At 63.9% G+C, this 110981-nt stretch carries 113 protein-coding genes and 5 pseudogenes (1 of these 118 running past the window's edge); 48 read left to right on the top strand and 70 right to left on the bottom strand.

Going from position 1 to position 110981, the window contains the following annotated elements:
- Together nasA and ACFQE9_RS13910 are read left to right on the top strand one after the other, a co-directional pair.
- On the top strand, nt 1-1344 hold the 3' portion of the coding sequence (gene nasA / locus ACFQE9_RS13915; protein ID WP_379745954.1) for an assimilatory nitrate reductase NasA. The gene continues 741 nt to the left of window position 1, outside the view; 1344 of the gene's 2085 nt are visible here — the last part of the coding sequence; the start codon falls outside the window, past its left edge; it ends in the stop codon at nt 1342-1344.
- A gap of 389 nt (nt 1345-1733) precedes the next feature.
- Nucleotides 1734-3047 (top strand): MFS transporter, encoded by a 1314-nt coding sequence (locus tag ACFQE9_RS13910; RefSeq protein WP_379745951.1) that lies wholly within the window; start codon nt 1734-1736, stop codon nt 3045-3047.
- Between the two features lie 108 nt (nt 3048-3155).
- Here ACFQE9_RS13910 and ACFQE9_RS13905 read toward each other — a convergent pair whose 3' ends face one another.
- Complete coding sequence (locus tag ACFQE9_RS13905; protein ID WP_379745949.1) at nt 3156-3722, bottom strand: DUF7110 family protein; 567 nt, start codon at nt 3720-3722, stop codon at nt 3156-3158.
- A gap of 222 nt (nt 3723-3944) precedes the next feature.
- Between ACFQE9_RS13905 and ACFQE9_RS13900 the strand changes: the two genes are divergently transcribed.
- The gene (locus ACFQE9_RS13900) at nt 3945-5213 is read left to right on the top strand and encodes an RNA-guided endonuclease InsQ/TnpB family protein (RefSeq protein WP_379745946.1); all 1269 of its coding nucleotides are present in this window, start codon (nt 3945-3947) and stop codon (nt 5211-5213) included.
- Between the two features lie 132 nt (nt 5214-5345).
- Here the strand turns inward: ACFQE9_RS13900 and ACFQE9_RS13895 are convergent, their stop codons facing one another.
- Both ACFQE9_RS13895 and gfcR read right to left on the bottom strand, forming a co-directional pair.
- The gene (locus tag ACFQE9_RS13895) at nt 5346-5690 is read right to left on the bottom strand and encodes a glutaredoxin family protein (RefSeq protein ID WP_379745943.1); all 345 of its coding nucleotides are present in this window, start codon (nt 5688-5690) and stop codon (nt 5346-5348) included.
- 87 nt (nt 5691-5777) lie between these two features.
- Nucleotides 5778-6422: a transcriptional regulator GfcR gene (gfcR, locus tag ACFQE9_RS13890; protein ID WP_379745941.1), complete on the bottom strand. Its 645-nt coding sequence runs from the start codon at nt 6420-6422 to the stop codon at nt 5778-5780.
- Between the two features lie 113 nt (nt 6423-6535).
- On the opposite strand from gfcR, the gene ACFQE9_RS13885 reads away from it, so the two are divergent.
- The gene (locus ACFQE9_RS13885; protein WP_379745938.1) at nt 6536-7327 is read left to right on the top strand and encodes an NRDE family protein; all 792 of its coding nucleotides are present in this window, start codon (nt 6536-6538) and stop codon (nt 7325-7327) included.
- Nucleotides 7328-7504: 177 nt separating this feature from the next.
- Nucleotides 7505-7855, top strand: a complete 351-nt coding sequence (locus tag ACFQE9_RS13880; RefSeq protein ID WP_379745935.1) for a helix-turn-helix transcriptional regulator — start codon at nt 7505-7507, stop codon at nt 7853-7855.
- Between the two features lie 83 nt (nt 7856-7938).
- On the opposite strand, the gene ACFQE9_RS13875 is transcribed toward ACFQE9_RS13880, so the two are convergent.
- The 16 genes from ACFQE9_RS13875 to purH all read right to left on the bottom strand — a co-directional run bounded on the left by ACFQE9_RS13875 (nt 7939) and on the right by purH (nt 25791).
- Entirely contained in the window at nt 7939-9387 is a 1449-nt protein-coding gene (locus ACFQE9_RS13875) for a DHH family phosphoesterase (protein ID WP_379745932.1), read from the bottom strand.
- 166 nt (nt 9388-9553) lie between these two features.
- Entirely contained in the window at nt 9554-11038 is a 1485-nt protein-coding gene (locus tag ACFQE9_RS13870) for an NADH-quinone oxidoreductase subunit N (RefSeq protein ID WP_379746038.1), read from the bottom strand.
- Between the two features lie 83 nt (nt 11039-11121).
- Nucleotides 11122-12645, bottom strand: coding sequence for a complex I subunit 4 family protein (locus tag ACFQE9_RS13865; protein WP_379745929.1), 1524 nt, complete (start codon nt 12643-12645; stop codon nt 11122-11124).
- The gene (nuoL, locus tag ACFQE9_RS13860) at nt 12642-14693 is read right to left on the bottom strand and encodes an NADH-quinone oxidoreductase subunit L (protein ID WP_379745926.1); all 2052 of its coding nucleotides are present in this window, start codon (nt 14691-14693) and stop codon (nt 12642-12644) included. Before nuoL ends, ACFQE9_RS13865 begins: the two co-directional genes overlap by 4 nt.
- Before the next feature lies 1 nt (nt 14694).
- Nucleotides 14695-14997: an NADH-quinone oxidoreductase subunit NuoK gene (nuoK, locus tag ACFQE9_RS13855; RefSeq protein WP_379746035.1), complete on the bottom strand. Its 303-nt coding sequence runs from the start codon at nt 14995-14997 to the stop codon at nt 14695-14697.
- A gap of 2 nt (nt 14998-14999) precedes the next feature.
- Nucleotides 15000-15389 (bottom strand): hypothetical protein, encoded by a 390-nt coding sequence (locus ACFQE9_RS13850; protein ID WP_379745923.1) that lies wholly within the window; start codon nt 15387-15389, stop codon nt 15000-15002.
- Nucleotides 15386-15649, bottom strand: coding sequence for an NADH-quinone oxidoreductase subunit J (locus tag ACFQE9_RS13845; RefSeq protein WP_379745920.1), 264 nt, complete (start codon nt 15647-15649; stop codon nt 15386-15388). The genes ACFQE9_RS13850 and ACFQE9_RS13845 overlap by 4 nt, the downstream gene beginning before the upstream one ends.
- A 62-nt stretch (nt 15650-15711) precedes the next feature.
- Nucleotides 15712-16173 (bottom strand): NuoI/complex I 23 kDa subunit family protein, encoded by a 462-nt coding sequence (locus tag ACFQE9_RS13840; RefSeq protein WP_379745917.1) that lies wholly within the window; start codon nt 16171-16173, stop codon nt 15712-15714.
- Nucleotides 16173-17276: a complex I subunit 1/NuoH family protein gene (locus ACFQE9_RS13835; protein WP_379745914.1), complete on the bottom strand. Its 1104-nt coding sequence runs from the start codon at nt 17274-17276 to the stop codon at nt 16173-16175. Before ACFQE9_RS13835 ends, ACFQE9_RS13840 begins: the two co-directional genes overlap by 1 nt.
- Nucleotides 17276-18958 (bottom strand): NADH-quinone oxidoreductase subunit D, encoded by a 1683-nt coding sequence (locus ACFQE9_RS13830; RefSeq protein ID WP_379745911.1) that lies wholly within the window; start codon nt 18956-18958, stop codon nt 17276-17278. Before ACFQE9_RS13830 ends, ACFQE9_RS13835 begins: the two co-directional genes overlap by 1 nt.
- Nucleotides 18955-19656, bottom strand: a complete 702-nt coding sequence (locus ACFQE9_RS13825) for an NADH-quinone oxidoreductase subunit B (RefSeq protein ID WP_379745908.1) — start codon at nt 19654-19656, stop codon at nt 18955-18957. Before ACFQE9_RS13825 ends, ACFQE9_RS13830 begins: the two co-directional genes overlap by 4 nt.
- Nucleotides 19653-20069, bottom strand: coding sequence for an NADH-quinone oxidoreductase subunit A (locus ACFQE9_RS13820; RefSeq protein ID WP_379745905.1), 417 nt, complete (start codon nt 20067-20069; stop codon nt 19653-19655). Before ACFQE9_RS13820 ends, ACFQE9_RS13825 begins: the two co-directional genes overlap by 4 nt.
- A gap of 133 nt (nt 20070-20202) precedes the next feature.
- The gene (gene purE, locus ACFQE9_RS13815; RefSeq protein ID WP_379745902.1) at nt 20203-20817 is read right to left on the bottom strand and encodes a 5-(carboxyamino)imidazole ribonucleotide mutase; all 615 of its coding nucleotides are present in this window, start codon (nt 20815-20817) and stop codon (nt 20203-20205) included.
- A 31-nt stretch (nt 20818-20848) separates the two neighbouring features.
- Entirely contained in the window at nt 20849-22078 is a 1230-nt protein-coding gene (locus tag ACFQE9_RS13810; protein ID WP_379745899.1) for a 5-(carboxyamino)imidazole ribonucleotide synthase, read from the bottom strand.
- A gap of 146 nt (nt 22079-22224) precedes the next feature.
- Nucleotides 22225-24057, bottom strand: a complete 1833-nt coding sequence (locus ACFQE9_RS13805; protein ID WP_379745896.1) for a flippase activity-associated protein Agl23 — start codon at nt 24055-24057, stop codon at nt 22225-22227.
- Between the two features lie 141 nt (nt 24058-24198).
- Nucleotides 24199-25791, bottom strand: a complete 1593-nt coding sequence (gene purH, locus ACFQE9_RS13800; protein ID WP_379745893.1) for a bifunctional phosphoribosylaminoimidazolecarboxamide formyltransferase/IMP cyclohydrolase — start codon at nt 25789-25791, stop codon at nt 24199-24201.
- 166 nt (nt 25792-25957) lie between these two features.
- On the opposite strand from purH, the gene purB reads away from it, so the two are divergent.
- Nucleotides 25958-27439 (top strand): adenylosuccinate lyase, encoded by a 1482-nt coding sequence (gene purB / locus ACFQE9_RS13795; protein WP_379745890.1) that lies wholly within the window; start codon nt 25958-25960, stop codon nt 27437-27439.
- 7 nt (nt 27440-27446) lie between these two features.
- On the opposite strand, the gene ACFQE9_RS13790 is transcribed toward purB, so the two are convergent.
- On the bottom strand, nt 27447-28223 hold the full coding sequence (locus tag ACFQE9_RS13790) for an SDR family oxidoreductase (RefSeq protein WP_379745887.1): 777 nt from the start codon (nt 28221-28223) through the stop codon (nt 27447-27449).
- Between the two features lie 139 nt (nt 28224-28362).
- Nucleotides 28363-29247, bottom strand: a complete 885-nt coding sequence (locus ACFQE9_RS13785; protein WP_379745884.1) for a hypothetical protein — start codon at nt 29245-29247, stop codon at nt 28363-28365.
- Nucleotides 29248-29658: 411 nt separating this feature from the next.
- Here ACFQE9_RS13785 and ACFQE9_RS13780 point away from each other — a divergent pair, with 411 nt between their 5' ends.
- A complete protein-coding gene (locus tag ACFQE9_RS13780; RefSeq protein ID WP_379745880.1) occupies nt 29659-30042 on the top strand; it encodes a cupin domain-containing protein in 384 nt (127 codons plus the stop codon).
- Nucleotides 30043-30044: 2 nt separating this feature from the next.
- The gene (locus tag ACFQE9_RS13775; protein ID WP_379745877.1) at nt 30045-30347 is read left to right on the top strand and encodes a cupin domain-containing protein; all 303 of its coding nucleotides are present in this window, start codon (nt 30045-30047) and stop codon (nt 30345-30347) included.
- A 28-nt stretch (nt 30348-30375) separates the two neighbouring features.
- On the opposite strand, the gene ACFQE9_RS13770 is transcribed toward ACFQE9_RS13775, so the two are convergent.
- From ACFQE9_RS13770 to cobN, 4 genes are all read right to left on the bottom strand, one after another.
- Nucleotides 30376-31164: a CbiX/SirB N-terminal domain-containing protein gene (locus ACFQE9_RS13770; protein WP_379745874.1), complete on the bottom strand. Its 789-nt coding sequence runs from the start codon at nt 31162-31164 to the stop codon at nt 30376-30378.
- 172 nt (nt 31165-31336) lie between these two features.
- Nucleotides 31337-32164, bottom strand: coding sequence for a cobalt-precorrin-7 (C(5))-methyltransferase (locus ACFQE9_RS13765; protein WP_379745871.1), 828 nt, complete (start codon nt 32162-32164; stop codon nt 31337-31339).
- Nucleotides 32161-32913, bottom strand: a complete 753-nt coding sequence (locus ACFQE9_RS13760) for a precorrin-8X methylmutase (protein WP_379745868.1) — start codon at nt 32911-32913, stop codon at nt 32161-32163. Before ACFQE9_RS13760 ends, ACFQE9_RS13765 begins: the two co-directional genes overlap by 4 nt.
- A complete protein-coding gene (gene cobN, locus ACFQE9_RS13755) occupies nt 32903-36955 on the bottom strand; it encodes a cobaltochelatase subunit CobN (RefSeq protein WP_379745865.1) in 4053 nt (1350 codons plus the stop codon). The genes ACFQE9_RS13760 and cobN overlap by 11 nt, the downstream gene beginning before the upstream one ends.
- Nucleotides 36956-36989: 34 nt before the next feature.
- On the opposite strand from cobN, the gene ACFQE9_RS13750 reads away from it, so the two are divergent.
- The 4 genes from ACFQE9_RS13750 to ACFQE9_RS13735 all read left to right on the top strand — a co-directional run bounded on the left by ACFQE9_RS13750 (nt 36990) and on the right by ACFQE9_RS13735 (nt 40899).
- Nucleotides 36990-39365 (top strand): VWA domain-containing protein, encoded by a 2376-nt coding sequence (locus ACFQE9_RS13750; protein ID WP_379745862.1) that lies wholly within the window; start codon nt 36990-36992, stop codon nt 39363-39365.
- Nucleotides 39366-39467: 102 nt separating this feature from the next.
- Nucleotides 39468-39689: a CbtB domain-containing protein gene (locus tag ACFQE9_RS13745; protein ID WP_379745859.1), complete on the top strand. Its 222-nt coding sequence runs from the start codon at nt 39468-39470 to the stop codon at nt 39687-39689.
- A gap of 2 nt (nt 39690-39691) precedes the next feature.
- Complete coding sequence (locus tag ACFQE9_RS13740; protein WP_379745856.1) at nt 39692-40546, top strand: CbtA family protein; 855 nt, start codon at nt 39692-39694, stop codon at nt 40544-40546.
- On the top strand, nt 40546-40899 hold the full coding sequence (locus tag ACFQE9_RS13735; protein ID WP_379745853.1) for a (2Fe-2S) ferredoxin domain-containing protein: 354 nt from the start codon (nt 40546-40548) through the stop codon (nt 40897-40899). Before ACFQE9_RS13740 ends, ACFQE9_RS13735 begins: the two co-directional genes overlap by 1 nt.
- 159 nt (nt 40900-41058) lie before the next feature.
- On the opposite strand, the gene ACFQE9_RS13730 is transcribed toward ACFQE9_RS13735, so the two are convergent.
- The 10 genes from ACFQE9_RS13730 to ACFQE9_RS13685 all read right to left on the bottom strand — a co-directional run bounded on the left by ACFQE9_RS13730 (nt 41059) and on the right by ACFQE9_RS13685 (nt 49634).
- The gene (locus tag ACFQE9_RS13730) at nt 41059-41430 is read right to left on the bottom strand and encodes a DUF3209 family protein (RefSeq protein WP_379745850.1); all 372 of its coding nucleotides are present in this window, start codon (nt 41428-41430) and stop codon (nt 41059-41061) included.
- 80 nt (nt 41431-41510) lie between these two features.
- A complete protein-coding gene (locus tag ACFQE9_RS13725) occupies nt 41511-42710 on the bottom strand; it encodes a CbiX/SirB N-terminal domain-containing protein (protein ID WP_379746032.1) in 1200 nt (399 codons plus the stop codon).
- Nucleotides 42711-42787: 77 nt separating this feature from the next.
- Nucleotides 42788-43522 (bottom strand): cobalamin biosynthesis protein, encoded by a 735-nt coding sequence (locus ACFQE9_RS13720; RefSeq protein WP_379745847.1) that lies wholly within the window; start codon nt 43520-43522, stop codon nt 42788-42790.
- Nucleotides 43515-43856: a ferredoxin gene (locus ACFQE9_RS13715; protein WP_379745844.1), complete on the bottom strand. Its 342-nt coding sequence runs from the start codon at nt 43854-43856 to the stop codon at nt 43515-43517. The genes ACFQE9_RS13720 and ACFQE9_RS13715 overlap by 8 nt, the downstream gene beginning before the upstream one ends.
- The gene (cobJ, locus tag ACFQE9_RS13710) at nt 43846-44919 is read right to left on the bottom strand and encodes a precorrin-3B C(17)-methyltransferase (protein ID WP_379745841.1); all 1074 of its coding nucleotides are present in this window, start codon (nt 44917-44919) and stop codon (nt 43846-43848) included. The genes ACFQE9_RS13715 and cobJ overlap by 11 nt, the downstream gene beginning before the upstream one ends.
- Before the next feature lie 2 nt (nt 44920-44921).
- Nucleotides 44922-45881 carry a precorrin-3B C(17)-methyltransferase gene (locus ACFQE9_RS13705; RefSeq protein ID WP_379745838.1) on the bottom strand — a complete coding sequence of 320 codons (960 nt, stop codon included), beginning with the start codon at nt 45879-45881 and terminating at the stop codon, nt 44922-44924.
- A gap of 1 nt (nt 45882) precedes the next feature.
- A complete protein-coding gene (gene cbiG, locus ACFQE9_RS13700; protein ID WP_379745835.1) occupies nt 45883-46998 on the bottom strand; it encodes a cobalt-precorrin 5A hydrolase in 1116 nt (371 codons plus the stop codon).
- 25 nt (nt 46999-47023) lie between these two features.
- Nucleotides 47024-48070: a cobalt-precorrin-4/precorrin-4 C(11)-methyltransferase gene (locus ACFQE9_RS13695; protein WP_379745831.1), complete on the bottom strand. Its 1047-nt coding sequence runs from the start codon at nt 48068-48070 to the stop codon at nt 47024-47026.
- Nucleotides 48067-48930 (bottom strand): cobalt-factor II C(20)-methyltransferase, encoded by an 864-nt coding sequence (locus tag ACFQE9_RS13690; RefSeq protein WP_379745828.1) that lies wholly within the window; start codon nt 48928-48930, stop codon nt 48067-48069. Before ACFQE9_RS13690 ends, ACFQE9_RS13695 begins: the two co-directional genes overlap by 4 nt.
- Nucleotides 48927-49634 carry a hypothetical protein gene (locus tag ACFQE9_RS13685; protein ID WP_379745825.1) on the bottom strand — a complete coding sequence of 236 codons (708 nt, stop codon included), beginning with the start codon at nt 49632-49634 and terminating at the stop codon, nt 48927-48929. The genes ACFQE9_RS13690 and ACFQE9_RS13685 overlap by 4 nt, the downstream gene beginning before the upstream one ends.
- Nucleotides 49635-49782: 148 nt before the next feature.
- On the opposite strand from ACFQE9_RS13685, the gene ACFQE9_RS13680 reads away from it, so the two are divergent.
- The gene (locus tag ACFQE9_RS13680; protein WP_379745822.1) at nt 49783-50598 is read left to right on the top strand and encodes a DUF7839 domain-containing protein; all 816 of its coding nucleotides are present in this window, start codon (nt 49783-49785) and stop codon (nt 50596-50598) included.
- Nucleotides 50599-50632: 34 nt separating this feature from the next.
- Here the strand turns inward: ACFQE9_RS13680 and ACFQE9_RS13675 are convergent, their stop codons facing one another.
- The gene (locus ACFQE9_RS13675) at nt 50633-51343 is read right to left on the bottom strand and encodes a cyclase family protein (protein WP_379745819.1); all 711 of its coding nucleotides are present in this window, start codon (nt 51341-51343) and stop codon (nt 50633-50635) included.
- A gap of 237 nt (nt 51344-51580) precedes the next feature.
- Here ACFQE9_RS13675 and ACFQE9_RS13670 point away from each other — a divergent pair, with 237 nt between their 5' ends.
- A complete protein-coding gene (locus ACFQE9_RS13670; RefSeq protein ID WP_379745816.1) occupies nt 51581-52594 on the top strand; it encodes an agmatinase family protein in 1014 nt (337 codons plus the stop codon).
- 22 nt (nt 52595-52616) lie between these two features.
- Here the strand turns inward: ACFQE9_RS13670 and ACFQE9_RS13665 are convergent, their stop codons facing one another.
- The 6 genes from ACFQE9_RS13665 to dapA all read right to left on the bottom strand — a co-directional run bounded on the left by ACFQE9_RS13665 (nt 52617) and on the right by dapA (nt 59128).
- Nucleotides 52617-53831, bottom strand: a complete 1215-nt coding sequence (locus ACFQE9_RS13665; protein ID WP_379745813.1) for a M20 family metallopeptidase — start codon at nt 53829-53831, stop codon at nt 52617-52619.
- Entirely contained in the window at nt 53828-54916 is a 1089-nt protein-coding gene (dapF, locus tag ACFQE9_RS13660) for a diaminopimelate epimerase (protein WP_379745810.1), read from the bottom strand. Before dapF ends, ACFQE9_RS13665 begins: the two co-directional genes overlap by 4 nt.
- Complete coding sequence (lysA, locus tag ACFQE9_RS13655) at nt 54913-56427, bottom strand: diaminopimelate decarboxylase (protein ID WP_379745807.1); 1515 nt, start codon at nt 56425-56427, stop codon at nt 54913-54915. The genes dapF and lysA overlap by 4 nt, the downstream gene beginning before the upstream one ends.
- Nucleotides 56424-57263, bottom strand: a complete 840-nt coding sequence (locus ACFQE9_RS13650; protein ID WP_379745804.1) for a 2,3,4,5-tetrahydropyridine-2,6-dicarboxylate N-succinyltransferase — start codon at nt 57261-57263, stop codon at nt 56424-56426. Before ACFQE9_RS13650 ends, lysA begins: the two co-directional genes overlap by 4 nt.
- A gap of 138 nt (nt 57264-57401) precedes the next feature.
- Nucleotides 57402-58196 (bottom strand): 4-hydroxy-tetrahydrodipicolinate reductase, encoded by a 795-nt coding sequence (gene dapB / locus ACFQE9_RS13645; protein ID WP_379745798.1) that lies wholly within the window; start codon nt 58194-58196, stop codon nt 57402-57404.
- The gene (gene dapA, locus ACFQE9_RS13640; protein ID WP_379745795.1) at nt 58193-59128 is read right to left on the bottom strand and encodes a 4-hydroxy-tetrahydrodipicolinate synthase; all 936 of its coding nucleotides are present in this window, start codon (nt 59126-59128) and stop codon (nt 58193-58195) included. The genes dapB and dapA overlap by 4 nt, the downstream gene beginning before the upstream one ends.
- 412 nt (nt 59129-59540) lie before the next feature.
- On the opposite strand from dapA, the gene ACFQE9_RS13635 reads away from it, so the two are divergent.
- A complete protein-coding gene (locus ACFQE9_RS13635; protein ID WP_379745792.1) occupies nt 59541-59705 on the top strand; it encodes a hypothetical protein in 165 nt (54 codons plus the stop codon).
- 15 nt (nt 59706-59720) lie between these two features.
- On the opposite strand, the gene ACFQE9_RS13630 is transcribed toward ACFQE9_RS13635, so the two are convergent.
- Nucleotides 59721-60353, bottom strand: coding sequence for a hypothetical protein (locus ACFQE9_RS13630; protein WP_379745789.1), 633 nt, complete (start codon nt 60351-60353; stop codon nt 59721-59723).
- Complete coding sequence (locus ACFQE9_RS13625; RefSeq protein ID WP_379745786.1) at nt 60353-60742, bottom strand: hypothetical protein; 390 nt, start codon at nt 60740-60742, stop codon at nt 60353-60355. The genes ACFQE9_RS13630 and ACFQE9_RS13625 overlap by 1 nt, the downstream gene beginning before the upstream one ends.
- Nucleotides 60743-61257: 515 nt before the next feature.
- Between ACFQE9_RS13625 and ACFQE9_RS13620 the strand changes: the two genes are divergently transcribed.
- The gene (locus tag ACFQE9_RS13620) at nt 61258-61458 is read left to right on the top strand and encodes a hypothetical protein (protein ID WP_379745783.1); all 201 of its coding nucleotides are present in this window, start codon (nt 61258-61260) and stop codon (nt 61456-61458) included.
- A gap of 320 nt (nt 61459-61778) precedes the next feature.
- Here ACFQE9_RS13620 and ACFQE9_RS13615 read toward each other — a convergent pair whose 3' ends face one another.
- Nucleotides 61779-62600, bottom strand: a complete 822-nt coding sequence (locus ACFQE9_RS13615; protein ID WP_271933227.1) for an IS5-like element ISHla4 family transposase — start codon at nt 62598-62600, stop codon at nt 61779-61781.
- A 54-nt stretch (nt 62601-62654) separates the two neighbouring features.
- Here ACFQE9_RS13615 and ACFQE9_RS13610 point away from each other — a divergent pair, with 54 nt between their 5' ends.
- The 6 genes from ACFQE9_RS13610 (at nt 62655) to ACFQE9_RS13585 (ending at nt 70251) form a co-directional block, all read left to right on the top strand.
- On the top strand, nt 62655-63056 hold the full coding sequence (locus ACFQE9_RS13610) for a hypothetical protein (RefSeq protein ID WP_379745780.1): 402 nt from the start codon (nt 62655-62657) through the stop codon (nt 63054-63056).
- A gap of 100 nt (nt 63057-63156) precedes the next feature.
- Nucleotides 63157-63936, top strand: coding sequence for a hypothetical protein (locus ACFQE9_RS13605; protein WP_379745776.1), 780 nt, complete (start codon nt 63157-63159; stop codon nt 63934-63936).
- Between the two features lie 148 nt (nt 63937-64084).
- A complete protein-coding gene (locus tag ACFQE9_RS13600) occupies nt 64085-65431 on the top strand; it encodes a hypothetical protein (protein ID WP_379745773.1) in 1347 nt (448 codons plus the stop codon).
- A 183-nt stretch (nt 65432-65614) separates the two neighbouring features.
- The gene (locus ACFQE9_RS13595) at nt 65615-66160 is read left to right on the top strand and encodes a hypothetical protein (RefSeq protein ID WP_379745770.1); all 546 of its coding nucleotides are present in this window, start codon (nt 65615-65617) and stop codon (nt 66158-66160) included.
- Between the two features lie 56 nt (nt 66161-66216).
- Nucleotides 66217-67044 carry an IS5 family transposase gene (locus ACFQE9_RS13590; protein WP_379745768.1) on the top strand — a complete coding sequence of 276 codons (828 nt, stop codon included), beginning with the start codon at nt 66217-66219 and terminating at the stop codon, nt 67042-67044.
- A gap of 129 nt (nt 67045-67173) precedes the next feature.
- Nucleotides 67174-70251, top strand: a complete 3078-nt coding sequence (locus tag ACFQE9_RS13585; RefSeq protein ID WP_379745765.1) for a hypothetical protein — start codon at nt 67174-67176, stop codon at nt 70249-70251.
- An 8-nt stretch (nt 70252-70259) separates the two neighbouring features.
- Here the strand turns inward: ACFQE9_RS13585 and ACFQE9_RS13580 are convergent, their stop codons facing one another.
- Both ACFQE9_RS13580 and ACFQE9_RS13575 read right to left on the bottom strand, forming a co-directional pair.
- On the bottom strand, nt 70260-70955 hold the full coding sequence (locus ACFQE9_RS13580) for a transposase (protein WP_379745762.1): 696 nt from the start codon (nt 70953-70955) through the stop codon (nt 70260-70262).
- Between the two features lie 1204 nt (nt 70956-72159).
- The gene (locus tag ACFQE9_RS13575) at nt 72160-72393 is read right to left on the bottom strand and encodes a helix-turn-helix domain-containing protein (protein WP_379745760.1); all 234 of its coding nucleotides are present in this window, start codon (nt 72391-72393) and stop codon (nt 72160-72162) included.
- A gap of 193 nt (nt 72394-72586) precedes the next feature.
- Here ACFQE9_RS13575 and ACFQE9_RS13570 point away from each other — a divergent pair, with 193 nt between their 5' ends.
- The 8 genes from ACFQE9_RS13570 to ACFQE9_RS13535 all read left to right on the top strand — a co-directional run bounded on the left by ACFQE9_RS13570 (nt 72587) and on the right by ACFQE9_RS13535 (nt 79184).
- Nucleotides 72587-72802, top strand: coding sequence for a hypothetical protein (locus ACFQE9_RS13570; protein WP_379745757.1), 216 nt, complete (start codon nt 72587-72589; stop codon nt 72800-72802).
- Complete coding sequence (locus tag ACFQE9_RS13565; protein ID WP_379745754.1) at nt 72795-73076, top strand: hypothetical protein; 282 nt, start codon at nt 72795-72797, stop codon at nt 73074-73076. Before ACFQE9_RS13570 ends, ACFQE9_RS13565 begins: the two co-directional genes overlap by 8 nt.
- A complete protein-coding gene (locus tag ACFQE9_RS13560) occupies nt 73073-73207 on the top strand; it encodes a hypothetical protein (RefSeq protein ID WP_379745751.1) in 135 nt (44 codons plus the stop codon). Before ACFQE9_RS13565 ends, ACFQE9_RS13560 begins: the two co-directional genes overlap by 4 nt.
- Before the next feature lie 9 nt (nt 73208-73216).
- Nucleotides 73217-74071, top strand: a complete 855-nt coding sequence (locus tag ACFQE9_RS13555) for a hypothetical protein (RefSeq protein WP_379745748.1) — start codon at nt 73217-73219, stop codon at nt 74069-74071.
- Nucleotides 74068-74808, top strand: a complete 741-nt coding sequence (locus tag ACFQE9_RS13550; protein ID WP_379745745.1) for a DUF8168 family protein — start codon at nt 74068-74070, stop codon at nt 74806-74808. Before ACFQE9_RS13555 ends, ACFQE9_RS13550 begins: the two co-directional genes overlap by 4 nt.
- Nucleotides 74805-75698, top strand: coding sequence for a hypothetical protein (locus ACFQE9_RS13545; protein ID WP_379745742.1), 894 nt, complete (start codon nt 74805-74807; stop codon nt 75696-75698). The genes ACFQE9_RS13550 and ACFQE9_RS13545 overlap by 4 nt, the downstream gene beginning before the upstream one ends.
- Nucleotides 75699-75823: 125 nt before the next feature.
- Nucleotides 75824-76321 carry a LabA-like NYN domain-containing protein gene (locus ACFQE9_RS13540; RefSeq protein ID WP_379745739.1) on the top strand — a complete coding sequence of 166 codons (498 nt, stop codon included), beginning with the start codon at nt 75824-75826 and terminating at the stop codon, nt 76319-76321.
- A gap of 190 nt (nt 76322-76511) precedes the next feature.
- Nucleotides 76512-79184: a heavy metal translocating P-type ATPase gene (locus ACFQE9_RS13535; RefSeq protein ID WP_379745736.1), complete on the top strand. Its 2673-nt coding sequence runs from the start codon at nt 76512-76514 to the stop codon at nt 79182-79184.
- Nucleotides 79185-79355: 171 nt separating this feature from the next.
- Here the strand turns inward: ACFQE9_RS13535 and ACFQE9_RS13530 are convergent, their stop codons facing one another.
- A complete protein-coding gene (locus ACFQE9_RS13530; RefSeq protein ID WP_379745733.1) occupies nt 79356-79862 on the bottom strand; it encodes a PIN domain-containing protein in 507 nt (168 codons plus the stop codon).
- Entirely contained in the window at nt 79859-80185 is a 327-nt protein-coding gene (locus ACFQE9_RS13525; protein ID WP_379746029.1) for a UPF0175 family protein, read from the bottom strand. The genes ACFQE9_RS13530 and ACFQE9_RS13525 overlap by 4 nt, the downstream gene beginning before the upstream one ends.
- A 134-nt stretch (nt 80186-80319) precedes the next feature.
- Between ACFQE9_RS13525 and ACFQE9_RS13520 the strand changes: the two genes are divergently transcribed.
- Nucleotides 80320-80547: a hypothetical protein gene (locus tag ACFQE9_RS13520; RefSeq protein ID WP_379745731.1), complete on the top strand. Its 228-nt coding sequence runs from the start codon at nt 80320-80322 to the stop codon at nt 80545-80547.
- A gap of 48 nt (nt 80548-80595) precedes the next feature.
- Here ACFQE9_RS13520 and ACFQE9_RS13515 read toward each other — a convergent pair whose 3' ends face one another.
- On the bottom strand, nt 80596-81873 hold the full coding sequence (locus ACFQE9_RS13515; protein WP_379745729.1) for an MFS transporter: 1278 nt from the start codon (nt 81871-81873) through the stop codon (nt 80596-80598).
- Nucleotides 81874-82050: 177 nt separating this feature from the next.
- Here ACFQE9_RS13515 and ACFQE9_RS13510 point away from each other — a divergent pair, with 177 nt between their 5' ends.
- From ACFQE9_RS13510 to ACFQE9_RS13500, 3 genes are all read left to right on the top strand, one after another.
- Nucleotides 82051-82560, top strand: a complete 510-nt coding sequence (locus tag ACFQE9_RS13510; RefSeq protein ID WP_379745726.1) for a PUA domain-containing protein — start codon at nt 82051-82053, stop codon at nt 82558-82560.
- 70 nt (nt 82561-82630) lie between these two features.
- Complete coding sequence (locus ACFQE9_RS13505; protein ID WP_379745724.1) at nt 82631-82963, top strand: ArsR/SmtB family transcription factor; 333 nt, start codon at nt 82631-82633, stop codon at nt 82961-82963.
- 121 nt (nt 82964-83084) lie between these two features.
- Nucleotides 83085-83252: an FmdB family zinc ribbon protein gene (locus ACFQE9_RS13500; RefSeq protein ID WP_379745721.1), complete on the top strand. Its 168-nt coding sequence runs from the start codon at nt 83085-83087 to the stop codon at nt 83250-83252.
- A gap of 203 nt (nt 83253-83455) precedes the next feature.
- Here the strand turns inward: ACFQE9_RS13500 and ACFQE9_RS13495 are convergent.
- Nucleotides 83456-83665: pseudogene (locus ACFQE9_RS13495) on the bottom strand (HpcH/HpaI aldolase family protein); the annotation flags it as partial.
- 62 nt (nt 83666-83727) lie between these two features.
- Nucleotides 83728-84362 (bottom strand): annotated as a pseudogene (locus ACFQE9_RS13490) (restriction endonuclease); the annotation flags it as partial.
- A 190-nt stretch (nt 84363-84552) separates the two neighbouring features.
- Here ACFQE9_RS13490 and ACFQE9_RS13485 point away from each other — a divergent pair.
- A complete protein-coding gene (locus ACFQE9_RS13485) occupies nt 84553-85317 on the top strand; it encodes an IclR family transcriptional regulator (RefSeq protein ID WP_379745718.1) in 765 nt (254 codons plus the stop codon).
- Nucleotides 85318-85400: 83 nt separating this feature from the next.
- Here ACFQE9_RS13485 and ACFQE9_RS15275 read toward each other — a convergent pair.
- Nucleotides 85401-85989, bottom strand: a pseudogene (locus tag ACFQE9_RS15275) (IS6 family transposase).
- Between the two features lie 372 nt (nt 85990-86361).
- Here ACFQE9_RS15275 and ACFQE9_RS13480 point away from each other — a divergent pair.
- Nucleotides 86362-87453, top strand: a complete 1092-nt coding sequence (locus tag ACFQE9_RS13480; RefSeq protein WP_379745716.1) for a TRAP transporter substrate-binding protein — start codon at nt 86362-86364, stop codon at nt 87451-87453.
- A 133-nt stretch (nt 87454-87586) separates the two neighbouring features.
- Here ACFQE9_RS13480 and ACFQE9_RS13475 read toward each other — a convergent pair whose 3' ends face one another.
- The 4 genes and pseudogenes from ACFQE9_RS13475 to ACFQE9_RS13460 all read right to left on the bottom strand — a co-directional run.
- Nucleotides 87587-88462 (bottom strand): dihydrodipicolinate synthase family protein, encoded by an 876-nt coding sequence (locus tag ACFQE9_RS13475; protein WP_379745713.1) that lies wholly within the window; start codon nt 88460-88462, stop codon nt 87587-87589.
- A 99-nt stretch (nt 88463-88561) separates the two neighbouring features.
- Nucleotides 88562-89860 carry a TRAP transporter large permease gene (locus ACFQE9_RS13470; protein WP_379745710.1) on the bottom strand — a complete coding sequence of 433 codons (1299 nt, stop codon included), beginning with the start codon at nt 89858-89860 and terminating at the stop codon, nt 88562-88564.
- Nucleotides 89853-90398 carry a TRAP transporter small permease gene (locus ACFQE9_RS13465; RefSeq protein WP_379745707.1) on the bottom strand — a complete coding sequence of 182 codons (546 nt, stop codon included), beginning with the start codon at nt 90396-90398 and terminating at the stop codon, nt 89853-89855. The genes ACFQE9_RS13470 and ACFQE9_RS13465 overlap by 8 nt, the downstream gene beginning before the upstream one ends.
- A gap of 1143 nt (nt 90399-91541) precedes the next feature.
- Nucleotides 91542-91703, bottom strand: a pseudogene (locus ACFQE9_RS13460) (zinc ribbon domain-containing protein); the annotation flags it as partial.
- Nucleotides 91704-91744: 41 nt separating this feature from the next.
- Here ACFQE9_RS13460 and ACFQE9_RS13455 point away from each other — a divergent pair.
- Together ACFQE9_RS13455 and ACFQE9_RS13450 are read left to right on the top strand one after the other, a co-directional pair.
- Nucleotides 91745-92917: an MFS transporter gene (locus ACFQE9_RS13455; RefSeq protein ID WP_379745704.1), complete on the top strand. Its 1173-nt coding sequence runs from the start codon at nt 91745-91747 to the stop codon at nt 92915-92917.
- 108 nt (nt 92918-93025) lie between these two features.
- Nucleotides 93026-94069: a zinc-dependent alcohol dehydrogenase gene (locus ACFQE9_RS13450; RefSeq protein ID WP_379745701.1), complete on the top strand. Its 1044-nt coding sequence runs from the start codon at nt 93026-93028 to the stop codon at nt 94067-94069.
- A gap of 70 nt (nt 94070-94139) precedes the next feature.
- Here ACFQE9_RS13450 and ACFQE9_RS13445 read toward each other — a convergent pair whose 3' ends face one another.
- Nucleotides 94140-95006, bottom strand: a complete 867-nt coding sequence (locus ACFQE9_RS13445; RefSeq protein WP_379745698.1) for an HpcH/HpaI aldolase/citrate lyase family protein — start codon at nt 95004-95006, stop codon at nt 94140-94142.
- Nucleotides 95007-95424: 418 nt separating this feature from the next.
- Here ACFQE9_RS13445 and ACFQE9_RS13440 point away from each other — a divergent pair.
- A pseudogene (locus tag ACFQE9_RS13440) lies at nt 95425-96261 on the top strand (hypothetical protein); the annotation flags it as partial.
- Between the two features lie 110 nt (nt 96262-96371).
- On the opposite strand, the gene ACFQE9_RS13435 reads toward ACFQE9_RS13440, so the two are convergent.
- Nucleotides 96372-96698, bottom strand: a complete 327-nt coding sequence (locus ACFQE9_RS13435) for a hypothetical protein (RefSeq protein ID WP_379745692.1) — start codon at nt 96696-96698, stop codon at nt 96372-96374.
- Between the two features lie 3 nt (nt 96699-96701).
- Nucleotides 96702-97067 carry a winged helix-turn-helix domain-containing protein gene (locus tag ACFQE9_RS13430; RefSeq protein WP_379745689.1) on the bottom strand — a complete coding sequence of 122 codons (366 nt, stop codon included), beginning with the start codon at nt 97065-97067 and terminating at the stop codon, nt 96702-96704.
- Between the two features lie 109 nt (nt 97068-97176).
- On the opposite strand from ACFQE9_RS13430, the gene ACFQE9_RS13425 reads away from it, so the two are divergent.
- Both ACFQE9_RS13425 and ACFQE9_RS13420 read left to right on the top strand, forming a co-directional pair.
- On the top strand, nt 97177-97509 hold the full coding sequence (locus tag ACFQE9_RS13425) for an ArsR/SmtB family transcription factor (RefSeq protein WP_379745686.1): 333 nt from the start codon (nt 97177-97179) through the stop codon (nt 97507-97509).
- A 121-nt stretch (nt 97510-97630) separates the two neighbouring features.
- A complete protein-coding gene (locus ACFQE9_RS13420) occupies nt 97631-97798 on the top strand; it encodes an FmdB family zinc ribbon protein (RefSeq protein ID WP_379745683.1) in 168 nt (55 codons plus the stop codon).
- Nucleotides 97799-97976: 178 nt separating this feature from the next.
- Here the strand turns inward: ACFQE9_RS13420 and ACFQE9_RS13415 are convergent, their stop codons facing one another.
- Together ACFQE9_RS13415 and ACFQE9_RS13410 are read right to left on the bottom strand one after the other, a co-directional pair.
- Nucleotides 97977-98414 carry a PIN domain-containing protein gene (locus ACFQE9_RS13415; RefSeq protein WP_379745680.1) on the bottom strand — a complete coding sequence of 146 codons (438 nt, stop codon included), beginning with the start codon at nt 98412-98414 and terminating at the stop codon, nt 97977-97979.
- The gene (locus ACFQE9_RS13410) at nt 98411-98707 is read right to left on the bottom strand and encodes an AbrB/MazE/SpoVT family DNA-binding domain-containing protein (RefSeq protein WP_379745677.1); all 297 of its coding nucleotides are present in this window, start codon (nt 98705-98707) and stop codon (nt 98411-98413) included. The genes ACFQE9_RS13415 and ACFQE9_RS13410 overlap by 4 nt, the downstream gene beginning before the upstream one ends.
- Before the next feature lie 292 nt (nt 98708-98999).
- Between ACFQE9_RS13410 and ACFQE9_RS13405 the strand changes: the two genes are divergently transcribed.
- From ACFQE9_RS13405 to ACFQE9_RS13385, 5 genes are all read left to right on the top strand, one after another.
- Nucleotides 99000-99176, top strand: a complete 177-nt coding sequence (locus tag ACFQE9_RS13405; protein WP_379745674.1) for a hypothetical protein — start codon at nt 99000-99002, stop codon at nt 99174-99176.
- Nucleotides 99177-99280: 104 nt separating this feature from the next.
- On the top strand, nt 99281-99472 hold the full coding sequence (locus ACFQE9_RS13400; RefSeq protein ID WP_379745671.1) for a hypothetical protein: 192 nt from the start codon (nt 99281-99283) through the stop codon (nt 99470-99472).
- Nucleotides 99469-101739: an amino acid permease gene (locus ACFQE9_RS13395; protein ID WP_379745668.1), complete on the top strand. Its 2271-nt coding sequence runs from the start codon at nt 99469-99471 to the stop codon at nt 101737-101739. The genes ACFQE9_RS13400 and ACFQE9_RS13395 overlap by 4 nt, the downstream gene beginning before the upstream one ends.
- Nucleotides 101740-101850: 111 nt before the next feature.
- Nucleotides 101851-102099: a hypothetical protein gene (locus ACFQE9_RS13390; protein ID WP_379745665.1), complete on the top strand. Its 249-nt coding sequence runs from the start codon at nt 101851-101853 to the stop codon at nt 102097-102099.
- Nucleotides 102096-102491, top strand: a complete 396-nt coding sequence (locus ACFQE9_RS13385; protein ID WP_379745662.1) for a PIN domain-containing protein — start codon at nt 102096-102098, stop codon at nt 102489-102491. Before ACFQE9_RS13390 ends, ACFQE9_RS13385 begins: the two co-directional genes overlap by 4 nt.
- Nucleotides 102492-102735: 244 nt before the next feature.
- On the opposite strand, the gene ACFQE9_RS13380 is transcribed toward ACFQE9_RS13385, so the two are convergent.
- Both ACFQE9_RS13380 and ACFQE9_RS13375 read right to left on the bottom strand, forming a co-directional pair.
- Nucleotides 102736-103026, bottom strand: coding sequence for a UPF0175 family protein (locus ACFQE9_RS13380; RefSeq protein WP_379745659.1), 291 nt, complete (start codon nt 103024-103026; stop codon nt 102736-102738).
- A gap of 242 nt (nt 103027-103268) precedes the next feature.
- Entirely contained in the window at nt 103269-104294 is a 1026-nt protein-coding gene (locus ACFQE9_RS13375) for a Fic family protein (RefSeq protein ID WP_379745656.1), read from the bottom strand.
- 940 nt (nt 104295-105234) lie between these two features.
- On the opposite strand from ACFQE9_RS13375, the gene ACFQE9_RS13370 reads away from it, so the two are divergent.
- Complete coding sequence (locus ACFQE9_RS13370) at nt 105235-106650, top strand: ATP-binding protein (protein ID WP_379745653.1); 1416 nt, start codon at nt 105235-105237, stop codon at nt 106648-106650.
- 245 nt (nt 106651-106895) lie between these two features.
- Complete coding sequence (locus tag ACFQE9_RS13365) at nt 106896-107300, top strand: MarR family transcriptional regulator (protein WP_379745650.1); 405 nt, start codon at nt 106896-106898, stop codon at nt 107298-107300.
- Between the two features lie 380 nt (nt 107301-107680).
- On the opposite strand, the gene ACFQE9_RS13360 is transcribed toward ACFQE9_RS13365, so the two are convergent.
- The 6 genes from ACFQE9_RS13360 to ACFQE9_RS13335 form a co-directional block, all read right to left on the bottom strand.
- Nucleotides 107681-108082 carry a hypothetical protein gene (locus ACFQE9_RS13360; RefSeq protein ID WP_379745647.1) on the bottom strand — a complete coding sequence of 134 codons (402 nt, stop codon included), beginning with the start codon at nt 108080-108082 and terminating at the stop codon, nt 107681-107683.
- Nucleotides 108079-108357, bottom strand: a complete 279-nt coding sequence (locus ACFQE9_RS13355) for an AbrB/MazE/SpoVT family DNA-binding domain-containing protein (RefSeq protein ID WP_379745645.1) — start codon at nt 108355-108357, stop codon at nt 108079-108081. The genes ACFQE9_RS13360 and ACFQE9_RS13355 overlap by 4 nt, the downstream gene beginning before the upstream one ends.
- Nucleotides 108358-108461: 104 nt before the next feature.
- Nucleotides 108462-109766, bottom strand: a complete 1305-nt coding sequence (locus ACFQE9_RS13350) for an RNA-guided endonuclease InsQ/TnpB family protein (RefSeq protein ID WP_379745642.1) — start codon at nt 109764-109766, stop codon at nt 108462-108464.
- A 19-nt stretch (nt 109767-109785) separates the two neighbouring features.
- Entirely contained in the window at nt 109786-110289 is a 504-nt protein-coding gene (locus ACFQE9_RS13345) for a hypothetical protein (protein WP_379745640.1), read from the bottom strand.
- Complete coding sequence (locus ACFQE9_RS13340) at nt 110180-110542, bottom strand: MarR family transcriptional regulator (protein ID WP_379745637.1); 363 nt, start codon at nt 110540-110542, stop codon at nt 110180-110182. Before ACFQE9_RS13340 ends, ACFQE9_RS13345 begins: the two co-directional genes overlap by 110 nt.
- A 61-nt stretch (nt 110543-110603) precedes the next feature.
- The coding region (locus ACFQE9_RS13335) for a zinc ribbon domain-containing protein (protein ID WP_379745634.1) at nt 110604-110981 on the bottom strand (378 nt) is incomplete at its 5' end.

Here is a 110981-nt window from a genome sequence, read left to right as displayed (position 1 = left end):
TTCGAGGACCTGGTCGCGTCGCTCCCGAACGCGGCCTCGGCCGCACGCGAGGCGGGCGTCGACGCGAACGAGGTCGAACTGCTCGCGGACGCGCTCTCGAGGCGGGCGCTCATCTACTGGGGGATGGGGGTCAACCAGCACGTCCAGGGGACGGAAACCGCGCGGGCGCTCATCGATTTGACGCTCGCGACCGGCAACGTCCGCCCGGGCGCGGGCCCGTTCTCGCTGACCGGACAGGCCAACTCGATGGGTACCCGGATCTGCTCTTCGAAGGGAAGCTGGCCGGGACAGCGCCCGTTCGAGGATCCCGACCACCGCCGAGCCGTCGCCGACCACTGGGGCGTCCCGGTCGAACGCCTTCCCGACGATTCCGGTCCGGATCCGGTGGGCATCCTGGAGGCCGAGCCCGAGTCCGTCTGGACGGTGGCCACGAACCCCGCCGCCGGGATGCCGGAGGCCGACGCCGCCCGCGAGCGGCTCGAGGACGCCTTCCTCGTGGCCCAGGACGCCTTCCACACCGAGACGACGGCGCTCGCCGACGTCGTCCTGCCGGCGGCGACGTGGGGCGAGTCGGACGGGACCACGACGAACATGGAGCGGACGATCTCCCGCGTGCGTGCGGCCACGGACGTTCCGAGGGGAGTGCGAAGCGACCTGGAGATCGTCGCGACGATCGGCTCCGCGCTGTTTCCCGACCTGATCGCCGATCGGTCACCCGACCCCGAGGCCGTCTTCGACGAGTTCGCCGAACTCACGGCCGGAACCCTCGCCGACTGCTCCGGGATCACCTACGATCGACTCGAGGAGGTTCACGCGGTCCGGTGGCCCGCGCCGGACGCCGAAAGCGCCGGCGGCTATCGCTACCACGAGGGCGACTCGTGGTCGTTCCCGACCGCGAGCGGGAACGCCATCTTCTCGACCGGACGCCAGGAGGCGCTGCCCGAACCGACCGACGAAAGCTACCCGCTGACGCTGACGACCGCCCGTGAGGCCGACGGCTACAACACCGGGATCCGCTCGCGCGGCGACGAGACGGCGAGTGAGGGTCCCTGTGCGCGCATCAACCCGGAAACCGTGGAGGCGCACGCCGATCTCGTGGGGAACGACCGCGTGGCCGTCGTCTCCCGGCGCGCGTCCGTGACGGTTCGGATCGACCCCGACGAGGGCGTCCCCGAGGGGATGGTCTGGCTCCCGATCCACCACCCTTCGACCAACCGACTGACGCTGCCCGACCGGGACCCGAACTCCGGCGAACCGCACTTCAAACAGTGTGCGGTCCGTCTCGTCGCCCCCGAGTCGTCCTCCGAAGCCGCGGTCGAAACCGCGGCGCGCGCGGACGACTGAACGGTCGATCGGCGTCAGGTGGCCCGATCGAACCACGGGCGATGGAGGCCCGATCGGACGACGATGGGGATTCGATCGAGCCATGGATGACGGACGAACGGCCGAGCGGCGGCGTCGTCCCGTCGAACGGTCGGCTCACCACGATGAGTCCGGTGAGGTGGATCGCCTCGAACGTGGCCTTAATCATGGTTATATACACCCACCACGATCAAACAGACACCGATACACCACAAGACTGGGTATTCAGTAAGGAACGACCTTATTAACCAGACATTCATGAAATGAATCGAGAGAATGTGGTCGAACATCCACACGAAGTCGGATCGCGTACACGGATCGTCGTTCGGGCGAAGAGAGGCCAAACGATCGGTCAAAACGGGAGCTGACGGATGGGCCTGATCCGGATGACGAAGTACCGGACGCTACTTTTGGCCACCGTCGGGTTCAACTTCTCGTTTCTCATCTGGTTCTCGTTCGCCCCGTTCACGGGGCCGATGGCCGAGGAGTTCGGGCTGTCGCTTGCCGAGATCGGCGTCCTCGCGAGCGCCGCGATCTGGCTCGCCCCGTTCGGTCGCATCCTGACCGGCTGGCTCTCCGATAAGTTCGGCGCGCCGTCCGTCTTCGCCATCGTCCTCGGATACGTCGGCGTCTTCTCGATCGCCAGCGCGTTCGCGGAGTCGTACTCGGTGTTCTTCCTGACGCGGCTCATCGTCGCGACCGCGGGGATCACGTTCGTCATCGGCATCCAGCACGTCTCCGAGTGGTTCGAGGAGGGCGAGTTGGGGACCGCGGAGGGCATCTACGCCGGCGTCGGGAACGCGGGCGCGGCCGGCGGGGCGTTGATCCTCCCGCGGGTGTTCACGACGGACTGGAGCGGACCGCTCTTCTCGACGAACTGGCGGGCCGCCTTCTTCTACACCGGCGTCGTCTCCATCCTCCTCGGCGTGGCCTACTACGTCCTCGGCGAGGCGGCGAAAAGCGAGGAGAAGCGTGAGGCGACCAAGCAGGGGGCCGGCTTCCGCGACTGGTTCTTCACGGCCACGCGCTACGGAACCGTCGTCCTCGCGCTCGCGTACGTGATGACGTTCGGCCTGGAGCTGTCGATGAACGGCTGGCTCGCCACCTACTACCGCGAGGGGTTCGACACCCGGAACCTCACCCTCGCCGCGACGTTCGCGGCGACGTTCTCCATCGCCGCCGGGCTGCTTCGTCCGTTCGGCGGATACGTGAGCGACCGCCTGGCTCGCACCGAGCGGAACATCCTACCGGTGTTCACGGGGCGCTACCGCGAACAGTGGACGTTCGCCTCGCTCTGTTTCGTCGTCGTGGCCATGTTCGGGATGACGCTCGCCGGGCTCAGCGGTCGAGTCCTGCTCGCCGTCGGGGCCGGATTCCTCGTGGGGATGGGCTGTGCGTTCGCCGAGGGGGCGATCTTCGCACAGGTGCCCGCGATGTTCCCGAACAGCTCGGGGTCGGTCGCCGGCGTCGTCGGGGGGATCGGCACCGTCGGCGGGATCGTCTACCCGCTCGTCTACTCCGCGCAGTTCCTGCCGAACCTCCACGTCGGCTACTCGATCGTCGCCGTGACGATGATCCCGATCGTGGGACTCACCGCCTGGGTGTTCCAACCGCGGATCGCAACGGTGGCAAACGAGAGCGGGTTCACGAACGCTCGATCGGGGGCCGCACCCGGCGACGACTGATCCCCGCCTCCGAGACGGATCCCCACCTCCAAGACGGAGCTCCGACTCCGAGCGAGAAAACGGAACGAAAAGCGTCCGGGGGCGGCTCGATCGCCGGCGAGGCCTCGATCAGTCCGAGATGAACTCGTTGTCGCGCCAGTTGACGCCGCCGTTCCCCTCGCCGTTGCCCTGCGGGCTCTCGACGACCTCGACGGTCGCGGGACGTTCCTCGCCCTCGACGATGCGTGTCGCCCGGAGGTCGCCATCGTCCTCGGTGATGGCCGTGAGCGTGCCCTTCTCCGACCGCAAGGCGATCTCACGGAGGACGAGGAACATGGGGTACTGCAGCGCCGAGTTCTGCAGGACGGTCTCGCGATCGCCTTTGAAGCAGGCGAACTCGACGAGCTCGGAGGGGATCTCCTCCTCCTCGTCCATCCACTGGGGGCCGCCCGCGCGCGGCGGCTCCTCCTCGTAGACGCGCGTCTCCGTGACGGAGGCCTTGAGTTGGGCCGTCGGCGTGTACTTGCTGATGCTCTCGTCGTCGCTTTCGGCTTTGAAGATGAGCGTGTTGTTTCGGCGTGTGATGTCCACGTCGTCGATCTCCGGCGGCAGGTCCGGATCGTTCTCGAAGTAGTCCTCTACGTCTTCGAGTGGCAGTTCGAGCGTCGAGTGAAGTCGGAACACGCGGCCTGACATGGTTGAGATGGTGGATCGTCACAGCGGCGACACTGGGACGTGATCTACCCGTCTCTAGGGGGTGGAGCCTTATGGGAGTTTCGAGGCTAAAACCCGCCCTTCAGGGCGGGAATACAGCCGATAACCCCCCACAGACCCCGTTCGACGGCACCACCAGATATTCAACGCCCAGCCGCCATATTTAATATTCAACTATCCATAAATATTTATGGACACAGTCCGATGCTGGAGACTACCCGCACCCATCGAGCGAAAATCGCCAACCACCAACAGGTGCAAGACGACCTCGACCAGTGCGGGATCTCGGCATCCAAGCTGTGGAACGTCGCCCGATATTACACGCAAGGCCGGTGGGACGACGACGGGGAAATCCCCAACGACGGCGAACTCAAATCCGAACTCAAGGAACACGAACGATACAGGGATTTACATTCTCAATCCAGTCAGCGAGTTCTCGAAGAGCTTGCTGAGTCGTTCACCAGTTGGTACAAAGCACGCCAACGAGGAGACGAAGATGCCAACCCACCTGGCTACCGCAAACACGGCGACAACCACCCACGCTCCACCGTGACGTGGAAGCAGAAGGGCATCAAACACGATTCCAAACACAATCACCTCCGCCTTTCCAAAGGCTTCAACCACAAAGCATCGCCTTCGGACTTCATCCTTGTAGAGTACGAGACGCGACCGGACGTGACCGTGGAGAACATCCAGCAAGTACGTGCCGTGTGGAACGGCGACCGTTGGGAACTCCACCTGGTCTGCAAGGTCCAGATATCCATCGAGGGCGCTCCCGGTGACAACACTGCTGGAATCGACCTCGGCATCAAGAACTACCTCGCCATCGCTTACGACGACGGGGACGCGGAGTTGTATCCGGGAAACGTTCTCAAGCAGGACAGGCACTACTTCATCCGCGAGGAGTATGACACCGAGGGCGAGAACGGCCCGTCAAACCGTTCCCTTCGCGCTCGGCAGACACTCTCGCGTCGGAAAGACCACTTTCTACACTCCCTTGCAAAGCACATCGTTGAACAGTGCATCGACCACGAGGTCGGTCGCATCGCCATCGGTGACTTGAGCAAGATTCGTGAGGACGAGAACGGCAAGTCTCGGAACTGGGGTCGACGTGGGAACAAGAAACTCCACGGATGGGAGTTCGACCGCTTCACCACGTTGCTCGAATACAAGGCGGAAGAACACGGCATCCTCGTAGACCGAAAAAGTGAGCGAGACACGAGCAAGACGTGTTCGTGCTGTGGTCGAAAGCGAGACGCCAACCGCGTGGAGCGCGGTCTGTACGTCTGTGAATCATGCGGGGCGACGATGAACGCAGACGTGAACGGTGCGGTGAACATCCGGCGAAAGATAACTCAGAATCCTCCGACGGAGGATATGAGTAACGGTCGTTTGGCACGGCCAGTAGCCTACCTGTTCAACCAACACTCTGGGTCGTTCCGCCCGAGAGAACAGGTAGGTTGCGAACCGTAATATCCCAACGCTCGGGAGTCCTCGCTCTTCAAGGCGGGGAGGATGTCAAAGGACCTACTCTTCTTCGAACGGCGTCGACGACCGTCGCCGACCGGCGAATTCACGGGGAATACGACCGATCGCCGACCGCGATCACTCGGTCGAGAGCGTCGACTCGAGCTCGCCGCGTTCCTCGAGTTCCGCAAGCACGTCGCTGCCGCCGACGAACTCGCCGTCGACGAACGTCTGCGGGATCGTCTCCCAGTCGCTGCGGTCCGAAAGCGCCTCGCGGTACTGCGGCAGCGCCGGCAGGACGTCGACCGTCTCGAACTCCGAGACGTGCGTCGAGATGAGCTGAACCGCCCGCTTCGAGTAGCCGCACTGGGGCATCAGCCGGTTGCCCTTCATGAACAGGACGACGTCGTTCTCCGCTATCGTCTCCTCGACACGCTCTTCGATCGCCGCGGCGTCGTGATCGCTTTCGGGACTGAAGGTCATGAACGCGGATACGCGTCGGGGACCGAAAGAGGTTGCGCTGTATCGAAGGTGTGCTGTATCGGAGGAGAGTGCGCCGTATCGAGGGGATCAGTCCTCGCGGTCGACGCGAACCACGTTGATGAGCGAGTACAGCGGCACGCCCTCGATCTCCTTTCGGCCCTTCTTGTCGACGAGCACACAGCAGCCGACCGGCTCGCCGCCCTGTTCGCGGATCGCCGTTATCGTCTCGGCCATCGTCGTCCCCGAGGTGACGATGTCGTCGACGACGTAACACTCGCGGTCGCGGATGCCCGCGAAGTTGCGCGAGAAGCCGCCGCCGTGGTCGGCGATGTCGCCCTCCTCCCACTGGTGTTTCGCGGGCGCGTACGCGCCGAGATCCGTATCGAGCGCGCGTGCGACGACGGTCGCCAGCGGCACGCCGGCCTTCTCCACACCGATCGTCAGATCGACGTCGTCGTCGACCTTCGAGAGCAGATCGGCCATCGCCTCGCCCGCATACGAAAGGCGCGCGGAGTCGCGACCGATCGCGGACCAGTCGACGTGGATGTCGGCGGTGGCGCCGTCACCGCTTCCGGCGGACGCCGTCGACGTGTCCGTGTCGCCGCCGGCGCGATCGACGAGCCAGCTCGCCGTCTCGCGGGAGACGTTCAGTTCGTCCGCGATCTCCCCCTTCGAGAGCCCGCGATCGGCGAGCTCCGAGGCGTTCGCGATGAGGTCATCGACGTTCTTCATGTCCGGGCGTTCGACGGCCGTTTTAATAGTCGTGTCGTCATCGGCGGGGGGTCGTTCGCGGTCGCGTCGCCATCGACGGCGGGTTTTTGCCGGTCGCGCGCGGACGGACGGGCGTGTGTACGCTCACGCTCGCCTGGAACGTCCTCCCCGGAACGCCCGTCGCGGCGGCGGCGAACCGCGACGAGGCGCTCGATCGCCCGTCCGAGCCGCCGCGCGTCCGCCCGCGTGAGGGGGACGTTCCCGGCGTCGTCGCCCCGCGGGACGTCCGCGCCGGCGGCACCTGGGTCGGATGTACGGACGAGGGGCTCTACGTGACGATCACGAACCGGTGGCTCGACGCGGAGATCGACGGCGACCGGTCGCGAGGGCTGCTCGTCGACGAGTGTCTGCGTCGGTCCTCCCCACGGGCAGCGGCGGAGTACGTGAGAGGGGAACTCGCGGAGCGCGCCTACGCCGGGTTCTTCCTGATCCTGGCGGACCGCACGGACGCGTTCCTCCTCGCATACGACGGGGAGCTGGAGACGGTTCGGCTGGATCCGGGCGTCCATGTGGTCTCGAACGTGGGCGGAATCCTGGCCGGGACGCCCCGGTTTTCGATCCCGGACCGCAGACGGGAGCCGGGAGTGCGACGACGCGAGAGCGCGGTTCGACTCTTCGAGCACCTTCGCCTGGATAGCCACGACGGCGGCGCGAACGACGCGGACGCCGAGGCGTGGACGCGGCGCGCGCGGGAGGCCCTCGCCGACCACGACTTCGGAGCCTGCGTGCACGGGGACGGGTACGGAACGCGGTCCGGAACGGTCGTTCGCGTCGGCACGGGGATCGACGTCGAGTACGCGGACGGGCCGCCCTGCAGGACGGAGTACGAGCCGATCGAGATCCCCGACTCGTGGCCGCGGCCGTAGCGCACCGGCGGGTCGAGACCGGAAATAGGAGGGCGAAAACGAACGGGAGGACGGGACGGGCTGGAGACCGAGACGAGCTGGAGACGGAGACGAGCGGGAGGCAGGGAGGAGCGAGAGGACCAGGACGGCGACGCGCGGAAGGTCACTTTTAAGCGAGTCGCGGGCCCCAGGTAGGGTATGAGCGCGTCCGAACTCGAGGCCGACCTCTCGGAGGACCAACGCGCCGGGCTCGACCTCATCCGGGAGACCGGCGGGATCCACCAAAGCGACTTCTGGAAGGAACTCGACGTCTCCTCCAGAAAGGGGAGCCGGATCGCGGAGGCGCTCTCGGAGGCCGGACTCATCGAGCGCGAGTCGACCGTCTACGACGGACACAACACCTACTTCCTCGAACCCACCGCCCGCGATCTGGACTTCTCGTTGTTGATGGCCGGCGACATGCTCTCGCCGTTCATCGGCGAGGAGGAGATCGACCCGCAGTCGGACGCCTTCTCGCAGTGGCTGATGAACCTGGCCTACGAGGAGTGACGGGCGGCCTCGCCCGACCCTCGAACGAGTCGATCGAGTGACTCCAGTCAGTCGGTCGTCTTCCACCAATCGGTCGTCCTCCCTCAGTCGGTCGTCCCCTCGGAAAACGGGTCCTCGACCGGCGGCGTCTGCGGGGCGTCCGCGACGGTCTCGAAGAACCGCCCCGAGATGCTCTCGCGGACGACCTCCGTGAGCGTCTCCGTCGAGTCCTCGTCGACGGCGGCGAGGATGCCGAGGGGGATCTGGGCGCCGGCCATGTCCGCGTGGCCGCCGGCCGATCCGATCTGGCCGAGCGCGTCCCGGAGCGTCTCCCCGACGTCGACGTCGGTGCCGCGGGATCTGGCCGACGCGTAGACGACCCCCTCGAGGTAGCCGTAGACGAAGGTGATCGTGATCCCCTCCAGGTCGAGCAGGCGCTCGGCCGCCTGCGCGAGCGCGTCCCGGTCCGTTATCTCGCCGACACAGGAGGCGACGACCGACCCGCGGACGTCGCGTTCGCGGATCGCCGTTGCGATGATCTCGAAGGTCTCCGGGCTCACGTTCGGACGTTCGACCCGCTCGAGGATCGACACGTCGGCCGTCTCGAGCAGCCGGGCGGCCGCCTCGAAGTCCGCGACCGACACCTCGCGGGTGAACTCGCGGGTGTCGATCCGGAGCCCGTAGAGCAGCGCCGTGGCGAGACGCTCGTCGAGGTCGATCGACAGCCGATCGAAGTAGTCGGCGATGAGGGTGCTCGTCGAACCGATCGACGGGCGGACGTCGACGTACCGCGCGGTCACGGGAGCCCGTGGGGGATGGTGGTCGATGACGATGTCGACGTTCGTTCCCTCCGGCAGGCCGTCGTTGACCCCCGACCGCGAGTGGTCGACGAGCGCGATTCCCGCGTAGGTGTCCAGTTCGACCCCGTCGAGATGGCGAAGCGTGATGTCGAGGACGTTCACGAGCGCGCGGTTCTCCTGGTGGGAGATCTCGCCGCCGTAACAGGCGTCAGCGTCGACGCCGACGGCCTCCGCGATCCGCTGGAGGCCGATCGCGCTCGCGATCGCGTCGGGATCGGGATTGTCGTGGGTGACGATCGCGAGCGGACCCGAAAGCGACCGGAGGACCGCCACGAGCTCGACGATCCGCTCGTCGGCGTCCAAGCCGACGGCGTTCAACACCCGGTCCGCGATCGCCTCCGCGGGGTCGACGAGCCGGTCCGCGACCGCAGCGAGCGACTCGCGAACCGACTCCGCGGGAGCGGTCCCAACGCAGGCGACGATCGAGGCGTCGGGATACCGCTTTCGGGCGGTGCGCGCGGCGGCGAGGTTTCGATCCGGGTCGTCGTCGGCGACGATGACGACGTCGGCCCGATCCGGATACGATCCCGGGTCGGCCGGGTCGGCCTCGACGGCGGCGACGTTCGACTCCCGGAGGGTCGTCACCCACCCGGGATCGTCGGTGACGACGTAGACCTCGCCGCGCCGCTCGCGCGCCTGCTCGATGAGCGTGTGGCCGATCGAGCTACAGCCCAACACGAGTCGCCGAACCATGTGGTGACGGTAGGACGTTCCGGGGGTAAAACGGTGCCGTCCGGGTCCGAGCGAAAGCGATCGGGTCCGGGCGAGAAACGATCGCGTCCGAAGCGAACGAGGTCGACCGGAGACACGCGACGGGAGGCGGTCGAACGCCTCGACCGTGGTCGTCGGCCGACGACCCTCAACCGAACAGCGCCGTCGCCGCCGCCTCGGCGGTCTCGATGACCGGACCGAACCCGGGCAACACGAGCACCGTGGCGACCGCGGCGAAGATCACGGTCGCATAGAGCGCGGTGGGTCGCGAGTCGATCGCCGGAAGCGAGCCGACGGGGTCGTCGATCCACAGCGCCTTGACGACGCGGCTGTAGTAGTACAACGAGAGGACGCTGTTTATCGCGCCCACCGCCGCGAGCCACCAGAAGCCGTTGAACACGGCGTTCATGAACAGGAAGTACTTCGAGAAGAACCCGCCGAGCGGGGGGATCCCCGCCAGCGAGAACATGAAGACGGTCATGGCGAGCGACGCCATCGGCGCCGCGCGCCCGAGACCGGCGTAGTCCTCGAAGGTCCGACCGACGCCCCAGTGTTCGGCCATGGCGATGAACAGGAACGCGCCCGTGTTCATGAACCCGTAGACGAACAGGTGCGCCATCGCCGATCCCATCACGGCGCCGTTGTGGCTGCCGCCTGCCGACAGCGCGGCCAGACCGATGAGCGCGTAGCCGGCGTGACCGACCGAGGAGTACGCCAGCATCCGCTTGAGGTTCTCCTGGACGGCGGCCGCGAAGTTGCCGACGGTCATCGTGACGACGGCGAGGACCGCGAACGCGAGCGGCCAGTCGATGCCCGCCGCGAGGGACGCCCCGATCGGGAACGCCTCCGTGAACACGCGGAAGGCGACCGCGAACCCGGCGGCCTTCGAGGCCGACGAGAGGAACGCGCTCACCGGGGCCGGTGCGCCCTCGTAGGCCTCCGGCGCCCAGAAGTGGAACGGCACGGAGGCGGTCTTGAACGCGAACCCGCCGATCATCATCACGACGCCGATGCCGGCGACGCCCGAAAGCGATCCGAGGTCCTCGAAGGCGGCCGCGACGTCGCCGAGAAGCAGCGACCCGGTGGCCGCGTAGACGAGCGAGATCCCGAAGACGAAGATCGCGGAGGAGACCGCCCCGATGAGGAAGTACTTCATCGCCGCCTCGACGCTGCCGCGGTTCTCCTTGAGGTAGGCCACGAGCGCGTACGACGGAAGCGAGACCATCTCCAGGGCGACGAAGATCGTCGCGAGGGAGTTCGACGACGCCAGAAGCGCCATCCCTGCCGCGGCGAAGGCCACGAGCGAGTAGAACTCGCCGGGCGTGTCGTGGTCCGCGAGGTAGTCGTGGCTCGCGACGACGACGAGCGTCGTCACCGACGCGACGATGGCGGTGAAAAACAGCGCCAGGGCGTCGATCTTCAACGCGTCCGCGAACAGGTAGATCGCGCCGCCGGTCGCGGGCTGTCCGGTCCCGGCCGCGAGATACCACACCGCGAACGCCAACGAGGCGAGCGAGCCGATCGCCGCGAGCGTCGAGGAGGCCGCGTTCGTGCCGCTCTTCGGATACACCGTGTCGTAAAGCAGCAGCACGAGCCCGGTGATCGCGAGCGCCAGCGCGGGCGCGAGCGCCATCCACTCGGGCAGCGGCGCGGATCCGGTCTGGGCCGGCAGGGCCGCGAGCGGTTCTGCGACCGACGACTGGAGCGTGAGCGCCATCAGTTGACACCTCCTTCAACGACCGGAGCGACCGCGTCGCGCATCATCTCGAAGATGAGATCGGGCGCGACGCCGAGGACGATTATCGCGACGAGCAGCGCCGCGAGCGGCAGCGTGTCGTGGAGCGCGGCCGGCCCGAGCTCGTAGTCGGTGTCGAGCCGATAGGGGCCGAACAGCGTCCGCTGCATCGCGAACAGCAGGTAGCCGGCGACGATCACGATGCCGAACATCGCGAGCGCCGTGAACGCCGGCATCAGCCCGTTCGCGACCGGCGAGCCGAACGATCCCACGAAGACGTAGAACTCGCCGGCGAAGCCGGCCATGAGCGGCAGCCCCATGTAGCCGAACGCGCCTGCGACGAGGATCCACACCGCGACCGGCATCCGATCCGCGATCCCCGACATGTCCGTCACCATCCGGGTGTGGGTTGCGTTGTAGATGACGCCGACCGCCATGAACATCAGCCCGGAGATGAGCCCGTGTGCGACCATCTGGAAGGTCGCCCCGCCCACCCCGTAGACGGTGTAGGCGACGAGCCCGAGAGTGACGTAGCCCATGGAGGAAACGGAGGAGTAGGCGACGATCCGCTTGAGGTCCCGCTGGGCCAACGCGAGCATCGCGCCGTAGATCACGGAGATCACGGCGACGATCGCGATGGGGATCGCAAGCGCGGTCGCCTGGTCGGGCAGCATGGTGAAGTTGAACCGCAACAGCGCGTAGGTCCCCATCTTCAGGAGGACGCCCGCCAGAAGCACCGACGCGGGCGTCGGCGCCTCGACGTGGGCGTCCGGCAGCCAGGTGTGGACCGGCACCATCGGGACCTTGACGGCGAAGCCGGCGAACATCGCGAGGAACGCGATCATCGCGATGGCGTCGGGAGCGATCCCGTAGAACGACTGGAGCTCGCCGGCGGCGATCGACGCCGCGATCTCCGGCATCGCGAACGTCTCGACCGGGAGGCTGAACACGAGCGTCATGAACCCGAGGAACATGACGAGCGAGGCCGCGTTCGTGTACACGAAGAACTTGATCGCGGCGTACTTGCGGCGCGGGCCGCCCCAGACGCCGATGAGGAAGTACATCGGCAGGAGGACGGCCTCCCAGAAGACGAACCACGCGAAGAAGTCGAGCGCGGCGAACACGCCGAGCAGGTTCGCCTCCATGAACAGCATGAGCCCGTAGAACTGGCTCTGTCGCTCGTCGATCGGCGTCCACGCCGACAGGATCGCGAGCGGAACGAGGAACGTCGTGAGCACGACGAGCGGCAGGCTGATGCCGTCGAGACCGACGAACCACTGGACCGTGTAGCCGCCGATCTCGATCCAGTCGATCCGCGTTTCGAACGCGAGCTGGCCGCCCGTGAGGGCGTTTCCGCTCCCGTCGAACCGTGACCACAGGTAGAGGCTCCCGACGAAGGGAACCAGACTGAACGCGAACGCGAGCCGGCTCGCCCACCGGTTCGGCGCGGCGAGCACCGCCAGCGCGGTCGCGAAGGTGAATGCGATGAGTGCTTCGATGATCACAGGAACCACCCCCCGAGAACGCCCAGGACGACGAGCAACCCGACGAGCCCGATCGTCAGGATCGCCGCGTAGTGGGTGACGATCCCCGTCTGGAGTCGGCGGATCCGTTCGCCGGACGCGAGGCTCACGGAGGAGACGCCGTTGACCACGCCGTCGACCACGCCCTGGTCGAAGGTGTCCGCGGCGCCGGCCAGCCCCGCCGTCCGATCGGCGAGCCAGACCTGCAGTTCGTCCTGGTAGTAGTTGTTGTACAGTACGGTCTTCACGCCGCCGAGCGCGGCCGTGTGCTCGGCCGGCTCCGCGACGTTATACAGCTTCCACGCGGTGGCCACGCCGAGCAGCGCGAGCCCGAGCGAGACGCCCGCGCCGATCAACACGGTGGCCGCCTCGCCGCCGGCGATGTAGCCGGAGGTGTAGGGGCCGAGATCCGCGTAGTGGTGGGACGTGAGCTCGGAGAACCCGCCGTAGTGGCCGTCGAGCCACAGGTGGAGGAAGTCGATCCCCTCCACGCCCAGCACCTTCTGGACCGGCACCATGTTGGCGGCGCCTGCGACGACCGCGAGGACGCCGAGGACCGCGAGCGGTCCCTTCACGTTCCAGCGGACCGCGTGCGGGTCACGTGCGGTCTCCGTTCGCGGCTCGCCGTGGAAGGTGAGGAACACCATCCGGAACGTGTAGAAGGCGGTGACGGGAACCGCGAGCAGCCCCATCGCCCACGCGGCGAGCAACAGCGGCTCGTTGAGCCCGTGGACGAGCGCCTCATAGAGGATCTCGTCCTTCGACCAGAAGCCGGCGAACGGGAAGATGCCCGCGAGCGCGAGCGATCCGGCGAGGAACGTCCAGTAGGTGACCGGCAGTTTGTCCTTGAGGCCGCCCATCTCCCACATGTTCTCCTCGTGGTGCATCGCGATGATGACCGCGCCGGCGCCGAGGAACAAAAGCGCCTTGAAGAAGGCGTGGGTCATGAGGTGGAAGACCGCGGCGACGTACCCGCCGGCGCCCAGCGCGAGCATCATGTACCCGTACTGGGAGATGGTCGAGTAGGCGAGCACCTGCTTGAGCTCCTCTTTGACCACGCCCATCGTCGCGGCGAAAAGCGCCGTGAATCCGCCGACGAACGCGATGATCGCCATCGTCGTCGGCGTCAACACGTAGAACCCGTACATCCGGGCGACGAGGTAGACGCCGGCGGCGACCATCGTCGCGGCGTGGATGAGCGCGGAGACCGGCGTCGGACCCTCCATCGCGTCGGGGAGCCAGGTGTGCAGCGGGAACTGGGCGGACTTGCCGATCGCCCCGCCCAGGACGAGGAGGCCGAGCGCCGTGAACCACGTCCCGGCGTCGAGTCCGAACGGCGTCCACGCGTCGAACTCGCCGGCGAGCGCCTGCTCCGCGAGGACCGGGAACGATTCCGACCCGACGAAGGAGGCGGTTCCGAAGGTCGCGAAGATCGCGACCACGCCGACGAGGAAGAAGTAATCCCCGAAGCGCGTGACGAGGAACGCCTTCTTCGCGGCCGAGGGCGGCCCCGGCTCACGGAAGTGGAAGCCGATGAGCAGGTACGAACAGAGCCCGACCAGCTCGAAGAACATGAACGCCATGAGCAGGTTGTCCGCGACGACGAACCCGAGCATCGAGGCCGTAAAGAGGCCGAGTCCGGCGTAATACCGCGGCAGATCCGGCTCGCCCTCGTCGTTCATGTATCCGAGCGAGAAGACGTGAACGAGCAGCGCGATGAGCGTCACGATGACGAGCATCAACGCGGAGAGCGGGTCGATCAACACGCCGAAGGTGAGCGCGATCTCCTGGGGACCGATGCCGCCGGCGATTCCGTCCGCCGAGACCCAGGTGTAGAGCGTCTCCGCGTGTTCGCGCCCGCCCGCGACGGTGGCGAGCACCCAAAGCGACAGCAGGAACGATCCCGCCGTCGCGGCGATGCCGCCGAACGCGCCGCCCTTGGGCAGATACCGGCCCAAGAACAGGGCGACGAGGAACGACACGAACGGCAATACGACGATCGCGGGTACGTAGGCGAATGCATCCACCATCTTACCACCTCATCTCCCGTGGAACGGTCACGTCGGTCACGCCGAAGTTGCGGTACAACACGAGGATGATCCCGATCCCGATCGCGACCTCGGCGGCCGCGAGCGCGATCACGAACAGCGCGAACACCTGTCCGGTGAGATCGCCGTAGTACTGCGAGAAGGCGATCAGGTTGATGTTCGCGGCGTTCAACATGAGCTCGACGCTCATCAGGAAGTACAGCGCCTCACGGCGCGTGAGCACGCCGAACAGTCCGATACAGAAGACGGCGGCGGCCAAAAACAGGTAGTACTGGGTGGCGACCACGGTCACTCACCGCCCTCCCCGGCCTTGCGACCCGCGGTGAACGCGGAGCCGACGGCCGAGACGATCGTTCCGTCCTCCTCGCGTTTCGCGAGGTACAACGCGCCGTCGATCGCGACGTCGAGCGTGAGCGCTACGATCAGAAACGCCGCGAGGAATCCCTCGGTCGAGCCCGCGAGCGAGCCGATGTCGAGGTTGAACAGCGCGAACCCGATCTCGTGGGTGATCCCGTACTCGCCGAGCTCGAAGCCGGCCGGCTCCCCCAGATCCGCGCCGAGGAAGGCGGCGGCCATCACGGCGAAAAGCAGGGCCGACGCGAGGCCGGGGACCAGTCCCCGATCCTCGGCGTCGTAGCCGGGCCCGTCACGTTCGCGTGTGTCCGGGTCGTCACTCATACGCTACTCACCTCCGGTTCGTCGGTACGCGTGAGCATCACGGCAAACGTGATGAGGATGAGAACCCCGCCCACGTAGACGAGGATCTGCATGGCGGCAAGGAACTCCGCATGCAACATCACGTAATGGACCGCGACGCTCAACAGGGCGGCGCCCAAAAACAGGGACGCGTGAAAGACGTCCCGTGCGAGGACGACGCCCAGGCTGCACGCCAACGTAACGAGGGCGAACAGCGCGAACGCGATGGTTTCAAGCACCATTGTGTGTGTCTCCGTTCAGATGTCCTTTGAAGATTTCGAGAGCGACTCCGCGTCGCCTCGGACTACTGGTAATCGACCTCCCCGTCTCCCTCTCCGATCCAGGCGCCGCGATCGGGGTTTCGCGAGCCCAGCGGGTCGATACCCTTGTACCACGGGACGTTCTTGAGCTGTTCTTTGTTGTACACGAAGTCGTCCTTCGTGTCGGCGGTGAACTCGAAGTTCTGGGTCAACAGGATGGCGTCGACGGGACAGACCTCCTCACAGAGCCGACAGTAGATGCACTGTCCGATGTGGAGGTTGTACTGTTCGCCGTTTCGCTGTTCGTCCTGTACGATCTGGATGGTGTCGTTCGGACAGACGTTCTCACACTGTCGACACCAGATACACCGCTCCTGACTGAACTTGTGGACGCCACGGAACCGCGGGCTCACGTCGGGGGCGACGTCGGGATATTCCACCGTGAACGTCGTCCCGTCGAGCGCGTGTTTCATCGTGGTCGCCATCGATTTTAACAATCCGATCATCAGACGATCACCCCCACGAGCACCGCCGTGAGAAGCAGGTTCGCGAACGACAGCACCAACATTCCCTTCCAGCCGATCTCGATGAGCTGGTCGATTCGAACGCGTGGAAGCGCCGAGCGACACCACTGGGTGAACAGGAAGAAGGCCCACACCTTGACCACGAACCAGACGAACCCGATGCTCTCAGGACCGGGACCGGAGGCTCCGCCGAGGAACGCGACCGTGAGGATCGCTCCCCCGAGGAAGACGTGGAGGAATTCCCCGAGGTAGAACAACACGAAGTACGCCGAGGAGTACTCGGTCTGGTAGCCGGCGACGATCTCCGTCGGCGCCTCCGGGATGTCGAAGGGGTTCCGGCCGATCTCGGCCATGTTGGCCACGACGAACAGCCCGAACGCGAACGGGTTGACGAACGCGTACCACGCGGGGATCGTGATCCCGGCGATGGTGACGAGCGCCTCCTGTTGGGCGCTCACGATGCCGCTCGTCTGGAGCGTGCCCGCAAAGACCACCACGGACATGGCAGTGACGATGAGCGGGATCTCGTAGGCGAGGTTCTGGGCGACCGCCCGAAGCCCGCCGAGCAGCGAGTACTTGTTGTTCGAGGCGTAGCCGGCCATCACGAGCGAGACGGAGGCGATCGACGCGAACGCGAACACCAGCACGAACCCGGTCTCGGGGTCCGCGAGCTGGAGGTTCAACGGTCCGAGCCGTCCCATCGGGATGACCGAGAAGCCGAGGAGCGCGGAGGCCGGGAGGACGATCGGCGCGAGGTCGTAGGCCGGCCGCGTCGCACCCTCCGGGATGATGAGCTCCTTGGCGAGCAGCTGGACCGACGCCGCCGGGATGATGAGCAGCCCGAACGGCCCGATCCGGTCGACCGCGATCCGGTCGGTGAAGGCCGCCGTGATCTTCCGTTTGGCCCACGGTCCGGCGACGCCGGTGAACGCGAGCATCACGTTGCCGATCAGGAAGGCGGCGATGAGCGCGCCGACGACCTCGCCCAGCACGCCCGGCAGTCCGAGCGCGCTCGTGACCTGCTCGGGGAACAGCTGCGCCTGGGCGGGAACCGCCCCACCGGCTGTGAGGGAACCGCCGGCCATCAGCGGTCCACCTCCCCGAGAACGATGTCCAGGCTCCCGAGGGCCGCGATCATGTCCGGCACGTACTCGCCGTTGGCCATCTCGGGCAGCGTCTGCAGGTTGGAGAAACACGGCGAGCGGATCTTGAACCGGGCGGGCTTGTCGGTCCCGTCAGAACGGATGTAGACGCCGAGTTCGCCCTTGGCGCCCTCGACGGCGCGGTAGATCTCCGCGTCGTCGTCCGGCTTGAGCGTCCGCGGGACGTTGGCCTGGATGTTTCGCTCCTCCTCGGGCCAGTCCTCGAGGAGGTCGATGCACTGTTCGATGATCTTGGCCGACTCCTCGACCTCGCGCAACCGGACGAGGAGGCGGGCGTAGTTATCACAGCCGTCCTCGGTGGCGACCTCCCAGTCGAGCTCGTCGTAGTAGCCGTATGGGTCGTCGCGACGGAGGTCGTAGTCGACGCCCGAGCCGCGGAGCACGGGACCGGTGGCGCCGTAGTTCTTCGCCACCTCGGGCGGGAGGATCCCCGTGTCGATGGTGCGGGCCTGGAGGATCTCGTTGGCGGTCAACAGGTCGTGGTACTCCTCGATGGAGCCCGGGAGCTGATCGAGGAAGTCGCGCGTATCGGAGAAGAACTCCGCGCGCGGTTCCGGCAGGTCCCAGACGACGCCGCCCAGCCGGAAGTAGTTGAACATCATCCGCTGGCCGGTGAGGTCCTCGAGCAGGTTCTGGACCCGCTCGCGGTCGTTGATGGCGTACATGAACGTCGCGGTGAAGTCGCCGTTGATGTCCAACGCGAACGTCGCGACCGCCAGCATGTGCGCCGCGATCCGGCACATCTCCGCACCCATCGTGCGGATGACCTGCGCGTACTCGGGCACCTCGATGTCCGCGAGGTCCTCGGCCGCGCGGGCGTAGGCCCACTCGTTGAGCAGCCCGGCCGAGATGTAGTCCCACCGGTCCGGGTACGGCATGATCTGGTGGCGGTAGGTCCCCGACTGGGCCATCTGTTCCTCGTTGCGGTGGAGGTAGCCGATGTCGGATTCGACGTCGGCGACCTGCTCGCCGTCGAGGGTCGTCTTGAGGTGCAAGACGCCGTGGGTGGCCGGGTGGTGGGGCCCGATGTTGATGAACATCGTGTCCGACTCGTCGTCCGCGTGGTCCTCCTGGAGCGGGTTGGCGTGCTCGCGAAGCGAGACGACCTGGGGCTGGTCCTGGTCGTAATCGAGCGACAGCGGGTGTCCCTGCCAGGTGTCCGGAAGGAGGATCCGCCGCAGGTCGGGGTGTCCCTCGTAGTCGATGCCGACGAGGTCGTACGCCTCGCGCTCGTGCCAGTCGGCCGTCCGGAAGACCGGCTCGGCCGACTGGGAGACGGGGTTCTCCTTGTCGGCGGGGACCACGACGCTCACCTCGTCGGTCGGATCGGCGAACTTCTTGAGGTGGTAGATCGACTCGTATCGGTTCTCGTACTCCTGGGCCGTGACCACGGAGAGGTGGTCGTAGCCGGCCTCCTCCTTCAGCGTCGAGAGGACGTCCTCTACGGCGTCCGGGCGGATCACGAATCCGGGCGCGTTGAGGTGTTCCTCCCGTCCGATCACGTGGTCGCCGAGCAGCTCGGCGATCGAGTCGGGATCGGTCGCGGAGACGACGTCGGCGGAGTCGGCCGGCTCGAGGTCGGCCTCCGGGTCTTCCAAGCTCATGGCGAATCAGCGAAGTCGTATCGCATCACGAGGTCGTCCTCGTCGATCTGGTCCGTCAAGTGCTCGACGAGCTCGTCCTGCTCGAGATCCGAGAACTGCTCGAGCTCGTAGGGCTTTACGGTCACCGGGCTCGCCTCGCCGTTCGCGATCCGCTCTTGCAGCTTCGCGACGCCGTAGACGAGCGCCTCGGGGCGGGGCGGACAGCCCGGGACGTGGATGTCGACCGGAATGACCTCCTCTGCGCCCTTGATGACGTTGTAGCCCTCCTGGAACGGGCCGCCGGAGATCGTACACGAGCCCATGCCGACGACGAACTTCGGCTCGGGCATCTGGTCGTAGACGCGCTTCATCCGCGGGGCGAACTTCGAGACGATGGTCCCGGGGACGATCATCACGTCGGCCTGACGCGGCGACGCGCGCGGCACGCCCGACCCGAACCGATCGAGGTCGTGTTTGACCGCGTAGGTGTGCATCATCTCGATGCTGCAGCAGGCGATCCCGAACTGCAGCATGAACATCGAGGACCCGCGGGCCCAGTTGAGGAACTTGTCGAACTTGGTGAGGATGAACGGCGAGGAGCCGAACGCCTCACGAAGCCGCGAGTTGAATCTGTCGCCGCGGCCCTCGCCCATGCGGGCGTCGCGGGTCTCGGTCGTCACCGCGGTGTCGTCCGTGATAAATGGTTGGTTGCTGCTCATAGTTGGTCACGTTCCGTCTTTCGGCGGGTGGCACGGGGACTGGACATCCACTCGACCGCGCCGTTGCGCCACGCCCAGACGAGTCCGATGGTGAGAACGCCGACGAACGCGAGCATCGGCCAGAGGAGCTGCAACATCGGGACGCCGGCCTCCAGCGCGGGCCGATAGATGACGACCCACGGGAACAACAGGACCGTCTCGATGTCGAACACCAGGAACAACAGCGCCACCATGTAGTACTGGATGTTGAACCGAATGTGCGCGCTTCCGGTCGGGATCTCGCCGGACTCGTAGATGGTGCGTTTGCCTTGTTCCGGCACGGTTGGACGGAGTAACGCCGAGACCGCCATCATCCCGAGGGGGATGCCGATCCCGACGACCGCCAATGCGCCGATAGCTATCCAATCGCTCATACAGGTCTCCGTAACGTGCGAGGGTTTGGTTGGACCCTACATAAGCGTTGATTCTCGCACGCGCGGGCAAGACGACGGGTTCAAGCGAACGGGGGACGTTCGGGCGGATCTACACGGGGCCGGAACGGCCCACTCAGGAGTGGCGATCGCGAAAGCCGTCGATCCCGAGGTCGTGGAGGTCCCTCGAGACCTCGGCGACCCCGCCCTGGAGCCCCTCGTGGTACTCGCGAAGCCGGGATTCGATCGTGTCGTGTTGGCGCGCGAGTATCTGGGCCGCCGAGAGCCCGGCGTTGAACGACTTGCCGGCGTCGACGGCGACGATGGGCGCCCCGGTGGGCATCCCGATCACCGAGTCGACGGACTTCTCCTGGACGGGAACGCCGATCACGGGAACCGGATAGGCGATGGAGGCGGTCATGTTCGGGAGGTCGGCCGACTTGCCGCCGGCCCCCGCGATCACCACGTCGAGGCCGCGATCGCTTGCGGTCTCCGCGTACGCGTACATCAGGTCCGGGGTGCGGTGGGCGGAGACGACGTAGCTCTCGTAGGTGAACCGCGCATCGGGCGGGTCCGCGAAGTCGGTCTGTTCGGCGAACCCCAGCTCGGAGAGCGCCTCGTAGGCGCCCTCCATCGTCGGGAGGTCCGAGTCGGACCCCATGATGATGCCCACGTCGGGCGTGGTGTCCGGGTCGGCGTTTCGGTCGGCTTCCGATTCGAGTCGGTCGATGAGGTCGGTGACGGTGGTCATTGTCGGTCTGTCGAAAGCGTGGATTCGGGGGTTACTCGTCGGTGAACGTGACGGCGTCGCGCAGCTCGCGTGCGCGATCGAGTCGGTCTTCGACGTCGTCCGCGGGACCGCCGACGGCGTCCCCGAAGCGTTGGTCCTCGCCGCTCGCGGCGGAGTCGACGTCGTCGCCCGCCGCCTCCGATCCGGTCACGGTCAGGTGTCCCATCTTTCGGAGCGGACGAACGTCCTCCTTGCCGTACCAGTGGAGGCTCGCGTCCGGAGCTTCGAGAATCGACTCGACGCCCGAGAGGGTCGCCGGTTCGGGCTCCTCGACGTCGCCGAGGACGTTCGCGATCGCGGTCGGCCCCCGGAGGTCGGTCGGTCCGAGCGGCCACCCGAGGACGGCTCTGACGTGGTTCTCGAACTGGGATGTCCGCGCGCCCTCGATGGTCCAGTGGCCGGAGTTATGCGGGCGCGGCGCGATCTCGTTGACGAGGATCCCGCCCGAGGGGGTCTCGAACAGCTCGATGCCGTAGACGCCGCGGCCATCGAGGACGTCGAGGACGTCCCGGGCGACCGACTGCGCGCGGCGGGCCACGGCGTCGTCCGTCCGGGCCGGCGTCGCGCTCTCGCGGAGGATCTCCTCGCGGTGGATCGTCTCGGTCACGGGGTACGTCCGGATCCCGTCCGCGCCCGCCACCCCGATGACCGCGAGCTCGCGCTCGAAGGGGACGAACGTCTCGGCCATCGCGTTCGAGCCGATCTCGTCGATCGCCGCCTCCGCCTCCGTCGGGTCGGTCACGGGCCGGTTCCCGCGTCCGTCGTAGCCGCCCTCCCTCGCCTTCAACATGACCTCGTCGAACTCCTCGAGCGCGTCCTCGAGGTCGGCCACCGACGAGACCGCCCGGAACTCCGGCACCGGGATGCCGGCGTCCGCGAGGGCCCGCTTTTGGACCAGCTTGTCCTGGATCGTCGAGAGCGTCCCCGGATCGGGGTGGACGGGAACGTCGTGCGTTTCGCTCGCGTCGGCGAGGACGTCCGGGTCGGCGAGCTCGATCTCGTAGGTGAGCACGTCCGAGCGCCTCGCGAGCTCCCGGATCGCCGCCTCGTCGTCGAAGTCGCCGACGATCTGGTCGTCGACCACCGGCGAGGCCGGGCAGTCGGGCGTCGGATCGAGCACGACGATCCGCACGCCGAGGCGCGCGACCGCCTCGCCGATCATCCGCCCGAGCTGGCCGCCGCCGACGATCCCGAGCGTCGGCCCTGGTAGCGTGACTGTCACGCGCGGGGGTTGCATACGTCGGTGCATAAGGGTTACCTCATGCGACGACCGAATGTCCACGAACGCGGATCGTCCGGACGCACGAGCGGGGCACACCATGCCGTATCAGCGATCCGAGACGAGCGGCAGGGATCCGAGACACGCTATCACGCGGCAGGGGACTCGTTTCGCGCGTCGCGCAGCGCGTCCTCCTCGATGAAGAAGGCGACGCGGAAGTTCCACAGCCGCAGCTCGTGTTCGCGCACGAGGTAGCCGTCGAGGTGGGGGTCGACATCATCGCGCGCGCTCGCGTGTACGATCACGACGGGCGGCGCGTCCGCGAGCGCCCGATCGAGATCGGGGGCGTCCTCGCCGTCCGCGCTGACGCTGTCGACGCGCGCGTTCGACCGCTCGAGGTACCACGGCAGCGGGAGCCGATCGGTCCAGCCGCCGGGGGGATGCATCCGATCGGCGTCGGATTCATCGGCCACGTTGAAGGTGTCCTGTCGGGACTCGAGGTCGACCCCGACGAACAGGACGTCCGTGCCGCCCTCGTGGGCCGCCGCGATCGCCTCGACGTCGTCGATCGTCTCGCGCGCGTCGTTGTGCGGCTGGGCCCACTGGACGACCTCGGTGTGGTCCGGATTCGTCGAGTTCCAGTAGGTTACGGTCGGCGCGAACAGCCCCGCCGTCACGGTCAACACGATGAGGAAAGCGATCGCCGCGGTCCCCGGCTCCGGAACGCGGATCGTCGGGGCGTCCCCCGCGGAGTCGTCGATGCGGATCGCGGCGCGACACTCCCGCAGGAGGTACGCGAGTCCCACGGCGGCCGGGATCGTCGCCGGAAGCAGGATGTGGACCGCCGACCACGGCGCGTTGATGTCGGTCGCCGCGGGATAGCCGACCAGGCTCGCGGCCGCCCAGTAGGCGCCGAAGGCGACGAACCCGCGGTTGCGTCCCGCCGGAACGCCGCCGCGGCCCCGGACGTGCCCGTCCACGACGAATCCGGCGAGGGCGAGCACGGCAGTGACGGCCCCCGCGTGCGCGATGGTCTCGAGTTCGTGACCCACATAGGTCAGGTAGGGATTGCCCTGCATGTCGCCCGTGATCCACAGGTCGACGAGCTCCCTGCCGGAGCCGATCGTCGCCTCGTGGAGGACATCCGACCAGGCGTCCGGGGATCCGATCGCCCCGTAAAACTCCGGCCGGGGCGCGTAGAAGAACACGACGACGGCGAGGAAGACGCAGGCGAGGCCGACGCCGTGTCCGAGGACGAACGCGACCGGGTGACGGTCACCGGCGATCTCCGAGAGTCCACGCCAATACGACCGGATCTCGGCCGCGATGGTCGCGCGAAGTCCATCGCGTCGGGCGTCCCGCGCGATCCGATGGTCGAGAACCAACGCGCCGGCGCCCACGTAACAGAGCACGTAGAGGATCGTGTTCGCCTTCGTCGAAAGCGACAGCGCGAGCAGCGCGGCGGCCGCATACAGGTGTCCGACCCGGCGCGCGTCGATCGCGCGGATCGCGAACCCGAGCGCGAGGACCGCGAAGGCGCCGACGAGCACGTCGTTGCGCATGAACCGCGAGTAGTAGACGAGAAGCGGGTTGAACGCGAGGAGGGCCGAGAGCGAAACCGTCTCGAGCCGGTCCAGACGCGATCGAAACAACAGCGCACCGAGCGGGAGGAGTCCCCCCACGAGCGCGACGACGAGCCGCGCGGAGGCGTCGGTGGGCGGAACGATCCCGAAGAGCGCGCCGTTTACGACCCGCAGAAACGGCCCGTGAATGATCGGCTCGTACTCGAGATGGCCGGTCTCGGCGTATCGAAGCGTCCAGTAGCCGACGCGGCCCTCGTCCCAGTGGAAGACCCTCCCCCCGAGGTCATAGAATCGAAGCGCGAGCCCGAGAACCGTCACGGCCGCCACGGCCGCGAGCGTCCGACGATCGAGGGCGTCGTCGACGCGCCCTCGCCGGTCCTCGGACCCCGGAGGAGACATACACGGAGGGTCCACACGCGTGGTTACAATTCTTGTGTTCCGCGCCGTCGACGGTTCCGGGTGACGCGCCGTCGACGACCCCTATTCGACGGCGACGATCCCGTGTTTCCCACGACATCGACGATCGGTACGGAGCCGACCTCAATCGTGTTTGAAGCTTCGCGATCCGGTGAAGGCCATCGCCATCCCGTGTTCGTTCGCGGCCTCGATGACGTCCTCGTCGTTCACCGACCCGCCCGGTTGCACCACGGCCTCGATGCCGGCCTCGGCGGCCTCCTCGATCCCGTCGGGGAACGGGAAGAAGGCGTCGGAGGCCATGACGGCGCCCGCCGCGGATTTGCCCTCCGCGTCCTTGTCGGCCTTCATCGCCGCCAGCGTGACGGCGTCGACGCGGGAGACCTGTCCCATGCCGATCCCGACCGTCTCCGTCCCCGTGGCGAAGACGATGCCGTTCGACTTCACGTGTTTGATCGTTCGCCAGGCGAAACACATCGTCTCGAGTTCCGTCTCGGTCGGCTCGCGCTCGGTGACGACCTCGAGGTCGTCCGGCGTCGGCGACTGCCGGTCACGCTCCTGGACGAGCCGGCCGCCGACGAGCGGCTTCTCCGTGAGCGTCTCGTGGAACCGGTCCTCCCGGTCGCCGAGGGGACCGACGTCGAGCACCCGCAGGTTCGACTTCTCGGTGAGCACGTCGAGGGCCGCGTCCGTGTAGCCCGGCGCGATGACGACCTCCTTGAACGAGTCGGTGACCGCCGAGGCGGTCTCGACGTCGCACTCGCGGTTGAGCGCGACGATGCCGCCGAAGGCCGACTTGGCGTCAGTTCGAAGCGCGCGGTCGTAGGCGTCCGCGATCGTCGAGCTCGTGGCACACCCCGCCGGGTTCGTATGTTTGATCACGGCGGCGGCCGGCTCCTCGAACTCCTTGACGAGCGAGAGGGCGGCGTCGGCGTCGTTGTAGTTGTTGTAGCCCATGCCCTTCGCGCCCTCGTTGAGCTGGGGCGCGCCGACGACGGTGGCCTCCTCGCAGGCGTCGTCGACGTAGAGGGCGGCGTCCTGGTGGGGGTTCTCGCCGTACCGGAGCCGATCGCCGCGGTCCTCCGAGACGAACCGTCGGGTCGGGAAGTCGCCACCCGTGTCGCCGTCGATGGAGACGGTGCCCGCCTCCCGGTCGACGGTCACGCGGTCCTGTGCGAACCAGCGGACGACCCGCGGGTAGGCCGCGAACTCCGATTCATATAGCACTCTCTGCTTTAAGCTGTCCACGTCGTCGTCCTCGTAGACCGGCACCGGCTCCTGGGTGAGGACGGGTCCGGCGTCGACCTCCTCCGTGACGACGTGGACCGTACAGCCGGTCGTGCGGACGCCGGCCTCGAGGACCTGTTCGTGGGCGTCCATCCCGGGGAACGCCGGGAGCAGGGACGGATGAACGTTGATCGTCGTCGGAGCGTCCTCGAGGAACTCGTCCGTCAACACGCGCATGTAGCCGTCGAGACAGACGAGGTCGAAGTCGTAACTCGAGAGCCGATCGAGGATCCGTCGTTCGTGCGACTCCCGCGACTCCTCGGACCCGCGAACCACGACCTCGGTGGCGATCCCGCGTTCGGCGGCCGACTCGACGACGGGAGCGCCCTCCCGGTTGCTCAACACGACGGACAGCTCCGCGCCGCCCGGGGTCACGTCGTCGATGTGCAGCAGGTTTCGGCCTCGATTGCTGGCCAGTCCGGCGATCTTCATACCCGAGCGTCCTCGCGGCCGACCATATGGGTTGCGGTCGATCGGCGAGGGGGATCCACGAACGCGGATAGATGGACGCGAGTTAGAGGCAGAAACGTCGTGATGTATGCACACCCGTGGGCGATCCATCGATACGCTTTTGCGGTCCCCGACGGCAGCATCGGACATGCACGATCACCGAGGACCGCGTACCGACGGCGGTCACGCGATCGCCGACCTTCCGCGGGACGACCCGCTCGCGGCCGTCTCGCCGCTCGACGGCCGATACGCCCGACGGACCGAGCCGCTCTCGCCGTACGCGAGCGAGGCCGGCCTGATGCGGGCCCGTACCCGGGTCGAGGCCGAATACCTGATCGCGCTCGCCGACCTGGACGCGACGCCGATCGACCTGGGTCCGGACGCTCGCGCCGCGATACGGTCGGTATATCGGGATTTCGACGTCGACGACGCCCGCCTGATCAAGGACCTCGAGGTGCACGGCGCCGAGGGGTACGAGGCGACGAACCACGACGTGAAGGCGGTCGAGTACTTCCTGCGCGTTCGGCTCTCGGAGATCGAAAACGAGAGGACGGCACCGATCGGCGACGCGGAGGGACTCTTCCCGTGGATCCACTTCGGGCTCACGAGCGAGGACGTGAACAACCTCGCCCACCGACTCCTCGTCAAACCCGCGATCGAGGAGGTTCTCGTTCCGGCGATCCGGGAGGTGCGCGACGAGCTGACCGCGCTCGCCCACGAGTACGGGGACGTCCCGATGCTCGCACGGACCCACGGACAGCCGGCGACGCCGACCACCTTCGGCAAGGAGATGGCGGTCTACGCGGCCCGCCTCGGGCGAGGGCTCGGCCGGCTCGAGGACGCGACGGACGGGATCGCCGGCAAGCTCGCCGGCGCGTCGGGAACCTACGCCGCCCACGAGGCCGCCTATCCGGACGTCGACTGGCGAGCGTTCTCCCGGTCGTTCGTGACCGATCTGGGCCTCGAACACGTCGACCTCGCGACGCAGGTGAACCCCTGTGACGACCTGGCCGCCGTCTTCGATGCGGTGCGGGGGATCAACAACGTGCTCCGGGATCTGGATCTCGACGCCTGGCTCTACGTCTCCGACCGCTACCTCGGCCAGGAGACCGTCGCGGGCGAGACCGGCTCCTCGACGATGCCCCACAAGGTGAACCCGATCGACTTCGAGAACAGCGAGGGGAACCTCTCGAAGGCCAACGCCGACCTCACGTTCCTCGCCGACTACGTCACCACCTCCCGGCTCCAGCGGGACCTCTCCGACTCGACCGTCAAGCGGAACGTCGGTGCCGCCCTCGCTCACAGCCTGATCGGCTACTCGAAGGTCGCCGACGGGTTGGGGAAGGTCGTTCCGAACGAGCAGGTGATGCGCGAGGAGCTCGAGGCGACCCCGGAGGTCATCGGCGAGGCCGTCCAGACGATCCTGCGACGGGAGGGCGACACCGAGGCCTACGAGCGCGTCAAGGAGTTGACCCGCGGGAAGCGCGTCACGCTCGCGGACTTTCGCGACCTCTTCGCCGAGCTGCCGGTCGACGAATCGGTTCGCGCGGAGCTCGACGCCCTGACGCCCGCGGGATACACGGGGATCGCCGACGAGCTGGCGAACGTTCCCGACGACCGCGGGGAATGAGTCGCCGCTACTTCGTCGCGGTCACGCCGCCGTCGACGACGAGCGAGTGGCCGGTGACGAACGACGCGAGGTCGCTCGCCAGATAGAGCACGGCGTTGGCGGTGTCGTTCGGTTGACCCGGCCGGCCGAGCGGCATCTCCTTTTCGAAGAACTCCGCTCTGGAGTCCGGATCGACGAACCCGCCGCGCGTCATCGCCGTGTCGGTGAACCCCGGATGCACCGCGTTGACGCGGATGTCCGGAGCCAGCGCGTCGGCGAGCGCGTACGTCATCAGCCTGATACCGCCCTTCGAGGTGCAGTAACTCACGCCGTCGGCTCGACCGCGGAGGCCGGACGTGCTGGAGATGTTGACGATCGACCCCTCGCGTCCACCGTCCAGCATCGACTTGGCGGCGGCCTGCGAGCCGAAGAACGTCCCCTTGGCGTTGACGTCCATCATGGTGTCGTACTCGTCCTCCGTGGTCTCGAGGAAGGACCGGCTCTCGGTGATGCCCGCGTTGTTCACCATCACGGTCACGCCTCCGAACTCCTCTGCGGCCTCGACCGCGGCGTAGACGTCGTCGACGTCCGAGACGTCACAGTCGACGTGGATCGCCGACGCGTCCGTTTCCTCCCGGATTCGCCGGTGCGTCTCCACGCCGCCCTCGCGTGGAGACTCGTTGACGTCGGCGACGACCACGTCCGCGCCCTCCTCGGCGAACGTGAGCGCGATCTCCCGACCGTTACCGCTCGCGCCGCCGGTGACGACGGCGACCTCCCCCTCGAGTAGCTCGGAGTCTGCCATCGGCTCAAGATTCCAACATCGTGTGATAAAATCTTTCACAGTGGCAATTCCTCACACCAGGATATATCTCATTTCGCGATATAAAATCGGCGTCCCGTGGGTGAGAGAACGGCCATATCCGCCACACCAAGCATCCGGCTTACGCGACGAACCGGAAGGCGAGAAGACCGGTACCGAGAACGCCGGTCAGTAGACTGAACACCAAGGCCCCACCACCGTTCGGCATCTCGTCGAACGGTCGTTGTGAGAGGTACAGGGTGGACTCGTTCGTGGGCGTCACCACCAGATCCGCGGGGTGAGCAGTTGACTCCATCCCGTCACGTCGAGGTCGGGCGTAGCCGAGGACGCTAACCGTGTCCCCGGATTTGATCGTCTGTTCGGAGTACTTTCGTTTGCTCGCATCAACGCTGAAATCGCCGGCGAGGGTCGTCATCGGATCGACCGACAGCCCGTCGGTGTGCTCCAAGAATTCCGCGACCCGTCCCGGCGGGGGTTCGTCGTAATCCGTTTCGACGTGTGCATCGAACGCTTCGAACTCGCACTGGAGTCCCTCGACGGAGACGCCGTCCGCCGAAAGCAGGGTTTCCGGCGTGAACACGCCGTCCGTTTCGTTCCCGACGACTTCGTCATCGATTTCGACGAGCAGCTCCGCATCGTCGTTCGAGAGGGAGAACGGGACCGTTTTGACGCCCCACGCGGAGCGCTCCCACGACTTCGTCTTCGGAGAGTCGTATTTTTCTTTGATCTCCCACGCCGATAGAACGCAGCTCTCGTCACCCTTGATCGGGGACGTGAACGTTTCCCGGGGGACTCGTGGAGAGATCTCACCTCGGATCCGAATCACCCCCGGCGATCGTACTTCAGCGATCGGTCGTCGGGGAGTCTCGGAGATGACCCCGGCCAGCTTCCGCTTGTTCCATCCCGTGTAGAACGAAAGGACGCTGGCGAGCAGGAGGAGCACACCGCCCCACAGGGCGATCTCCCGTGCGATCGAATCGATGAACGAAGTGCTTGAGGCCAGCATACGTAGAGTGGAAACGGGTTATTAATAAACAATTGTCCCCACCGCGACCTCCCCCCTACTTGTTCTCCCATCGCGAAATCCGTACAGCAGTCTGCGTTCGCAACGACAGGGCGTCGGGACGTCGAATCGATTCGCGTGGCCGGGGGAGCGGTTCGGGGACGACGACCGGTTGTCGAGGAGACGTCGGCCACACAGTGAGATACCGACCAGGCTCGAGAGGGGCGGGCGATCCCTGGACTCGACGGGGATCATCGATCGCGAACCCGTCGTCGAGGCGTGCGAATACGTTCGGGGAAACGCCCGTCCGTCGAGGTGTCCTTCGATCGAACGCATGGACGCAGGCACACCCGAGACGAGGCCGGCGCACGGGGAAACGTCGAACCGATCGCGGTCCACGGGGGGGATCTGAGGATGCCCGAGATCGACTTCGACGCGGAGCGAACCTACCTGGAGGGGCGCTTCAGCGCGCAAGAGGCGTTTCGAAGCGATCGGGCGAAGGTCGTCTGCGGGTACTTCGAGCCGGGGCAGTTCATCCCGGTCCACGCGCCCGAAAGCGACCTCGTCGTCAGCGTTCGGGACGGAACCGGGATCGTTCGGGAGGGCGAGACGACCCACGCGGTCGAGCCCGGCGACGTGATCGCCGTCGAGGCGGGCGTCGATCGCGGGATCAGAGCCGACGAGGACGGCCGGCTCGAGGCGCTTTTGATCACGGCTCCGCCGCCGACCGACGAGGAGCACGGTCCGGTCCGTCGCGGGATCAAACGCGGGGAATTCGAACCCGATCGGGAGGCCTGAGGATGGCGAGCGTCGAACCGCTCGCCGAGCTGTCGGGCGAGCCACACGCGAACGTCTTCCCGGGCTCGGAACCGACGACGATCCGACTCCGGCTGGACGCGGGCGAGCGCGTGGAGCCTCACGACCATCCGGACCGACACGTGGTCGTGTACCTGATCGAGGGCGAGATCGAGATGCACCTCGGGTCCGAGACGTACGATCTCGACGCCGGCGACGCAGTTCGGTTCGACGGCGATCAGGCGATCTCGCCCGTCGCGACCGCGGACAGCACCGCGCTCGTGTTGTTGGCGGAGAAGACGGAGTAGAGCGAAGCGACCGACGATTCCGGGCGACTCAGCGCTCTCCGACGCCCTCGCCGTCGGTGGCGACCGGACGTCGCGAGCGCGTAACCTGCTCTTCGAGGGTGGATTCGCCGCCGGGGTCGGCGGCCAGCGCGCGGCGCCGTTCGACCTCCGCCCGGATGGCGTCGGTGACTCGCGGATGGCTCCCGAGGGGTGGGGCGTACTCGAGGCCGCCGCGGTCGAGTTCGAGCGCCGCCGGGATCCGCTCCTCGGTGGCCGGCGATCGGGTCACGAAGAGGGGAACGGCCACCGCCCGCGATTTCTCGATCGCGTATCGCGCGCACTCGACCGCCGGATTCTGCACCAGATAGCTGATGTGGACCTGGCCGTATCCCGAGCGCTCGCGGAGCCGCTCGGCGTGGAACTCGGCCGTGCGTCGGTGGTGGGGCTTCGAGCTGCTCCCGAAGGCGACGATGGCGATCGCGGCGTCGTCGTCGGGCGGAACCGACGCCGCGGCGCGCTCCTCCAGGACGTCCGTGACGGCCGGACTGCGGCCGACCGGCTCGCAGTAGCGGACCTCCCCCTCGACGTACGAGAGCGCGGAGGGGACGGCATCGAGGGTGTCGTGGGAGTGGGCCGCACACATGGGGACGGCATAGACGACGTCGTCGTCGATCTCGACGAACCGGTCGCGCAGTTCGCGAACCGGCTCCTCCTCGTAGAGCGCGATATCCACGTCGTCGACGCCGGCGCTTCCACGGAGTCTGTCGGCGTGAACTCGAAAGTCCTCGCGGGCGGTTCTCGTGTCGCGGCCGATGAGCAGGAGTGATTCGGTCGTCATTCGTGTAAGTAAAGTAATTTTGAACTAACCAAAGTTCGTTTGCTAACCACGAGGAAGGCGGATCTAAAATAGGTTGTGGTCGGACGACTCGAACTCCCGAGATCCGCGAATCGAGAGGTCCGGAAGTGGCACCTATCGAAGCGAACGAACTCGAGGGAACGACCGTATCGGATCAGCGGTCGGCGCGAACCGCGAGCACGGACAGATCCGAGAACCGCGACTCGTCGGGGGACGGGTCCGCCGACGCATCCGTTCTCGCCCGCTCGGCGAGTTGGCCGAGGGTCGTGTGCGTGATCGCCTCGTCGTCGTGGGTCAGTCGCTCGAGGACGAGCGCGTCGAGGTTCGCGGACGCGCCGGCGTCGAGGAGGTCGGCGGCGACGTCCTCCGGCATCAGGTCGTAGGGGCGCGGCAACACGAGCAGGTGGCGATCGCCGACGTCGCGGCGAATCCTCGCGAGGTCGGCCTCCAGGTCGCCGCTCTTGTGCAGGGTGACGAAGGTCGTCTCCTCCATCGGCGTGCGCGCGCGACTGGCCGCGACCTGTAGCGAGGAGATCCCCGGTATCACCCGAACCGGGCGGTCGACGGCGGCCTGCACCTTGCCGACGAACTGGTAGCCGGAGTGGTTCGGATCGCCCATCAAGAGCGCGGTTCCGACCGCGCCGTCGGCGACGCGGTTCGCGAAGGCGTCGAGCGTCTCGGCCTCGTCGCGGTACCCGCAGGTGAGGACCTCGGCGTCGACGGCCATCGCCTCCTCGAGGAACGCGACGACGGTCTCGAAGCCGACGACGACGTCGGCCTCGCGGACCGCTCGCCGCGCGCGCGGCGTCAGATACTCGGGATTCCCCGGGCCGATCCCGACCGCGTGGACCGGTTCACGGTCGTCGGGCGTCGGTTCGTCCGTCGTGGGTTCGTTCGTCGACGAGCCGAGATCCGACTCCGGCGCGGCCGCCGCGAGGGCCGCGGGATCCGGTCCGGACTCGAGATCGTAGTCGTCGCTCATCGGAGATCGGCCGCCCACTCGGCGTCGATCGAGCCGTCGCGGACGTCGCTCGCGACGTGGACGAGCTCGTTCGTCAGGCCGGCGGCGAGCCCGCTACCGCCGCGGCGTCCGACGTTCGAGATCGCGGGCACGCCGTGTTCGGCGGCCACGGCACGCAGACGCTCGCGGCTCTCGGCGGCCTTCACGAACCCGACCGGCGTGGCGACCACGACGGCGGGGCGGGTGCCGTCCTCGATGCAGTCGGCCAACGCGAGCGCGGCGGTCGGCGCGTTGCCGATCACCGCGATGGCGTCGTCGTAGACGCCCTCCCGGTCGAGTTCGAGGACGGACGCCGCGGTTCGTGTCATTCCCGTCCGCTCGGCCAGCTCGGCGCCGTTTCCGATGGCCTTTCGCACCGGACAGTCGTGGCCGCGGCCGGTGATCCCCGCCTTCACCATCGTGATGTCGGTCACGATCGGTCGCGACTCGAGGACCGCCCGCGCGCCGGCGCGGACCGGCGCATCGTCGGTCGGTCCGGTGAACCGGACGAGGTGCTGGAACTCCGGATCGCCGGTCGCGTGAACTGACTTCCCCCTGATTCGGTCGGCGATCGTCTCCTGGGGGACGAGCTTTCGGACCCGGTCCATGCTGGTCTCCGCGATCTCCATCGCGTTCTCGGTGGTCGCGCCGAGGTCGGCGTACTCGTCGAAGGTATCCTCAGAGGACACACCTTCAGTCGTTCCGTCGCTCGATGCACCCTCAGTCGTCATCGCTCGTCACCTCCGCAGCGTCGTGGTCGGACGCGCCCGATCCGCTCTCTCGTGCCTCCAGGTCGCCGTCGACCCGGAGGTTGACGTCGCGGATCCGGTCCTCGGTCGCGGCGTCCGCGTCCCACAGCCCGCGGTCGATCGCCTCGAGGAGCGTGTCCGTGATGCTCTCGAGGGCCCACGGGTTCACCTCCCGCATCCACTCGATCCGGTCGGGATCGAGGGCGTACTTCCCCGCGACGTCCGCCCACAGCGCGTCGCTCACGACGCCGGCGGTCGCATCCCACCCGAGGACGACGTCCACGGTCGTCGAGAGGTCGCCGGCGCCCTTGTAGCCGTGTTCTCGCATGCTGTCGATCCAGTTCGGGTTGAGCACCCGGGCGCGCATCGCCTTGCGGACCTTCTCCTCGTTCGTGTAGACGGAGACCGCGTCCGGATCGCTCGAGTCGCCGACGTAGGAGGCGGGCTCCTCGTCGGCGATCTCGGAGACGGCGGTGATGAACCCGCCGTGGAACGCGTACCAGTCGGAGCTGTCGAACTCGTCCTGTTCGGCCGTATCCTCGATCTTCACCGTCGCCTCCACGTTTCCGAGACGGCGCTCGAAGGCGTCGTGGGCCGCGGAGACGCGCCCGCGCTTGCCGAGCGCGTAGCCGCCCCACTGGGTGTAGACGTCGGCGAGATCCCCGCGGTCCTCCCAGTTCCCCTCGTCGACCGCCTTGTTCGTCCCCGCGCCGTAGCCGCCGGGTTTGGTCGTGAACACGCGGTGGGCCGCGGCCGCCTCGGGGTCCTCCGCGCCCTCGACCTCCAGCCGCTCCGTCTCCTCCTCGACGTGTTTTTTCACGTAGTTGCGGTCGTGGGGCTCGTCGAGTTCGACGACCGCCTCGACCGCGTCGTGGATCACGCCGGCCGCCTGCGGGAAGGCGTCGCGGAAGAGCCCGGAGACGCGGGTCGTGACGTCGATCCGCGGCCGGCCGAGCTCCTCGAGCGGGATCGGATCCACGTCGTCGACCCGACCGGCGTCGGTCCACTGCGGCTCGACGCCCATCAGGGCGAGGACCTGCGCGATCGTCTCGCCGCGGGTCCGAACGGTGGGGGTACCCCAGGCGACCACGCCGATCTCCTCGGGGTACTCGCCGCGCTCCTCGCGGTGGCGGTCGGCGACGCCCGCGGCGACCTCGCGGCCCACCTCCCAGGCGCTCCTGGCCGGCACCTTCCGGGGATCGAGCGTGTAGAAGTTGCGCCCGGTCGGCAGGAGGTCGACGCCGCCGCGCGTGGGCGCGCCGCTGCCGCCCGGCGGGACGTACTCGCCGGAGAGCGCGTCCGCGGTTCGGGGAATCTCCGTTTCCGCGCCCTCGACGCGTGGGGCCACCTCCTCGCAGACGAACGCGAGCGCCTCGCGGAGGTCCTCGTGTGCGCCCGGCTTCGCGCGGGCGTCGCCGATCGGGTCGAGATCGACGACGAGGAGGTTCATGTTCACCTCGCGGTCGTCCCCGGTACTCCCCGGTTGTGCGTCCTCCTCCACGCTCTCGCTCGCGTTCGCGTCCCTCTCGGCCGTCGCGCGGTCCCTGCCGTCGACCTCCGAGTCGGGCACGTCGAAGCCGCGTTCGGCCAGGGTGGAGACGAGGTCGAGGCTCGTCTCGTGGACGACGTCCGCCGCCGCCGAAAGCGTCATTCCGAGGTCCTCGTCGTAGGTTCCCGGCTCCTCGAGCATTCGTTCGTGATCGACCCCGAGGACGCCGGCCACGCTCTCGCGGAGGCTCGGTCCGCCGGGGTTCTCCAGGCGCGTGAGCGCGACGAGGTACTCGACGAGTCGATCGTCGGCCGGCGGCTCGCCCATGGTGTGAAGTCCGTAGCGGATCTGGGTCGTCTTCACGTCGGTGAGGTACTCGTGGACGCGCTCGACGAGTTCGTCGACGTCGAGGTCGTCGCCGTCGACGTCGCCCTCGGCGAGCGTCGAGCCGGCCTCCTCGGGACCACGAACGTCGGCCCGGTCGTCGATCGTTCCCTCGATCCCGAGCTCGACCGCGAGGTCGAGGTCGTCGACCGTCTCCCGGAGGAGGCGCTCCAGGTGCTCGCCGTCGTCGGTGCGAGCGTCCTCCATGCCGGCCTCGCGGTAGCGGTCGGCCAGCTCCTCGAGCTCCGCGAGCTCGTCGTAGGTGCCGGCGTTGCCCATCACCGGCGTGAGGTGGTCCACGATCGCGGCGTACGAGCGCCGCTTCGCCTGGGTCCCCTCGCCGGGGTTGTTGATCACGTACGGGTAGACGTTCGGCACGTCGTCGATCAGCCCGTCCGGCGCGCTCTCGCCGTCGAGCCCGACCGTCTTGCCGGGCAGCCACTCCAGGCTGCCGTGGGTGCCGAGGTGGACGACCGCGTCGGCCTCGAAGGCGTTGCGCAGCCAGGCGTAGAACGCCACGTAGTCGTGCGGGGGCTGGAGGTCGGAGTCGTGGTAGACCTTCGAGGGATCCATCCCGAACCCGCGGGGCGGCTGGACGGTGACGAGCACGTTCCCGAACTCGACGCCGGGGATCGCGAAGGGTCGATCGGGGGGATCGCCCCACTCCTCGAGGACGTTCTCCCGCAGCGATTCGTCGAGGGCGTCGAACCACTCGCGGTAGCGGTCGGTGGGGACGACGTCGACGCTCGCCTCGCGGACGTCCTCGGGAGCCACCCACCGGGAATCGAGAGTCAACTGGTCGGTCAGCCGGTCGATGAGGTCGGCGCCGTCGACGGGCGGGCCCGCGCCCGTTCCGGTCTCGTCGGGTCTCGCCTCGTCATCGCCGAGATCGTACCCGCGGTCGGAGAGCTCCGAGAGGAGGTTGACCGTGCTCTCGGGGGTGTCGAGCCCGAAGGCGGTTCCGATGCCGTCGTCGCTCGGCGGGTAGTTGTGGAGGACGACCGCGACGGACTTCTCCGCGTTCGGCGTGTGTCGGAGTTCGGCCCAGTTGACCGCGAGGCGGGCGGCGTGGTCGACCCGGTCGTCGATCGGGAAATGCTGTTTCGGCGCCGTGCCGATGTCGGCGTCGTCGTCGGTCCGCTCCTTGCCGCTTATCGGGTGGGTGATGACGTTTCCGTCGAACTCCGGGAGCGCGACCGAAAGCGCCAGCTCGAAGCCCATCACCCCGGTGTCGCTCGCGTCGTATCGCGATCGCGAGCGCATCGTCGTGACCGTCTGGATCACGGGCACGCCGAGGCGGTCGAGGAAGACGTCCTCGGCGGAGTCGCCCTCGTCGCTCGCCTCGCGCCCGCGCTCGTCCATCGCCAGCGAGAACATGAACGACGAGAGGACGGCGTCGACGACCGGCTCGTCGTCAGCATCGACGAGCCACTCGTCCGTGACGCGTTCGGCGTCCCAGCCCCCGTCCTCCTCGGAGGCCGGGTTACAGAAGATGGGGAGCGCGTTCGCGCCCTGCGCCTCGAGCGCGTGCACCTGCGCGTCGACGTATCGCAGGTTCTCGTGGGTCCAGTGGGACTCGTAGAACCAGACGGCGACCGTCGGCGACTCGGGATCGTGGGTCGCGAGCAGCTCGTCGTAGCTCGCGCCGGGGTGATCCGGGTGGTAGACCCCCTCCGTCGGCAGCGCGACGGGGTCGTCGTAGGGACGGTCCTCGTCGTCCGCGGCGTCCACGGCGGACGCACCGACGTCCTCGGAGCCCGCGTACTCGTCCACGAGGAACCGCAGGCAGTTGGCCACGTTGACGGTCCCGCCCCTGTCGAGGTACTCGTAGACGCGCTCGCGGGCGGCCGAATCGACGGTGGTGTCCTCCATCGCGTAGGCGTCGCCCGTGGACTTGACCACGAGCGGCACGCCGGCCTCCCGCAGCCGGTCGACGGCGCTCTCGTAGCCGGGCATGCTCCCTTCGGAGCCGTGGAGCCAGCAGATAACGGCGGTCGCGTCGGTCAACTCGTCGACGAAGGCGGCTGCGTCGGTCTCGTCGTCCAGGTCGCTCGCCGACCGCACGAGGAGGTCTGCGTCGACCTCCTCGGCCGCCCGCCCGATGGACCCCAGTTCGTTCTCGGTCGCGGTGTAGATCCCGATGGTTGGCATAACGTTGTTAAACCTCCGTGAGTCTAAGACAAGTATGATTGATTTAGGAGAGAACAAAAAGGCTTCGCACGATCGGGGCGAAGCGCCCTCGTTCGCCGGGATCGTCGGTCAGGGGGAACTCAAGCGCGGTTTACTCGCCGTCGCGGCCGACGACGACCTCGACGGTCTCCTGATCCGCGGCGAAAAGGGGACGGCGAAGTCGACCGCCGTCCGGGGGCTCGCGGACCTCCTCCCGACGCGGACGGCCGTCGCGGGGTGTCCCTACGGCTGTCCGCCCGCCGATCCCGACCGACAGTGTGCGGACTGCCGCGAGCGCGCACGAGCAGAACTCGAGACGGTCGAGCGTCCGGTTCCGCTGGTGACGCTCCCGCTGAGCGCGACCCGCGAGCGCGTCGTGGGGACGCTGTCGGTGGCCGACGCGCTGGGCGGCGACTACGAGTTCGATCCGGGGCTCCTCGCGCGGGCCAACCGCGGGATCCTCTACGTCGACGAGGTGAACCTCCTCGAGGACCACCTCGTCGACACGCTCCTCGATGCGGCCGCGAGCGGGGTGAATCGGGTCGAGCGCGACGGGGTGAGCGTGTCCCACCCCGCGGAGTTCACCCTCGTCGGGACGATGAACCCCGAGGAGGGCGACCTCCGTCCCCAACTTCGCGACCGCTTCGCCCTCCAGGCGACCATCGAGGGATGTCGTTCTATCGACGATCGGGTGGCGATCATCGATCGGGCGCTCGGTCGGTCCGGGGACGGCATCGACCGCGAGGAGGCGACCGACTCCACGACGCAGTCGGCGTATCGCGACCGGCTCGAACGCGCGCGGCGGCGACTCCCGGACGTCACGCTGCCTCGATCGCTTCGAGAGGAGATCGCGGAGCTGTGTCGCGACGCCGGGATCGAGGGACACCGCGGCGACATCGCGACCGCACGCGCCGCCCGGACGTTCGCGGCGCTCGAGGACCGCGGCCGCGTCATCGAATCGGACGTCCGGGAGGCGGCCTCCTTCGCGCTCCCGCACCGCCTGCGGTCGCGCCCGTTCGAGGAGGCGCCCGACGCCGAGGACCTCATCGACGATCACTTCGATGACGCCGACTCGTCGGACTCGGAACGCGGGGAGGACGGCGGCGACCGAGGGGACGGGAGCGCGAAGGGGGGAGACCACGAGCACGATCCGACGGATCGCGAAGGTGGCGATGGGGAGCGAGCAGGCGGCGACGAACGAGGAGGCGACGATCGGCCGGACGGCGAACGAGGAGGCGACGATCGAACGGGCGAGCCGGACGAGGACGGAAGGGACCGATCAAACCGGAGTCGGACCGACGGTCGCGACCCCGGAGCCGAGCCGAGCGACGGACCATCGGCGGAGTCGGTCGCGGGCGAGTCGACCCTACCGGGCGAGGAATCGACCGCGGACGGAGAAGATACGGCCGATCCGAACGGAGGAGGGGCGGACGAATCGGGCGAGAGAGAGGCGGGCGAATCGGGCGAGAAAGACGGAACCGGCGACTCGCACGCACCGCGGCCGGGCGACGCGGGGGAACGCGGCGGGGACGTCGGATCGGACGGACCGGAGGCGACGCCCGTCGTCCCGGGCGAGTCGCGCGTCGGGATCGAGCCGGGGAGCGCGCCCGACCTCTCGGTTTCCGAGCCGATCGACGCCGGGAGGGGCGACGTCGGCGGCGGATCCGGCTCGCGATCGCGCCCGGGCGTCCAGGGGACCGATTCGGGACCGCGGATCCGATCCGAGCCGGCGGGAGGGTCCGAAGCGTCCGACGTGAACGTCGGCGCGTCGCTCCGAGCGGCGACCCGCCGCGGGTCGGATTCGATCGAGTCACGCGACCTCCGGCGGTCGGTCCGACGCGGGAGCGCGGACGCGCTCGTCGCGTTCGCGATCGACGCCAGCGCCTCGATGCGCCCGGCGATGCGCGCGGCCAAGAGGACGGTTCTCGAGCTGCTCCAGGACGCCTACGAGCACCGCGACGAGGTCGCTGTGGTCTCCTTCGCCGGCTCCGGGGCCGACGTGTTGCTCCCGCCGACGGACAGCGTCGAGCTGGCCGCCCGACACCTCAAGGACGTGCCGACCGGCGACCGGACCCCGCTTTCCGCGGGACTGCGAACGGTGGGTGAGGTCCTAGCCCGGGCCGAACCCGCCGCGAGCGTCGTCGTGGTGGTCACGGACGGTCGGGCGAACGTGGCCGACGGCAGCCCGAGCGCGGAGACGCGCGAGGCGGCGCGCGAACTGGCGGCGACGGGCACGCACGTGGTGGTCGTCGACGCCGGGGATCCCGAACGGGACGACCGTTCGAGTCTCGTCGACGTGATAGTCGAGGAGACCGCCGGCGAGCGCGTCTCCCTGGCGGCGCTTTCGGCGGACCGGATCGACGCGACCGTCGGAACCGTTCACGAGGGGTGACGGGACGTCGGGTCCGACGGTCGCGTCGATCGAACACAATTCGATCGTCGTTCACTCGAAAGTTTTACAATCTTACTTGATGTTGTGCAAATCGTATTTATCATGACGACCGCGATCGACGCCACGACGGAGGCAGCCGGCGCGACGCCGGAGACGGTTCACGGACGGATCGAACGCTCGCGGGTCGAACTCACGCCGACGCAGATCGCCCTCGGGGTTCTGCTGGTCGCGGCCCTCGGGTTCGCGCTGTTGTTCCTCCAGGAGCCGATGGCCCACGACTCGTTGCACAACTTCCGACACGCCGCCGGCGTCACCTGCCACTGAGGATGTTCGCCGAGTACGTTCTCCGCGGCGTCAAGGCGGGGCTCGTCGCGGGGCTCGTCTTCGGCCTCTTCGTCGCCGTCGTCGCCAACCCGCTCGTCGCGTTCGCCGACGAGCTCGGCCACGGCGAGGCGGCGATCGAGGCGGACGGCGACCCCGGTGCTGCCGGTGCGGATCACGACCACGACGGGAGTAGCCACGACGCCACGGACCACGGCGTCGTCGGTGAGACGGGCCACGACCACGGCGTCGTTTCGGCGACGACCACGAGCGTCGTGAGCATCGCCTCGAGCGTGCTCTGGGGGGTCCTCCTCGGCGCGGTGGTATTCGGGGGCGGGTTCTACCTGCTGGAGCCGGTCCTCCCGGGTGATTCCGGATCGGCGACCCCTGACGTAGCCGCCGGCTCCGCCGGTTTCCTTTCGGCCTCCGTGGCGCCGTGGCTCGTGTTGCCGCCGCAGCCGCCGGGCGCCCGACAGTTCCTCGCCGTGTCGACCCGCGTTCGCCTCTACGCCGGTATGGTGGCTCTCGGCGTCGTCTGTTGTCTGCTCGCGCTGTACACCTTCGATCGGCTCTCGCGACGGGACCGGCGGTCGACGACCGTCGCCGCGGCCGCGGCGCTGGTGCCGTTCGGGCTGCTCGCGGTTCCCGTAGTTCTCGCGCCCGCGAACCCGGTCGAGAACCCGCTTCCCGCGGAGCTGTCGGCCGGGCTGGTCGGGCTCACGGTGTTCGGACAGGCGCTGCTGTGGGCGGTCCTCGCGGGCGCCCACGCGTGGCTGCGACGCGAGTCGTCCTCGCCGCCCGCCGACGATCGACGCGCGGCCGGATCGACGAACGGCGATCGAGTTCCGAGCGCCGACTGATGCGGGACCGGACCAAGGACGTCCACGCGAACGGATTCACGGACCACGTGTTGGTCTGTACGACCGAGCGCGACTCGGAGTACGCCTGTTGTGGGGACGCGGGCGGCGAGGCCGTCCTCGAGGCGGTGCGGACGTGGCTTCGCGACCGGGACCTCTACTGGTCGAGCGTCCACGTCGCGGAGACGAGCTGTCTCGGCCTCTGTAGCGAGGACGGCACCGCGGTGGCGATCCACCCGCGGAGCCGCTTCTACTCGGACGTGACGCCCGGCGACGTCCCCGACCTGCTCGCCGCCGAGTTCGGCGACGAGGGCGGGCTGATCGAGGAACCGGATCCGGGGCGAAGCTCGGCGTAACGTCGAGATCTCGGAGAAGCGCGACTTCGAATGGGTGCGGTTCCGTCAAAAGTTCGCGAGGACGGGAGGGTGCGTTTCTCGACCGGCGGCGTTAAATTCCTCGACCGGGAGTCGTCACCTTCTCGACCGAAAATCGTCAACCACCCGGCCGCAAACCGCTCACTCCTCGGCCGGGAACGTCTCGTGGAGCACGTCGTGGGCGTCCCCGAGTCCATCGAGGAGGCTCTCGCCCTGGTCGGTCAGCCGGCGCACGGCGCGTTCGGCGTCGCGAACGGCGACGAGCCGGCCGCGCAGGTAGTCGTACTCCGGATCGGCGGAATCGGTCTCTGCGACCTCGGCCTCCAGGTCGACGAGGGCCGCATCGAGGTGACGCTCGATCGCGTCGAGCGTCTCCGCGTTCGCGAGCGCCTCGATCGGACCCTCCAGATGGCCCTCCAGTTCGGCCTCCGCGTGTTCGCGGGCGGTTCGGTCCTCGGTGCCGAGGACGTTCATCACTCCGAGTCGTAGCGCTTCGAGTTCGTGACAGCTCATGTGTGTGGATGTTCCGTGTGTCCGGTAAGTGGTTCGCAAGTCGTTCGTAAATGTTCGTATCGGTCCGTCCTATCGTGGCCTCACAGCGTGACGTCGACCAGATCGGAGACGATCCGTCCCCGATCGAGGTGCGAGGAGACGATTCGTCCGGCGTCCGATTCGTCGACGTCGCCGTACCAGACGCCGTCGGGGTAGACGGCCACCATCGGCCCGTCGCCGCAGCGTCCGAGACACGACGATCGGGTGATGCGCGCCTCGCAGGCGTCCGAGTCGCGAACGGCCTGGCGAAGGCGCTCGAGGACCGCCGGCGCCCCGTCGGCCGCACAGGTCTGGTTGGTACAGACCGCGACGTGCGCGTCGGGCGTATCGTGGGCGTGGGGATCGTCGTCGACGTCCTCGCGATCAGCGTGCGACTCGCGGTGGGTCACGGCCCGCAACATCGCACGGGCGCCGCCGACGTCCTCCTCGTAGCCGTCCAGCTCGACCTTGTGCTTGCAGGTGTCACACGACATCTCGACGCTTCCGGTCCGGGCAGCCTGCCAGCGGTCGCCGAGGACGTCGAGCAGCCGCGAGTCGGTCCCGAGCGGATCGCCGGCCGCGGCGTCGACGTAGGGGTACTCCGCGTCGAACTCGGCGGCCCCCTCGCGAATGCGCTCCGTCAACACGCCGTCGCCGAGCATGTACGGGAGCACGACGACCGCGTCCGGCCGGGCCGTGGCGACCCGATGGAGCGTCTCCTCGAGGCGAGGCTCCGTCACGCCGATGAACGACGCGGCGACGCGATCGAAGGCGCGCCCCTCCCGGAGCAGCCGGGCGAGCTTGTGGACGTCGCCGTTGGCGTCGGGATCGCTGGATCCCCGGGCACAGAGGACGACCGCCACCTCGTCCTCGTCGCGATCGGCGCCCAGTTCGGCCTCGACCGCCGCGGCCCGGTCGTCGAGCAGGTCGACGATGGCGGGATGGATCCCCAGATGCGACCCGTTGTGGATCTCGACGTCCGGATGCGCCGACCGGGCCGACCGAACCGCGAGCGGGACGTCGGCCTTCACGTGGCTCGCCGCGAAAAGCGACAGCTGGACGACGGCGATCCGCGAGACGCTCGCCGCGAGCCCGGCGATCGCCTCGTCGATCGACGGCGACGCGAGCTCGATGAACCCCGCGTCGACGGGGATGCCGAGCCGGTCCTCCAGGCCGGCCGCGAGCTCGCGAACCTGCTCGTTCGACCGTTCGCGCCGCGAGCCGTGGCCGACGAGCAGCACGGCCTCCTCGTCGGGGTCGATCGGGGATGCCGACGCGCTGGAGGGGTCACCGGACCGGGACGAACCGTCCCCGAGGCCAACGGCGTCGGAACTCGTCGTCACGGTGACTCCTCCAGCTCGCCCACCGCCGCCCCGGTCGCGCGCTCGACGCTTCGTCGGAGCTTCGCGCGCCGGTCGTCCGCGTACAGGCCGGACTCGTCGCTCCCGGCGTAGACCCACTCGGCGAACCCGGCGACGTCGGCTTCGTCGGCCAGTCCGAACCAGTAGCCGCCCGAGGAGGTCTCGGAGAGGTCGTCGCTCGGGGCGTGCACCTCGGCGGCCGACAGCTGCGAGCGGATCGTCTCGAGGAGCGCCCGGTCGTCGTGGACGAACGAGACGCCGACGGAGGCCGACGACTCGCGGAAGCAGACGGTGCCGCAGGCCTCCAACAGTCCCCGAACGAGCTGCCGGCGGTTCTCACGGAAGGCGTCGAACCGGTAGCCCCCCGGTTCCCCGTCGATCGGGAGTCCGAACGCCGCGCTGGCGCGTTCGGCCGGCGCGCCGACGACGCGGATCTCGTGTTCGTCCTCGAACCGGACGATCGAGGCGTCGTGGGCCGACTCGCGAGCGGCGACGCGGTGGTCGGTCCCGGTCCGGCTCGTCCCCGCGACCGCCGCGAGCGCGTCCGCGGCGGTCTCGTCGCCGGCGCGCGTCGTGATGGAGGTTTCGGTCAGTTCGCCGTCGCCGGCCACGCGACCCCAGAAGTACGCCGTCTCCGGACCCGAAGCCAGCAGGTCATCGACGGGCTCGATCGCGTGAGTCCCGCCGGCAGGGGACGGATCGGCGTCACTCATCCGCGACCACCTCGATCGTGTCGTTCTCGGGGACCTCGACCTCGATCGCGTCCACCGGACAGGCCGCCGCGGCCCGCTCGGCGTCCGCGAGCCGATCGTCCTCGAACCGGGCGACGACGGTTCCGTGCGATTCCCCGTCGGCGTTCGTGGGTTTACCGGCCGGGCCGGCTCCCTCGATCGCCGCCAGTCCGTCTGCGGCCTCGCGGAATCGGTCGTCGCGGACGAGACAGGCGAAGATCCCCTCACAGGCGTCCCGGTCGAGGGTGACGCGGTAGGCCTCGCGGTCGTGATCTGCCTCCGTCGTCTCGCTCCGGTGGGAGGATTCAGTAGTCATACTTGGACTCGTAGCCCCGCGGCGTCACCATCCGGTCGTCGAAGACGTAGGTCTCCTCGTTGCCGACGAGGATCGTGGTCGTCATGTCGATCAGATCGCTCTCGCCGAGCTCCTCCAGCTCGCCGAGTTCGACGATCTCGACGCGTTCGTCGTCGCGGCCCGCGCCGTGGACGACGCCGACTGGCGTCTCCGGGTCGCGGTGTTCGAGCAGGATCTCACAGCACGTCTCGAAGTTCTCGCGGCGCTTGCGGCTCCAGGGGTTGTAGATCGCGATCGTGAACCCCTCGGGGGCGACGGCGTGGAGCCGGGATTCGATCTCCGACATCGGCGTCAGGTGGTCCGAAAGCGAGACGCTGACGGTGTCGTTGACGAGGGGGGCGCCGAGCCGGGCGCCACACGACTGGGCCGCGGGAACGCCGGGGACGACCTCGAAATCGACCGCCGAGGCGGTCGCGCCCTTCGACTCGAGGATCTCGAGCGCGAGTCCCGCGAGCGCGTAGACGTTCGGGTCGCCGCTGCCGACGATCGCGACGTCGTTGCCGGCGAGGGCCCGGTCTATCGCCTCCTCGGTCCGGGAGACCTCCCCGCACATCGGCGTGTCGTAGAGCTCCTCGGCCGACTCGGTCACCTCGTCGGGGAGCAGCTCGATGTAGGTCGTGTAGCCGACGACGTGTTCGGCCTCGAGGAGCGCTCGACGGGCGCGCGCGGTCATCCCCTCCGGCTCGCCGGGGCCGAGCCCGACCGCCACGAGGCGGCCCGGGTCGCCCTCGAAGTCGTCGACGGTCGACTCCACCCGCTCGTCCGTGGCGTCCCTCTTCGACGTAGCCGTCGAGCCGCCGCACGTCGACTCCGAACCCGCACTCGAACTCGGGTTCGACGCTCCGCAGGCGGACCCGGAGTCGTCGTCGGTGGCGGAGCTCGCCGCGCCACAGGTCGACGCGGAGCTGCCGGAGGCGGCGGTCGATTCGTCGTTCGTTTTCGTCGCGTCGATCGCGTCGGTCGCGTCCATCGCATCGGTCGTATCGGTCGATTCCGTCGTGTCGGTGGCGTCGTTCGTGCTCATGATCAGAAGTCGTCGACGTCACGCCCGCCGCGCGGGGTGACGAGGTGTTCGCCGTGGTCGTTCTCCCAGACGGTCGTCTCGTGGGTGCCGACGAGGATGGAGGTCCCCATCCCGCCGACCTCCTCGTCGTGCGCCGTCGCCTCGCCGAGGGTGGTGATCGTGTGGGTCTCGTCCTCGAGGTTGCGCCCGGCGTCGCCGCGGCCGGCGTCGTTGAAGATGCCGACCGGCACGTCGTCGGAGCGCTCCTCGCGGATCACCTCGATCGCGCGCTCGTAGTCGCGCCAGCAGTTGTAGAGGACGATCACGAACCCGCTGATCGCGGCCGCCCGCAGCTTCTCCTCGATCTCCTCCCAGCCGCGCCACTTGTCCGAAAGCGAGACCGTACAGAAGTCGTTCGACAGCGGCGCCCCGAGGTTCGCGGCCCCGCCGAGCGCCGCGGTCACGCCCGGCACCACCTCGATCGGGACGTCGCGGGCGTCCTCGGCGTCGGCCATCGTGAACAGCAGGTCGCTCTTCCCGTAGACGTTCGGGTCGCCCCCGGAGACGTGCGCGACGTCCTCGCCGGCGCGCACGCGCTCGAAGGCTTCCTTCGCGAGCTCGATCTGGCGGCCCATCGACGACCGAACGAGCGTCTGTCGGGTCCCGTTCGGACGCTCCAGGACCGTCCCGGTTCCGGTTCCGGTCCCGGCCCCGTCGCCGTCGTCGCCGACGGATGCGGTCGCCCCGCCGTCCGTGGCCGCGGGATCGCCCGCCTCCTCGACCGCCGCGCTCTCGGGCGGCAGGGTCCCGTCGCGTCGCAGGAACTCCTGATAGAGGTTCGAGGCGATCACGCAGTCGGCGGTGGCGATCACGTCCCGTGCTCGCTGGGTCATCGCGTGCGGGAGTCCGGGGCCGATCCCGACGACGTAGAGGGTTCCGAGGTCGGCGTCGGCGACGGCCGATTCCGATTCATCAGCCGCCATTCTACCGCCCCACCGCCACGGTCACGGCGTCGTCGAACCGCTCCTTCTCGCGGGCGAGTTCGTGCTCGCGGCCGCCGGCGATCGCCGACGCCTCCGCGATGCCCGGCCAGCCGATCAGCTCCTTCGAGCGGGACGGCGAGGGACCCTCGAACTCGAGGAGCGTCTCCTTCTCGAAGAGCACGACGCCGGCGCCGATCGCCTCCGCCGCCGCGTAGAGCCCCTCCTCGCCCTCCTTTCTGGTCCCGGTGGCCACGAAGTCGACGTTCTCGACCGTCAGATCGAGGTCGTCGAGGGCCCTCTCCCAGGCGTCGAGGACCTGCTCCTCGTCGACGCCCGAGACGGTGCCGGTGCCGAGGACGACGCGGTCGTCGGCGTCAGTCGCATCGTCGGCGCCGTCCGCATCGTCGGCGCCGCTTCCGCCGTTCCGCTTGAGGACGGTCACGTCGTCGTCGACGAGGACCGCCCGCGGCCCGTCGAGGCGCGCGACCGGTCCGAGTTCGTCGTTGAGGACGGCGAGGTTCGTCGCCACCGTGGAGTCGCCGTTGACGACGTGGCTGTCGAGCGCCTTCGCCCTGCTCTCGACGCCCTGTTTGCCCGCCGCCTCGCTCGCGGTGGTCATCGCCGGGACCGCGCCGAGCTTCGAGAGATCGTGGGCGACCTGGTTCGCGCCGTGGTGGCCGCCCGTGATCGGGATCGCCCAGGTGAGCGCCTCGTCGACGACCACGATGGCGGGGTCGTCCCACTTGTCGTCGAGGAGGGGTGCGGTCTTTCGCATCGCGATCCCCGAGGCCATGAGCCCGACGAAGCAGTCGTACTCGCCCCAGTGTTCCGCGAAGACGTCGCCGTGGTACTCGATGACGTCGATGCTGTCGTACTCGTCCGCGAGACCGTCGACGATCTCCTCGGCCGTCTCGAGCTTGCGCTCGAAGCTCACGATCGCGATCTCCTCCGCCACCTCGCCGTCCGAGTCGGGGGTGGAACAGTGGCCGCCGGAATCGTCGGCGTTCGAGCCATCGGCGTTCGGGTTGGCGGCGTTCGATCTGCCGGTGTTCGAGCCGTTCGATGCGTCGTCCGTCGTCGTGCCGGTATCGGTGTCGGCGTCTGTGTCCGTACTCATCGGTGAATCGGTCGGGTCATGGTGATCAGTCGTCCGCCTCGTTCGCTTCGCTCGTCCCGGTCGTACCGGCCGCGTCGGCCGTTCCCGGCGCGTCATCGTCCCCGGTCGCGCCGTCCACATCGCCGGCGTCGGCCGCCTCGTTGGGATCGTTCCCCTCGGCCGCATCCGATCCGCGGTTCGCCCAGTCGCCGTACAGGTACGACCGTTCGTAGCCGGTCTTGCGCGCCGCGTCGCCGATCACGACGAGCGCGGAGGCGCGGTAGCCCGCCTCCTCGACCGCCTCGCCGATCGTCTCGATCGTCCCCTCGATCACGTCCTCGTCGGGCCAGGAGGCGTGATAGACCACGGCCACCGGCGTCTCGGGGTCGTGGCCGTCCTCGAGAAGTCGGTCCATCGTCTCGGGGATCGCGTGGGTCCCGAGGTAGATGCAGGTCGTCACGTCGCCCATCTCGACGAACTCGCCGATGTGGTCGTCCTCGGGGTCGAGCGTCCGGCCCTGCGGGCGGGTGAACGCGACGTGGTTGGCGACGCCGTTCAGCGTGAGCTGGGTTCGAAGGGTCGCGCTGGCGGCGAACGCCGAGGTGACCCCCGGGACGAGGTAGGTGGAGACGCCCTCGTGTTCGAGCGCGTCCATCTGCTCGAGGGCCGCACCGTAGATCGCCGGATCGCCGCTGTGGAGGCGGACCACGTTCCGTCCCGCCTCGTGGGCGTCGCGCATCAACGGGATCAGCTCCTCGAGGTCCTTGCCGACGCTCGAGACCAGCTCGGCGTCTGCGCAGTACGCCTCGAGCAGCTCGCTGTTGACGAGCGAGCCGGCGTGGACGACGAGGTCCGCCTCCTCGACGAGCTCGCGTCCCGTCACGGTGAGCAGTCCCGGATCGCCGGGACCGGCCCCGATGAACGGGATCCCCTCCCCGACCTCGCCCGCGGTTCGTTCCTGGATCCGGGGATCGCGTCCGTCCGCCTCGGCGGCCGTCCGGGCGTCGATCGCCTCCTGCGGGTCGGTGGCGTCCTCGGTGTCCCCGGTGTCCCCGGTGTCCCCGGCGTCGGGCGAGCCTCCCGACCCCGTCATCGTGATCGCCTCCTCCGGAGGGCGGACCCGAGGCCATCGACGGCGACTCCGCTTCCGAGCGCGACGTCCCCGCATGCCTCGCTTTCGGCGATCTCCTGACGTTCGACGTCGGTTCCCGCGGCGTCCGAGTGCTCGCTCGATGTGACCTTCGGTCCGTCCGTCACGCGCCCCTCCGACTCGAAGGCCGCGGTCGCCGGCAGTTCCGAATCGAGGTCGCGCCGTTCCGCGTACGCGAGCGTGTAGTAGTCCCGGTCGGCGAGCTCGTCCGGCTCGTCCGTGACGACCGTCTCGCCCTGCTCCATGTAGAGCCGGCGACCGTAGACGACGTCGTAGCCCGCCGCCTCGAGCTTCTCGTGGGTCGCGGGGACGTCCGTGACCTTGAACAGCACCATGCGGTCGGGGCCGGTCGGGGCCGCGCCGCGGGCCGCCTCCCGGAGCGCAAGGCTCGACCCGGCCGCGACCTCGACGCCGAGCGCGGTGGTGAAGGCGGTGACGGCGCTCACGCCGGGGACGACCTCGACGTCGACGTCGGGGTGAAACGCCGAGAGCGTTCGCCGGAGGTGGCCGAACGTCGAGTAGACGTTCGGGTCGCCGAGGGTGACGAACGCCGCGGTCCCCTCGCGAGCGCGCGGGGCGATCTCCGCCGCGGCCTCCCGCCAGGCGGCCCGGAGCTCGTCCTCGTCGCGCGTCATGGGGAAATCGAGGTCGCCGATCCGCGAGTCCGGGACGTGTTCGGTCGCGACGGACCGCGAGAGGCGCCCCGGCGAGTAGACCACGTCGGCGCGCTCGAGGACCTCCCGACCCCGGACGGTGAGGAGGTCGGCCTCGCCCGGGCCGAGGCCGACGCCGTAGAGGGTCATCGATCGCCCCCGTCGCCACGAACGCCGCCGTCGGCGGCGACCTCGCGGTCATCGACGCCGCCGATCAGCATGTAGACGGGGTTGTCCGACTCGAAGCTCGTCGCGCCGGCCAGCTCGTAGCCGTGGCTCACCTGGAACTGCAGCACGTCCTCGAGGAGGCCGCGCTCGCGAAACGCCTCGGTGGCGGCGCCCGCGACCTCCAGCCGGGAGACGTTCATGATCACGCGGTCGACGCCGATCTCGACGGCGCGGTCGAGCACCGCCTCGTAGTTTCGACTGCCGCCGAGAAAGAGCGCGTCGGCGTCCCCGGGGATCCCCGCCGGCGCCTCCGCCTCGCGGACCTCGACGGCGGCGTGATCGGGGGTGGCAGGATCAGGGGCAGCGTGATCGGAGGCGGTGGCGGCAGTGGGCCCCGACCCCTCACCCACGCCCGCGGATCCGCCGTCGGCGGCCGGAACGTCCTCGACCGCGATGCCGTTCGCGTCGAGATTCTTGCGGGTGACCGCCGCCCGCTCGGGTTTTCGTTCGATCGCCGTCACTCGGCCGGCCCGACGGGCGGCCTCGACGGTGACGGCGCCGGTACAGGAGCCGATCTCCACGAAGTGGTCGCCGGCGTCGAGATCGAGCGTGTCGATCAGGACGGCCCGCACCGCCGGCTTCGTCGGCCCGGCCTTCGCGTCGTGGGGAAGCGAGACGTTCGCCATCGGCGTATGCAACTCGGGTGAACCCTAAAACAATTTTGGTTGTATTAGTGCTAATGAGTTTGTTCAAAACCGGCCCGAACCGACGATCGGAACAATCTCGTCGGTATTCGACCAAAGGTATTTGAGTTGGACGGACGGAACTCGGGTAATGCCGGGGAACGCGGAGACGACCGAGGAGTTCGGCGTGCTCCAGAGCAAGCGGAACGCCACCAGGTACCAGATCCTCGTGGAGATCGCCGAGCGCCAGCCGGCGGTCAACCAGCGGGAGATCGCCGACGCCATCGGCATCACGGCCCAGGCAGTGAGCGACTACCTGCGCGATCTGATCGAGCAGGGCTACGTCGAAAAGCACGGCCGGGGTCGCTACGAGGTGACGAAGGAGGGCGTCGACTGGCTGATCTCCAAGACCGAGGAGCTGCGCGGGTTCATCACCCACGTCTCCGAGGACGTGATCGGTCAGGTGGAGATCGAGACGGCGATCGCGGCGACCGACCTCTCGGAGGGCGAGACCGTGACGGTGACCATGCGCGAGGGGATCCTCCACGCGATGGCCGGGGACACCGGGGACGCGACCGCGGTGGCGGTGACGGACGCCGAGGCGGGCGAGGACGTCGGCATCACGGACTTCGAGGGCGTCGTCGACTACGATCTGGGGTCCGTGACGGCCGTCTCCGTGCCGCACGTCCGCGACGGCGGCAGCCACGCGGTCGATCCGGACCGGATCGCGGGCCTCGCCGACGACCACGACCTCGTCGCGGTCGCGGGCGTCGAGGCGCTCGTCGCCGCGCGGACGGCCGACGTCGAACCGGACGTCCGCTTCGCCACCGCGAGCGCGGTCCGGGAGGCCGCGACGAGGGGACTCGACGTACTCCTCCTCGCGACGGCCACCCGGCTTTCGGCACACACCGACGAGCTCCGCGACGGGAACGTGAGCTACGAGGTCGTCGACGCCGCCGAGGAGTAGGCGGAGCGACGCGAGAAAACGCCGAATAGACTCTTCACGGCACGTGCGCGACCGCCCGCACGGGCGCCCCGTCGCCGTCCGCGATCGGGAGCGGGAACGCAAGGAGGGTGAACCGCTCGGGAAGCCCCGTCAGTCCCGTCAGATTCTCGATGATCGGGAGGTCGGCCCCGAGGAGGGCGTGATGGACGGGAACCCCGTCGGGCTCGTCCGGGTCGGCGTTCGCGGTCGGGGTCGGATCCGGGTTGAGGGCGTCGACGGCGACGCCGCAGTCCGCCTCCCGAAGGCGGCGTGCGGCCGCCGGCGAGAGGTAGGGGTGATCGAGATACCGATCGTCCGTGCTTCCTTCCGGCCCGGCGGGCGCGTCCGCCTCCTCCGGCCTTCCGCCGGTCCAGTACTCGTCCCAGCCGGTCCGCAGGACCGCGAGGTCGACATCGGGGTCGTCGATCGAGTCCGGAAGGCGGTCGGGCCCGAGCGCCTCGCGCGGCGAACACGGCGTCAGGTCGCGAAAACACGCGGTGAACACGTACTCGCCGACCGCTCGGTCGTCCAGGGTTCCGCCCTCGGGCTCGGTGTGACCGGGCGCATCGATGTGGGTGCCGGTGTGGGACCCACACCGGATCTCCCGGACAGAGAAGCCGTCCTCCGGTATCGTCGCCGCCGGCGTCACGGAGACCGCCGGGTCGCCGGGGAACGTGCGCATGCCCGTCTCGATCGGGTGAGAGAGGTCGCGGTACTCGTCGGCCATGGCCGGGCTTCGGGAGCCGACTCCAAGTAGGTGTCTCCACGGAGACGTCTCCAAGCCGCTGGGCGCTCGAGAGAGGCCGGAGTTCCGACCCGTGGATGGCGCAGAAAGGATTAACGGAGCGCCGCGCGCAGTTGGTGGCAACGTATTACCACCCATGATCGACACGAGACGAGCCCGCCAGGACGGGAGCGAACGAGCGAGACGGGACGCAAACGCCGGAACGACGGAGGGGAGCGCGTGACGCGAGAGACGCGGGAGACGCCCGCCGAGGCGTTTCGCGCCTCCCATCCCGCCTCGGCGATCGACCTGCCGTACGCCGGCATCCCGACCTTCCTCGACGCCGACCACCGCGACGTCGGCGAGCTGGAGGGATACGACGCCGGCGTTCTGGGGTTCCCGTACGACGGCGCCGTGAGCAACCGTCCGGGGGCACGATACGGCCCCCGAGCGGTGCGGGAGGCGAGCGGCTGGTGGGCGTACCTCTCGGGGTACAAGGGCGGGTTGACGAACATGCGGACCGGCGAGTCCGTCGACTTCGGCGATCTCGCGGTGGCCGACTGCGGGGACGTTCCGGTCTTTCCGATGGATCACGAGACGACCGCCGAGAGCATCGCCGCCCACGTCGCGACGGTGGCCGAGCGGGCGCTGCCGGTCTCGATCGGCGGCGACCACTACTGTACGTATCCGGCCTTCCGCGGGTTCGCGGAGGGCGCCGGCCACGACGACGTCGGCCTCGTCCAGATCGACGCCCACACGGACACCGTCTCCGAGAGCCCCCTCTTCGGCCGCGAGTTCCACGGATCCAGCACCGCGTTGATCGCCGACTCGCCGTACGCCGACTTCGAGACGGTGAGCCAGGTGGGAATTCGCGGCTACGAGTCCCCGGAGTTCCTCGAGTTCGCCGAGGAGACGGGCCTCAACCTCTTCGCGATGCCCGAGGTCGACGATCGTGGCATGACGTCGGTGATCGAGGAGGCGGTCGCGGCCGCGGGCGACGGGACCGACGCCGTCTACGTCACCTTCGACATCGACTCGGTCGACCCGAGCGTGGCGCCCGGAACTGGAACGCCCGAACCCGCCGGCCTCTCGGCGTCGCAGGCGCTCGCGGCGATGGAGACCCTCGGCGCACACGAGGCCGTCGGCGCGGTCGACCTGATGGAGGTCGCCCCGACCCACGACCCGGCGGGCAACACCTCGCGGCTGGCGGCGAACCTGCTCGTGGCGTTCCTCGAGCGGAAGTTCGCGGTCTAGGCGAGGATTTCGGACTGCCGATTTACGCCGCGTCCCGATCGTCCTCGAGAAGCTCCGAGAGCGTCCGGGCGACGGCGCGACCGGCCCACTCGACCTCGCGCACGCGGACGTACTCGCGCTCGGAGTGAGCGACCGCGCCCGTCTCGTCGGCCAGATCGCCCGGCCCGAAGACGACCGTCGGCGCCGGCGAGAAGTAGGACGCCTCCGTCGCGGCCGAGAAGGGACGGACGGTGCCGCCGCGGTCCGGAGACTCGCTCTCCGTTCCTCCCGGACGCGTGGCGTCGACCGCCGCCCGAAGCGTTCCGACGAGTTCGTGGTCGGGATCGGTCGAGAACGCGGCGAGGAACGGCGACTCCCGGTCGGTGAGCCGGAACTCGACGCCGACGTCGTCGGGAACGGCCGCGCGGACGTCGAGTTCGAGCGACTCGCGGAACTCCGCCGCCGTCTCCGGCGGGATGGACCGGCGGTCGACGACGATCGCACACCGGTCGGGCACCTGGTTCGTCGCCTCGCCGCCCTGGATCGTCGTCGGCGTGAGCCGCGCCTCGCCGAGCTGCTCGTGTGGCGATCGGGCGAGGTCGAACTCGCGGATCGCACGCAGGGCACCCTCCGCGGCCGCGACCGCGTTCGTGCCCGCGGATTCGGCGGCGTGAGCCGTCTCGCCGCTCAACTCGATCGTCCCCTCGAAGCGACCCTTCGCGGCCGTACAGACGTCGAGTCCGGTCGGCTCGCCGACGACGTACAGATCGCCGTCGAGCGAGTCCTCGGTCCCCTGCAGCCCCCCGGTGAGCGCCGCGGCCCCGAGCGAGTGGACCTCCTCGTCCGGCGTGATCGCGAGCGTGAGCCGCCCGCGGTCGGGGTCGGCGGCGAGGAATCCGACGAGAAGTGCCGCGAGCGGCCCCTTCGCGTCACAGGAGCCGCGTCCGCGGATCACGTCGACGCCCGACTCGCCCGCCACGGTCGCGTTCCGATCGCGCTCGAAGGGGACGTGCGGCGTCACCGTGTCGATGTGGGTGTTACAGACGACGTGCGGCCCCGCGTCGCGGTTCGAGGACGACTTCTCGGCGAGGACGTTTCCGGCGTCGTCCACGGTCGCGTCGGCTCCCCGGTCCTCGAGCGTCGCCACCAGAAACTCCCGCATCTCGGAGACGTCGCGGTGGGAGGGCGTTTTGACCGCCTCCTCGAGGAACGCGATCGGATCGAAGTCGCCGTGTGTAGTCTCCTCGGGCCCGTTCATCGTGGATCGGTCGTCGTGGACCCGCATCCGGGATCGGGGCCGGGATCGACGGCCGGCCTGGCGTCCGCCTCCGTTTCGGGGTCGACGTCGGGGTCGACCGCCGCCTCGCCCGAGAACTCCTCCGTGACCGGACCGGCGAGGGTGGCCGGACCGCCGTCGGGAACCGTGATCTCCAGTTCGCCGCCCGGGGGTCGCGCGCGGATCCGCGTCGAGTCGACGAGCCCCAGCCGGCGCGCGACGGCCGCGATCGCGACCGCGCCGGTGCCACACGAACGGGTCTCGCCCTCGACGCCGCGTTCGAAGGTGCGCTGGCGGAACGTCGGGACGAGGCCGTCGAACTCCCGGTCGTCGTCGTCCGGCGCGTACTCGACGCGCTGTGCGAGGTTGACGTTCGCCCCCTCCGGGAAGACGTCGGCGTGGCGCACCGGCTCCGCGACGGCGTCGAGATCGACGTCGTCGATATCGGTGATCGCGTCGTTCTCGTCGACGTCCCCCGAATCGGGTAGATCCTCCACGAACGCCACCGCGTGCGGGACGCCGGTGTTCACCGCCGAGACGGGGAGCCCCTCGATCTCGGTGCGAAGCAGCGGCTCGTTAGGATCCGTGGCGCTCCCGCGAACCGCGGGATCCGAGGAGCGCGATCGATCGACGGGGACGCCAGCCGGGTCGAACCGCGGGATCCCCATCTCGATGGTCACGTCGCGCCCGTTCGCGTCCACTGCGGCCCGCCGGTCGCCGGCGAGCGTCCCGATCACGAACTCGGCCTCGCCGGTCCGGTCGAACGCCCACGCGGCGACGACGCGCGCGCCGTTGCCGCACATCGCCGCGGTCGAGCCGTCCGGCTGGACGAGCGACATCGTCACCCGCGTCGGGTCGGGCGCCATGTCGACCTCGAGGAACAACACCCCGTCCGCCCCGCGGCGCCCCTCGGGACTCTCGATGCCCGTGTCGCGATCGCAGTGGGCGATCGCGAAGGCCCTTCGACCCTCCTCGTCGAGGCCGGCCCGGTCGGCCGCCTCGGCGTCGACGACGAGAAAGTCGTTTCCGGTCCCGTGGTACTTCCTGAACGCGATCGTGTCGGTCATTCCTTGGATCTCCCGTCGTCCTCAGGGGTGGCCGCATGGCCCGCCCGTCGCTCGACCGCGGTCACGTCAGCGATCGTCTCGCGGTCGCGAACGAGTCGCGCGACGTCGTCCGAACCGCTCGGTGCGTCGCCAGCGCCGCTTTCGGCGCCGCTTTCGCCGATCGCGACCTCGGCCGGCCGTGGTCTGGAGTTGTACTGGTTCGCCATCTCGTAGCCGTACGCGCCCGCGATGCCCACGGCGAGGAGGTCCCCGCGTTCCGGCGCCGCGAGCGGTCGGTCCTCACAGAACACGTCGGCGCTCTCACAGATAGGTCCTGCGACGGTGACCGGGATCGTCTCACCGTCGTCGGCGTCAGAGTCTCGGTCGACGACGTCGCTGCCTTCGCCTCGTTCGTCGAACCGCGTCGAGCAGTTGCGGATCGGGTGATAGGCGTCGTACATCGCCGGACGGAGCAGGTCCGTCATCCCGGCGTCGACGCCGGCGACGGTCGTCTCGGGGGCCGGCTTGACCGTGTTCACGCGCGTCAGGAGGACGCCCGCGTCGGCGACCACGTAGCGTCCGGGCTCGATCGCGAGCCGGACGTCGTGGACGGGGTCGTCGCTGTCGCTGGCGCCGTCCGTGATCGATCCGAGGGCGTCCCGCGTCGCCTCGGCGACCGCGGGGAGGTCGAGGGGCGGCTCGTCCTCACGATAGGGGACGCCGAACCCCCCGCCCACGTCAACGTACTCGAGTTCGACGGGCACCTCCCCGTCGTCCGGGTCGACGAGCGAGCGCGCGAGCGCGCCCATCCGCGAGACGAGCTCGCGGTGGCGATCGAGGCCGTCGGCGTCGATCCCCGACCCCGCGTGGGCGTGGATCCCGACGACCTCGAAGCGCTCCGTCGCCTCGCGGGCGACCGCGGCGGCGCGGTCGTAGGGGACGCCGAACTTGGCGTGGGCACCCGTGCGGACCTTCTCGTGGTGGCCCGCGCCGACGCCCGGGGTCACCCGGATACAGACCCGGCCGTCGTAGCCGCGCTCCGCGAGGCGGTCGAGGGTGTCCACCGCGCCGACGGTGACGGTGAGGTCCGGCCGGTCGCGCCAGCGCGAGACGACCCGATCGAGATCGCGGGCGGGCGGGTTGACCGCGGTGTAGTGGACCCGATCGCCGGGGAAGCCGGCCGCGAGGGCGCGCTCGACCTCGCCGGCAGAGGCGCACTCGGCCTCGAGGCCGGCCGCCTCGACCGTTCGCAGGACGGCCTGCCCGGTGTGGGCCTTGACCGCGTACCGGACGTCGGCGTCCGAAAACGCCGAACGGAGCCGTTCGCAGTTCTCGCGGACCCGATCGAGATCGATCACGTAGAGGGGCGTGTCGTACTCGCCCGCGAGAGCGCGGAGGTGTCCCGCGTCCCAGTCCGCGAGTCGCCGGACCGGCGGTCCGCCGCGGCCGTCGACAGCGCCATGGCTGCGACTGGCGCAGCCATCGGCCGCCCCGTCCGTCGACGATTCGGCCGCCTCCCCCGGATCGCTCATTCGCGCAGGGCCTCCTCCCGCTGAGTGGCCTCCAGCGTCTCGGTCTCGACGTCGGTCGCGACCACGGCGGGCTTGTAGGCGCCGCCCTCGAGGAGGTCGTGGTCGCTGATCGACGACTCGACCATCCGCGTGAACGCGCGGCGGTTCGCCGGGAGGTGGCCGTAGACGACCTCCTCGTCCACGAGGTCGTAGACGGGGATCCGCGGCGTCAAGAGGGTGTTCTCGCCGACGATCGAGTTCTCGCCGACCCGGAACCCGGAGGTGACCCGACAGCCCGCGCCGAGGGCGACGCCGTCCTCGATCACGACCGGCGCGTCCTCGACCGGCTCGAGCACGCCGCCGATGAGCGTGTTCGCGCCCAGCTTGACGTTCTCGCCGATCTGCGCACACGACCCGACCGTGTCACAGGAGTCGACGAGCGTCCCGTCGCCGACGCGGGCGCCGACGTTCACGAACGAGGGGCTCATCATGATGCAGTCGCTTCCCAGATGTGCGCCGCGTCGGATCACGGTCCCGTCCGGCGTGTTGCGCGTGCCGCGCTCGCCGAGATCGTCGGTCTCGCGAAGCGGGAGGACGTCGTGGTAGGTGACGTCGCCGTAGGCGCGCGCCTCGGTCTCGCGGAGCCCGAAGTTGAGCAGGATGCCGCGTTTCACCCAGGCGTTCGCCTCCCAGGAGGTCACGTCGTCGCCGGTCTTTTCGGCCGCCCGGACCTCGCCGGCCTCGAGCGCGTCGAGGAAGGCGTCGAGGGTCGCCTCGTCGTCGCCCGTGGTCTCGTCGGCCGAGAGTCCGTCGTCGTAGCGCTGCCAGAGGTCGTTCACGTCGGCTCGAAGCGTCATGTGCGATCGGTGGTCGAGTGGCGGTATTTATGCGTCGGTTCGTGAGGCGGGATATCGTGAATCGTTCGTAGGGCGTGATCTCTCGAGTCGTCTCGTCGATCACGAGTCGTCTCGTCGATCACGAGTCGTCGATGACGGTCACGAGCCGTCGATGACGTCGTCGAAGGTGTACCACCCCGCCTCGCGGTCGGCGAGCCAGCCGGCAGCGTCGAGCGCCCCGGCCGCGAACACCCCGCGGTCGCCGGCCCGATGGACCAGCTCGAGAACCTCGTGGTTGTCCGCGAGCAGCACCTCGTGTTCGCCGGTGACGTCGCCGGCGCGGCGCGCGTGGACCCCGATCTCGCCCGGTTCGCGGGGGGCGTGGCCCTCACGGCCGTGGACGCGTCCGTCCGGCGAGAGGTCCTCGCGAACGTCCTCGACGTCCGCGAGGATGGTGTTCGCGGTGCCGGAGGGCGCGTCCCGCTTGCCGTTGTGGTGAGTCTCCGTCACCTCGACGTCGTATCCGGGAAGCGCCGCGACCGCCTCGCGAACCGCGCGTCTGAGGGCGGCGACCCCCCGCGAGAAGTTGGCCGCCTTGAGCACCGGCACCGACGAGGCGGCTTCCTGGAGCTTCGCGAGTTCGTCCCCGGAGAATCCGGTCGTTCCGGTGACGAGCGGCACGTCGGCGTCCGCACAGGCGTCGGCGTACGCGAGCGCGGAGGCCGGACCGGTGAAATCGACGGCGACGTCGGGATCGACGGCGGCGAGCCGGTCCGCGAACTCCGAGGCGGGGTCGACCGCGACGCCCGCGACGGGCTCCGTCTCCGAGCGGTTCACGGCCAGGACCACGGACATCCCCTCACGATCCGCGGCCGCCTCGATCACCTCACGGCCCATCCGGCCGCCGGCCCCGGTGACGGCGAGCCGGAGGGTGCCCGGATCGCCCGAACTCATCGAGAGGCCTCCGGCGTGGCGAACGCGCCGATCTCGCCGGGCGCCGCGGTCTCGTACTCGCGGAGCAGCGCCTCGAGGTCGTCGCGGTGTTCCTCCGAGAGGCGGGTCAGCGGCGGGCGCAGGTCCGGGCGGCCCCGGTCGCGGATCGCCATCGCCTCCTTGACGGGGATCGGGTTCGTCTCGACGAAGAGTTCGCGACAAAGCGGCGAGAGCTCGTGGTGGATCTCGCGTGCGCGCTCGTAGTCGCCCGCGAGCGCCGACCCGACCATCGCGCAGGTCCGCTCGGGCTCGACGTTCGCGACGACGCTTATCGTGCCGGTCCCGCCGACCGAGAGGATCGGCAGGGTGAGGCCGTCGTCGCCCGACAGCACCGCGAACTCCTCGTCGGCGGTGCGTTCGACGACCTCGCTGATCAGGCCCAGATCGCCGGAGGCGGCCTTGTAGCCCACGATGTTCTCGTGTTCCGCAAGCCGCGCCGTCACGTCGACGGGGATCGACCGGCCGGTCCGCGAGGGGACGTTGTAGACGATCTGCGGCAGGTCGACGGCGTCGGCGATGGCCGTGTAGTGCTCGTAGAAGCCCTCGGGCTCGGGCTTGTTGTAGTACGGCGAGATGAGGAGCAGGCCGTCGGCGTCGGCGTCCGCGGCGCGCCGCGACAGCGAGAGCGCCTCGGCGGTGTTGTTCGATCCGGTCCCGGCGATGACCGGGACGTCATCGACCGCCTCGGAGACGGTCTCTATCACGTCGACGTGCTCGTCGTGGGACAGCGTCGCCGACTCGCCGGTCGATCCGACCGGTACCAGGCCGTCGACGCCGGCGGCCTCCAGATACCGCGCGTTGTCGGCGAGCTGTTCGTGGTCGATCTCGTCCCGTTCGGTGAAGGGGGTCGTCATCGCGGGCATCACGCCCTCGAAGGGTTGGGTCGTCGTCATTGGTGGATCTCGTGTGGTTCGTGGTGTGTTCGTGGTCGTCGGTTCGGTCGTTGGTCGTTGGTCGTCGGCTCGCGGTCGTCGATTCGATCGTCGGTCGAGCCGCAGTGGGTTCGCGGTCGTGGATCGATTCGATCGTCGGCCGGTTCGGAGCCATCGGTCGTCTCCCGAACGACGTCGAAGACGTCGCTGTCGGGGACATCGGGGGCCGCCCGGGACGGGGTCGCCACTCCCGCCGACGGGCGTTTCAGGCGCGTTTTTTCGAGAAGAGCCGCGTCGCTGGCGATGCCGGCGTGCCCTGGATGGACGCGGAGTTCGTCACACGCGTGAGTGCGTCCTTCGGTTGCTTATAGATTTCGGCTCGTGAGTCAGCCTCGACCCAACGCTTATCCGACTCATGGCCCGAGGTGGCACAATGAGCCTGTTCAGAAAGGCCGGGACGGAATTCGAGCGGGCGAAGCGAGCGGTCATCGGGAACGAGGAGGCGGCGTTCGTCTGTACGAGCTGCGAGGAGGACCTCACCGAGGAGCACTCGCATTGTCCCCACTGCGGTGAGGCGACCGTCGAATCGCTCGAGTGAGCAAGCTTCGCGGCGTTATCGTCGCTCGATCGTGACCGACAGGTCGTCGACGTAGTGGGTCGCGTCGGCCTCCCAAATGACCGCCGTTCCGACGGCGAAGTGGAGCGTGTCGGTCGACAGCTCCGGAGTCGTCCACTCGAAGGAGTACTCGTGCCACCCATCGGAGAGCCACAGCGGCTCCCGAAGCCCGCCGTAGGGCGTCTCGCCGAAGTCGCTCGAGTTGACGCCCAGCTGCGGGAAGTCCTCCTCCGTCGCCGCCGTCTCCGGCCCGAGCCGCATCACGGCGTGGCGGATGGTGTTGAACGACTCGGACTCGCTCCAGAACTGCGCCGTGGCCTCGATCTCGTACGCCCGCCCCGGCTCGACGGCGATCGGATGTGTCGCCCAGCTCACGCCGTCGTCGTAGTCCCCCTCGTTCCACACGCGCAGGGAGCGGTCGCCCTCGACGGCCTCCGTCTCCGAGACGTCGATCTCCCACTCGAAGTCCTCGAGGTCGACCTCCGGCCCGATCGCCGCCTCGCGTTCCCAGTCGCCGAGCCCGTCCTCGAAGCCCTCGGAGAACGCGGCGCCATCGCTCCCGCCGACACAGCCGGCGACGCCCGCAAGTCCGACCGCCGCACCGGTCCGGAGCACCTCACGACGATACATTACGATCGCCGCTCGCTTGTCGCCCGTATCGCGAGTAGCACGCAGCCGACGCCGATCGCGCGAACGACCGAGACGAAGCGGTCGCGCCAGACGATCGACCTCGGACGCTCGTAGCCGATCCGAGCGCCGAACGCGAGGTATCGCTCCGGGATCGCCGCCGCGAGCGCGCCGATGGCGCCGACGAGCCCCATGGTCCACGCGTACGCCCGGCCGCCGACGAGAGCGATCGCCACATAGGCGATCCCCTCCGCCCGCACGGCCGAGGGGAGCCACGGCTTCGCGGTCGGTTCGTCGGGCGACGCGACGGCGATCGACTCGTACCACTCGATCACGCGGTCGGGAATCGCCGCCAGGACGAGCCCGAGAACGCCGAGGAGGAGTCTGGACATGCCCGGGTCTACGCCCCGCTCATAGAAAAACCGGTGGTCGATCGGCGGGATTCGCCTCGGGTTCCCGGAACGAGCTGGTCACGTTCACGCGGCACCCGACGCCGACCAGTGCCAAGCACCTTAACAGTAGTTGAAAACACAGCGATTCTATTCAGCAACCCCTGCCGAGAATCAGTCGGCGTTTGAGGTGCTCCAACCCTCTCCAAGAAGGTCGCCAAATACCTATAGATCTTCTGATAGTTCGGTCGGAATCTAGAGATCTCGTGGGTCGTCCTCGATGGCCTGCATCCGCTCACCAGCGGTCAACTGCTTCCCCTTGCTCAGGTCTTGGCCAGTCTCTTCCGCAGGCGGACATTCGTCACCGCCCAGGTGTTGAAGAGGAGTGCCGCGAAGTTGGTGTAGAACGATCGAAGCGCCGGGTCTCGTGATCCGCATTTGGTGAGGAGCTCCTTGATCACCCGAAAGTCCGTACCTTCATGGTTTCAAGATACGTGTGGTCCATTGTGAAATTACAAATGGGCAAGGACATCGAGTTTATCGACCGCCCTGAGAAGTATGTGGCGGCTTGTAATGCTGTGGTCAACTTCTGGAAAGATCATACTCAACCACTCAATGACTTGAAACACGGATTCCGCCTTCTTCCATTCGACAGGGACACCTTTGAGGACATGATTGGCTCTGTTGAAATCCCATTCTTCAGACATATTCTCGACTGAAACAGCCGTTCGCTGAAGACTGCGAACTTCTCGGATTTTCACCACCGCAAACGGTATACTGTATTGGAGTTATCGTTCTAATATGTCTGGGACTGTTCGGGAATCGCTTGAAGACTGGTATAATCCGAGTATTCAGTCGGCGATGATTGTCTTGATGGGTTCGAGTTTTTGCCTCTTTCTGTTCCTCAACAGTCCCGATTTCACGAACCCGTACTACGTTTTCGGAGTCGGAGTGATGAGCTTCTCAATCGTCTTTGCGGCGCTTATGCTCATTTCTGTGCTACTGAAGCGCCGATAGACTACTCCCCTGTATTGACCGATCAGAGTGATCGATCTACGTTATGAATGAGACAGGCGATGGTGAGTTCACGGAACTGCTTCCACCAGCGCCGTGACCGGACAAACGCGCCGTACTTCCGCTTGAGTGTTGAGTTGACAGTCTCGGATTGACTCCGCTGACCGTAGAGATCAGTGTCTAAGCGTACGTTCCATGCCTTATGGAGTGACGTGAACTCACGATGCTTGATCAGTGGTCGAACTTCGTGTTGCCGGGCGAGCCGCCTGATCTTCTGATCGTCGTAGCCTTTGTCACCGAGCAACACATCAATATCGTCGGGATTGCGCTTGATCAACGATGGAGCGATCTGGCTATCATGTTTTCGAGTCGTCGTCACGTGTAGATCGAGAATTGCGTTCACCTTCGCATCGACCAGCAACGTCACCTTGAGCTGCTGAATCGTGAGTTCGGCACGTTTTGTGTAGTGTTTCGAAGCGTGACTACGGTCGAACCCTGACGCATCAACACCAACAACGCCGCTCGTCGGAAGTAACGTCGCTGAGAGAGTCAAAATGATACGCCACACAGCCATATCAAGCCGGTTGAACGCCTTACAGAGCGTTGAAGCAGTAGGAAGCTCGGTTAGCCCGAGAACACGACGGATGCGTGGCATCTCGATCAGTTCGTCAAGTAGGCCACGGTAGGTCGTGTTCTTCCGCACTTTGAGACACAGCAGAACAACGTGCTGCGGGAGTGTATAGCGGTGTTTGGAGAACTTCGAGGAGTATCGAGAAACAGCTCGGCGGGCCAGATGGATCGCCTTCTCAGTAAACCGGAGAATCTGCGACTTCGGGAGGGGCTTCATCTCGTCGAATTACAGGACGAACATGTAACTCTCTGAGGATTTCAACAGAGCCACATGATTGATATGGGACTTCTCCACTCCAGCGATGACAGTGTGGACATAGAGGCGAAGCTGGATGAATATCAGAGAACTAAAGACGAGTATCTATACTTTTGGAGGCTTGAGGTCGACGAACTACCAGATCCAGAAGAGTTTGATACGACGGAGGATGTTGAAATCGGAATGAGGTTGGTTGTCTACCGGACAGACGCAACGCAGTGTAAGGAACTGGCTGATATTACTCTCCGACTCCTTCACAATCTGTTCGGGAGAGGTGGAGAAAACAGGGTAGTTGACTCGATTCAATCCTTAGTTGGAGAAGGCAATGAGTCAATGACTATGCTTGATGATTTCTTGAGAGGACATATCGTTTACACAACAGGACGACCAGAAGGTGTAGAGGATCTCGACCGATAAAGGAAGCCTCGCCAGGGCTTTGTCTACGGTGTCACAGATATAAACCAATTTTTGAAGTATCGGAAGTGCTTTTATTACCGCTTAGCTGAGCTAATGAGCTATGGATATACGGGACAGGATTGGGAAGGTACGAGAGAAGATAGATTGGACAAATGCCTTTGCCGGGTTTTTAGTCTCTGCTCTGTTGTCTCCCCTAATTGCTCCTTTCGTAACCTCTCTTGTAACGCCAGTTTTTCTCGGAGCGGGAATATTTCCCACTCCTGATTTGCAAGCGGAGGTTCAACAAACCGAGGCTGGATACCCGGAAGGCGCGACCGTAGAACGCTTCGATAACATCACGTGGGAGTCTGGATACGAGGTCTATCGAGTCAGATTTAGTCATAATGGCGGACCAACTCTTTCGCGAGCGGTTTTTGAGGTTAGATTCCCCGGGTGTATCAAGAACGTTCAAGTTCCAGGTTCGAACAGAGGGTACGGTGCCATCACTATCAATAATCCTCTTAAACCACAGATAGAAGCATCCAATCGGCCAGATTCGGAAGTCGTAGGCTGCACAGCCCAGATTGTTACCGAGAATATCCATACCCACGAAGGCTATACCGCTGAATTTGTAGTTGACCACACTCACTCGAAATGTGATATGCTGACAGCCTATAACCCCAATCGTGAATTCTTCGTTGAGTATGAGTGGCAAGAAAACGGTCAGAAAGTCGAACGACGGTTAGTCGGTGAGATCCAAAACGCGGATGAAGAGTTTAACAACGTAACCCTCCCTTCCAATTCAACCAAATTAACGCAGCAGGAGGACTATGCGGCTTATCTATATGCCGTTGGAAACGGGAACGAACGCCAGGCCATGAATACCTGCTACGGGTCCTAATCTCTATTTAGAAATCGAATTTCGACGAAAAGTCATACTGAGAGTAATAGACTATCTACAGGTAACAGAACCATCTTTTCAAGAAAGGCTCTATGAAATCTCTCCCACCAAGGCAACCCTTTTGACTCATGTAATCAATTTGCGAACAATGACAGATACGGTCGAGCAATCGACCAGAGAGGAATTAACCAATTCCTTTGAGACTGCTGTTGAGTTCATCGGGCGAGATTGGCTAGAAAGCCAATTTGAAGAGCATTTTGACAACGACCCGGATGAGACAGTCGATTTTCGAACTGACGAAAAGCCAGATCTACTTATTCAGTATCATCTTGCTTCTGTATACCTCGGAAAGCGTGAGGAGAAGTTTCCTGAGTTCGTTCCTGAAGGGCAACCGAATGAACCCGCTCTTCGGTTCACGAACTTGGGTAAATTCATTTCCGAATTGGATTCCGCTGGTATCGTTACGCCCGAAGGCCAGTCAGTGGACAAATCTCTTCGCGACTTTTTTTCCCATCGACTTCGAAACCCCGACGAGTACAAGCAATCTTCCTATGAAATCAAGGTGGGAAGTATCTACTCTCAATTGGGGGACGAAGTGTTATTCATCGAAGAAGGGAATCAAAAAGCCCCAGATATTCTGATTCCTTGCGAAAACACAGAAGTCAGAATCGAATGCAAGCGGTGTGGAATACCCGGTGATCTTAATAAGCGAGACGGAATCTACCAGTCTCTGATTAATAGGCTCACATCGGTTTCGCAAACTCCTGCTATCTTTCTTTTTGATTTCAGTAGAGTTCCGACACCAGAAGAGGCTCAGAAAATTGATGAATATCTGCCGGATGAATTGTGTCGTTCGACCGAGGCAGAGGTGAGTGTTCCGTTTGGTTCAATTCGAGTACTCCCTTACCGAGAGTATACCAGAACGAAGCGGATTCCAATAGCGGGATTGGACGCGGGAGAACAACTCGAATTCTTCTACGACTATTATATCAAACCCGTAATATATGCTAAAACCGGAGAAGAGCTAGAGTTATACGAGGACTTTGAAAGAGCGACTATTGAGACACATGAAAACAAAGTTGCCATCTCAAGCAGAGAAGCAGACTACTTTGACCCAATGTTCGTTGGGCTAAGATTCGACAGTGAGGACGACCTGATTACGCCAATCGTTCGGCAGTTTGACGCTACAAGAGGCAAATTTGATAAGGAGCATCCGAATCTCCTTCATATTGATGTTCCCTATCTGGAGAAGCTATCTCGAGACGATTTTGTTAGGCTTCATCAGCGACTGCGCGGTAAACTCAAGGTCAATAGCCGAGTGTCCGCGGTAGTCGTTACAACTGAATTCACCGAATGGAATGAGAATAACCAGTTGGATTACGCTATTTTCTGCGGGTCAGAAGAAAATTTAGACCCGTATATCGCTGTCCCAGATGACTTTGAGCTGCCCGGATATTCCTTGGAAGAGATGCGTGATAACCCGATGTTTGAATGAAATAGCAGATTCGTCGGAAAAGTGTCTGGTCAAGAACTTCTATGACTTCAGCTGGTAGCAGATGTATTCAACACGAAGAGGACGGCTACAAGCATGTTCTGAGTCACGTTTCGACCGCCAGGAACTTCTATAGGAGTCTCAATCAGCCAAAGTTCTTGTTCCATGCTACAGAATCCTCCAGATATGCCTGACCCACTCACCGCGTTTGCCGCTTCAACTCTCGCATCTGAGGTCGCATCCTACGCTACGTCGAAGGTGACTACCGCTGCTCGCACCAAGTACTCGGAACTTACATTCTTAGATGAGAAAATCGAAGAAGCAGCACAGGAGACTGCTGAACGCTACCCAGAGCTAGACACTGAGACCCTACCTGCTCTTTTTGACTCTGAAGAGATCGCAGAACGAGTTAATGATTTTCAGGATGGTGGGGATTTCCTTGAATCGGATGACGTACTTGCATCGATTGATGGTGATTTGCTGGATCCGGACCTCGACATCTCTGAGGAGGAGCTGGCCAACCAGTTTCTGAGTATACTCCAGCAGAAAATAGCCGAAGATGATGATTTGGCATTCAAACTTCTCATCGCATACAATCAGAGAATATTCGATTACGCCCTTCGGCTTGGGGAAACCCAAGAAGAAATCCTGTTTTCCCTTGAGAAAGTAGCAGGTCGAAACCAAAATGAGCGGTCGTATACTGCTTTCACAGGCTCTGGTGAATCGCTGTAAGACGACGGGATAGGTCGTCAAATCAAAGGAAGTGAAGCGGGAAATCGCCGATGCCTATGTCGAAGATCTCCCGCTTCACGAGCAAGGCGGTCACGTTAGCTAAAAATGCTGTTGGTGGCCGAGGCGAAGCCGCCGCCCCCGAAGGGGGTGGTGGCTTCGCCGACTATGCCGTCGTTTCGCTCCATTGTCTCCGGATTTACTTAGAGAAATCCTACCGCGAGGCGCTTGATCTCCTGAGTGAGATGCCACAAATATTGGCCGAGATCGGCCTCGAAGAGGGCGATCTCCCTGATCACTCGACGTTGGTAAAGGCGTTTGATAGGTTCGAGATGAAAGTCTGGCGAGTGCTGCTGCGCCTCTCGGCGCAGCTGCACGACACCGCCGATCACGCCGCGATGGACGCGACATTCTTCGACCGTGAAACCGCTAGCAAGCACTACTGTCGCCGGACGAACTACCGCGTTCAAACGCTGAAAACGACCGCGCTCGTCGATACAAAAACACAAGCTGTACTCGACGTTCACTGTACGACCGAGAAACGCCACGACACGCAGATCGGCTGGCAACTCGCCCTCCGCAACGCGGGCGAGATTGCCAGCCTCGCCGCCGACAAAGGCTACGATTGGCAGCACTTACGCGAGAAATTACGCGAAGAAGGCGTGAGACCGCTGATCAAGCACCGTGAGTTCCGACCCGTCGATTGCGCGCATAACGCGCGCATCGACGAGTCTCTATACGGCCAGAGAGCGCTGTCTGAGACCGTTTTCTCAACGATCAAGCGGACGCTCGGCCACGCGGTGCGTGCCCGAGCGTGGTACCGCGAATTTCGTGAGATCGTCCTGATGTGTGCGGTCTACAACACCAAGCGAGCCGTGAAACAGTGAAACCAAGCGCCTTCTGGCGATTCACCAGAGCCCAATAGAGAGGATGAATTTGAGAAAATAACCAACTTCGTAAACTCAGAATATCAAGCACTGATTGTTGGTGGCTCATCAGGAATTGGAAAAACACGGTTGGCCTTTGAGGCGGCGTTGCGGATACAGTCCTCAAAACCGAGTTGGAATATTTACGCAGTGAATCCATTAGCTGATATTGAACGCGGCCTATCCGAGATTGATTTTAACGAGGAAGAGAATCTTCTGTTCTTACTGGATGATGCCCGAGATTCAGAGAAAATCGAGCTTCTATGCCGTATTGTGGAGGAAAAAGAGAACGATATCAAGCTCCTCTTTACAGAACAGCCTTGGTTCGTAGCAACCAGACAGAAGGAGACTACACGCTCCGGCTTAGCAACAGAACAGATGAGCTTGGGGCCGCTGAGTGCGAATGCGATCCAAGATCTCCTACAAAACGAATACGGAATTCGAGATCCCAATACTTGGCGCTGGGTCACTAGCAACAGTGAGGGAAACGTTCTACTCATACATCAATTGGCCAAATGGCTGCTCTCTGAGGAACCGGATGGTTCAGGTCCCTCGTCGCAAGAGGACAGATTTTCACTAGCATTTGACCAAAACTTTGCCGACCTAGAGCGATACGCATCGCACACGAGTCTCGACCGATCTACTCTGGAGCAGTATATCGGCTACCTTGCTGCTGTTGGACAACTCAATACGAAGAATGACGACCTCATGGAGGAGTTCGTTGATGTACTGCCACTAAATGAATCAGAAGAGAAACGATACCGCCGAATTGTGGGTTCTGCTGGTATCGTTGAAGACAAGAATGGCCGCCTACAGATTCAGCCGCTTGCCCTTAGAACACATATAGCCTATAAAACATTCTTTACCGGTCCGGCGTTTGATTTCAAAGATGACATCTACAAACCGTTCTCCAATTACTTTGAAAAGCCGTTAGTCGATACACTGATTCGAATAGCAGGAAGATATGACTGCCGAGAAGCCGAACAAATTCTAGATGGAGTTGTGGAAGAGTACATTGAATCTACAGATGAGATACCAATCACGAAGCGAGCTCAGATCTTATCCTACTTTGAGAATTTAGGCCATAATCAGCCCGATCTCGCTCTGGAGCTTGTCACTGCGTTTTTAGAGGAAGAAGTTTCTGACGACGCAGACCAGACAGATGAGATTTGGATGCCAGGTCTGCTAGAGGATCCAACTCCAACGGGGAATTTTCTACTTCGATGCACGAAAATACTCTGGCATACCTTATTAAGAAGGCCAGAAGATAGCGTCTCTCTCCTAATGGTGATTGCCCGAGATTATCCTGGTTCAGCGGTTAGAAACAAAGTCTTCCAGTACATCCGACAGGAAATTGAACCAAGTAGAGAGAAACATCCCGAAGCCCAGCTTGAACTGCTTTCTGTGCTGGAAGATCACCTACAATCAGATTTGGACATTGAACTCAAGAATGAGCTAATTGATGTTATCGGTAACCTTTCGCGCGAGCAAACGGAAGACCATTTCCAAGATCCAGCAGAGCGTGACAGATTCTTCTTCCAACGAGGCCCAGTACCTCTTTCCGAACAACGGAAGCAGATTCGAGTTGAAGCAGTCAAGATTCTGTCCGAACTTGTCTGGGATTCAGATTCGCAGCATCTCAGGAAGAATGCAGCTGGAAAGGTGTCTCGTTTCTGCACGTCTCAAGTTCGATATAAGGGGAGAACTGGAGAGCTGATTAACCGCGATGAGCTGGTTCTTATTTATCGCTACGCCACGGCCTATGCTTCGTTCAGTAGAGACTTAGAAAGTCTCCAGCAGCTCGATTCCCTGATCACTCGAAATATAGAAGATTTGGAGGTCGAATCAAGTGCGGTTGCACTCCAAGATGCGTATCTGAAAAATGAACTTTACCAGCAAATGCGGTTGATGAATCCACAAGTTCGTGGATTGCAGGAACAAGAAGCTCGGATAACGGGGTATATTGAAACAATTGACGCGCCGTGGGATGACGAAATTAAGCGGATTGAGGAGGTATTAGCCCGTTCGAGTTCGACATATAATCAGTTCTTCCGATTGCTTGGCAAGCTGAAGCCCGAGATGAGCGATCAAATTCTTGAACAAGATTCTGACGCACTAGAGCCATGTAGAGTATCTATCATTACCGGTATGAGTATCTCATCTCCTGATAAAGCGAAGAGGATTGCCGAAGAAGCGGCTGACAAAAACAATGTAGTTGAGGCGTGCGCTGCAATTCGGCAGTTGTTGGTTTCTGACCGGACATTCGCTGTTAATATCTATGAAGAATTATTGGATGATACAGCACCCCATACGGAGGAGGAAGCTATTCAGCTTGTAAGGTGTATCCATGGTGAGTGGGAAGACAACTCTGAGTGGACAGAGAATAAATTAGCGGAGATTCTTATTGACTCAACTGAGGTCACTCCAGGACTGCTTGAATTTGTCCTTCGTGTACTTCCATCGCATGATGAAGAGGAAATGCAGACCGTATCGGAATCCTTGTTGACTGAAATCTTGTCAGCAGCAGAGACGTTCCGGAGTTTGAATGAACCATATGAACTAAGAATGGTTCTATCGGAGGTATCGGAGCGTAATCCAAAGGCCTTCGTTGATTTCTGCTGCGAAAGAGTTGATCGTCAAGACAGGAGGATAGGGTTGTTCCCCCGTGATTTTTCAATCGATGCAGAACGGATGCGTGACAGCACGCAATACTCAGAGGCTGTAGACACTGTAGTTGAGCTGATTGTTGACCCAGACGAGTGGAGTGCCTACGGTGGCCTATTCGCTGTCTTCCCGACTGCTGAGGTCGTAGAACGACTCATCGAAGATATAGATGATTTCTCGGAGAAGGAGGTGATCAGAATTCTGCATTATTGCGATTCTGCTCCGCTAAATGACCACATTGACCGGCTTTTGAGAGTATGTATGGATAGAGGAATAGACAATATTCGTCGGAACGATCGTGCTCAGTCAGCAATCCACGCCGTGATTATTAATTCGACGGGTGTCCAAGTTGGCCCGACTACTGAGGAATCATACTCACGCCAGTTCGAACTCGTTCGAAGATGGAAAGATGACGAGAGTCTTAGTCCAAGAGTCCGTCAGTTTGCCCGTAATCTTGAGGATGATCTTTATGATATGGTGGAAGAGGATATAGATCCCCTCTAAAATTACTATCAATCTGCGTCTGACGAGGCCCAGCCAGCGTCGAGTATATCTCCAAATACCTGCCGCGTCTCTGGTGGTTCGGTCGGAATCCGAAGATCGCGCGGGTCGTCCTCGATGGCCTGCATCAGCTCTCCAGCAGTCAGTTGCTTCCCCTCGCTCAGTTCCTCGCCCGTCTCTTCGGCGCGGAGGATGTTCGCCACCGTCCAGATGTTGAAGAGGTGGGCCGCGAAGTTAAAGTAAAACGCCCGTATCGCCGGATTCCGCGATGCTGACTTGGCGAGGAACTCCTCCTTAATCACGCGGAAGTCCGTCTCGATGCCCCACCGACGCCGGTACGCTTCACCAAGCTCCTCCGGTGGAACCTCTTCGGGATGCAGGTTCGTGTAGAAGTATGTGTAGTCGTCCATCGGTACATCAGCCTCTGACTTGCGCAGTTTCACCGTCTTGTCCGACTTCAATCCGACCGCGTAGTAGCTGTTCCCGTCGAGGTCGCCGACCCCGTAGGGGTAGTACGACGACCGGGGATCGGCACGCGCCATCCCGTTCAGGAAGTGTTTGACCGTCTTCCCCGACTTGCGGCCCTGCATCACGAGTTCCAGGCCCCGCTCGGTGATGGTCGAAATCGCATCTGAGTTGTAGAACTCCGTTCCAGCGTCGAGGTAGACACGGCCAATATCGACGTGTTGCCGGCTCAAACGGAGCATCCGGCGGATGTACTTCGGTGTCTTCGACTTTATCCTTGACGGGGAGCACGACCAGAATCAGCGGTGTGTCGGTCCCGACGAGAGCGAGTGTGATATATTTCCACGCCCACGAGTAGTTCCGGCCCGGCTTCGTCCCACGGATGAATTCGTTACTCTCTGAGTCGCCGTAGAATGGCCAGTCCGTGATGTCGATAGCAACCTCTGCCTCTTCGGAGAAGTAGTCGTGCCGGGCGGCGATATCGAATAGCACCTTGTTCGCCTCCCGGAACATCCGTATGACTGACTCCCGCGAGGACTTCCGCAGGTGGTGCGTAAGGTTCTGGCCTGTCGGAATGTCGCCATCGTCGTAGAACGGCTTGTACTTGAGGTTCTTCGCGGCGTCGTTGACGAACCCATTCCCGTTCGTGGCGGCGATGAGCACCCGGAGCGCGGCGTCCTTCGTCACTTCCGTGCTGTCGTCGCGCTTCAGCCGGATGTACTTGAACGTCTTCGAGCGCAGCTCCCGAGCGATCACCTGGACCGGCGGAAACCCCTCACCGTCAGTGACTATCGTGTCCGGCGTTGGGTCACGGAACCAGTATTCGATCTTCGTGTCCTGCATCTGCCGGACCAGCGTCTCAGTCTGACTCGCGTAGTAGTGCCGTGCATCCTCGTCCATCCGCCCCGGCATCCGGTTCAACGTCGGCTGACTCACCGAGTCCTCGATGCCTAACGCCTCCCGGATTTCAGGATCGTTGATGGCACGAGCAACCTCCGACTGGTTGAGTGCCGAGAGGTCGAAGAACAAATACAGCCGCGTTGCGTCCTCTCCGTCCAGATTCTCCGTGAGAGCCTCGTTTTTCCCTTTGGACCAGTAGTAGTGTCGAAGCTGGACTTTCCCGAGGGCCTTTGCAAGCCGATGCTCGGGTGTTTCCAGTTCGTCGTACCGATATCCTTTCTCCGCCCAATTGTAGACGCGGTAGGCTTCTGATTTGATGACTTCCCACAGCGGGGGCGTGATGTTGTTAGCCGGATTTCGGACTGGGAGTTCCGTGTAGCCCCACGGATCTATTCGGCGATCATCTGGCAGCTGCCTCTTGGCCTCGGTGTACCGGCTTAAGATTTCTGTCTTCTCTTGCCACCGCTCGTGGATTTCACCCTTCGACTCAGGCTCACGGTCGGCGTCCTCGTCTTTATCCTTTGCCATCCACCGGAGTCCTCCGTCTCACTCCTGCTCGGCCGACCAAACCAGAGAATTACCGACCTTCTTTTTCGAAACACGTCCCTCGTCCAGAAGGCCCCGAAGGCGATAATCCGCACTCTGACGGGCGATTCCAAGCTCGTCAGCCACTTCTTTCGTACCCGCGGGCTCGTGAGTACGCACAGCCTCAAGCACCTCCTCATCGGTGTGTTCGGGCTCGAATCGGCCGCCTTTGTTTCTTTCGCGGTCTTCGTCCATTACTCTCTAAGTAGCAGGTATTTCCCTTCAACCTTCTGCTCGGTGGCAGAAGGCATAACACTTATTACAGTATGCTATGTAGCAGAAGGTACGAAGGAAGCCCGGCCCCTCGGGGCGTGACTGTCGTAGGAAATGCCCGCGTGCTTGGAACACGCGGGCCGGGTTCCCCAAGGCGATTGAAGAACCCATGTCAATGAAGACATCCGCCGGACTTCAGGATTCCGGCACGGCAGACGAATCGGACGGCGAGAACATCGAAGCCGACCCTGCTCTCTCGGAGTTGATCGACCGGCACGAGGATACCGACTGGAGCAAGGTGCCGGGCATCAGCGCAACTGAAGCAAGTGCGTGGACTGCCCGACTGATCGAGGCCCAAGAAACCATTCAGGAGGGTGAGTTCGATGAGTGACGGCGAGGCGTCGGTGACGATTTCCGGCACCGGTGAGGTCGCTGGAGCGGTCGGCTATGATGTCGAGCACGTCGAACTCGACGGCGGTGAGACGCAACTCGTCCGGATCACGTTTGACTTGTGGGAGCTGTCCGCGTCGGTGGACTTCCACGTCGATCAGGCCGAGGAGTTCATAATCCAGCTCCGGGACGAAGTTGTCCGCGCGAAGCAGGCGCGCTTGGAGTGGGAGACCAACACCGATCCCGAGAGCGGCATCGCGGAGGTATGTGAATGACGGCAGACGAGGCCCGCGTTACGGCTCGCATCTTCCGCACCGAGGATGGCGAAACCTTCCACGAATACGAGGTCAGTGGTATCGGCTACGATAGTCTCGATGCCCTCGAATCTGCACTCAACACTCGCTAACTCGAAACTATGCTTGAAGACATCGACCACGACGTGTTCGTGCGAATCCAGACCGACCTGCTGGTGGTCGGCGACAGCATCATGACCGACAGACACCACGCCAGCAACGGCAACTACGAGGACGACGACCCGCAGAACCAGATCGGCGGCATCATCCCGGCGTTCAGCCTCTCTGGTTGGCTTCGCCACGGGATGGAGAAGGTCGTCCAGGAACGCGGTGGCACTGCCTGCCACCCCGGAGAGGCGAACGCGAACTTCCGCAAGGACGGCGTCTACAACCGCGACCTCGACGCCGGGTATCACCCGAAAGGCGACTGCCTCGAAGACGGCAACGGGTGCGTGATTCTGGACCTCTTCGGCGGCTTCGGGAACCGCCCCGGCAAGGTGATGCGCCGCCCGATCCAGTTCTCACCGGTCCGCTCCAGCGTGGACTACACGCGCGGGCAGGCCGAAGGCCACTACCGGCGGCTCAACCGCAACGTCGTCTCCCGGAACCCGGAAGACAACCGTGAGCCGCTACGGAACGCCGAACTGGACGCCGTCGGGAACTTCGACGGTGCGTGGCACCTCTCCTTCCGGGAGATAAAGCCCGAGTTCGTCGCGCTTCTCGCCGAAACCATCGACTACTTGGACGCTCACAAGACCGACTTCATGCACCAACTTGGTGGTGCGCGGAACTTCGGCGGTGGAATCGTCGATTGCGAGCTCGTGAACCCGTTCTACAATGAGACCGAGCTCCGCCGCGTCTTCGACCGCGGGAAGGGCAAGACGCAGAAGATGGAGGAGAAGGACGACGAGTGGGCCGATGAATATCTGCCAGAGTTCAAGAGCGCACTGTCGGCACGTGTGGAGGCTGAATCGTGACCGACACGATGCTCACCGCCTTCCGGCACGACGCTCACAAGTTCACCGGCGAGAGCCACGAGGACGCCCGCGACGTGTTCGCTGGCGTGCCCGTGAACCAGTCGGTGCCCAAGGGCGCGGACGGCGATGCGGCGGCGCTCTCGCGGCCTCAGCAGAAGCAGGAGCAGACCGTCCCGACCCACGACGACCACTACCGACTCTCTCTGCTCACCGGCGAGACGGCCTACGCCCCTGGTGAGTTCTCGCAGGCGACGATCGAGAGCGAAGTGTCGGACCTCATCGGCATCGAGGACGCACAGACCGCGCACGAGCGGTGGCTGGCGTCCGACGTGGCCGCCGCGTTCAACGAGTCGGTGTATCAACCGTACACCTCGTTGAAGTTCCACACGCTGCTCGTGGCGGCGCTACTGGACAACTACCGGGCCGACCACGACTTCGGCGACCTCCAGCTCATCGTGGACCCGGCGGGCGAGGTCGTCCCGTTCCGCACGGTCTTCGACGGCGACCGTTTCGCGCTCCGTATCGACGAGAACACCGACGGGAATCCGTCGGCCCGGCTTGGGAGTCGTCCGTGGCGGTCGTGGGCGTCAGTGTGGAACCGCCTGACGGCGCACCCGCTGGATACCGGCCAAGATAAGTACGACATGACCCTCGATGCCAACCTTCGGCGGATGCAGTCCTGGAGCGCGGCGCTCCAGTACATCGAGGACTACCACGAGTGGAGGCCCGACCGATGACGGCGATTCAGCAAGTGCTGTGGGAGCTGCGGATGGACTACATCGGCCACCCGTACTACGTCTCGGGGAACGCCATCCTGCACGCCCTCGGTCCCGAAACGCACGGGTCGGTGTCGGCCAGTCATGGCGTCTTCGTCCCCGGTCAGTTCGGGACGTTCCCCGAGGAACACACGCAGTCGGGCATTCGCCCGTACCTCGGGAGCGGCCTGCCCGACGTCGAGGCCTACGACGACCTCTTCCTACAGCGGGAAGCGATGCACCCATGGTTGCTGGACACCCGCGCTCGGGACGCGCTGAACACGCACGATCTCCGCGTCCACGGCGGCCACCCGGCACTCGCCCACGAGACGATCATGGGTCGCCGGGAGGACCAGCGGAAGCAACAGCAGACGACGAAATGGTATGTTCACGCCTACCTGCACGCCGATGACCCGGCGGTACTCCCGCTCGGCGAGGATGTGCTGGAGGGCCTCCAGTTCGGCGGCAAGCGGAACTACGGCTACGGCGAGGTCCAGCTGAAAGATACTCAGATGGTGGACCTCGATGAACTGGACTACTCGCGGCTCGAAGGCGCGGAGACGTACCTCATCGAACTCGTGACGCCGTTCGTGGTGGAGTCGGAGTATCCCGACGCGAGCGACCGGCCTGTCCCGTGGTGGTGGGCCGAGGACCGCGACGATCTGCGGCTCCGCGAGGAGAAGATCCTCGAACAGCGCGAGGTATTCAGGCTGGAGACGGTGGACCATGGGCAGGTCGTGAAGTACATCGGGGACCGCCCGGTGGAGACCGCGAAGAACGGCCTCACTCGGGTCGGCTCACACTCCCGATATGGCTTCGGAGAACTGCGTCTAAAGCCCCTCGGCGAACAGTATCAAGAATCAGAGAAGTAACGACTAACAGGCGACTAATGGAACACCAGGATCAGGATGAATCGGGCGAGAAAAGTACAGCGGTGCAGCTGAATAAAGAAATCGTATTACCAACAACTGATAACGGAGGCGGCAGAAGGGCCGGTATGACCGACATTCACCCGGACCAGCGCGTCGCCGTCCTCGCGGACTCACAGAACCTCTATCACTCCGCACAGAGCGTCTACTCGCGGAACATCGACTACTCGGCGCTGTTGGACAAGGCCGTTCAGGACCGCCGGCTGGTGCGGGCGATCGCCTACGTGATCCGCGCGGAGTCGCCCGAGGAGGAGCGCTTCTTCGAGGCGCTCTACGACATCGGCTTCGAGACGAAGATCAAGGACATCAAGACGTTCCCGGACGGGACGAAGAAGGCCGACTGGGACGTCGGGATGAGCCTCGACGCGGTGACGCTCGCGAGCCACGTCGACGTCGTCGTCCTGTGTACCGGCGACGGCGACTTCTCGCGGCTCTGCTCGCACCTGCGCCACGAGGGCGTCCGCGTCGAGGCGATGAGCTTCGAGTCCTCGACGTCGGAGGACCTCCTCGAGTCCGTCGACTCGTTCATCGATCTGGGCGCGAGAGAGGACACCTTCCTGCTTTGAATCGCCTCGAGGCCGGTCGTGAATCGTCTCGGAGGGGCTGCCGTGACTCGCCTCTGGAGATCCGGTTTCGGGTCGCCTCGAACCAACAGGTTTGCTGCCCGATCCACTTTGTATTCCAAACTATTCTCGCACAATTTCTGAAGCCTCAAAAGGGAAAGGGCACTGAATACGGAGCCCGTATGTACGGACAATGAGTCAACGGGAGAGCCACATCGACGTTCGGGGGATGAGTTGTGCGAACTGCTCACGGACCATCTCCGAGGCCGTCGGCTCCCTCGACGGCGTCTCGGAGGCGGACATCAACTTCGCGACCGACGAGGGGTCGGTCGTCTACGACCCCGAGACGGTCTCGCTCGGGGAGATATACGACGCGATCGAGGAGGCCGGATACACGCCGGTGACCGACTCGGTCACGGTCGCGATCACCGACATGTCGTGTGCGAACTGCTCGGAGACGGTCCGGGACGCCCTCGAACGGACGCCCGGCGTCGTCGACGCCGACGTCAACTTCGCGACCGACGAGGCACAGGTCACGTACAACCCGGCCGAGGCGAGCCTCGAGGACTTCTACGGGGCCATCGAGGACGCCGGCTACTCGCCCGTCCGGGAGGACGCCGAGGACGACGACTCGGGCGGCGACGTCCGAGAGGCCGCACGGGAGGAGGAGATCCGTCGACAGCTCCGGCTGACGCTGTTCGGCGCCGTGCTGTCGGTGCCCCTGCTGGCGTTCATGGCCGACCACCTGTTGGGACTCGGGCTCGTCGGCGACGAACTCCTCGGCCTGCCGTCCGGATGGATCGCGTTCGCGCTGGCGACGCCCGTCCAGCTGGTGCTCGGTCGACCCTTCTACGAGAACTCCTACAAGGCGCTCGTGAAGAACGGCCGCGCCAACATGGACGTGCTCATCGCGCTGGGCTCGTCGACCGCGTACGTCTACTCCGTGGCGGTCCTCCTCGGGGCGATCGCCGGCGGGCTCTACTTCGACACGGCGGCGTTCATCCTCGTGTTCATCACGCTCGGCAACTACCTCGAGGCCCGCTCGAAGGGCCAGGCCGGCGAGGCGCTCCGGACGCTCCTGGAGATGGAGGCGGACACGGCCACGGTCGTCGACGAGGACGGCAACGAGGAGGAGATCCCGCTCGAGGACGTCGAGGTCGGCGACCGGATGAAGGTCCGCCCCGGCGAGCAGATCCCGACCGACGGCGTCGTCGTCGACGGCCAGTCGGCGGTCGACGAGTCGATGGTGACCGGCGAGTCGGTCCCCGTGGAGAAGAACGAGGGCGACGAGGTCGTTGGCTCGACCATCAACGAGAACGGCGTCCTCGTCGTCGAGGCGACGAAGGTCGGGAGTGACACCGCGCTCCAGCAGATCGTCCAGACGGTGAAGGAGGCGCAGTCGCGCCAGCCCGACATCCAGAACCTCGCCGACCGCATCTCCGCGTACTTCGTCCCCGCGGTCATCGCGAACGCCGTGTTCTGGGGCGTCGTTTGGTACCTGTTCCCCGCGACGCTCGCTGGCGTCGTCGAGGCGCTCCCACTTTGGGGCCTCGTCGCGGGGGGTCCCGTCGCGGCCGGCGGCGTCTCGGTCTTCGAGTTCGCGGTCATCGTGTTCGCCTCGTCGGTGCTGATCGCCTGCCCCTGTGCGCTGGGGCTGGCGACGCCCGCCGCGACGATGGTCGGGACGACCCTCGGCGCCCGGAACGGCGTCCTGTTCAAGGGCGGCGACGTCCTCGAGCGCGCGAAGGACGTCGACACGGTCGTCTTCGACAAGACCGGGACGCTCACGAGAGGCGAGATGGAGTTGACCGACGTCGTCGTCCTCGATGACGACGATCAGCCGACTGCCGAACGCTCGAGCGGCGACGGGACTCCCGCCGCCGATGGAGGCGGCCAGCTGACCGCACGGAAGCGGCTCGGCGAGGACGACGTGCTCCGGCTCGCGGCCGTCGCCGAGAGCGGGAGCGAACACCCCCTCGCGCGAGCGATCGTCGATGGAGCGAAAGCCCGCGGCATCGACGTGACCGATCCGGACGACTTCGAGAACGTCCCCGGCCACGGCGTCAAAGCGACCGTCGACGGCAGGGCGGTCCGACCGACCGCCGAACGATCGGGGGAGGACGGCACGGATTCGCGAGACGGCGAGGTGCTCGTCGGAAACCGGAAACTCCTCCGCGACAACGGGATCGACCACGAGCCCGCCCAGGAGACGATGGATCGCCTCGAGCGCGAGGGGAAGACGGCGATGCTCGTCGCCTACGAGGGCGAACTCGTGGGCGTGGTGGCGAACGCCGACACGGTCAAGGAGAGCGCCAAGGACGCCGTGAGCCAGCTCCAGGCGCGCGACGTCGACGTGATGATGATCACCGGCGACAACGAGCGGACGGCCCACGCCGTGGCCGAGCAGGTCGGCATCGACCCCGGGAACGTCCGTGCGGAAGTGCTTCCCGAGGACAAGTCGGACGCCGTGGAGTCCATCCAGGACGAGGGGCGGAAGGCGATGATGGTCGGCGACGGCGTCAACGACGCGCCCGCGCTCGCGGTGGCGTACGTGGGGACGGCCATCGGGTCGGGCACGGACGTCGCCATCGAGGCCGCCGACGTCACCCTGATGCGCGACGATCCGGTGGACGTCGTGAAGGCGATCCGCATCTCCGAAGCGACGCTCGCGAAGATCAAACAGAACCTCGTGTGGGCGTTGGGGTACAACACGGCGATGATCCCGCTTGCCTCGCTCGGCCTGCTCCAGCCCGTGCTCGCCGCCGGCGCGATGGCGTTCTCCAGCGTCTCGGTGCTGTCGAACAGTCTGCTGTTCCGCCGGTACACGCCGGACGAGGAGTATCGCCTTCTCCACAGATGGCGATGATCCGAGGCGGCGTGTGTCTCGAAGCGGCAAGGCCGTTTCGGCGGTACACGCTGGATCACGACAACGAGCTGCTCAGCCGCCTTCGGTGAACGTCTTCCGATGGGGTCCACTATCCCTCCGAACGGAATACACGTTCTCCCCGGCCGGAATACACGACCCGGGTCGAGACGGTCACTCGTCGAGAAAAACGTCGAAGTCGCGGGCAGGAGAACGGAACCCGGCCTCATCGATCCAACGTGTGAGGTATTCGTCCGCCGTGTCCGGCGAAAGGTGACCGTCTTCGACGAAACGAACCAGGAGCCCGATCGACCCGGTCAAATCCACCTGGCGTTGGTTCGCGGTAGCACGCGCGTCTCCGTCGTCAGTAACGATTAGGCCATCAGAAACCTCTGCGACGGCTAGTGCCTGTGCCTCACCAGGATCGAGGGTTTCCAAGAGCGTCTCCTCCAACGCCGTCACGGAGCTAGATGGAACGATCACGGTGATCTCCTCCCCGAGCCTTGCTAACGCACGTTCGAGGTACGGATGGGTGTTTGTTCCGTCTTCGAGTTCGTCGCGAACAGCATCTACCGTCACGATCCGAGGGAGATCGACCAACAGCTCGACGGAATCGACGTGGGAAAAGTTGGAAAGGACGGTGGTATTGAGTACCGTTGGCTTTCGTGGCGACGTCGTCATTCGAGATCGCGAGCGGCCTCGATTTCGTCTCTCACAGCGTCCATGTCCTCGGGACCGAACCGCAGTTCGATGCCTTCCTCTCGCAGGATATCTCGCATCTCGAATCGGTTGACTCCGGCAAGCCGGGCAGCAGTACCTAACGTGATCTCCTCATCCCCGTAAAGCGATACCGCAGCCGCAATACGGGCGTTCCGATTTTCCTCGAAATATTCCCGCAGGACATGACGAACGGCATCGCTTTTGTTTTCGAAGATTCCCGCTTTAACGGCCCCCTCCATGAGATCGGTGAGGTCGTCCGGTATGGTGGCGGTGGTTCGGGACATGCCTTCAGTGAATATACGCAGATCATACATTATATGAATTGTGGTGGGACGTACTGCGGATAAGCGAATTCGCCGCGGAGACACTCGTCGACGCCAGTCCAAACACCTGTTACGCCGGAACGTGGAGGGGGCGTATGGATGACGACGAGACGGCTGGCGCGAAGGGGACAGATCGGGGGCCGATCACGCTTCCGCCGAACGAACTCGTGGAGCGGCTCGCGCTTCCGTTCGTGCTCGGCATGGCGCTCGGACTGTCGATCGGACGGTTCCTCGGGGGGCTCGTCGTCGGCGTCCCGCTCGGGCTCGTGCTGTTCGTGGCGTTCGGATGGCTGCGGCTGAAGCTCGCGGAACTCCCGCAGTGAGGGAGGAGTGGCTGCGCTCCCCGATCGCCCGTTCCGCGCGCGTCCTCCTCACGGCCGCAGATCGCGAGAGACGAGGACGCTCGCGAGCGCGCAGGCGGTGATCGTGAACCCGGCGAGCGCGAGGAAGACGGCGAATTCGGAGTCCGCGTAGGTCAACACGACGCCGACGACGGTCGCCCCGAGCGCGCCGATGCCGAAGATGCCGAGGTAGGTGAATCCGAAGGAAAGTCCCCGCGACTCCGGCGGCGAGTAGGCCGCGATCGTCGCCTGGGTGAGCGGCTGCATCGCGAACAGCGCGAACCCGAGCGCGCCGCCGATCGCGAGAAGCGGGCCGAGCCCCGCACGCGAGGCGGGCACGAACGCGAGCGCGATGGTCGTGAGGACGAGCAGCATCGCAACGAGCCCCCGCTCGGGCTCGATCCGGTCGGTGAGGCGTCCGCCGACGTACTGGCCGGCGATCCCCACGGTCAACAGCCCGACGTAGACGTACCGGGCGAGGTCGAACTCCTCGGCGAGCGCGCTGTCGGGATCGAAGACGCCCGGGCGGACGTCGCCGACGATCGCAACGAGAAAGTCGTTCAACAGCTCGGGCAGGAACGTCAACATCCCGCGGTAGAACAGCCCGTTGAACATCACGACGAGGAAGACGAGCGCGAAGCCGGCCGTGAAGACCGCGCGCGTTCCCTCGATGAGGTCGGCGAGCGAGCGGATCTCCCCGTCCGCGTCCGGGCCCTCGACCTCTTCGTCCTCGGCGTCGGTCAGTCCCGCCGTCTCGTCGAAGTCGATCGAGAGCCCGACGAGCGCGGCGACGATGGAGAGGGCGCCGAGCACGACGACGGCGGCCCGCCAGTCGGCGACGAGCAGCAGCAGCGCGGTCGCGAGCGGGCCGAAGGCGATCCCGGCGTTGCCCGCCATGCCGTGGTAGGCAAAGACCGTGCCGCGGGCGTCCGGGTCGATCCCGTTGCTGATGAGCGCGAGGCCGGCCGGGTGGTAGACGCTGGCGGCGGCGCCCCAGAGGCCGAGCGCGATCGCGATCGTCGCGACGTGGGGAACGAGGCTCAACGAGAGGAAGGCGATCCCCATCCCGAACAGACAGGCCACGATCAGCCGGCGGGAGCCGTAGCGGTCGACGAGCAGCCCGCCGGGGAGCGCGCCAATTCCGAAGAGGCCGTACCCGACCGTGACCACGACGCCGAGCACGGCGGCCGTGACCGAGAACTCGAGCAGCCAGACCGTCATCAAGATCGGCACGGAGAGCTCGTAGGTGTGTACCAGCCCGTGTGCAACCATCACGAACCCCGTGATGGACCGGTCGTTCGCGTTCACGCCGACTCCCCCGTTGGACGGCTGGACGGTCGGATCGACGGCGGGAGCAGGGCCATTTGAACTCGGTGACGGATCTGTCCTACGGTCCACAAAGAACCCGTCGGATCCGGAGACCTTCGGGGTGGAACGCGTCGTCGATCGGCCGCACTTATCCGCCTCGTCGTCCAAGCGCCTTTCATGAGCGACACGACGGGAATTCCGGACCTTCGCGTGAGCGCCGACTACCAGTTCGGCGCGGGCGCGGGCGCGGCGCTATTTCCGGACGACGAGCCGCTCTCGATCCGGCGATCGAGCGGCGGACGTCCCAGGCAGGTGCTCGCCGGCGACGTCGACCCCACGGGCGGCGATGAGGGCGAGCGGCTCGTCTCCTACGGGACGGACGGCCGGTTCACCCTCGGGATAGCGGGCGGCCGTCGGCTCCGGGAGGCGCTCGATCCGCCGGCGTATCGCGTGACCGTCGGCGAGGAGAGCGAGCCCTTCGTACGCGACGGGCGCAACGCGTTCGCGAAGTTCGTCCAGGCCGTCGACGACGCGGTGCGTCCCGGAGACGAGGTGCTCGTGGTGACGCCCGACGACGAGCTGTTGGCGGTCGGGCGCGCGGAGCTGGCCGCCGTCGAGATGCGCGCGTTCGAGACGGGCATGGCCGTGAAGGTGCGCGAGGGCGTGGGGACGAAAGACGAGAGGTGAGGATCCCCGGATGCCTGTCCGGTGGTTCGATGACGGAACGACATTTATACTGGGGGACCGATGTGTCGGTGTGACCTCCGAGTGGGACCCGGAGACGGTCTTCGAGATGCTCGGCAGCGAGGAGGTACGCAAGATCCTCGCGCTGACGAACACCGAGCCGAAGTCCGCGGGGGAGCTTGCCGATCACCTGTCGGTCTCACAGCCCACCGTCTATCGGCGCCTCAACGTCTGCCAGGAGCACAACCTGGTGCGCGAAGAGACCGAGATCGACGCGGAGGGGAACCACCGGAAGGTGTACCAGGCCTCGCTGGAACGCGTCACCTTCGAGCTGATCGAGACCGGGTTCGAGGTGAACATCGAACTCCGACACGACCCCCTCGAGGACGAGGCCTTCACGCAGTGAAGTGACGATCTCCGCGTCTTCGACGTCGATACGGCGATATTTCGGCATCACGGGTCACTAGCTGTTCGACTGACGTAGTCTCGCGCCGGTCATAAGCGTCTCCCGCCGCCAGTGTCCGTTGATGTCCGTGATCGACACCGTCAAGGACGCGATAGGCGTCGAGGACGACACACCGACCTACCGCTGTGGGGACTGTGGAACGGAGTTCGAGTCCGAGGCCGACCTCGATTCCTACTGGTTCAGCTGTCCGGAGTGTGAATCCTCCAACGCCGACCGGATCGAGGAGTGACGCGTAGCGGGGGCGGTGACGTTGCCCGTCGATCGCGTCTCCCCAGAGCCGCCGGATCCGTTCCGGCTCCACTCGCCACCGGATCCGTCCCGGCCCTCGAGGATCGCGTCCGCGACGTCCGTCACGCGCCGTCGATGTGACGCCGACGTCTCCACGCTTCGGGCGGCGTCAACGGTACACCGACAGGCGGAACAGCACGAAATTCACGCGCCGTTCCGTTCGGAGGCATCGAACCAGCTCGTGACGGTCTGCTCGAGCGCCCCGGTCGTGCTCCCGAGGTTCAGCATCTGGTAGCCGTTCGTCGCTTTTTCGTTGACGTCGTCCATCCCGAACCCGAGACCCGCAACGGGGACGTCCGCATCGACGGCCCTCGATCGAACCGTCTCGACGGCTTCCTGCACGCGATCACTATCTCCGACGAGGTCCGCCCGGCCTCGAAACGGACCGTCAATCGCCTGCTGGAACTCGGCGTGAAGCGTGTGGTGACCTGGTGGATGACGCCCACCGACGTCTCGAAGACGGTGTTCGTGTCCGCGGTGATCGCGGGACTATCGGACGAAACGTGACTTGTGAGTGTGGTGCTGGGAGGTCCGTTGCCTCAATGTTCTCGACGTCCTAGAACGCCTCTCTGACGGGTGCGTCGATGTCCGTGGCCGGATCATACGGTCGCAGCGTCTCGTTACAGAGGATCTCGATCCCCCCGTTGTAGAGATCGAGACCGATCTCGTCGGCGAGCTCTCGAAAGTCCTCGCCGTCGATTAGGTCGATAGGATAGGGATCACCGTTCTGTTGGAGTCGTTCAGCGTACTCCTCGGCAGGATTGGTGAACCGTCCCGTAGTAACGACCATTCCGCGCTTTGGCCCGTCGAAGTCGAACGTCGCGATCGCCGAGTGGAGCTTCTGGACGACTGGTCGTCCGACCGTTTCCGTGTGCTTGCACTCTACGACTATCCCCCGGCGGGTGCCGTCGACGACCTCCTCCATCATCACATCTCGCCCTTCGTCTGCCGTTTTCTCGGCCTGTCGGACGTTTTCGTAGCCGAGATTCCGGAATACGTCCTCCATCAGATCCTCTAATTCGAATCCCGAGAGGTCGTCTAGTACAGCCATTTCGTTTTGTGTGATGTGTGTATTACCACTACCAAATAGTCACCGTGCGCTATTGATGATTAAACTTGTAACAACATATGTCAACAGCACCGTTGAAAATTGGCATTATTCGAAAAATTGAATACTACACTTCCGTCCGATAGTCATCAACCACCATCTATATATTATATACAACTGAAATTGTAGTACTATGACCAAGAATTCAAAAAATAGTCTCCAATCTATCGAAAGGAGTTTCGATATTATTGAACAGCTAGTTGAGCTGGAGAGTGCGGGTTTAACTGAGCTTTCGGAATGTCTAGATATTCCAAAAAGTACCGTGTATATTCATCTACAGACCCTTGTTCAGCGTGGATATGTCACGAAATATGGCGATGATTATCGACCTTCCTTTAGATTTCTACAGCTCGGTGGACAAATGAGACATCGTTTGCCACTTTATCGTCATGGACGGCCGAAAGTAGATGAGTTGGCCCAACAAACCGGAGAGCTGGTTAATCTTGCAATTGAAGAACGTGGCCGTGGTGTTGTAATCTACATTTCAAAAGGTCAAGATGCTGCGATAAATCTTGAACCAATGGGGAAGTACGGATACCTTCATCAACCCGCTTACGGGAAAGCTATTTTAGCTCAACGAACCCCAGAAGACGTGAACAATATCATTGATCGACATGGCATGAGAAAGCTAACGCAGAACACGATTTCAGATAGGGATCAGCTCCATGACGAATTGAGAAAAACCCGAGAGCGTGGGTACGCACTTGAATTAGACGAGGGAGAGGAAGGTCTGGGTTGTATTGGAGTTGCAATCACTGACAGTGAGAATGGTGTTATCGGAGCTGTTAGCATTTCGATGCCTTCCACCAAAATCTCAAATACTGACGTGCAAAAAGAGATGGCGCAAAAATTACAAAATACAGCCAATGTGATCGAACTCAAAATTGAGCATACCTGAGTAATTAGGTCATGTCTCATCTAAGACAGTTCACGTTAACTTTGGCGTGGATTATGATAGATGGCGACAGATTCAAGCCTGTTTTAAGCTGTCTCTAGCACGACATTGCTAAAACTATTTGTGAACGATGATGTTCGCCGTTCTATTTTTTATAAGATATGTTCGATGGCAATCCAATTTCCATGCTGAATAACTTGAAATGGATAATTGTCTTCAGCAAGAATTAATTCATGATAGCTTCCATTATCGATGAGGAACGTCACGGTATTGAGCTAGTAGTGCTAGTGTAGCTCAGTCAGAAACCATCGCGTCAGTTTTTCATTTGTGGTGGCAGAGAGGTTAACGTGAAGGATTTCGTTCCTATCCGGATAAACTTTGCCGTCCAGCTAGAACTGCGGACCATGGAGTCGGAGCATCTTTTCGTCAACCGCGAGTTGATCCTCCGAGACGATCAAGAGCAGCTATAGATCGACTTTATGAACCTAGTTTCGAATAGCAATGGGACTCAGATCGACCGATATCACTCAAGAAATTTATTTATCTCTCGAAGTGACATACTAGTCAAATGACAGCGAATTCTTTTCTTAATCGTCCGGTGTGGAGTTCGAACTCGCCCTCTAAACGACAAGTCAATCCACGCGATACCTTCCAAGGGCGTTCGATCTCCGCGATAGAACTCTAATTCGGACGCCTCAATCCCTAACTTACCGCGACCCCAAGACACGATCAAACCATCTAGTGTGATTGTACCTTCATTACTCAAAATCACAAACGTACGTATGTAATGCCCATGGATCTGATCTTTGAGTGTAGTCAATATAATTGACCAGGAATATTCGCAATTTAATCTAGATATCCAGATTACACGGCTTCTAAGAGTACTTTTCCCCTAATAAACTATCTTCAATGATATTGACTAACTCGAAGCTGCTCGCTACTGGATTTCCACAGATTTGTGTACCACAAAGATGCTCAATTTTAGAGATATGCCCACAACAAAATATCCAAAACATTTATTAATAATTAGTATCCTCAATAGCACGTATGTCCTGGAATAATGGGCCGGTTGAGCGCAGAGAACTACTGAAAAAGAGTGGCGTTGCACTTACAGTTGGTACGGTAGGTACTGCTGGATGCATGGGTGGAAATGGGAATGGAAATGGTGGTAACGGAGGGAATGGTGGTAACGGCGGTAATGGTGGTAACGGAGATAGCGAAGAAGATGTCGAGATCACCCTTGCTTCGGCTAACGGGCCAGAGAGCACGATTGTTCAGACCATTCAATCGGAATTTATCGATCGTATTGAAAATGAGACTGACGGTCGTATCTCGTTTAACCTGGAAGCAGGCACAATAGGCGGCGCCGAGGAAGTTCTTGACGCTACAGTTTCGGGAACGACCGATATGGTTATCGAGAGTCCTGAGGCGACTGCAACACGATTTGCCCCATCGTATACGTTTGCGGGCGACCCCTTTGTCATCAGGGATATCGAACATTATCGTAGTGTCGAAGAGGAATTCTTGTTGACCGAGGACGGGCTCAATGGAGAGCTCTTGAACAATGGTCTCCGAATGTTCAAAGGCTACCGATGGGGAAATCGGGGAGTCACGGCTAATAAGTCGGTTACCTCACCAGAAGACGTTCAGGGATTGAAGATGAGGCTTCCCCAGTTCGACTCGTGGGTCGGCGTTTGGGAAGAGATTGGCGTTGATGTTACCCCGGTTCCATTCGACGAGCTCTATTCGGCATTGGAGACCGGTGTTGCAGACTCCTCGGAGGGGCCAATAACGCAGTTCATGTCGACGAGCCTCTATGAGGTTCAAAGTCATTTCTCAGAGACGAACCATCTGTTGAGTATGCACCACTTCATCATGAATGAGGAATTCTATCAGGGTCTCTCTACAGACGACAGAGACTACATGGAATCCGTGATAGAAGAGGCGGCCGATGATGTAACAGATAGCATCCGTGAACAGGAAGAGGACGAGTATGATGCGGCTCGTGATGAAGGTACTACCATAATTCGTGCAGATGAGGTTGACCGGGAGGCGTTTGTAGAAGCAGGACAACCCTACCTTGAGGAATTATCTTCCGAGGAATGGGCTGTTGACTTCCAGGAGATCCAGGATCTGTAGGCTCCGAACCTGAATATCGAGGGACTGGATCGGTTTTTCAATATCTATTTTCACGGGCGGATATGATGTGAGAGGAACTGTGGTCTAGATCACGACTAGTCTAAAAGAGAATTCTCTGATGCTGATCTTGTGGCTACCCCATTGACTCGTCAAAACGCACGCGAAGTTCTCGCTTCATCTCCTCATTGAGCGTTGGGAGGGGAGGAAGAGAAGGTCCAACATCAATTCCAGAATAGGTTGTCAGATACTTTATACCGGGAATAAGCGGAATTTCCCTAAAGGAACGTCCGATCTCAATAGTGGATCGTAGTGCGTCCATCATTGCTTCGTCATTGTTGTCTACGAATGAACTGTATACGTTGACGAGGGTCGACGGCATGTAATTTGCCTCACCTGGAACGATTCCGTCAATTCCCAAACGAAAGACAGTAGGTGAATCGATAACCCCCCCTTGGAGAACAGAAAATGACTCCGGAGTCGAACGAACAAGCTCATAGAGATATCCGACATCACCACTAGAGTCCTTAATTCCGTGTATAGCTGGATGTTCTGCGAGCGCTTGAACAGTTGCCACGGGGAGTTCTTGCCCTGTTCGAGACGGGATATGATAGAGGATGATGGGGAGTGATGAGTCGTCTGCTATGTTGGAATAAAACTCCTCAAAACCCTCTGGAGAGCCAGGTAAGTAATACGGGAGGACGATGACTGCAGCATCTGCACCAGCCTTCTCAGCATCATCAATTAGGGAAAGTACCTCTGAACGACTTGTCCCACCACATCCCGCTAATACTGGCACAGAATCTGCTGAATTTGATACGGTTTGGATTATTGTGGATCGGTCCGATCGTGATAGACTCGAAAACTCTCCGGTCGTCCCACATGGGAACAAACCGTGTACCCCATTTTTCACAAGCCGATTGGTTAATTGTCGTAATTCATCTATGGCGATTGTTCCTGAGCGATCTTCGACAGGCGTAACCATGGGTGGGATGACCCCATTGATATCCATGCGAATAGCGATTATATCTAGTCATAAAAGTATTTATGGAATATCCTCCTCGCCTAAATATAATAATTGACACAATTTCTTTTCAAAATGGCGCGTTCCTCACAGCAGACCGGTTGCTCGAGGAACGTATAACGAGAGTTCTGGGAATATAACAATGAATAATAGAACGATCCCCAGCGGAATGTAGTATGGCAGCATAGATTTCATTACATCTGTGAGAGTTTCATCGGTAACTCGTTCAAGTACAAAGAGAATAATACCGAAAGGCGGTGTGATAAGACCATACATCAACGTGACTATCATTACGATTCCAAAGTGAATCGGATCGATACCAAGAGTTGGGAACATCGGCAGTAAGACTGGTGTGAGTATCAGAAGAATCGCGTTAGTCTCCATGAACGTACCTAACACGAGCAGTAGTATCGTCAAGAAGAGAAGTGTGATTACCGTACTCTCAGAGATTCCAAGTATGACTCCTCCGAGGATATCCGGAATTCCTGAAAGCGTAAGCCAGTAGGCATAGACATTCGCGAATCCGAGAATAATGATAATACTCGCTGTATCTTCGAATGTGTCGCGACAAACCCTGTAATACGTCCGAACGTTTAGGCCACGATAATAGAACGTACCGATCAGGATTGCCCATAGACTGGCAACAATAGCGGCCTCAGTTGCTGTGAAGATCCCGAGCATGATTCCGCCGAGGATGATTGCAGGCGTTATGAGGCCTGGGATAGTTCGTAATAACGAAACAGAAAGTCTTCGAACATTAATCGGCTCACCCCGTGGCCAGTCGTGTTTCCGGGCCAAGAAATAGATCGTCAGCATCAGCGCTATAGCCATCATCAGTCCCGGAATCACACCTGCCATGAACAGGGCACCGATCGACTCTTCGACAAGTACAGCGTAAATCACGACCGGAATACTGGGGGGGATAATTGGTCCAATTATTGCAGAGGATCCGGTCACTCCCACTGCATCTTTCCCATCAAATCCATGTGACGTCATCGCGTCATATTCTATCACGCCAAGGCCAGCTGCATCAGCAACCGCAGACCCGCTCATTCCGGAGAAGATTACGCTTACAATCACATTCACCTGAGCGAGTCCCCCTTGTAGCGTCCCAACTAGTTCAGTGGCAAAGTCAAAGAGATCTTCAGTTATCCCCGCCTCATTCATAAGTCGGCCTGCAAAGATGAAAAACGGAATCGCTAGTAGTACCCACACGTCCATTCCCGCATAGACTCGCTGTGCCAAGATGGCAAAATTGAGTTCTGGGCCGATAGGGAGAAACATCACAACAACAACCGTTGAACCAAGTGCATAACCGAGCGGTACGCCAAGCGCGTACAATCCCAATAGTGTAATGAAAAAGGCGAGCAACAAGAGGTTAGACATGATCATCACCTGCGTCAGTTTCGACTCCATCCGTTGATGCTAACGCGATCAATTTCCCCAAGGTATCCGAAATGACATAGACGATTGTTGCACCGAAGGATACGGCCATTACTGCGTATATCCATCGGATGTAGAACCATCTAATTGTAGGAAGCGTGATCGAGTTAACTTGGTAGTATGATAGGTACGAGGACTGAACCATAATTACGAGAAATCCAATTAACAATATGTTACGGACTAAGATGAGAACATTATACGTCTCGTTGGAGAATCGTTCAAGAATTGGTAAGAATGAGATATCCAAGTTATGTTTGAATAGATATGGAAGGGCGACTAATGTGAGAAACACCAACGTTGTTCGTGTTATCTCACCAACCCAATACAGACCGACAGAAATATCGATAAAGCGATTAAAAATTTGAATTAATCCCGTTATTAGCATCAGATGTAGCAGAAGAATACCTGCTATTTGGATAATACTATCATCTTTCTTACCAATAATATCAGTGGCTATTCTTGATAACGCCTGTAATGGCATACCAAGAGATTCCAGACTAATACATGATAAAGATTTTGTATCAAGTCGGGATCGTATTTATGTAAGACGAAGAGTAAGGAAAGACGGTCTTGGAACGCTTCATGTTCCGAGTCGCTCTTCAAAATCGATGTGAAGACAGCTTCGAGTTGGCTTCTCTGGAGAAAGGGCGATCCCCGAGTCAATAACTAAACTCAATATCCACTTGAGCTGGCTATTCTACCTTTACTATATTTTATCTTATATATCTATGTATTTTATATTTATCGCTGTTAACTCATCAGCACATCTAGGTTCAGAAGTCCGCTCGATGGCCGTTTGATGGGACGAGTTCAGATTGCCTTGTGATCGATGGGATTGTGAACTCAATGATGATGGATATGACTGTATTCCGACGGTTATTCGCTACAATCCACTTACTGCATGTTTAGTTTAATATGACGAGAATCCCTGAAGTAAATGAATTTTCGAGGAATTCCACGGAATACATCTCGTCAGCGACGTACGCGTTCTGAACAACAAGATACGGTGGTTATAGACGCCCTTCCAACGATGTCACTGCGTGAAACACGGGAATCAAACCAGCATAAAATATGTATTTAGAAATTAAAAATACTAAACTAACCAATTATCAAACTATTTCTATCCTCGAATGCAGATGTCGTTAAAGCAGGCGTCAAACATTCGTCTTCACATACAACTAGCTTATCTCACAGCAGCGGGGCGAAGGCTGGTGAAAGAGTCACTTATCTTGCTCATTTCCTGATTGGAACAGGGGAACGAGCGAGTCGGATATACGTCTTCCGTCGATCGAGACAACGTCTTAGCAAGCGACTATTTCGATTCGCATCGGATTCCTCGATGGATCCGGGATCGTCGACCACTCGAACGTCCGCCCGTTCGAGTGCGATCGAGGACACGGCATCGAGGGTCGTCGACGTCGACATCCGTTTCCAGGGCGGTGATTCGAAGCGGTGCACGTCCCACCTCGGTCTAGATCGTGGTGCCGGTTCGCTCGATCGTATCGTCACGGCGGTGCGTTCGATCGTTCTCGTGGCGGGTTCGCGATCGCCTTCGACGCCGCGAAGGAGCGTGACCTGCCCTCAGCGATCCGGAGTAGTCGTGACGGTGCAATCTGTCACCCCGCTATTTTGATTTAGTCAGACCCTCTGTCGGAGGACTCTGAGTTATCTTTCGTCGGATGTTCACCGCGCCGTTCACGTCCGCGTTCATCGTCGCTCCGCACGACTCACAGACGTACAACCCACGCACCACACGATTCGCGTCACGCATCCGCCCACAACACGACTCCTTGCTCTTTATAATGTGGCGGGGCGGAGTCAGAGGCGATGAGTCGATGGCGAGAACGGGAGATTCTCGGGGTGACGACGGCGGCGTTTTTCGTGACGATGTTTGCCCGTCTCGTCACGAGTCCGCTGGTCCCCCAGATCACCGACGCCTTCTCGGTCTCGAACGGTCAGGTGGGACTGGCGTTTTCGGGAATGTGGGCCGCCTACGCCCTCTTCCAGTTCCCGGGTGGCGTGCTAGCCGACCGGATCGGCGAGACGCGAGTCGTCTCGATCGCCATCGGGGCGACCGGGATCACGACCCTCGCGCTCGGACTGTCGCCGACGTTTCCGGTGTTCGCGATCCTCGCCGTTGGCGTCGGTGCGGCCTCGGGACTGTACTTCACCGCCGGGGTGGCGTTTCTCTCCAATCAGTTCCAGAATACGGGCCGAGCGCTCGGCATTCACGAGATCGGTGCCTCGGCCGGCGGACTCGTGGCTCCCGTCGCCGCCGCGTACCTGGCGGCGCGCCTCGACTGGCGGGCGGGACCGCTCGCCGCGACGGCGATCGCGGTCGCCGCGCTCGCGCTGTTCGTCTGGCGGGCGCCCGCCACGTCACCCGAGAACCTCGACGCCTCGATACGCGACCAGCTCAACGTGCGCCGACTCCTGGACCTCCTCTCTCGCCGGACCATCCTGTTCACCACCGCGATCGCGATGCTCGGATTTTTCACCTGGCAAGCGTTCGCCTCCTTTTTCCCCACGTTTCTCGTCGAATACGGGGGCCTCTCCACGTCCCGGGCGAGCGTCATCTTCGGCGCGGTGTTCGCGTTCACGCTCGTCGGATCGCCAGCGCTCGGTCGGGTCTCGGATACGATCGGCCGCGACGTCGTTTTGGGCGGTGCGTTCCTCGCTGGCGCCGCTGGATACGCGACGTTCCTGTTGGGCACGGGACCGTTCGTCCACGGCGGCGGCGTTATCCTCGTGGGGCTGGGCCTCAGCTGGCCCGGCGTCATGAACTCGCGATTCATGGACAACCTCGCGCCCGACGAACGGGGAACGGGGTTCGGTCTCGTTCGGACGGTCGTGTTGCTCGTCAGTTCGCTCGGGAGCGGCGTCACCGGACTACTGGTCGACGTCGCCGGGTGGAAAACGGCCTACGGGTTCGTTGCCGGCCTGCTCGGGACGCTCGTCGTCCTGCTGGTGCTCAACCGGGCGCTCGGTACGAACGCGTAGCGCCGGCGGACCGACGAGGGACCTCCGCCGGGCTGGGGACGCGACTCGACATCCGGAGTCGAGGGGAGAGCCCATTCGTTTATCAGGATCGAATCAGACGTCAGTCGTATGCGTGCACTTGCCAAGACAACTCGAGACAAGGGTGGGATGGAACTCGTCGACGTCCCGAAACCGGAGCCGAAACCGAACGAGGCGCTCGTCGAAGTCGCTTACGCCGGCGTGTGCGGCAGCGACGCGGGTATCTACAAGTTCAAGGAGGCGTACCACCGGATGGAACCGCCGACCGTCATCGGTCACGAATACTCGGGACGGGTGGTCGACGTCGGGTCCGACGTCACGGAGTTCTCCGTCGGTGACCCGGTCGTCGAGCGACCGATACGCGGCTGTGGCTCGTGTTATCAGTGTAAGTCCGGCGACGAACACGTCTGTCAGAACGCCGTCGTCACCGGCGTCGACCACGACGGCGCCTACGCCGAGTACGTTCCCGTTCCGGAGACGGCGCTCCACGCGCTTCCACCCGAACTCGACCTGCGACGCGCCGCCGTCACCGAACCGACGAGCATCGGGGCTCGCGCCGTCGTCGAGAACTCGCGAGTCGGGGCGGGCGACACGGTGCTGGTCGCCGGTCCCGGCCCGATCGGGCAGGTCACCGCACAGATAGCCGCCGCGCAGGGAGGCGACGTGATCGTCGCGGGCGTGGGTCGGGACGCGGAACACCGGCTTCCGCTGGCGCGGGACTTCGGCTTCCGAACGGTCGACGTCGAGAACGAGGATCTCGATTCGCTCCGCGAGGAGGTCACCGACGGAATCGGCTTCGACGTCGTGTTCGATACGACCGGTCACCCGTCAGGACTCCCGATGTCCGTCGACGCGGTCCGGAAGGGCGGTCAAATCGTGCTGGTCGGACAGACCGGCGAGACCACGATGGCCTACTCGCCGCTGGTCCGCTCGGAGCTGGACATCCAGTGTTCGTTCGCCTCGATGTGGGAGGACTTCGAGCGGTCGGTCCGGATGATCCGGTCGGGAACCGTCGACGCCGAGGGGCTCATCGATTCCCGATTTTCGCTCCTCGACGCCGACGAAGCGTTCGAGGCGTTTCTGGACGGACGGACCTGCAAGCCGGTGTTCGACGTCTCCGAACTCCGAGAGTGACGCGACGAGGCGACGGAAGCTCCGCCCGCCAGCACGAATCGCCCTTCTCTGGCGGAGCGGGAGGGGATCGTCACCCGCTCGGGTCGACACCGTGTTTCGCGGCGCGAACCACCCGCTCTCGGTGTGCCTCCACGACCGGTTTGTCGAGGAAGGTCCCGTCGACGTATATCGCTCCCTTCTCGTCAGGCGCCGACTCGAAGGCGTCGATGAAGTGCCGTGACCGTTCGACCTCCTCGATCGAGGGCGTGAAGAGCTCGTTTATCTCTGGTATCTGATCCGGTAAGAAGGTGAGCTTCGCGTCGTAACCCATGCGACGTCCCTCCCGCGTGTCCGTACGAAGTCCCGTCGGGTCGTCGCGCTGAAGGTATGGAGTGTCGACGGCTGGGACGTCGACGGCGCTGGCGGCCAGTGACACCAGATAACGCGGTAACGAGACGTCGGCGTCGGACTGGGCCAGGGTTCCCAGGTGACGCCGGAGGTCGCCCATGCCGAACGCGAGGGCGGAGATCAGCGGACTCGCACGCGCGATTTCGTGTGCACGGAAGACGGCCGCCGGCCGTTCGACGAGGGGAACGATGCCGGTCTCGTCCTCGTGGCCGGCCTCGCGTACGAGATCGTCGACGACGTCGACGTCGCTCTCGGACCTGACGTCCGGAAGCAGTAGAGCGTCCGGCGGCCGTTCGGTAGACAGGAGTACCTCCAAGTCGCTCACCCCCCACTCGGTGTCGAGACCGTTCACGCGGACGACGTGTGGTTTCGAGTCTCGGGAGCGCTCTTCGAGGGCCGCGCGAGCAGTCCGGCGCCCGTCCGGCTTGGCGGGCGGCTTGAGCGCGTCCTCCATGTCCAGGACGATAGCGTCAGCAGGCCCTTCCCGCGCTCTCTCGAGCGCCTCCGTGTCGGTGGCCGGGACGAACAGATAGCTTCGACTGTAGCGCATCCTGTGGAGACACCGATTCGGGAGACAAAAAACCAGGTAGTGGCTCAGATCGTGGTGGCGACCCGTGGCGGTCGATCGTCTCGATCTTGCTGGTTCCCCCTCGGTCTGGCGGGTGCCCTGGTGTCGCGCGCGAGCGCCGATCGACCCGCGAACCGGATCGAAACGGGGTGTGATCGGCGACGAGTCCGCGTACGGACTCCGTTTGTCGGATTCCGACGGTAGAACGGCTTTAACCGGGATACAAACGGAATTAAACCGACTTAACCGATTCATCTCTTTATAACCGACCAGGGACAGGGCCCGAGTGGACATGAGCGAAACCACAGGCACGAAGACGATCGGACTGCTGCTGATCGCGGTCGTCGCGATCGGCGCGATGGCCGGCGTCGCGGCCGCCGAGGGCGACTTCGGCGTGACCGTCGACGATGCCGGCAACGAACCGACGGTCACAGTGACCGAGAACGACAGCGCGGTGGAAAACGCGACGGTGAACGTCACCACCGCCGAGGGACAGAACGTCACGTACGCCGGCGAGGGCGAGTACACGACCGACGAGAACGGGACGGTCGGCCTCCCTGCCGCCGAGGAGAACGTGACGGTCGAGGTGACCGCGACCGCCGGGAACGAGAGCGTCTCGACGACGGTCGATCTGACCGCCGGCGATGACGACGAGTCCGCGGAGGACACGCCGTTCGGCCAGCTGGTCCGCGAGTTCATCCAGCAGACCGACGACCGCGACGGTGGGATCGGCTCCGCCGTCTCGGAGTTCGTGACGTCGAACAACCCGGGCAACGCCGATGATGCACCGGGCAACGCCGGTGATGCGCCGGGGAACTCCGATCGGGCGAACGACGGCGAGCGCGGACCGCCGGCTCACGCCGGTCCGGGCGACGACGCTGACGACGAATCCGATGATGTCGACGACGACGACGACGCCGAGGAGGAAGAGGACGAGACCGACACCGACGACGCCGACGAGGAGAGCGACGATGCTGATGACGGCGACGTCGATGAGGACGATGCTGACGACGAAGACGAGTCCGAGGAGGATGAGTCCGAGGACGACGACGCTGACGAGGAGAACGAATCAGAGGAAGCGGATGCTGACGACGCTGACGATGAAGCGGATGCGGACGATGCTGACGATGAAGCGGACGAGGAGGACGAGGACGACACCGACGACGAGTCCGAGGAAGACGACGATGATGGCGAACGCGGACCGCCGGACCACGCGGGCGGTCCGGGCGGTAACTGACGACGACGCCTCCACGCACCGGGCGGCGTCGGGTTGACGTCAACGATCGCGTTCCGTTAGGGTCCCAACGTTTCGGGCGGTTCGTTTCCGTAGTCGGAGAATACTCCCGATCAACCTTCCAGATACTTGTTCAATTCACGTCGCGTGTCATCGACGGTCTCACCCGTCACCTGTGCTGGTTGCGTATCGATCACCGCATCTTTGAGAGTCGTGACGGACCAAGGTGATACGAAGGATCGTCGCGGAAGGCTTCCACGCTCGATCCGTTCCGGAGTCAGCTCTATCGCGTTGTGCCGTTCCGTCGTCGTGATCACGGCGGCTACGTACTCCTGGCCGTGAAATGGATGAGTACTGTTCGACAAAACCACATACGGGCGTTTCGGCGCGTTTCCGAACGGGTCCGTCGCAAGGACGATCGCGCCCCGTGGGTACGCCATCGATCACGCCTCGTTGCTCAGGTCGGGTAGATCGTCCTCCCAGCCCTCGTTGGTCGCGTACCAGTCGTCGCTGAACCGGTCCGCAACGGCCTCCACACCAACGATTGACGCCGCCGCCGCAGCGAGGCGATCGTCCTCGGCCGCCGCCCAATACGGCTCTTTGTGTCGAACGAGTCCGGCATCTTCCAGGCGTTGTAGCGTTGGTCCGACGCTGCCCCTCGGGATGTTCGTCGCTTCGGCTAACTCCGCGGGCGTGAACCCGACACCGCGGTGTTCAAGCAGGTATTTGAGTATCATTCCGGCGTTCGACCCTTCCGAGAGGTCTATCCGCGACCCACCAGGCGTATGCGTCTCGAAGTCCACCGGCATAGTACAATTATTGTATTCGAACTGTATTAGAATTCCGGTGGAGACGAGTACAACTGGAGCGAATCGTGGTGACGAAACGACATTTATACCCGCGGGCCGATGTCCCGGTGTGACCTCCGAGTGGGACCCCGAGACGGTCTTCGAGGTGCTCGGCAGCGAGGAGGTGCGCAAGATCCTCGCGTTGACGAACACCGAGGCGAAGTCGGCGGGGGAGCTTGCCGATCAGCTGTCGGTGTCACAACCCACCGTTTATAGGCGCCTCAACGTCTGCCAGGAGCACGACCTGGTGCGCGAGGAGACCGAGATCGACGCGGAGGGGAACCACCGAAAGGTGTACCGGGCCTCGCTGGAACGCGTCACCTTCGAGCTGATCGACGCCGGGTTCGAGGTGAACATCGAACTCCGCCACGACCCCCTCGAGGACGAGGACTTCACGCAGTGAAGCGACGATCCCCGCGTGTTCGGCGTCGAGACGGGGATATTTCGGCTTCACGGGTCACTCGCTGTTCGACTGACACAGTCTCGCGCCGGTCATAAGCGTCTCCCGCCGCCAGTATTCGGTGATGTCCGTAATCGACACCGTCAAGGAGGCGATCGGCGTCGAGGACGACACGCCGAGCTACCGCTGTGAGGACTGTGGAACGGAGTTCGACTCCGAGGCCGACCTCGATTCGTACTGGTTCGGCTGTCCGGAGTGTGAGTCCACCGATGCCGAACGGATCGAGGAGTGAACTCACGCGTCGGACGGCGCTTGGACGTGGACATGGGGAGTTCGTGAACGATCGACAATCCGTGAACGACATCGATGCAGATTGACTGCTGTGCGATGACCAAGTCGGTGGTCGGTTCAGTCGGATCGACGGCGACTTCGCGATCGCTTCGACGCCGCGGAGGAACATCACCTGCCGATTACACGCCGTGTTCGCGAAACCGGCACACGTCGACCGCGACCGGAAGATCCTCGAAGTCGTCGTCACCGCCGACGACGAGCGTCGCATCCCGTTCGTGGGCGAGCGCAACGGCGTATGCGTCGGCAAGCGAGATCCGACCGTGGGACTTCACCTCCGCCGCCAGGCGCCAGTCGGCCGGCTCGATAGTCACTCCCTGCCGGTCGAGCGCACGGACGTCTCGATCCGCCTCGCGGAGCGAGACGGCGGTCGGAGCGTCCTCGACACCTTCGAACCGGGCGACGAGATAGAACACCTCGCTGGCGTTCGTCTCCGAAATGGCGCCGGGCGACTCCTCCGAAAACACCTCGTCGAGAAGTGCTGCGACGGTCTCGTGGCCAGGCTCGTTGTAGAGGTAGGCGAGGATCGCCTCGGTATCGAAGACGTACCCTCCGGTCATTCGTGCTCCGACGGACGAAGTCGTTCGACTCGCTCCGCTTCACGGCGGCGCTCGTCCGCTTGCAGCTCACGAACTCGCTTCAGTACGGCGCCGGGTTCGTGGTCCCCGGCGTGGATCCCGTGTAGCTCCTCGGGCGACGGCACCGGCTCGATGACGATGCGGCCCCGTTCCTCGTAGACGAACACCTCACCGGGCGTCTCGATCCCGAACTTCTCCCGCAGTCGCTTCGGGATCGTGGCCTGTCCCTTGCGTGAGACGCGTACTACAGTCGGATCCCTCGAACTACTCGACATATTCAGTAATACGTTTAGTTTAGAGTAATACAAACGTTTCGGAGTACAACATCAGCGGGCCCGAATCGACGCCCAGGTGGGCGTGGCACAAACGAACGACGCGACGTCTCACCGCGCTGCGATGTCGATTCCGCATTGTATTGGTCGACGGATGCGGAATCGTCGACCACTCGAGCGTCGCCCGTTCGAGTTCGATCGACGACGCGGGATCGAGGACCGCCAGATCGTCAACGCCCGAGTCCGGAGCAGGTGCCTACCAAGTGTTAACTGGGTGGCCACGCTTGCAATCACCATGCACGCGACGTTACGTCACGTCGACGACGCCCCCGAGACGGGCCGCGATCGTCGCTTCGCCTCCGAGTTCGACCTCGGGAGCGACGCTCGCCGGTCTCGAGACGAAACGGTCCCGGTCGACTCCGTCCGGGTCCTCGAGACGGCTCCACGGCAGGGCGCTGGCATCGGCCGGTGACCCGCCTCGATCGACACCTCATCGGGTCCCGTCCCGATCCCGGGGGGCCTCACCGGGGCCCCCCTCGTTGGGACGGTCGTCCCGGCGCGAACGAATCGGTCGGTGTGATCTCGGCGGTCGGTGCGGTCCAGTCGCTTGGTGCGGTCCAGTCGTTTGATGCGATCTCTGCGTTTGATGTGCTCCAGTCGTCCGGCGTGTTCTCGAAGACGTGGTCCGGCGTGTTCTCGAAGACGTGGTCCGGCGTGTTCTCGACGATCGGCTCTCTGGCGGCGGCGTTCGGCGGTGATCCGCGATGAGCGGCCGCACCGACGACGAGGAGCTCGCGAAGGACCTGGGACCCCTCGCGGCGTTGACCATTGGCGTCGGGACGATGATCGGGGCGGGGATCTTCGTGTTGCCGGGGGAGGCCGCGGCGGTCGCCGGGCCGCTCGTCGCGGCGTCGTTCGTGGTCGGCGGGGTCATCTCGCTTTTCACGGCGCTGTCCGCGAGCGAGCTCGGGACGGCGATGCCGAAGGCCGGCGGGAGCTACTACTACGTCAACCACGCCCTCGGGCCGCTGTTCGGGTCGATCGCGGGCATGGGTAACTGGATCGGCCTGGCGTTCGCCTCCGCGTTCTACATGCTCGGGTTCGGCAGCTTCCTCATCGAACTCGTCGCCCTCCCCGCGGTGAGCCTCGGCCCCCTCGCGCTCTCGCGCACGCAGGTCGCCGCGCTCGTCGCCGGCGCGGCCTTCGTCGGCGTGAACTACGTGGGCGCCAAGGAGACCGGACGCCTGCAGAACGTCATCGTCATCCTGCTCGTGGTCATCCTGACGGCCTTCTCGATCCTGGGCGCGCTCACCGCCGACCTCTCGACGCTGCGGCCGTTCGCGCCCCAGGGGTACGACGCGCTGTTGCCCGGGACCGCGCTCGTGTTCGTCTCGTACCTCGGGTTCGCGAAGATCACGACCGTGGCCGAGGAGATAAAGAACCCCGGGCGGAACCTCCCGCTCGCCATCGTCGGGTCGGTCGTCATCGTGACCGTCATGTACGCGATCATCATGGTCGTGTTGATGGGGGTGATAAACTGGGAACTCCTCGCGGACTCGCGGACCCCCGTGATCGACGTCGCGGAGGTGGCCTTCGGCGACGTCCTCGGGCTGGCGGCCGTCGGCGGCGGGCTCGTCCTCTTCGCCGGCCTGCTCGCGACCGCCTCCTCGGCCAACGCGTCGATCCTCGCGTCCTCGCGCATCAACTTCGCGATGGGGCGCGACCGGCTCATCACCGCGTGGCTCAACCGGATCCACCCGCGGTTCGCCACGCCCTACCGGTCGATCGCGATCACCGGCGCGTTGATCCTGGGCTTCACCGCGGTCGGCAACGTCGAGACGCTGGCGAAGGCCGGCAGCGTCCTCCACCTCGTCGTCTACGGCCTGTTGAACCTCGCGCTCATCGTCATGCGCGAGGCGGACGCGCCCGGGTACGACCCCGACTTCACGGTGCCGTTCTACCCGGTCGTGCCGATACTCGGCGCCGTCACCTCCTTCGGGCTGATCGCGTTCATGCGGCCGATCGAGATCGCCTTAGCCGGCGGGTTCGTCGCCTTCGGGGTCGTCTGGTACCTCGTGTACGCCCGCTCGCGGGCCGACAAGAAGGGGATCCTCGGGAAGTACGTCCTCGAGCGCTCCGACAGCATGCCCGACAGCGTGGTCTCGGCGGCCGCGGGCCTCCAGCCCGACGGCGGCCGGTTTCGCGTGATGGTCCCGCTCGCCAACCCCCAACACGAGGAGGCGCTCATCACGCTCGCCAGCGCGGTCGCCGACCGCCACGACGGCGTGGTCGACGCCGTCCACATCGTGACGGTCCCCGACCAGACGTCGCTCGAGTACGCCGCCGACCACCTGGAGGAGCACGAGGAGAACTACCACGAGGTGCTCGACCAGGCCCGCCGCGACGCCGAGACCTTCGGCGTCGACGTCGAGACGCACACCATCGTCTCCCACCGCGGGTTCGCGGAGATCTTCGACGCGGCGCGCGACCACGACGCCGACCAGGTCGTCATGGGGTGGGGCCGCGGCTCCCACGGGCAGCCGGGGCGCATCGAGGGTGCCGTCGACGAGATGGTCGGCGAGCTGCCGTGTGACTTCCTCGTGCTCCGGGACCGCGAGTTCGACCCCTCGCGAATCCTGTTGCCCACGGCGGGCGGCCCGGACACCGACCTCGGCGCGGAGGCCGTCCGGATCCTCCGGGACCGCTACGACGCCGACCTCACGCTCCTCCACGTCGCCGACGAGGGCGAGCGCGAGGCGGGCGAGGCGTTCCTCCGGGAGTGGGCCGCCGAACACGGCTTCGGCGACGAGGGGGTCACCCACCGGGTCGAGACCGGCGACGTCGAGGACGCGATCCGGCTGGCCGCCACGGACGCGACGCTCGTCGCGATCGGCGCCAGCGAGCGGGGGCTGTTCCCCCGGCTCATCCACGGGAGCGTCGTGGCGGACGTCGTCGACGACGTCGACTGCTCCGTCCTCCTCGCCGAGCGGGCACGTCAGGCCGGGCTCCTCGCCCGGCTCTTCGGCGACCGGTGAGGAGGCGGATGGCGGACAACGCCACACGTTAGCCGGTCGCCGACGCACGCCCTCCAAATCACTAGGATACCCGCCGTAAGACTCTTAGACTCATATATCCCAATATATCGCATGGTCAAAACCATTCGCGTCTCGGAGGACTACCACGAGTGGCTGACCGCACACAACGAACCCGGCGAGACGATGGAGGAGACGCTTCGCCGAATGACGCGCGGTCCGCATCCCGAGGACGTCGCCGGCCTGCTGACGGAGGCGGAAGCCGACGCAGCCAAAGAGGCGATACAGGATCTTCGCGGCCGTGACCGCGATCGGCTCAGTACCGCCCGCCGCGCCTTCGACGACGGAGACCACGACAAGTGATCCTCGACTCCTCGTACCTCTTCGATCTGATGGCGGGGGATCCGGACGCGTTCTCGAAAGGTGCGGAACTCGTCGCGGACGGCGAGATGCAGTGGCTCCCGACGCCGGTCGTCGCGGAGACCTACTACGGCGTCGCCACGGCGCGGAGCGACACGACCGAACAGGAGGTACGCAACCGTCTCCTGGGGTACCCCCGAATCGACGTCGACGAGGAGATCGCACGGCGGGCCGGCGCCCTCCTCGCGGAGGCGGACGATCATGCCGGAAAGAACGCCGGCATCGGGGCGAACGACGCGTACATCGCCGCGATGGCCGACGTCCTCGATGACGCGGTACTCACGGCGAACATGGAGGACTTCGAAGCATTGGGCGTGGCGGTCGAGACCTACTGAGTCCGATCAGCACGCGGGACGCGGTGTGGGTCGTGGGAAATTCACGATCGCCTTCGGCGCCGTCGTGAGCCCGTAGCGGTACCCGATTCGATCGACGTCGTGACTCAACAGTCGCCAGTTAACCCCCCCGCCTAAAGACGGGGGTATGCGCTCGTATCACGCACGACACCTGGAGGTGCTGGACGAGCGTGAGTCGATCGACCTTCGCGAGGTAGATGAGCGGCGTCGCGTCGAAGACCCGCATTCACAGTGCCTCGAGATCCGCGTCGAGATGGTCGTCCGCCACCCAGGTGATGTCACGGTCCTTGGCGAGGTGCGCGAAGTCCCAGACGGACATCCCCGCCAGCTCTGCCGCTTTACTGAACGTGATCGATCCGGCCGCAAGTTGGTCGAGCGCTCGTTCGCGACGCCACTCCTCGAGACCCTCGGAGAGGAGCTTTCGAACGGCCGTACTCCGGTCGAGGTTCTCCTCTTCGAGATACGCGTCGAGCTCGGCCTCCAACTCGTCGGGCACGCGTGCCGAGATCGTTCCCATACTTTTCACAATGTATGCAACGTATACAAATACGTCGGCGTCAAGCACCGATTTCCCAACGGCGGTCAACGGTGATACATCGCTTTATCAGACAATCGACTACATCTGGGTATTCCATGTCGGTGCTACTCGAGGACCACGATCCCGACCTCTCCCTCAGCACCATCCACTCTCTGGGCTGGGACGTTGTCTTCGGGGTGTGCAACACGCAAGTCGAACAGCAAGGGTCTCGATCGCTCCGACTACGGCGATTCGACGACGCGAAGGATGTCCGGCGCTTCATAGACTCGATAGCGTTCGGAATCCGAGATCTCATCGACGATCCCCTCCGTTTCGAGCGCCTCGATCGCGTCGTAAACGGCCTGCCGTGAGCGGCCCGTCGCCTCGATCGCTCGTGGCGCCGTCAGATACGGTTCCTCGAAAACGTAATCGATCACATCTCTCGCAACAGGCCGATTCGGGAATAGTGAGTGATAGTCAGCACGGAGCGACTGCAGCTCCACACCACAGTCATACGCATCGATCGCCTGCTCGGCGATCGCATTAAGCACGAACGTGATCCACTGCTCCCAGGCTCCGTCGCTACTCACAGCGAGTAAATAGTCGAGGTACTGCTGTCGATGACGATTGAAGTACGCACTCAAATACAGATAGGGCTCCGGTAACAGCCCTGCGTCGTACAGTTGGAGCATCATCAACAGGCGCCCAAGCCGACCGTTTCCGTCTCGGAACGGATGGATCGTCTCGAACTGATAATGCGTGATCGCAACGTCGATCAGCGGTGGATACGAGCCCCGATTCATATACGAGACGAGTTGCTCTAAGAGGAGATCGACGGTGTCAGGATTGGCCGGAATGAAGCGGGCTGTCGCAGCCGACCCATCCGGTGAGCCGATGTAGACCGGCACATCCCGGAGCTGCCCGGGGTGTTCCTCGACCCCGCGGACATCACTGAGCAACGTTTCGTGAAGGTCACAGATCATCGTGACGGAGAGCTGATCACCGGCTGCCAATCGATCGAATCCCTCCCGTATTGCGTCGACGTAGTTGTATGCCTCACGAACGTCGGTTGAATCGGCAGCAGATCGTTGCGGGGAGGTATCGATGTCGTGGAGGATGATGTCCGACACCGTCACGTTCGTCCCCTCGATCTGTGAGCTCATCGCGGCTTCTCGAACCACGAACGGCGCGATCAGCAGGTTCTCGTTGTCCACGTTCCGGTGCAACGTTGCAAGTCGACCGAGCGCATACTGGGCATCGCCGTACACCCGCAACACGTCGTCGGTGTACTCGATCGACGGCGGGAGACTCTCGGGACGATAACACGGAAGCCCATCGTACGGGTCGATCGTCCCCGGCCCCTGTTCAAATCGTTCGGCATCCATTTTGACTTAGAGATAGTCCTACCCCCTCCTAAGTCTATTGCATTGCCTTTTGATAGATTTATCGAGATGTATTGAGGATTTAAATCAACACATAAGCGATCATCTAGACTTACGCAACCTACCTGAGTGACCGTCCTCGACGACTCGGGATGATCCCTCGCTTCTCAACCACACGACTGCGGGAGGGTCCGTTTCCCAACTCAAGCGGTCGGACGTCCGCCGGTTCGAGTTCGATCGACGACACGGGATCGAGGGTCGCGAGACCGTCGACGGCCGTTTCCGGGGCGGTGACTCGAAGCGTCGCGGCGCCAATTCGGCCTCAATCGTCGTGCCGGTTCGTTCGATCATCTTCGTGGCGGCCTCGCGATCGCCTTCGACGCCACGGAGGAGCGTCATCTGTCCTCGGAGATCCGGAGTAGTTGTGACAGTGCAATCAGTCACCCCGCTATTTTGATTTAGCACCAAAAATGCCAATAGCAGATCCGCACGCGGCCACGTGAACCCTTCTCGAGGACCGACCGGAGCTGGCCGACGTTCGTCAACTACCCCACCCTACTCGCTTCCTTCGCTAGCGCTTCGGTCGCTCCTTGCGGAAGGAGACTCCGCGCTACCGCTTCAGTTGAACCAGCCTGATCCGATACCCGGTACGACCACTTCTCCGGTCAGGTCGGCTACATCGCGATCGAGGAACTCGACATTGAGGCCGATCCGAACCACTGGTATGACTAGGATAATATTATCGTGTGCATAAGTATAGTCTAGACTATAATAGTTTCACTTCCAACTCCGGGAGGTATATGTATCACCCGCACCGACAGGAGGTATGAACCAGTTCGTCGATCGGGCCGATGAACTCGATCGGTTACAGACGCTCTATGGGAGCGACGCTGCGGAACTCGCAGTCATCTATGGGCGCCGCCAGATCGGCAAGAGCGCACTCGTTCGTCGATCGATCGCCGACCGCGACGATGCCGTGTACTACCAGGCAGTCCACGGGACGGCGACGACACAGCTCAGTCGGTTCGTCGAGGCAGCAGCGACGACCTATCCGGACGTCACCGCCGTCAAAGAGGAGTGGGAACCACTCCTCACGTATCTCACCGACAGGGACGCGGTCATCGTCATCGACGAATTCCCGTACCTCATCGAATCGAACGAGGGGCTTCCCTCGGTCATTCAACACCTGTGGGATACAGCCGTCGACGAGAGCCGGGCAACGCTCGTCCTCACGGGCTCTGCGATCGGGATGATTCATACCCACGTCCTCGATGGTGGCGCGCCGCTCTACGGGCGCGTGTCCCAAACGCCGAACGGTCGCATCGAACTCACCCAGCTGCCGTTTCGCTCCATCCAAGAATTCGTCCCGACGTACGATCCCGAAGAACGGGTGTTCATCTATGGCGTCTTCGGGGGCACCCCTCGATATCTCAGCCCGCTCGATCCAGCACGGAGTCTCGGAGAGAACATCACGCGACTGCTTTGCGATCCGGATGGCCCACTCCACGACGAGCCCGAAACTGTCCTCCAGATGGAACTTACCGAGGTGAACACGTATTTCTCCGTGCTGGAGTCGATGGCCAGCGGGAACCGGAGTCGAAACGAGATCGCCCAGGGAGCCGGCATCGCGAGTACCAACACGTCGTACTACTTCGACCGGCTGGAAACGCTCCGGATCATCGAGAAACACCATCCGGCATTCGCCGATCCGGCGCGCAGCAAGCGGACTCGGTACCGGATTCGAGATCCCGTGTTCCGGTTTTATTTCCGGTATCTCTACGGCCGCGAGGGGCAGTACGAACTCTACGGCGAGAACGCCTACGCGGATCTCATCGAACCGACAGTGTCCGACTTCGTCAGCGAAACGTTCGAATCGCTGTGTCACCAGGCGCTCCCGGCGCTCTATCCTGACGCCCAGCTCACACAGCTCCCACGCCAGTGGTGGTACAAGGGGCGGGAGATCGACATCGTCGCACCCACCGACGAGTCAACGGTGATCGCCGGGGAAGCGAAATTCACCACCACCCCCCTTGGATATGACGTGCTCGCGGGTCTCGAAGACGACGTGGAGCATATCGACTGGACGCCTCCCGGCGGTGGTGAGGCGACGTACGAATTCGCCTTGTTCAGCCGCTCCGGGTTCAAACGGTCCGTCGAGGAGGCTGCAAACGATCGTGGTGACCTCCGTCTCTTCGATCTGTCCGACGTCGTTGCGGTTCTCGAACGTCAAGACGACCGGTGATGCGCTCGGCCGTCGTCCGGTCGACGATTCCGATCGTGCTGCCGTCGATCGTCGCCGGTCGCCGTCGATCGCGATGCCGCCTGACCCAGTCCGATCGGCACGCGGCACGCGGTGTGTGAGTCGTCGAGGAGATCTCGAAATGCCCGCGTCTCGTGGTTTGTCCTCGATACACCCCTGAAGTGCCCTAAACATGCCTGAGAATTGGCCGAAATAGCTTTATCATACAATCGGCTACATCCGGGTACATGCCGGTACTACTCGAGGACCACGATCCCGACCTCTCGCTCAGACCGGGAACAACGAAGTCGGACATCGTGGCGTATCTGTATCGAAATCCCGAATGGGGATACTCCCCGCAAGAGGTCACGGAATCGCTCGAGATCCCTCGAGGGACCGCCACGACGACACTCAAACGCCTCTACGACGACGGCTACGTCGGAAAGACCGACGACGGGTACTACCACGCCCTCGACGAACGGACGGACGTCCGACGGTACGTTTCGAGTCTCAACCAGGTCGATCGAATGTTCGATCGCCACCGCAATGCGGATGTCACGCCCGAGGAACCCGAGAAACGAATCGGCGAGGGACGTACTGGCGAGGAACTCGAAACGGAGCTCGAAGAGTTGGAAGGCGGCAGTGGTGAGTGATCGCCTTCGACACCGCGGAGGAGCGTGACCTGCCCTCAAAGATTCGGAGTAGTTGTGACGGTGCAATCAGTCACCCCGCTATTTTGATTTAGCACCAAAAATGCCAATAGCTCCTCGTTCTCCTCGACGTCTCGCGCCATATCTCGTTCGCTCTCCCAATTCATCATGGGCGATGAGAATCGCTAGGAACGCAAATGCCTTCCTGTCGAATCGGATCTTCACACAGATTCAAGGAGGAATCCCTCGACTTTAGTCGTGGGTTACTGACCTTGACTGTCGTCACGACGGCCGGCATCGTGTACTTCTGGGGACTTTGAGCGAGGAATGCGGGCTCCCAGACGGGCATTCTTCTTGTTCTTCTCGACTCTCGAGATGGTGCGTCAGCGCCAGACGGTGTCCTCGCCGGAGAATTCCCTGTCTTTCGTAACGATCGCCTCGGTTCCGCGGACGCGGTGATTGGCGATGAGTAAGGCGTCGTGGAGCGTATAGTGGTCGAGAAGGCTCCCAAAGACCGCGAGGTCTTGTTCATCGGTCGGGGCGACCCGTACTGGCCCGTCGTTCACGAGCCCTCGCAGCACCGCGTTCGGAGTCGTGTCCACCTCGACGCCGGCGATCTCGCCGTTGTTGACGGCGGTCCAGATCGCTTCGCTGATGGCGATCGTCGGCGCTTCGACGACGTCGACACCCTGTTCAGCTCGCGTGAAGATCTCGTCCGCAGCCGATGGGAGTCGGTCGACGAGGTACCGAGCCATCGCCACCCCGTCGACGGTGTAACGTGTCACGGCTGCCACTCCGACCGGCGTTTTTCACGGATCTCGGATCCCATTTCTTCGGCCATCTCCTCTCGTTTCTCCTCGGGAACGTCGTCGTCGACGAGCATCCCGCGACCCGCCGATCGGGTCGTCTTCCGAACTCTGATGCCCTCCTCCGTCTTTTCCCATCGGAGTTCGTCACCCTCTTCGAGCCCGAATTCCTCGCGGAGTTCCTTCGGGATCGTAACCTGTCCCTTCCTCGTGATGCGAGTCGTCTTCCCCTCGTTGTCAGTGTCGGTGCTCACATCTAGTACTACGTGCCGTAGTACCTAAGACTGTTCCTCAATATCTGAGCCGTGTTCGAGTTGCCCGTAGAGATAGTACGAGCATACGATCGTGAACTCCCGTGTCAGTGACCCACGACTGAAGTCGTGGGCTTGTCGGTGGACTCCCCTTCTGCCGTCGATCTGACGGAGGCGATAAACTCGCCGTTCAGGTTCAGCGTCCCTGACGTCAGCGCACACTGACAGGGTGCGCCTCCATCCGAAGACGTCTGCCTCGAATGGAGTCGGTTCAACAGTTTCCGAGCAATGTTCTTGCTCGCGTTGTAGTCCGCGTTCAGTTCGTACTCGCACTTTTGACACACGAACTGGTGTTTCGATCGCCGATTCGTCTCGTGCGTAAATCCGCACTTCGAACACCGCTGGCTCGTGTACGCCGGACTCACCTGCTCGACCTCAATCCCCAACATCTCGGCTTTGTACTCCACGTACTCGTACAAGCGTCGGAACGCCCACGCATGGAATCGCTTTACGCCAGCCATTCGCTCGCGAATATCTGTCAAATTCTCGAAGGCGACGTGCGTACACCCGTGGTCGCGGGCTTCCTCGAGAATCTGGTTCGAGGCATAGTGGAGTTCGTCTTTCATCCAGCGGTGTTCTCGGTCGTTCATCGACTGAATCGACAGGTGTGCCGACCGTGTTCCTGCCTGTTGCATCGACCCGCGGGTCTTCTCGAACTCGCGGCGTCGATGATTCATCTCGTCGGCATTGCCGATGAACGCGCCCGTGGAAGTCACGGCGAGCGAGCCGTCCACGTTAAGATCGACGCCAAGGACTGTTCTGTGCTTGGCATCAGAAGACACAGCCGTGGACTGCTCGTGTTCGTCGCGTTCGGTGCGGCGCATTCGCGCGTGGAGGTAGAATGCTTCGGTCGAGCGGTCGTATTGGAGCGTGGACATCCGGAACTCATAGTCCTCGTTCAGCAGGTACTCACCGATCGGTGTGTCCTTGGGATCGTCAGGAATTACGTACGGGCACTCGACACGCCCGTTTATTGTTGACAGGGACACGTGGTCGCGGTGGAACGTCGCGCTGCGCTTGTCGTAGACGACGCTCCACGCGTCGAAGTGTGGTTGACGGGTGTTCTCGCCTTTCTTGAGTCGGGCAACACCACTTTTGGTAGCCTCGATAGCACGCCGGATTCCCTTCTGGACGAGGTTCGCAGTCAGCGCTGTTTCATCCCGAAGTCGTTCGTACAGAGCCTTCTCGGCTTCTTGTTTCGAGGTGACGCAGTACTCGTTCGGGTGTCTCCACGCCCACGCTGCGGTCGTGTTCGCACAGTGAAGAAACTGATCTTTCGTCTGATGGAGGTCGTTGCACCGCCCGTTGGGTACGTCGAGTTTGACTTTGACGGTGCGAATCGTCTCCACCATCCGTATTTCACATATTTATCTAGTTATTTATGAACTTATGGATGGTGTTGGGGAGTCGGGTGACTATCTCTCGTGGTTTGTTACGTGTAGTGTCGGATTCCTCCCACGGCTGAAGCCGTGGGCTTCCTCCTTGTTCCTCTGTGATCCGTCCCTGAGGATTCGCCACTACTCGGTGTTTGATGGTTCCAACCACCCACGGCGAACAGTACGACACGTTGTCCGGATCGCGGCCAGTCTCCCAGTCGTCACCCACCTCGTAGTTTGCGGGCAGATCGCTGGTCGTGAGCGCCACACAGATGTACTCCTCACCAGGATACGGCAAATTCCGGGCGGCAAGGACCAACCAGAGCCGAGGGTTCGATCCACGTCGGAACGGGTCGGGGGCCCAAAAGACGTCCCCCCTCCGGTACGGTTCACTCACGATCGTCCCGGGGATCAACCGCGTGCTCCTGCCACTCGTCGTACGCGAACGGCTCCTCCTCGTGACTCGCGGCGACGTCGTCCGCGTGAGCCGCCGCTGCATCCAGACTTCGGGCGTGGTCGCTGACCCGCCAGTAGATCCCCTTGTGATCGACGCGTCCCTCGTCCCGCAGTCGAGTGAGTGTCGGCCCGACGGAACCCTCGCTGATCCCGGTGGCCTCCACGATCTCGCTCTGGGTAAACGCTTCCGCCGAGTGCGCTTCGAGGAACGAAAGTACCTCGTGGGCGTTCGTTCCCGGGGTCGGGCCGTCCTCCGTCTCGGGGATCGATTCAAACCGATCGGCACTGATTGGCATCCTATTGTACTATTTGTATTAGATGTATTAATTCGTTCGGGTGGATGTAAACTACCCCACCCTACTCGCTCACGGCTTCGCCGTTCGCTTCGTTGAGGGTGGGGCTTTCGCGTGGACTCCCGTTCTGGCCATTGCTGGCAGGCTCGTACTCGCCGTTCACGTTCAACGTCCCGCGATTCAAGCGCACGTTTACGGGTGCGCCTCCGCTCGACGACGTTTGCGCCGAGCGGAGATGTTTCAGACCAATATTCTTCGCCGCGTTGTAGTCCGCGTGCGGTGAGTATCCGCACTTCAAACACTCAAACACGTCCTGCCCGTCCGACTTCGGGCGGTTGTTTTCGTGAGTGAAGCCACACTTCGAACACCGCTGGGAGGTGTAGGCGGGACTCACTTGTTCGACCGAGATCTCGACCACCTCGGCTTTGTATTCGACGTACTC

This window comes from Halopenitus salinus, assembly GCF_042662125.1.
Taxonomy (GTDB): Archaea; Halobacteriota; Halobacteria; order Halobacteriales; family Haloferacaceae; genus Halopenitus; species Halopenitus salinus.
This window is presented reverse-complemented; position numbering and strand designations above follow the sequence as displayed.

Excerpts from the sequence above, each read along its gene's own strand:
- ACFQE9_RS13560 (WP_379745751.1), top strand. The coding sequence starts at position 73,073 with ATGACGGCAGACGAGGCCCGCGTTACGGCTCGCATCTTCCGCACCGAG.
- ACFQE9_RS13535 (WP_379745736.1), top strand. The coding sequence starts at position 76,512 with ATGAGTCAACGGGAGAGCCACATCGACGTTCGGGGGATGAGTTGTGCG.
- cbiG (WP_379745835.1), bottom strand. The coding sequence starts at position 46,998 with ATGAGTACGGACACAGACGCCGACACCGATACCGGCACGACGACGGAC.
- ACFQE9_RS13750 (WP_379745862.1), top strand. The coding sequence starts at position 36,990 with ATGATTGATTTAGGAGAGAACAAAAAGGCTTCGCACGATCGGGGCGAA.
- ACFQE9_RS13705 (WP_379745838.1), bottom strand. The coding sequence starts at position 45,881 with ATGGCGGCTGATGAATCGGAATCGGCCGTCGCCGACGCCGACCTCGGA.
- dapB (WP_379745798.1), bottom strand. The coding sequence starts at position 58,196 with ATGAGTTCGGGCGATCCGGGCACCCTCCGGCTCGCCGTCACCGGGGCC.
- ACFQE9_RS13450 (WP_379745701.1), top strand. The coding sequence starts at position 93,026 with ATGCGTGCACTTGCCAAGACAACTCGAGACAAGGGTGGGATGGAACTC.
- ACFQE9_RS13430 (WP_379745689.1), bottom strand. The coding sequence starts at position 97,067 with ATGCCGGTGGACTTCGAGACGCATACGCCTGGTGGGTCGCGGATAGAC.
- ACFQE9_RS13380 (WP_379745659.1), bottom strand. The coding sequence starts at position 103,026 with ATGGGAACGATCTCGGCACGCGTGCCCGACGAGTTGGAGGCCGAGCTC.
- ACFQE9_RS13730 (WP_379745850.1), bottom strand. The coding sequence starts at position 41,430 with ATGAGCTGTCACGAACTCGAAGCGCTACGACTCGGAGTGATGAACGTC.
- ACFQE9_RS13805 (WP_379745896.1), bottom strand. The coding sequence starts at position 24,057 with ATGTCTCCTCCGGGGTCCGAGGACCGGCGAGGGCGCGTCGACGACGCC.
- ACFQE9_RS13530 (WP_379745733.1), bottom strand. The coding sequence starts at position 79,862 with ATGACGACGTCGCCACGAAAGCCAACGGTACTCAATACCACCGTCCTT.
- ACFQE9_RS13870 (WP_379746038.1), bottom strand. The coding sequence starts at position 11,038 with ATGGCGCTCGCGCCCGCGCTGGCGCTCGCGATCACCGGGCTCGTGCTG.
- cobN (WP_379745865.1), bottom strand. The coding sequence starts at position 36,955 with ATGCCAACCATCGGGATCTACACCGCGACCGAGAACGAACTGGGGTCC.
- ACFQE9_RS13910 (WP_379745951.1), top strand. The coding sequence starts at position 1,734 with ATGGGCCTGATCCGGATGACGAAGTACCGGACGCTACTTTTGGCCACC.
- ACFQE9_RS13830 (WP_379745911.1), bottom strand. The coding sequence starts at position 18,958 with ATGAGCTTGGAAGACCCGGAGGCCGACCTCGAGCCGGCCGACTCCGCC.
- ACFQE9_RS13745 (WP_379745859.1), top strand. The coding sequence starts at position 39,468 with ATGACGACCGCGATCGACGCCACGACGGAGGCAGCCGGCGCGACGCCG.
- ACFQE9_RS13850 (WP_379745923.1), bottom strand. The coding sequence starts at position 15,389 with ATGAGTGACGACCCGGACACACGCGAACGTGACGGGCCCGGCTACGAC.
- ACFQE9_RS13455 (WP_379745704.1), top strand. The coding sequence starts at position 91,745 with ATGAGTCGATGGCGAGAACGGGAGATTCTCGGGGTGACGACGGCGGCG.
- ACFQE9_RS13390 (WP_379745665.1), top strand. The coding sequence starts at position 101,851 with ATGGTCAAAACCATTCGCGTCTCGGAGGACTACCACGAGTGGCTGACC.
- ACFQE9_RS13720 (WP_379745847.1), bottom strand. The coding sequence starts at position 43,522 with ATGAGTGACGCCGATCCGTCCCCTGCCGGCGGGACTCACGCGATCGAG.
- ACFQE9_RS13735 (WP_379745853.1), top strand. The coding sequence starts at position 40,546 with ATGCGGGACCGGACCAAGGACGTCCACGCGAACGGATTCACGGACCAC.
- ACFQE9_RS13570 (WP_379745757.1), top strand. The coding sequence starts at position 72,587 with ATGAAGACATCCGCCGGACTTCAGGATTCCGGCACGGCAGACGAATCG.
- ACFQE9_RS13420 (WP_379745683.1), top strand. The coding sequence starts at position 97,631 with ATGTCCGTAATCGACACCGTCAAGGAGGCGATCGGCGTCGAGGACGAC.
- ACFQE9_RS13820 (WP_379745905.1), bottom strand. The coding sequence starts at position 20,069 with ATGAGCGATTGGATAGCTATCGGCGCATTGGCGGTCGTCGGGATCGGC.
- ACFQE9_RS13770 (WP_379745874.1), bottom strand. The coding sequence starts at position 31,164 with ATGACGACCGAATCACTCCTGCTCATCGGCCGCGACACGAGAACCGCC.
- ACFQE9_RS13605 (WP_379745776.1), top strand. The coding sequence starts at position 63,157 with ATGGATATACGGGACAGGATTGGGAAGGTACGAGAGAAGATAGATTGG.
- ACFQE9_RS13445 (WP_379745698.1), bottom strand. The coding sequence starts at position 95,006 with ATGCGCTACAGTCGAAGCTATCTGTTCGTCCCGGCCACCGACACGGAG.
- ACFQE9_RS13715 (WP_379745844.1), bottom strand. The coding sequence starts at position 43,856 with ATGACTACTGAATCCTCCCACCGGAGCGAGACGACGGAGGCAGATCAC.
- ACFQE9_RS13835 (WP_379745914.1), bottom strand. The coding sequence starts at position 17,276 with ATGGCCGGCGGTTCCCTCACAGCCGGTGGGGCGGTTCCCGCCCAGGCG.
- ACFQE9_RS13350 (WP_379745642.1), bottom strand. The coding sequence starts at position 109,766 with ATGGTGGAGACGATTCGCACCGTCAAAGTCAAACTCGACGTACCCAAC.
- ACFQE9_RS13825 (WP_379745908.1), bottom strand. The coding sequence starts at position 19,656 with ATGAGCAGCAACCAACCATTTATCACGGACGACACCGCGGTGACGACC.
- ACFQE9_RS13650 (WP_379745804.1), bottom strand. The coding sequence starts at position 57,263 with ATGACGCTTCGAGCCGACGTGAACGACCTCTGGCAGCGCTACGACGAC.
- ACFQE9_RS13765 (WP_379745871.1), bottom strand. The coding sequence starts at position 32,164 with ATGAGCGACGACTACGATCTCGAGTCCGGACCGGATCCCGCGGCCCTC.
- ACFQE9_RS13500 (WP_379745721.1), top strand. The coding sequence starts at position 83,085 with ATGTCCGTGATCGACACCGTCAAGGACGCGATAGGCGTCGAGGACGAC.
- ACFQE9_RS13615 (WP_271933227.1), bottom strand. The coding sequence starts at position 62,600 with ATGAAGCCCCTCCCGAAGTCGCAGATTCTCCGGTTTACTGAGAAGGCG.
- ACFQE9_RS13680 (WP_379745822.1), top strand. The coding sequence starts at position 49,783 with ATGCCGGGGAACGCGGAGACGACCGAGGAGTTCGGCGTGCTCCAGAGC.
- ACFQE9_RS13345 (WP_379745640.1), bottom strand. The coding sequence starts at position 110,289 with ATGCAGCGGCGGCTCACGCGGACGACGTCGCCGCGAGTCACGAGGAGG.
- ACFQE9_RS13480 (WP_379745716.1), top strand. The coding sequence starts at position 86,362 with ATGTCCTGGAATAATGGGCCGGTTGAGCGCAGAGAACTACTGAAAAAG.
- nuoL (WP_379745926.1), bottom strand. The coding sequence starts at position 14,693 with ATGGTGGATGCATTCGCCTACGTACCCGCGATCGTCGTATTGCCGTTC.
- ACFQE9_RS13465 (WP_379745707.1), bottom strand. The coding sequence starts at position 90,398 with ATGCCATTACAGGCGTTATCAAGAATAGCCACTGATATTATTGGTAAG.
- ACFQE9_RS13590 (WP_379745768.1), top strand. The coding sequence starts at position 66,217 with ATGTCGAAGATCTCCCGCTTCACGAGCAAGGCGGTCACGTTAGCTAAA.
- ACFQE9_RS13785 (WP_379745884.1), bottom strand. The coding sequence starts at position 29,247 with ATGCTGGCCTCAAGCACTTCGTTCATCGATTCGATCGCACGGGAGATC.
- ACFQE9_RS13690 (WP_379745828.1), bottom strand. The coding sequence starts at position 48,930 with ATGACCCTCTACGGCGTCGGCCTCGGCCCGGGCGAGGCCGACCTCCTC.
- ACFQE9_RS13900 (WP_379745946.1), top strand. The coding sequence starts at position 3,945 with ATGCTGGAGACTACCCGCACCCATCGAGCGAAAATCGCCAACCACCAA.
- ACFQE9_RS13880 (WP_379745935.1), top strand. The coding sequence starts at position 7,505 with ATGAGCGCGTCCGAACTCGAGGCCGACCTCTCGGAGGACCAACGCGCC.
- ACFQE9_RS13555 (WP_379745748.1), top strand. The coding sequence starts at position 73,217 with ATGCTTGAAGACATCGACCACGACGTGTTCGTGCGAATCCAGACCGAC.
- ACFQE9_RS13630 (WP_379745789.1), bottom strand. The coding sequence starts at position 60,353 with ATGTATCGTCGTGAGGTGCTCCGGACCGGTGCGGCGGTCGGACTTGCG.
- ACFQE9_RS13780 (WP_379745880.1), top strand. The coding sequence starts at position 29,659 with ATGCCCGAGATCGACTTCGACGCGGAGCGAACCTACCTGGAGGGGCGC.
- ACFQE9_RS13600 (WP_379745773.1), top strand. The coding sequence starts at position 64,085 with ATGACAGATACGGTCGAGCAATCGACCAGAGAGGAATTAACCAATTCC.
- ACFQE9_RS13625 (WP_379745786.1), bottom strand. The coding sequence starts at position 60,742 with ATGTCCAGACTCCTCCTCGGCGTTCTCGGGCTCGTCCTGGCGGCGATT.
- ACFQE9_RS13525 (WP_379746029.1), bottom strand. The coding sequence starts at position 80,185 with ATGTCCCGAACCACCGCCACCATACCGGACGACCTCACCGATCTCATG.
- purB (WP_379745890.1), top strand. The coding sequence starts at position 25,958 with ATGCACGATCACCGAGGACCGCGTACCGACGGCGGTCACGCGATCGCC.
- ACFQE9_RS13790 (WP_379745887.1), bottom strand. The coding sequence starts at position 28,223 with ATGGCAGACTCCGAGCTACTCGAGGGGGAGGTCGCCGTCGTCACCGGC.
- ACFQE9_RS13340 (WP_379745637.1), bottom strand. The coding sequence starts at position 110,542 with ATGCCAATCAGTGCCGATCGGTTTGAATCGATCCCCGAGACGGAGGAC.
- ACFQE9_RS13620 (WP_379745783.1), top strand. The coding sequence starts at position 61,258 with ATGGGCAAGGACATCGAGTTTATCGACCGCCCTGAGAAGTATGTGGCG.
- ACFQE9_RS13760 (WP_379745868.1), bottom strand. The coding sequence starts at position 32,913 with ATGACGACTGAGGGTGCATCGAGCGACGGAACGACTGAAGGTGTGTCC.
- ACFQE9_RS13635 (WP_379745792.1), top strand. The coding sequence starts at position 59,541 with ATGAGCCTGTTCAGAAAGGCCGGGACGGAATTCGAGCGGGCGAAGCGA.
- ACFQE9_RS13665 (WP_379745813.1), bottom strand. The coding sequence starts at position 53,831 with ATGAACGGGCCCGAGGAGACTACACACGGCGACTTCGATCCGATCGCG.
- ACFQE9_RS13595 (WP_379745770.1), top strand. The coding sequence starts at position 65,615 with ATGCCTGACCCACTCACCGCGTTTGCCGCTTCAACTCTCGCATCTGAG.
- ACFQE9_RS13685 (WP_379745825.1), bottom strand. The coding sequence starts at position 49,634 with ATGGCGAACGTCTCGCTTCCCCACGACGCGAAGGCCGGGCCGACGAAG.
- ACFQE9_RS13695 (WP_379745831.1), bottom strand. The coding sequence starts at position 48,070 with ATGACGGGGTCGGGAGGCTCGCCCGACGCCGGGGACACCGGGGACACC.
- purE (WP_379745902.1), bottom strand. The coding sequence starts at position 20,817 with ATGACCACCGTCACCGACCTCATCGACCGACTCGAATCGGAAGCCGAC.
- gfcR (WP_379745941.1), bottom strand. The coding sequence starts at position 6,422 with ATGAAGAACGTCGATGACCTCATCGCGAACGCCTCGGAGCTCGCCGAT.
- ACFQE9_RS13365 (WP_379745650.1), top strand. The coding sequence starts at position 106,896 with ATGCCGGTACTACTCGAGGACCACGATCCCGACCTCTCGCTCAGACCG.
- ACFQE9_RS13775 (WP_379745877.1), top strand. The coding sequence starts at position 30,045 with ATGGCGAGCGTCGAACCGCTCGCCGAGCTGTCGGGCGAGCCACACGCG.
- ACFQE9_RS13675 (WP_379745819.1), bottom strand. The coding sequence starts at position 51,343 with ATGGCCGACGAGTACCGCGACCTCTCTCACCCGATCGAGACGGGCATG.
- ACFQE9_RS13610 (WP_379745780.1), top strand. The coding sequence starts at position 62,655 with ATGATTGATATGGGACTTCTCCACTCCAGCGATGACAGTGTGGACATA.
- ACFQE9_RS13370 (WP_379745653.1), top strand. The coding sequence starts at position 105,235 with ATGAACCAGTTCGTCGATCGGGCCGATGAACTCGATCGGTTACAGACG.
- ACFQE9_RS13545 (WP_379745742.1), top strand. The coding sequence starts at position 74,805 with ATGACGGCGATTCAGCAAGTGCTGTGGGAGCTGCGGATGGACTACATC.
- ACFQE9_RS13565 (WP_379745754.1), top strand. The coding sequence starts at position 72,795 with ATGAGTGACGGCGAGGCGTCGGTGACGATTTCCGGCACCGGTGAGGTC.
- lysA (WP_379745807.1), bottom strand. The coding sequence starts at position 56,427 with ATGAGCGATCCGGGGGAGGCGGCCGAATCGTCGACGGACGGGGCGGCC.
- ACFQE9_RS13575 (WP_379745760.1), bottom strand. The coding sequence starts at position 72,393 with ATGGACGAAGACCGCGAAAGAAACAAAGGCGGCCGATTCGAGCCCGAA.
- ACFQE9_RS13840 (WP_379745917.1), bottom strand. The coding sequence starts at position 16,173 with ATGATCGGATTGTTAAAATCGATGGCGACCACGATGAAACACGCGCTC.
- ACFQE9_RS13520 (WP_379745731.1), top strand. The coding sequence starts at position 80,320 with ATGGATGACGACGAGACGGCTGGCGCGAAGGGGACAGATCGGGGGCCG.
- ACFQE9_RS13845 (WP_379745920.1), bottom strand. The coding sequence starts at position 15,649 with ATGGTGCTTGAAACCATCGCGTTCGCGCTGTTCGCCCTCGTTACGTTG.
- ACFQE9_RS13895 (WP_379745943.1), bottom strand. The coding sequence starts at position 5,690 with ATGACCTTCAGTCCCGAAAGCGATCACGACGCCGCGGCGATCGAAGAG.
- ACFQE9_RS13395 (WP_379745668.1), top strand. The coding sequence starts at position 99,469 with ATGAGCGGCCGCACCGACGACGAGGAGCTCGCGAAGGACCTGGGACCC.
- purH (WP_379745893.1), bottom strand. The coding sequence starts at position 25,791 with ATGAAGATCGCCGGACTGGCCAGCAATCGAGGCCGAAACCTGCTGCAC.
- ACFQE9_RS13875 (WP_379745932.1), bottom strand. The coding sequence starts at position 9,387 with ATGGTTCGGCGACTCGTGTTGGGCTGTAGCTCGATCGGCCACACGCTC.
- ACFQE9_RS13905 (WP_379745949.1), bottom strand. The coding sequence starts at position 3,722 with ATGTCAGGCCGCGTGTTCCGACTTCACTCGACGCTCGAACTGCCACTC.
- ACFQE9_RS13540 (WP_379745739.1), top strand. The coding sequence starts at position 75,824 with ATGACCGACATTCACCCGGACCAGCGCGTCGCCGTCCTCGCGGACTCA.
- ACFQE9_RS13740 (WP_379745856.1), top strand. The coding sequence starts at position 39,692 with ATGTTCGCCGAGTACGTTCTCCGCGGCGTCAAGGCGGGGCTCGTCGCG.
- dapF (WP_379745810.1), bottom strand. The coding sequence starts at position 54,916 with ATGACCGACACGATCGCGTTCAGGAAGTACCACGGGACCGGAAACGAC.
- ACFQE9_RS13470 (WP_379745710.1), bottom strand. The coding sequence starts at position 89,860 with ATGTCTAACCTCTTGTTGCTCGCCTTTTTCATTACACTATTGGGATTG.
- ACFQE9_RS13475 (WP_379745713.1), bottom strand. The coding sequence starts at position 88,462 with ATGGATATCAATGGGGTCATCCCACCCATGGTTACGCCTGTCGAAGAT.
- ACFQE9_RS13410 (WP_379745677.1), bottom strand. The coding sequence starts at position 98,707 with ATGTCGAGTAGTTCGAGGGATCCGACTGTAGTACGCGTCTCACGCAAG.
- ACFQE9_RS13485 (WP_379745718.1), top strand. The coding sequence starts at position 84,553 with ATGACCAAGAATTCAAAAAATAGTCTCCAATCTATCGAAAGGAGTTTC.
- ACFQE9_RS13405 (WP_379745674.1), top strand. The coding sequence starts at position 99,000 with ATGCACGCGACGTTACGTCACGTCGACGACGCCCCCGAGACGGGCCGC.
- ACFQE9_RS13510 (WP_379745726.1), top strand. The coding sequence starts at position 82,051 with ATGAGCGACACGACGGGAATTCCGGACCTTCGCGTGAGCGCCGACTAC.
- dapA (WP_379745795.1), bottom strand. The coding sequence starts at position 59,128 with ATGACGACGACCCAACCCTTCGAGGGCGTGATGCCCGCGATGACGACC.
- cobJ (WP_379745841.1), bottom strand. The coding sequence starts at position 44,919 with ATGAGCACGAACGACGCCACCGACACGACGGAATCGACCGATACGACC.
- ACFQE9_RS13415 (WP_379745680.1), bottom strand. The coding sequence starts at position 98,414 with ATGACCGGAGGGTACGTCTTCGATACCGAGGCGATCCTCGCCTACCTC.
- ACFQE9_RS13580 (WP_379745762.1), bottom strand. The coding sequence starts at position 70,955 with ATGCTCCGTTTGAGCCGGCAACACGTCGATATTGGCCGTGTCTACCTC.
- ACFQE9_RS13435 (WP_379745692.1), bottom strand. The coding sequence starts at position 96,698 with ATGGCGTACCCACGGGGCGCGATCGTCCTTGCGACGGACCCGTTCGGA.